This is a genomic window from Parafrankia sp. FMc2, assembly GCF_041008525.1.
GTDB lineage: Bacteria > Actinomycetota > Actinomycetes > Frankiales > Frankiaceae > Parafrankia.
On sequence record NZ_JBFLUG010000016.1, the window covers coordinates 1 to 89796 of the forward strand.

At 70.6% G+C, this 89796-nt stretch carries 65 protein-coding genes and 6 pseudogenes; 29 read left to right on the forward strand and 42 right to left on the reverse strand.

The annotated features are described in order from the left end of the window. Positions 1-100: 100 nt before the first annotated feature. The 5 genes from AB1460_RS08425 (at position 101) to AB1460_RS08445 (ending at position 5912) form a co-directional block, all read left to right on the forward strand. Entirely contained in the window at positions 101-2098 is a 1998-nt protein-coding gene (locus AB1460_RS08425) for a Gfo/Idh/MocA family oxidoreductase (protein WP_368960105.1), read from the forward strand. Positions 2099-2240: 142 nt separating this feature from the next. Further along, on the forward strand, positions 2241-3509 hold the full coding sequence (locus tag AB1460_RS08430; protein WP_368960106.1) for a cytochrome P450: 1269 nt from the start codon (positions 2241-2243) through the stop codon (positions 3507-3509). Next, entirely contained in the window at positions 3506-4276 is a 771-nt protein-coding gene (locus AB1460_RS08435; protein ID WP_368960108.1) for a thioesterase II family protein, read from the forward strand. Before AB1460_RS08430 ends, AB1460_RS08435 begins: the two co-directional genes overlap by 4 nt. Before the next feature lie 113 nt (positions 4277-4389). After that, positions 4390-5121, forward strand: a complete 732-nt coding sequence (locus AB1460_RS08440; protein WP_368960109.1) for a methyltransferase domain-containing protein — start codon at positions 4390-4392, stop codon at positions 5119-5121. Positions 5122-5246: 125 nt separating this feature from the next. Continuing rightward, a complete protein-coding gene (locus AB1460_RS08445; protein WP_368960111.1) occupies positions 5247-5912 on the forward strand; it encodes a class I SAM-dependent methyltransferase in 666 nt (221 codons plus the stop codon). Here AB1460_RS08445 and AB1460_RS08450 read toward each other — a convergent pair. The 6 genes from AB1460_RS08450 to AB1460_RS08475 form a co-directional block, all read right to left on the reverse strand. Next, positions 5890-6207, reverse strand: a complete 318-nt coding sequence (locus AB1460_RS08450; protein WP_368960113.1) for a hypothetical protein — start codon at positions 6205-6207, stop codon at positions 5890-5892. The genes AB1460_RS08445 and AB1460_RS08450 overlap by 23 nt on opposite strands. A gap of 205 nt (positions 6208-6412) precedes the next feature. After that, positions 6413-6541 carry a hypothetical protein gene (locus AB1460_RS08455; RefSeq protein ID WP_368956071.1) on the reverse strand — a complete coding sequence of 43 codons (129 nt, stop codon included), beginning with the start codon at positions 6539-6541 and terminating at the stop codon, positions 6413-6415. Between the two features lie 123 nt (positions 6542-6664). Then, entirely contained in the window at positions 6665-7660 is a 996-nt protein-coding gene (locus AB1460_RS08460; RefSeq protein WP_368960114.1) for an ATP-binding protein, read from the reverse strand. A 471-nt stretch (positions 7661-8131) separates the two neighbouring features. Then, complete coding sequence (gene rpmF, locus AB1460_RS08465) at positions 8132-8293, reverse strand: 50S ribosomal protein L32 (RefSeq protein ID WP_368960196.1); 162 nt, start codon at positions 8291-8293, stop codon at positions 8132-8134. A 1-nt stretch (position 8294) separates the two neighbouring features. After that, positions 8295-8546: a type B 50S ribosomal protein L31 gene (locus AB1460_RS08470; RefSeq protein WP_368960115.1), complete on the reverse strand. Its 252-nt coding sequence runs from the start codon at positions 8544-8546 to the stop codon at positions 8295-8297. Continuing rightward, a complete protein-coding gene (locus tag AB1460_RS08475; RefSeq protein WP_368960116.1) occupies positions 8543-8671 on the reverse strand; it encodes a hypothetical protein in 129 nt (42 codons plus the stop codon). Before AB1460_RS08475 ends, AB1460_RS08470 begins: the two co-directional genes overlap by 4 nt. A gap of 241 nt (positions 8672-8912) precedes the next feature. On the opposite strand from AB1460_RS08475, the gene AB1460_RS08480 reads away from it, so the two are divergent. The 8 genes and pseudogenes from AB1460_RS08480 to AB1460_RS08515 all read left to right on the forward strand — a co-directional run bounded on the left by AB1460_RS08480 (position 8913) and on the right by AB1460_RS08515 (position 20410). Next, complete coding sequence (locus AB1460_RS08480; RefSeq protein ID WP_368960117.1) at positions 8913-9917, forward strand: GTP-binding protein; 1005 nt, start codon at positions 8913-8915, stop codon at positions 9915-9917. A 243-nt stretch (positions 9918-10160) separates the two neighbouring features. After that, positions 10161-10616, forward strand: coding sequence for a Fur family transcriptional regulator (locus tag AB1460_RS08485; protein ID WP_368956066.1), 456 nt, complete (start codon positions 10161-10163; stop codon positions 10614-10616). Positions 10617-10835: 219 nt separating this feature from the next. Beyond that, positions 10836-11078, forward strand: a complete 243-nt coding sequence (locus tag AB1460_RS08490) for a hypothetical protein (protein ID WP_368960120.1) — start codon at positions 10836-10838, stop codon at positions 11076-11078. A gap of 254 nt (positions 11079-11332) precedes the next feature. Continuing rightward, complete coding sequence (locus AB1460_RS08495; RefSeq protein WP_368960121.1) at positions 11333-12991, forward strand: diguanylate cyclase domain-containing protein; 1659 nt, start codon at positions 11333-11335, stop codon at positions 12989-12991. A gap of 1045 nt (positions 12992-14036) precedes the next feature. Then, complete coding sequence (locus AB1460_RS08500; RefSeq protein WP_368960123.1) at positions 14037-15488, forward strand: CocE/NonD family hydrolase; 1452 nt, start codon at positions 14037-14039, stop codon at positions 15486-15488. Positions 15489-15685: 197 nt separating this feature from the next. Further along, positions 15686-16240, forward strand: a pseudogene (locus AB1460_RS08505) (SDR family NAD(P)-dependent oxidoreductase); the annotation flags it as partial. A gap of 500 nt (positions 16241-16740) precedes the next feature. Further along, a pseudogene (locus tag AB1460_RS08510) lies at positions 16741-19156 on the forward strand (glycoside hydrolase family 3 N-terminal domain-containing protein). A gap of 34 nt (positions 19157-19190) precedes the next feature. Further along, positions 19191-20410, forward strand: a pseudogene (locus AB1460_RS08515) (glycoside hydrolase family 1 protein). Between the two features lie 76 nt (positions 20411-20486). On the opposite strand, the gene AB1460_RS08520 reads toward AB1460_RS08515, so the two are convergent. The 10 genes and pseudogenes from AB1460_RS08520 to AB1460_RS08565 form a co-directional block, all read right to left on the reverse strand. After that, positions 20487-21500, reverse strand: coding sequence for a Gfo/Idh/MocA family protein (locus AB1460_RS08520; RefSeq protein WP_368960125.1), 1014 nt, complete (start codon positions 21498-21500; stop codon positions 20487-20489). A 384-nt stretch (positions 21501-21884) separates the two neighbouring features. Next, positions 21885-22013, reverse strand: a pseudogene (locus tag AB1460_RS08525) (hypothetical protein); the annotation flags it as partial. Positions 22014-22142: 129 nt separating this feature from the next. After that, on the reverse strand, positions 22143-23123 hold the full coding sequence (locus AB1460_RS08530) for an alpha/beta hydrolase (RefSeq protein WP_368960126.1): 981 nt from the start codon (positions 23121-23123) through the stop codon (positions 22143-22145). Between the two features lie 106 nt (positions 23124-23229). Next, positions 23230-23991: a glycoside hydrolase family 3 C-terminal domain-containing protein gene (locus AB1460_RS08535; RefSeq protein WP_368960128.1), complete on the reverse strand. Its 762-nt coding sequence runs from the start codon at positions 23989-23991 to the stop codon at positions 23230-23232. Positions 23992-24028: 37 nt separating this feature from the next. Continuing rightward, a pseudogene (locus tag AB1460_RS08540) lies at positions 24029-24391 on the reverse strand (glycosyl hydrolase); the annotation flags it as partial. Beyond that, a pseudogene (locus AB1460_RS08545) lies at positions 24298-25244 on the reverse strand (glycoside hydrolase family 3 protein). The pseudogenes AB1460_RS08540 and AB1460_RS08545, both read right to left, overlap by 94 nt. 185 nt (positions 25245-25429) lie before the next feature. Continuing rightward, positions 25430-26746 (reverse strand): ABC transporter substrate-binding protein, encoded by a 1317-nt coding sequence (locus AB1460_RS08550; protein ID WP_368960130.1) that lies wholly within the window; start codon positions 26744-26746, stop codon positions 25430-25432. 72 nt (positions 26747-26818) lie between these two features. Next, a complete protein-coding gene (locus AB1460_RS08555; RefSeq protein WP_368960131.1) occupies positions 26819-29683 on the reverse strand; it encodes an ABC transporter permease subunit in 2865 nt (954 codons plus the stop codon). Positions 29684-29688: 5 nt separating this feature from the next. Further along, positions 29689-31908 (reverse strand): ATP-binding protein, encoded by a 2220-nt coding sequence (locus AB1460_RS08560; RefSeq protein ID WP_368960133.1) that lies wholly within the window; start codon positions 31906-31908, stop codon positions 29689-29691. A 155-nt stretch (positions 31909-32063) separates the two neighbouring features. After that, entirely contained in the window at positions 32064-34583 is a 2520-nt protein-coding gene (locus AB1460_RS08565) for a glycoside hydrolase family 2 TIM barrel-domain containing protein (protein ID WP_368960134.1), read from the reverse strand. 202 nt (positions 34584-34785) lie between these two features. Between AB1460_RS08565 and AB1460_RS08570 the strand changes: the two genes are divergently transcribed. Next, positions 34786-35787 (forward strand): LacI family DNA-binding transcriptional regulator, encoded by a 1002-nt coding sequence (locus tag AB1460_RS08570; protein ID WP_368960135.1) that lies wholly within the window; start codon positions 34786-34788, stop codon positions 35785-35787. Positions 35788-35844: 57 nt separating this feature from the next. Here the strand turns inward: AB1460_RS08570 and AB1460_RS08575 are convergent, their stop codons facing one another. Both AB1460_RS08575 and AB1460_RS08580 read right to left on the reverse strand, forming a co-directional pair. Continuing rightward, on the reverse strand, positions 35845-36489 hold the full coding sequence (locus AB1460_RS08575; RefSeq protein WP_071088627.1) for a response regulator: 645 nt from the start codon (positions 36487-36489) through the stop codon (positions 35845-35847). Further along, entirely contained in the window at positions 36477-37652 is a 1176-nt protein-coding gene (locus AB1460_RS08580) for a sensor histidine kinase (RefSeq protein ID WP_368960136.1), read from the reverse strand. Before AB1460_RS08580 ends, AB1460_RS08575 begins: the two co-directional genes overlap by 13 nt. A gap of 200 nt (positions 37653-37852) precedes the next feature. On the opposite strand from AB1460_RS08580, the gene AB1460_RS08585 reads away from it, so the two are divergent. After that, positions 37853-40192, forward strand: a complete 2340-nt coding sequence (locus AB1460_RS08585) for an MMPL family transporter (RefSeq protein WP_368960138.1) — start codon at positions 37853-37855, stop codon at positions 40190-40192. Positions 40193-40339: 147 nt separating this feature from the next. On the opposite strand, the gene AB1460_RS08590 is transcribed toward AB1460_RS08585, so the two are convergent. Beyond that, the gene (locus AB1460_RS08590; protein WP_368960140.1) at positions 40340-40795 is read right to left on the reverse strand and encodes a MarR family winged helix-turn-helix transcriptional regulator; all 456 of its coding nucleotides are present in this window, start codon (positions 40793-40795) and stop codon (positions 40340-40342) included. A gap of 106 nt (positions 40796-40901) precedes the next feature. On the opposite strand from AB1460_RS08590, the gene AB1460_RS08595 reads away from it, so the two are divergent. From AB1460_RS08595 to AB1460_RS08615, 5 genes are all read left to right on the forward strand, one after another. After that, positions 40902-42635 carry an ABC transporter ATP-binding protein gene (locus tag AB1460_RS08595; RefSeq protein WP_368960141.1) on the forward strand — a complete coding sequence of 578 codons (1734 nt, stop codon included), beginning with the start codon at positions 40902-40904 and terminating at the stop codon, positions 42633-42635. Further along, positions 42632-44563 carry an ABC transporter ATP-binding protein gene (locus tag AB1460_RS08600; protein ID WP_368960142.1) on the forward strand — a complete coding sequence of 644 codons (1932 nt, stop codon included), beginning with the start codon at positions 42632-42634 and terminating at the stop codon, positions 44561-44563. The genes AB1460_RS08595 and AB1460_RS08600 overlap by 4 nt, the downstream gene beginning before the upstream one ends. A 61-nt stretch (positions 44564-44624) precedes the next feature. Beyond that, positions 44625-46073, forward strand: coding sequence for a sulfatase-like hydrolase/transferase (locus AB1460_RS08605; protein WP_368960144.1), 1449 nt, complete (start codon positions 44625-44627; stop codon positions 46071-46073). Positions 46074-46384: 311 nt separating this feature from the next. Further along, positions 46385-47620 (forward strand): phytanoyl-CoA dioxygenase family protein, encoded by a 1236-nt coding sequence (locus AB1460_RS08610; RefSeq protein ID WP_368960146.1) that lies wholly within the window; start codon positions 46385-46387, stop codon positions 47618-47620. A 65-nt stretch (positions 47621-47685) separates the two neighbouring features. Beyond that, complete coding sequence (locus AB1460_RS08615; protein WP_368960148.1) at positions 47686-49404, forward strand: ABC transporter ATP-binding protein; 1719 nt, start codon at positions 47686-47688, stop codon at positions 49402-49404. On the opposite strand, the gene AB1460_RS08620 is transcribed toward AB1460_RS08615, so the two are convergent. The 13 genes from AB1460_RS08620 to AB1460_RS08680 all read right to left on the reverse strand — a co-directional run bounded on the left by AB1460_RS08620 (position 49368) and on the right by AB1460_RS08680 (position 68005). Next, the gene (locus tag AB1460_RS08620) at positions 49368-50831 is read right to left on the reverse strand and encodes an MFS transporter (protein ID WP_368960149.1); all 1464 of its coding nucleotides are present in this window, start codon (positions 50829-50831) and stop codon (positions 49368-49370) included. The genes AB1460_RS08615 and AB1460_RS08620 overlap by 37 nt on opposite strands. Before the next feature lie 138 nt (positions 50832-50969). Beyond that, positions 50970-52448, reverse strand: a complete 1479-nt coding sequence (locus AB1460_RS08625) for a serine/threonine protein kinase (RefSeq protein WP_420497222.1) — start codon at positions 52446-52448, stop codon at positions 50970-50972. Between the two features lie 360 nt (positions 52449-52808). Then, entirely contained in the window at positions 52809-55307 is a 2499-nt protein-coding gene (locus AB1460_RS08630; protein WP_368960152.1) for a glycoside hydrolase family 78 protein, read from the reverse strand. A gap of 57 nt (positions 55308-55364) precedes the next feature. Beyond that, entirely contained in the window at positions 55365-56642 is a 1278-nt protein-coding gene (locus AB1460_RS08635) for an alpha-hydroxy acid oxidase (RefSeq protein ID WP_420497223.1), read from the reverse strand. Positions 56643-56647: 5 nt separating this feature from the next. Continuing rightward, entirely contained in the window at positions 56648-58042 is a 1395-nt protein-coding gene (locus tag AB1460_RS08640) for a rhamnulokinase (protein WP_368960156.1), read from the reverse strand. Between the two features lie 2 nt (positions 58043-58044). Then, a complete protein-coding gene (locus tag AB1460_RS08645) occupies positions 58045-60084 on the reverse strand; it encodes a bifunctional aldolase/short-chain dehydrogenase (protein WP_368960157.1) in 2040 nt (679 codons plus the stop codon). Next, positions 60081-61247, reverse strand: a complete 1167-nt coding sequence (gene rhaI / locus AB1460_RS08650; protein ID WP_368960159.1) for an L-rhamnose isomerase — start codon at positions 61245-61247, stop codon at positions 60081-60083. The genes AB1460_RS08645 and rhaI overlap by 4 nt, the downstream gene beginning before the upstream one ends. A gap of 153 nt (positions 61248-61400) precedes the next feature. After that, positions 61401-62162, reverse strand: coding sequence for a DeoR/GlpR family DNA-binding transcription regulator (locus AB1460_RS08655; RefSeq protein WP_368960160.1), 762 nt, complete (start codon positions 62160-62162; stop codon positions 61401-61403). Between the two features lie 138 nt (positions 62163-62300). Next, positions 62301-63212, reverse strand: coding sequence for an SMP-30/gluconolactonase/LRE family protein (locus AB1460_RS08660; RefSeq protein ID WP_368960161.1), 912 nt, complete (start codon positions 63210-63212; stop codon positions 62301-62303). 3 nt (positions 63213-63215) lie between these two features. Continuing rightward, positions 63216-64736, reverse strand: coding sequence for an aldehyde dehydrogenase (NADP(+)) (locus tag AB1460_RS08665; protein ID WP_368960163.1), 1521 nt, complete (start codon positions 64734-64736; stop codon positions 63216-63218). A 58-nt stretch (positions 64737-64794) separates the two neighbouring features. Further along, positions 64795-65814, reverse strand: a complete 1020-nt coding sequence (locus tag AB1460_RS08670) for a zinc-dependent alcohol dehydrogenase (protein WP_368960164.1) — start codon at positions 65812-65814, stop codon at positions 64795-64797. Positions 65815-65816: 2 nt separating this feature from the next. Further along, on the reverse strand, positions 65817-66980 hold the full coding sequence (locus AB1460_RS08675) for a mandelate racemase/muconate lactonizing enzyme family protein (protein ID WP_368960165.1): 1164 nt from the start codon (positions 66978-66980) through the stop codon (positions 65817-65819). After that, on the reverse strand, positions 66977-68005 hold the full coding sequence (locus tag AB1460_RS08680) for a U32 family peptidase (RefSeq protein ID WP_368960167.1): 1029 nt from the start codon (positions 68003-68005) through the stop codon (positions 66977-66979). The genes AB1460_RS08675 and AB1460_RS08680 overlap by 4 nt, the downstream gene beginning before the upstream one ends. A gap of 302 nt (positions 68006-68307) precedes the next feature. Here AB1460_RS08680 and AB1460_RS08685 point away from each other — a divergent pair, with 302 nt between their 5' ends. Then, a complete protein-coding gene (locus tag AB1460_RS08685; protein WP_368960169.1) occupies positions 68308-69369 on the forward strand; it encodes a LacI family DNA-binding transcriptional regulator in 1062 nt (353 codons plus the stop codon). Positions 69370-69448: 79 nt separating this feature from the next. Here the strand turns inward: AB1460_RS08685 and AB1460_RS08690 are convergent, their stop codons facing one another. The 5 genes from AB1460_RS08690 to AB1460_RS08710 all read right to left on the reverse strand — a co-directional run bounded on the left by AB1460_RS08690 (position 69449) and on the right by AB1460_RS08710 (position 72732). After that, positions 69449-69871, reverse strand: coding sequence for a cupin domain-containing protein (locus AB1460_RS08690; RefSeq protein ID WP_368960170.1), 423 nt, complete (start codon positions 69869-69871; stop codon positions 69449-69451). A 29-nt stretch (positions 69872-69900) separates the two neighbouring features. Beyond that, positions 69901-70743: an IclR family transcriptional regulator gene (locus AB1460_RS08695; protein ID WP_368960171.1), complete on the reverse strand. Its 843-nt coding sequence runs from the start codon at positions 70741-70743 to the stop codon at positions 69901-69903. Between the two features lie 10 nt (positions 70744-70753). After that, positions 70754-71095: a hypothetical protein gene (locus AB1460_RS08700; RefSeq protein WP_368960172.1), complete on the reverse strand. Its 342-nt coding sequence runs from the start codon at positions 71093-71095 to the stop codon at positions 70754-70756. Between the two features lie 69 nt (positions 71096-71164). Next, positions 71165-71674 (reverse strand): flavin reductase family protein, encoded by a 510-nt coding sequence (locus AB1460_RS08705; protein WP_368960174.1) that lies wholly within the window; start codon positions 71672-71674, stop codon positions 71165-71167. Then, positions 71671-72732, reverse strand: coding sequence for a GDSL-type esterase/lipase family protein (locus tag AB1460_RS08710; RefSeq protein ID WP_368960175.1), 1062 nt, complete (start codon positions 72730-72732; stop codon positions 71671-71673). The genes AB1460_RS08705 and AB1460_RS08710 overlap by 4 nt, the downstream gene beginning before the upstream one ends. Before the next feature lie 182 nt (positions 72733-72914). Here AB1460_RS08710 and AB1460_RS08715 point away from each other — a divergent pair, with 182 nt between their 5' ends. The 4 genes from AB1460_RS08715 to AB1460_RS08730 all read left to right on the forward strand — a co-directional run bounded on the left by AB1460_RS08715 (position 72915) and on the right by AB1460_RS08730 (position 76796). Further along, positions 72915-74072: an LLM class flavin-dependent oxidoreductase gene (locus tag AB1460_RS08715; RefSeq protein WP_368960177.1), complete on the forward strand. Its 1158-nt coding sequence runs from the start codon at positions 72915-72917 to the stop codon at positions 74070-74072. Positions 74073-74181: 109 nt separating this feature from the next. After that, positions 74182-75009: an SDR family NAD(P)-dependent oxidoreductase gene (locus AB1460_RS08720; protein WP_368960178.1), complete on the forward strand. Its 828-nt coding sequence runs from the start codon at positions 74182-74184 to the stop codon at positions 75007-75009. Continuing rightward, on the forward strand, positions 75006-75851 hold the full coding sequence (locus tag AB1460_RS08725) for an SDR family NAD(P)-dependent oxidoreductase (RefSeq protein ID WP_368960180.1): 846 nt from the start codon (positions 75006-75008) through the stop codon (positions 75849-75851). The genes AB1460_RS08720 and AB1460_RS08725 overlap by 4 nt, the downstream gene beginning before the upstream one ends. Positions 75852-75878: 27 nt before the next feature. After that, complete coding sequence (locus AB1460_RS08730; RefSeq protein WP_368960181.1) at positions 75879-76796, forward strand: IclR family transcriptional regulator; 918 nt, start codon at positions 75879-75881, stop codon at positions 76794-76796. A 17-nt stretch (positions 76797-76813) separates the two neighbouring features. Here AB1460_RS08730 and AB1460_RS08735 read toward each other — a convergent pair whose 3' ends face one another. Beyond that, complete coding sequence (locus AB1460_RS08735; RefSeq protein WP_368960183.1) at positions 76814-77602, reverse strand: SDR family NAD(P)-dependent oxidoreductase; 789 nt, start codon at positions 77600-77602, stop codon at positions 76814-76816. Positions 77603-77914: 312 nt separating this feature from the next. Then, positions 77915-79117: a DUF2993 domain-containing protein gene (locus AB1460_RS08740; protein ID WP_368960185.1), complete on the reverse strand. Its 1203-nt coding sequence runs from the start codon at positions 79115-79117 to the stop codon at positions 77915-77917. 373 nt (positions 79118-79490) lie between these two features. Here AB1460_RS08740 and AB1460_RS08745 point away from each other — a divergent pair, with 373 nt between their 5' ends. The 3 genes from AB1460_RS08745 (at position 79491) to AB1460_RS08755 (ending at position 83811) form a co-directional block, all read left to right on the forward strand. Beyond that, positions 79491-81746 carry an MMPL family transporter gene (locus AB1460_RS08745; RefSeq protein WP_368960187.1) on the forward strand — a complete coding sequence of 752 codons (2256 nt, stop codon included), beginning with the start codon at positions 79491-79493 and terminating at the stop codon, positions 81744-81746. A gap of 98 nt (positions 81747-81844) precedes the next feature. Beyond that, the gene (locus tag AB1460_RS08750) at positions 81845-83134 is read left to right on the forward strand and encodes a sensor histidine kinase (protein WP_368960188.1); all 1290 of its coding nucleotides are present in this window, start codon (positions 81845-81847) and stop codon (positions 83132-83134) included. Further along, entirely contained in the window at positions 83131-83811 is a 681-nt protein-coding gene (locus tag AB1460_RS08755; RefSeq protein ID WP_368960190.1) for a response regulator, read from the forward strand. The genes AB1460_RS08750 and AB1460_RS08755 overlap by 4 nt, the downstream gene beginning before the upstream one ends. Here the strand turns inward: AB1460_RS08755 and AB1460_RS08760 are convergent. After that, positions 83772-86141, reverse strand: a complete 2370-nt coding sequence (locus tag AB1460_RS08760) for an ATP-binding cassette domain-containing protein (RefSeq protein WP_368960191.1) — start codon at positions 86139-86141, stop codon at positions 83772-83774. The two genes, AB1460_RS08755 and AB1460_RS08760, sit on opposite strands and share 40 nt — an antisense overlap. Before the next feature lie 819 nt (positions 86142-86960). On the opposite strand from AB1460_RS08760, the gene AB1460_RS08765 reads away from it, so the two are divergent. Continuing rightward, positions 86961-88253: a cytochrome P450 gene (locus tag AB1460_RS08765; RefSeq protein WP_368960193.1), complete on the forward strand. Its 1293-nt coding sequence runs from the start codon at positions 86961-86963 to the stop codon at positions 88251-88253. A 294-nt stretch (positions 88254-88547) separates the two neighbouring features. Here AB1460_RS08765 and AB1460_RS08770 read toward each other — a convergent pair whose 3' ends face one another. Together AB1460_RS08770 and AB1460_RS08775 are read right to left on the reverse strand one after the other, a co-directional pair. Then, positions 88548-89435 carry an SDR family NAD(P)-dependent oxidoreductase gene (locus tag AB1460_RS08770; RefSeq protein WP_368960197.1) on the reverse strand — a complete coding sequence of 296 codons (888 nt, stop codon included), beginning with the start codon at positions 89433-89435 and terminating at the stop codon, positions 88548-88550. Further along, a partial coding sequence (locus AB1460_RS08775) for a TetR/AcrR family transcriptional regulator C-terminal domain-containing protein (RefSeq protein ID WP_368960195.1) occupies positions 89432-89796 on the reverse strand: 365 nt, incomplete at its 5' end. The genes AB1460_RS08775 and AB1460_RS08770, both read right to left, overlap by 4 nt.

Here is an 89796-nt window from a genome sequence, read left to right on the forward strand (position 1 = left end):
CCTCCTGGGCGTCAGGCCTTCGCCGGGTCCAGGCAGGAGCGCCGTCTCACATCAGTCCTCACGGGACAAGCACCGCAAGCGCTCCCTGCCGGGATCCACCGTGCGAAGGGAAGGTAGCGCCATCAGCGCCGATGCACCGAGCGACGCCGATCGGAGCAGGACGCCGGCACCGGAAGGACCGGACGGGCGGGCCCGGGTGCTCCTGTGCGGCACGGGGTTCGGCCGGTTCTACGCGACGGCCGTCGCGCGGACGCCCGGCCTCACCCTCGCGGGCGTCCTGAGCCGGGGAAGCTCCTCCTCACGGAACTACGCGGCGAGCCTGGGGGTCCCGCACTACGGCGCGGTCGAGGCGATCCCGGACGAGGCGCTCGCCTGCGTCGACCTGGCGTGCGTCGTCATCGGCTCGACGATCTCCGGGGGCGCCGGCAGCGAGGTGGCCCGCGCTCTGCTCGCGCGGGGGGTGCCCGTCATCCAGGAACACCCGGTCCATCCCGACGAGATGACCCGGACGCTGCGGATCGCCCGGCAGCGAGGTGTGCAGTACCGCGTCAACACCCACTACCCGCAGGTGGAACCGGTGCGGGCCTTCCTCGCCGCGGCACGGGCGCTGCGCGCGCGCAGCCGCCCGCTGTTCGTCGACGCGGCCGGGCCGGTGCACGTACTGCTGCCGCTGGTCGACATCCTCGGCCGGGCGCTCGGGGAGCTGCGGCCCTGGCGGTTCGCCGCGCTCGACGATCCGGCGACCGCGGGCCCGCTGCGCGGCATCACCGGCGAGCTGGGCGGGGTGCCCCTCACCCTGCGCGTACACAACCAGCTCGATCCTTCCGACCGGGACAACCATGCGCTGCTGTGGCACCGGATCGCTCTCGGGACCCAGGCCGGCGTGCTGACCCTCGCCGACACCCACGGCCCGGTGCTCTGGAGCCCACAACTGCACGCCGACCGGGACGCCGACGGGCGGATGGTCCTCGATGGTCCCGGCACCGGGCATCTGGACGAGCCGAGCACCGCTGTACTGGCGGGCACGTCCGCCGCCCGACAGCAGGACGTCTTCGAACGGCTGTGGCCCGACGCGACAGCGCGGGCACTGACCGAGATGGTCGCGGCGATCCGCGCGGGCGACGACCCGCTGCTGTCCGCGCAGTACGACCTGAGCATCACCCACATCTGGTCGCGGCTGGCCGCCGCGCTCGGCCCGCCCGAAATCGTCCGTCCGGGCCGCCCCCGTCTGGTCCCGGTCTCCGAGCTGGCCGCGGCGGTGGCCTCGGAGCTTGAACCGGCACCGACGGCTCCGCTGCCGGCGCCGGTATCAGAGCAGAAAGCCGAGCGGCCGACCGCGGAGACGGGCCCGCGGGAGCCACGGCCGTACACCCCGACCGCGGAGTTCTTCGACCTCGTCGCGGCCGGCCATGTGGAGCGGTCCAGCGCGCCGGCCGTCGTCGAGGCGCTGCGCGCGGCCGGCCTCGGCAAGGGGGTGCTCGTCGAGATCGGCGCCGGGACCGGCCTGCTCACCGAGGCCGTCGCGCGCGCCTTCCCCCAGAGCGAGATCATCTGCTTCGAACCGAGCGACGGCATGCGCGCGGTCCTGACCGGTCGCGTCTGCCGGGACGACGACCTGCGCAGCCGGGTCACCGTCAGCGCGGATCCTGCCCCCAACCTGGACCTGCCCGAGACGATCGAGGCCGCGCTCGTCTGCGGTGTCGCCGGCCATCTGAGCCCGGGCGAACGCGCGGCACTGTGGGGCCGGCTCCGGAAACGGCTGGGCCCCGGCGGCATGATCATCGTCGAGCTGATGGACCTCGACCGGCCCGTTGACCTGGCGCCGCACCGGCTCGCCCGGACCCGGCTCGGCGACCAGAACTACGAGTGGTGGCTGTCCGGCCAGCCCGCCGGTGACGACACGATCATCCTCCGGACGACCTGGCGGGTGCTCAGCGGCGACCGCGTCGTTCGCGAGGCACACGATTCCTACACCTGGCAGACCATCAGCCTCGCCGAAGTCGCGGCGGAGGCGGGCCTGACGCTGCACCCGCTGCCCCTGCCCGAGGGATCCAGCACGGTGCTCGGTGCGCTGACCGAACCGCGCACCGCCGGCTGACCGGCCCCCGGCTGACCGGCTCCCGGCTCGGCTCCCGCCCCGACGCCACCGGGACCCTACCTGCTCTGTTCCACCCGACCGGCCCCTTCCGGCTCGACCGCCCCCGACAGGCCGATCAGCGATCGGCCGAGGAGGAATCCCGATGACCGACCTCGCAGGCGACGGCCCGGCCCGGCTCGCACCCTCCCCCGCCACCGCCGCCCCGACGACGCGGGCCCCGGACGGCCCGACGGCCTTTCCGTTCCGGCGTGGCTGCCCGTTCTTCCCACCCGACGAGTACGCACGGCTGCGCCGAGACGCCCCGGTGACGCGGGTGACCCTGCCGACCGGCGGCCAGGCCTGGATCGTGACCCGCTACCGCGACGTCCGCGCGCTGCTCGCGGACCCCCGGATCAGCTCCGACGCCCGCCACCCCACGTTCCCCGCGATGGGTGCGGGCGAGCGGGAGGCCGCGGCCCGCAACCGCCCGTTCATCCGCACCGACCCACCCGAGCACACCCGGATCCGCCGCATGGTGCAGGCAGAGTTCACCGTGCGCCGCGTGAAGAACATGGTCCCGGAACTCGCCTCCTACGCCGAGGGCCTCGTCGACGACATGGTCGCCGCCGGGCCGCCGGCCGACCTGGTCTCGGCGTACGCGAACCAGATGTCCACTGTCACCGTGCTCAACCTGATGGGCGTGCCCACCGAGGACGTCGAGTTCTTCCGGGACGTCACCCGGATCTCCGGAGGCCGCACCAGCAGCGCGGAACAGGTACAGGCCGCCCTCGGTGGCATGTTCGCCCGGTTCGACGAGCTGATCGAGCGCCGTCTGCGCAAGCCCGGCGAGGACCTGTTCTCCCGGCTGGTCATCAACAACCTGGCCACCGGCGCGATGACCCGCCAGGAGCTGCTCTCCACTGTCGGGATTACCGTCATCGCCGGCCGGGAGACCACCACCAGCATGATCGCGCTCGGCACGCTGATGCTGCTGGAGCGTCCCGACGCCCTTGCGGAGCTGCGGGAGCGACCCGATCTGCTGGGCGAGGCCGTCGAGGAGCTGCTGCGCATGCTCTCGGTCGCCGACTCGATCCCGCTGCGGGTGGCGACCGGGGAGATCGAGATCGGCGGAGTCACCATCCGGCCCGGCGACGGGGTGATCCTGCTGCTGGCGGCGGCCAACCACGACCCGGAGGTCTTCCCCGAGCCGACCGCTCTCGACCTGCACCGCCCCGACCGTCATCACGTCGCCTTCGGCTTCGGCATCCATCAGTGCGTCGGCCAGAACCTGGCCCGGGCCGAGCTGGAGGTCGCCCTCGGCACGCTGCTGCGGAGGCTGCCCACGCTGCGCCTCGCCGCGCCCTTCGAGGAGCTGGAGCTGCGGCAGGACGCTGCGACGTTCGGCATCGAGACGCTCCCGGTGGCGTGGTGACCTCGGCGCTGCGCCGCTACCGCCCCCGCTCCGCCGCGCGGGTACGGCTCCTGTGCTTCCCGCATGCCGGCGGCGGCGCGAGCGGGTACCGGGCCTGGGCCGCGCTGCTGCCACCGACCGTCGAACTGGTCGTCGTGCAGTACCCCGGGCGGGAGGACCGCTTCGACGACCCGGCCCCGACCGACCTCGTCAGCCTGGCAGGGCACGTCGCGGCCGAGCTCCGGCCGCTGCTCGACCGGCCCTTCGCGATGTTCGGGCACAGCATGGGCACGCTCGTCGCCTACGAGACGCTCCAACGGCTGCGCTGGGAGGGGGCACGCGAGCCCGACCTGCTGGTCGTCTCGGGACGGCCGGCCCCCGACGAGGCCCTCGGCGGTCAGCTGCACCTCGGCGACGATGAGGGCCTGTGCGACGAGCTCGCCCGGCTCGGCGGCGCGACGCAGGAGATGTTTGCCGACCCCGAGATCCGACGGGTGTTCCTGCCGTACATCCGGGACGACTACCGGCTCGTCGAGACGTACCGGCCGCGCGCCGCCGAGCCTCTGGACTGCCCGGTCACCGTGTTCGTCGGCACCTCCGACCCGGAGTGCGACGCGGCGGCCGCCGCCGGCTGGGCCCGCTTCACCCGCGGGCCGCTGGCTGTGCGGAGCTTTCCCGGGGACCACTTCTACCTGGTCCCCGGACGGGCCCGGGTCGTGGCGGAGATCTCCGGTCTGCTCGATCCGGCACTCGCGCGGCCATCGGCGGCCTGGCCGAGCATGCCATGACACCCGGCTCGGCAGGCCTGGCCTGGACCCGTGGGTGGGAAGAACGGACGACCAGCGGAGCGCGGACGCCACCGGCAGGCGGCAGGCAGCGGCCGATGTCAGGGAGGACAGCGATGCGTGACTACTACTCACCGATGGCGGAGTTCTACGAGATCGTCGCCGCTCGTCAGGTCGCCTCCAGTGGCCCGCCGCTGGTTGCCGCCCTCACCGGCGTCGATCCGGCCGCCGGGCCGATAGTCGAGATCGGCGCCGGCACCGGGCGAGTCACCGAGGTGATCGCCGCGGCCGTTCCGCGGGCCCGCATCGTCGCCGCGGAGCCGTCGGCGCTCATGCGCGCGGTTCTTACCAGCAGGATCGCGGCCCTGCCGGATCTGAGCCCGCGGGTCACCGTGATCGACGGCGCCGCTCCCGACCTCGACCTGCCGGACACGATCGCCGCGGCGGTGGTGTTCGGGGTCGCCGGCCACCTGGCCCCGCCGGCACGTCGCGCGCTGTGGCGACGGCTGCGGGAACGACTCGCCCCGGACGGGGTGATCGTGGTGGAGCTGATGGGCGTCCGGGCCACCCGCGTCATCCCGCCAACGCTGCAGATCCAGGAGCGGGTCGGCCGGCAGACGTACGAGTGGTGGGTGTCGGGCACGCCACGGGGACCGGACCTGATGCGCTTCACGACGACCTGGAAGGTGCTCGGGCAGGGCGACCAGCCGGTACGAGAGGTCACGGACAGCTATGACTGGTACACGCTGGACACCGATCGACTTGCCGCGGAGGCGGAGCTGACCGGCCGGCGGATCTCCCGGCTCGGGAGCACCATCCTCCCGGAGATCGCCGCCCTCTCCCGCTGACAGCGGTGCCCGCGTCCGTCACGTTCAAGCACGGAACCGGCGGCATACGGTGAACCCGGGTAGCCCGTTCGACAGCCGACAGCTCGCCAATGTCACCCAGATAAGGACGAACGGAGCGGCAACCCGTGACGCAACCACACCACCGGCTCACCGGGACTACCGACGAGGCTGAGACGTTCTGGGAGAACCTCTACCACGAACAGCGCGACAACCAGGCCGTCTGGGGGACACGGGTCAACCCGCGGCTCGTCGAGGTGGCCACGAGCATCCCCGCCGGCACCGCGCTCGATCTTGCCTGTGGTGCCGGCGGCGACACCATCTGGCTCGCCCGCCACGGTTGGCGGGTCACCGCCGTCGACATCGCCACCACCGCCGTCGAACAGGTCCTCGCCCGCGCCCAGGATCTCGGTCTCGGTGACCGCGTGACCACCGAGCAGCACGATCTGGCACGCAGCTTCCCGAACGCGACGTTCGACCTGGTCTCGGCGCAGTACTTCCACACCCCCTTCGCGGTCCCCCGCGCCCAGATCCTGCGCGCAGCCGCAGAGGCACTGCGCCCGGGTGGACGGCTTCTGGTCGTCGACCACGGGTCCATCGCCCCCTGGTCCTGGAACCAGGACCCCGGCACCCGTTTCCCCACCCCGACCGAGGTCCATATCGAGCTCGACCTCGCCCCCTCGACGTGGACGATCGAGCGCGCCGACACACCCCGACGCGAGGCGGCCGGCCCCGACGGTCAGCGCGCAACGGTCACCGACCACATCCTGCTCATCCGCCGCACCAGCCACTGACGGCCAGCCGGAGGCGAGCGCGGGCCAGCTCGACGCACCGCCGCCTGCCGACCGTCGCCACGGTCGCCCACGCCACGGCGGCGACCGCGTCGTCGAGCGAGTTCCTCGCCGCCTCCCGTGCCACCAGCCGGCGCAGCCCGTGGGAGTGCAGACCGCCAGGCAGGTTCAACGCCCGGTCCGCCGGGCGTAGGTTCGCCACTCCCGGAGCCCGGTAGGCCAGCCCTGTCCCCGTCCCCCGGCCGAACACGGTGGCCAGCGACCGCCGATGCCCCTTCTCCAGCCAGGTCCACACCACCCCGGCAGGCCCCGACCGGCTGCCTCATCACCAGAGTGGTGAGGATCCGGGACCAGCTCGGCGCCCGAACGCCATGCTGGTCACCGTTGTGGAGAAGCTCGGGCTCACGCCGGGCATGCGTGAAACCTGGCGGTGACGCCCTGTGCTGGCATCTGTGGGCTGGCGAGCCACCGCCCCGAATGTCTTTGCCACCGCGGTGAACCGGTCAGCGAGGCGGCATGCTCTGGTCCTGAAAGCAGCTCGCCCCCGCGGACTTCCCCGCTCCCAGCCAGACCTCGACGATCTCGGCCTCGACCCAGCCGCGTGGATCACCGAACGCTGTGAACGGACCCACCGCCCCACCACCGGTCCGGACGGGCGCACAACTGCGGCCGTCGCGGACAACGTCATCGTCGTCCGCCGCACCTGAATCGTGCCGACAGGCGGCTCCACGGTGACCGGGGAGCCGCCCCGAAGGTCAACCCGCCCGGCCCCGCGCTCCGGTGGTCAGGCCCGCGCCCTCGCGTGTGGCCGGGACGATGTCGGCGCCGAAGCGGAAGTCGGGATCGATCTGACCAGCCAGATCCGCCCCCACCGCCGCGTTCGCCCATGCCGAGGCGTTACGCAGATGGATCTCATGCATCTGCGCCAGGAAGCGATCCGGATCCCGCTTCGTCGCGTCCACCACCGCCTTCATCCGGTCCAGCACCGTCCGATCCGACACATCGAGATCGTCGATGCCGAACGCGCGCCCCTGTTCCATTGCCCGCACAGGGGCGGACTGACTCAGCCAAGCCAACAGGTCCACGCCCACCTCACGGCGCAGAAACTCCACGTCCCCGGCGTCGGTCACCTTGTTGCCCACCACAGACAAGGCCACCTCGAACTCCGCCGAATACCCCAGGTACTGACGGTGCACCGCCACGGCCTTCCGTGTCGGCTCACACACCAGAAAGGTCCGGTCGAACCGCGTGAACAACCCCGACGCGAACGCGTCGGCCCCCGCGGTCATATCCACCACCACGTACTCCCCGGGGCCGTCCTGGAGATGGTTGAGCAACAGCTCCACCGCACCCAGCTTGGAGTGGAAGCACGCCACGCCGAGATCCTCCTCGGCGAACGCCCCGGTAGCGAGCAGACGCACACCTCCCGCCTCGACTGCGAACCGCGACCAGATCGGATCTCCCAAGCCGAGCAGTCGCGAACCCACCCCCGGCGGGCTCGTCTTCACCATCACCTCCGCCGACGGAATGCGCGGATTGTCACCCCGCAGATAGTCTTTGATCTCGGTGAGGTGCTCGCCCATCGGCGGCACCACCACATCATCAGCCAGCCCCAGCGCAACGCCAAGATGCTGGTTGATGTCCCCGTCTATGGCCAGCACCGGATGCCCGGACGCGGCCAGATGCCGACAGAACAGCGCGGACAACGTGGTCTTCCCGCTGCCACCCTTGCCAACGAAAGCGATCTTCACGCGCGGCGCCCCTTGACCATGGCGACGTTGCTGTGATCCTCAGCAGGATCGCAACGATACCCGTTGTCATTAAGATCAGTCGTTCGCGCCAGACCGACGTGTCGGCCGTCCCGACGCGCACCGCAGGCCCCTCGCCTCACCGGAAGGTCATCCGCGCCGACATGGGCTCTCTGCCTCCGACGCGGGAACCGGCACCATGCCGGGTCGTCGCCTCGTCCAGCACCATTACCCCTCATCTCACCTTCCTCGCCGAGCCGACCAGGCCGATACCCTCAACCCACCACAGGGGTCGAGCGCGTGCTCGACGATAGGTGCCCGGCAACCATCCCCGGCCAGCACGACGAGAGAAGGCCACAGCCGGTCACCCGCTAACACGCAGACCTTGCCGGTGATCACAGCGGCCCAGAGCGCTGGCCGACGCGGGCCGAGGTGAACGCCGCCTCGGGCTACGACCTCAGATCCACTCGTTGGTCACAGCAGCCCGCGCTTGCAGGCGGCGACGAGTCGACCGGGCACCCGGAGTGTGCGGCCGTCGGGGGTGGTCACCGGCACCAGGTCGGGCGCCACGGCCTTCCACTGGGCGCGGCGGTGCCGGGTGTTGCTGCGGGAGGTCCTGCGCTTGGGGACGGCTATGTCAGCGGCTTCTCTTTCCGTAGCGGCGGTTGAACTTCTCGACGCGGCCCGCGGTGTCGATCACCCGCTGGTCGCCCGTCCAGAACGGGCGAGAATCAGCGGTGATGTCGACCGCGATGAGCGGGTAGGTGTTGCCGTCCTCCCAGTCGATCGCGCGGCCCGAGGTGGCCGTGGACCGGGTCAGAAACGCCCTTCCGGTCGACCGATCCTGGAAGACGACCGGGTGGCAGTCGGGGTGGATATCCCTCTTCACAACTCCTCCATCTCTTCCTGAACGCCGGTGGACGGGTCGACGAGCTCCAGCTCGCCGGCCAGCGCGGGTCCGCTGCCGGCCAGCAACCCCTCGCGCAGGATCGTGGTGATCTCCTCAGGCGACACGGCCAGGTGCGCCAGACCTCCTCCGCCAGGTCATGGCCGGCCTGACCGGCCATCGATACGACCTCCGTCCGCAGCGACCAGTCTATCGAAAACGATTTCCATTTCAGGGGCAGGGGTGGGGGTGGGGGTGGACACGTCATCACGCCGCCGGCTACCCACGAGCCCCACCCCTTCAAAGATCACCGACCGACCGGAACCCCCGCCGAGCCGATCACAGTCATCCATGACCGGAGAGAAACTCATGGCCACCGATCCACGCATCCCCATCACAGTGCCGTCCGGCTTCCTCGGCGCGGGCAAGACCACGCTGCTCAACCACGTACTCGCCAACCGCGAGGGGCGCCGGGTCGCGGTGGTGGTCAACGACATGAGCGAGGTCAACATCGACGCCTCGCCGGCCTCCGACCGGGGTGGCGAACGCCTGGTCGAGCTGACCAACGGCTGCATCTGCTGCACCCCGCGGGAGGACCTGCTCGAAAGCGTGGGCGCCCTGGCCCGCGAGCGCCGCTTCGACACCATCCTCATCGAGTCCACCGGGATCTCCGAACCGATGCCGGTCGCGGCAACGTTCGAATGTACGTTCGATGGCGGCACCAGCCTTTCCGACCACGCTCGCCTCGACACCATGGTCACCGTGGTCGACGCCTCGAACTTCCTGGCCGAGCTTGAGCGTGGCGACTACCTCGTTGAACGCTCCCTGGAGGCTGAGGAGGGCGACGAACGCGGCATCTCCGATCTGTTGATCGACCAGGTCGAGTTCGCCGACGTGCTGGTACTCGGCAAGACGGACCTGGCCACCTCCGACCAGGCCGCCACCGTCGAAGGGCTGCTACGCAAGCTCAATCCGAACGCCCGCCTCGTCCGCGCCGCCCGTCCCTTCCACCCCGCCCGCCTCGCCACCGCCCTCACCGACTGGGAGGGTGTGCTGCGCAGCAAGGGCTTCTGCCATATCGCCAGCCGCCCACACACCCTGGCCGTCTGGTCCCAGGCCGGACCGAACATGACCATCGAACCCGGCGAACTACTCACCGGCCACACCGCCACCCAGGAACTCGTCTTCATCGGCATCGGGCTGGACCCCGACGAACCACGCCGACGGCTCGACCCCGCCCTGCTCACCGACACCGAACACGCCGCAGGCCCCACCACCTGGCAACAGTTCCCCGACCCGCCGCCCGCTTGGGACACCCGGAACCGCACCACCACGAACACGATATTTCCGCATAGCGGTAGCCCATCGTCGTAACAGGCAGTTTCGTCCGCGCCGCAAGCGATATTCGGCAAGGTGGCGGTCCACAGTACCTGGCTCGGTCGCGCCGATGTCGGGCTGGCGGCGGCCTGCGGGTGCCGGGCCCCCATAGCAGCCGCGGGGGCAGCCCACTCCTGATCCTGCCGGCGATGGCAAAATCAGTGGTCACGTAGTACCGGGCCGCGATCAGCGCGAAAGGTGAGAACGGGCCCAGAGCTGACCTAGAAGGATGCTGATCACATGCCTAGAGCGAGTTCATCCCCAGTCGGAGTGGGTGTTGGCCGCAGGGGGACGACTTCCCGGTCCACCAGGCAGGGAGCGGCCATCTCGGCAGCCCTCGCGACCACAGGGACCTTCGCCACCGCCCAGGAACTGCACGCGACGCTCCGGGCGGCAGGCGACTCGACCGGCCTCACGACCGTCTACCGGCACCTCCAGGTACTCGTCGACCGTGGCGAGGTTGACGTACTGAGGAATCCCGACGGCGAGACACTGTACCGGCGATGCGTGAGCGAGGAACACCATCATCACCTTGTCTGCCGGGCCTGCGGACTGCCCGTCGAGATCGGCAGTCCCGACGTCGAGGCCTGGGCGGCTCGCGTCGCGGCAGCCGAAGGGTTCATCGACGTAACTCACACGGTCGAAATCTCGGGCCTGTGTCGTGCCTGCTCTTCGAGTCTTCGGCGTGAGCCATAGACCTGTGGGGTGCCGGAACTCGGCCACCGGTGTTGACCTGGCCTTTGGGGCGGCTCGCTCGTATTCGTTGATCAGACCGCCGGGGACAGGCTGGCGTTTGATCAGTTCCTGGGTCAGGTCCGCAGCGGGGTGGTCAGGCCGGGGTGGTCGAAGGTCGCGGCCGCGGTGGGGTCGTCGTCCGTTGTAGTGCCGTGCGTACTCGGCCAGGACAACGCGCAGGTGCCGCTCACCGAAGATCAGCATCCTGTCGGTGACCGCTGGAACGTCATCGACACCTGGGTCTGGTCCACCGACCAGGCCCACCCCGCGATCATCGACATCGACATCGACACCTTCGCCCAGGCCCAGACTTGCCGAACCGCCCGGCGGGTCACTCCACCCGATGAGTGGGAACGTCGTCATGACGCCTCCCGTCGGCCCCGCACGCGCGGGGTCTCCCCAGTCGGAGCGGGGGGCGCGTGACGATGTGCAGGCGGTGGGCGCCGACGCCACGCTGACCCGTTTCACCTACCGGCCAGCCGCATCGAGCGGAGGCGGCCATCGAGTGGGGGCCCGAGATAGCCGGCGCCCGCAGCGCGGTCGGCTCGGATCCCTGTGTGTCGGCGACGGGAGCCGGGCAGGTCGACAGATGGCGCCACCGTCCGTTGGGGCCAGGCGCTGTCGGCCTGCCATGTCATGCGGCCGAAAGATCACGTTGCGATGGGGCGGAGGTAGTGGTGGCGGGGCGCCGGGTACTCGGGGACGCTGTGCCAGGCGCGCTACGTCCGGCTGGCTGGTCCCACGTGCCCCGGTCGTTCCGCCGCGCTCTCGTGGGCTGCCCGCTGCTCGTCGGGCTGGCGGCTGTGTTCGTGGCGCTCCTGGACCCGAGGCCGGCTGTAATCGCCACGACCGTCGTCGCGTTCGTGTCCGAGGTCACCGCCGCGCTGGCCTGCTTCTGGAGTGCTCGGCACGCCGCGGCAGGTGATCGACGATGGCGGGTACTCATCGGCACGTTCGCGGTCGGCCTCGCGGGAGGTGCCCTCCTCACCGCGGTGACCTTGCTGAAGGGCGACTCGATCAGATCGGTGATCTTGGAGTATCTCGGCTTGATCGTCTTCTACGGCCTGGCACTGGCCGGGTTGTTATGCCTGCCGACCTACCCGGTTGATGGCCGGAGTGTGCGTGGCCAGGGCAGCGATCTGACCCGTTGGCACGCGATTGTCGTGCTCGACAGCGCACTGATCGTCGGCTCGGTCCTCCTGTTCGAATGGGGGACGTCGCTGGAAGCGATCGCCCGGGCGAGTGCACCCGACCCTGCGCAGCTCCTCATTGCGCTTGTCCACCAGCTGACGGTGCTGGCCCTCGCGGCCACTGTGCTGCTGATCGCGACGTTCCGCCGACCGCGGTCCCCGGCGACATTGGCACTGCTGGGCAGCGGCCTGCTGGCGTACTCCCTCACGGGCAGCATCCACGTCTACCGCTTCGCCCACGGGCACTACGACCTCCCGGCGTGGAGCCTGATTCCGCTCATCGTCTCCCTCCAGCTGATAGCCCTCTCCGCCCTGGCACCGGTTCGTGGACCGGTGGAACAGCACACCGCGGCCGAGGCCGGTCCACGGTCGATGTGGGTACATACCGCCCTGCCGTACGCCGTGCTCGGCGTGACCGGTCTGTTACCTCTTGGCAAGCTGGTGGCGGGCACGCCACTCAACCGGGTCGAGACGTATGGCGTGGTGTCACTGCTGCTCCTGGCGTTCACCCGACAGATGATCACTATGGCCGAGAACACCCATCTGCTGGCCGAGGTGAGAAAACGCGAGAAGCAGCTGAACTATCAGGCGTTCCATGACCCCCTGACCGGTCTGGCCAACCGGGCACTGTTCGCCCGACGCCTGCAGCACGAGGTCGATCCTGACATCGAGCCAGGGAACGACACCACATCCACTGGCAGTCAGGCCGCCGTGTCCGTTCTGTGCCTGGACCTGGACCAGTTCAAACGGGTCAACGACACGTTCGGTCACGCCATCGGCGACGAACTCCTCAAGATCATCGCAGGCAGGCTGCGGGCTGGAACCGGCACGAACGACACAGTCGCCCGCCTCGGTGGGGACGAGTTCGCCGTCATCATCGACAGCTCAGGCCCAGACAAACCAGTCCACGTGGCCCAGCGCCTCGCAGCGGCGGTCCAGACGCCGTGCCACCTCGCGGGCCGGACCTACCTCCCACATGCCAGCCTCGGACTCGTCACCCTCGACCCCGACGCACGACCAGCAAGCCCCGACAGCCTGCTCCACCAGGCCGACCTGGCGATGTACGCAGCGAAACGCACCAAGACAGGCAGACCCGTCGTATACGACCGCCACCTGGTTGGCGGTGACCACCCGCCCTGCCCATGACGGCCATCACGACGCCCGCGCAGTGGCAGCAAACCGACGACCCATGAAATTCGGAGACCGGGCAGGGGAAGGGGGTCAGCGTCGGGCTGAAAAGGCACGTAAGCAATACCTGCACCACCCAACGATACTGTGGGTTTGGGCATAAGAACGCAGAAAAGCGGCAACCTCTCCCCCACTACGTCAACACGAACGGACCAGCGGCAACCGGGCCCAGCAGGCTCTGCCGCATCCGGCCGGGCAGGTTCTCGTGCCGGCGGTCAAACATGATTAGGACACGGGTCGAGATGCGGTCACTCCTACACCTCCGGCCGGTTTCGGAGTTCGCCGGGTTCCGATTCCCGCCCGAGGTGATCGGGCTGCGGTCCGCTGGTAGTGCGCCACGAGGAACCTCGTTTGATCCCCGGCTCGGCCGGGGGGATCGGAGGAACGCCGATATTCTTTACTCGCTACACCGCAGACCGCATCGAATTCGCCCAGACGAGAGAGTCCTCGGCACCGCAGGGTCAACAACCGCTACACGAACTCGCCATCCGAGGTCGAGTAGCAGCCTTGTGTCCACCCTCCACGCTCGAGACCACACAGGAACCACGCGCGACGGCCTTGAAGCCGGCCAGATCGAGGTCATCGCCGACAGAGAGCGCGCCGAGGCCAAGGCCGCACTGGGCACCGACCCCCTCGCCGAATTCCATCGTCACAATGCGCGGATGCGTTCGAGCGCTGTCAGGATTGTTTCCTCGCGACCGGCCGGCTGCGGGAGACAAGGGAACGCATTCGTCCCCGGATCAGGGACGTCGAGGATGGTGCGGCTTCCGGCGCGACGAAAGGTACTCGTATGGGTTTACCAAGGTGGCGACGGGCCCGTTCGGGACGCATTGCGCTTTCCGTGTCGGCCGGGATGCTGGCGGTGGCTGCCGGTGCCGGTGGGTGTCAGGTTCCGGTGCCACCCCCGGGCGGCGGGACTGGTGGGAGTGGCGGCGTGAGCGGGCCACTGTCGGCGGCCACCCAGGCATGGTGAGCGTACGACCGACCGACCGGCTTCGGCTCGGTGACGACGAACGTCACCGTCCCGATGCGGGATCAGACGCCGCTGGACTGCCTGCTGGTGCGCCCAGCGCAGGACGGCGCGGCCGCCGCCGGCCGGTTCCCGGGGCTCGTCGCCGAGTTCACCCCGTACGCCCTCATCCGGTCCACGATGGAGGGCGAGGCGAAGTACTTCGCCGAACACGGCTACAACGTGCTGGTCTGCAACCTGCGGGGAACCGGCGCCTCCGGCGGGACCTGGCAGCACGCGATGTCCTCCCAGGACGGCAGGGACGCCCACGACCCCGTCGAATGGCTCGCCACCCAGCCGTTCGGCAACGGTGACGTCGGGATCTACGGCGAGAGCTACGGCGGCCAGACGGCGCTCGGTGCTGCGGTCGAGGCACCCCCGCACCTGCGCACCGCTGTGCCCATGCAGGCGCCGTCCGCACTGTACGACGACGTGATCTACCCCGGCGGGGTCAAGACCACCGAGCGCGGAACCATCGACACGTGGCCCGACGGCGCCGCCGTGCTCAGCGGCGGCCGGATCGACGCGGACGCCGAGTACGCCGCCAACCGGGCGCATCCCACCTTCGACGCCTACTGGCAGGACCGTTCGTTCGCCGGCAGGTACAACGCCATCCGCGTACCGATGCTCATGGTGGGCGGCTGGAACGACCAGTTCTTCCGCGCCGGCACCATCACCAACATCGAGAACACGGCCGACCGGACCTGGGCCATCTACGGTCCGTGGGCGCATTCCATGCCGTTCCGGTTCGCCAGCTACCCGCACCCGCCGGCGGAGGCTCTGTCTCCAGGGCTGCTGCTCGCCTGGTTCGACCGCTGGGTGAAGAAGCTGCCGAACGTCCCCGTGCCGGCCCGGCCGACCTTCGTCAGCTATGAGGGCCCGACCGGCAGCGGTGCCGGCTGGCGGCAGCTGACCCGCTGGGTACCCGCCGGGACGGGCTCCCTCGTTCTCTCCCTGGGCGCGGACGCGACCCTCACTCCGGTCGGTGGCGCTGGCAGCGGCCCGGGTGGCACGGTCAGCTTCACCCAGCCGGCCGACCCGGCCAGCCCGGGTGGCTCGGCCACCTTCACCACCGCGCCCCTCCCCAGCGCACAGGTGCTGGTCGGACGGCCCCGGCTGACCCTGCGCGCGACCCTGTACGGGCCCGACGCCAACCTGTACGCCGAGCTGCTCGATGTCGCCCCCGACGGCACCAGTGTCCTGGTCAACAACGGCTTCCTGCGCGCCAGCCACCGCTCGTCGCACGTCACTCCGACGCCGGTCACGCCGGGGCAGCCGACGACGTTCACCGTCGACATCCGCGCCCAGCACCACCGCTTCGCCGAAGGCCACCGCCTCGCGCTGCGTCTGTCCGGCGGAGCGGCGAACACGCTGACCCCGAACCCGTCCCCCGTCGACGTCACGCTCCTCGTCGGGATCTCCACCCTGCGGCTCCCCGGCCTGTGATCAGGTCGGGCACGCCTCGATCCCGGCGGTTACCCGCGGCGCGGTAACTCCCCGCCGATGGCGCGGGCATGGGCGCAGTCCGGTCCGCGAACCTGACATCGCCGCGATGAGGGCCGGGGCCATGCGCCCAGTTCTGGCCACTCCGGACAGACTCGACGCAGCCACGGCTGACACCCGACCACTCGGCCGCATCCGCCCGCGCCGCCATCGAAGCCGGCGTAGAGGAGGTCCGCAGCCGGCTGGGCCGCCCCACCATCCTGGTGAACAGCGCCGGCGTCGCTCCGGAGGGGCCGTTCCTGGAGATCAACACCAGGCAGTGGAACCGGTCGATCGCCGTCAACCTCACCGGCACCTTCGACTGCTGCCAGGTCGTCCTCCCGGGCATGCTCGAGGCAGGCTGGGGCCGCATCGTCAACATCTCCTCGTCGAGCATCCACACCGGGCCGCCGCAGATGGCCTCGTACGTGGCGGCCAAGTCCGGCGTCGTCGGCCTCACGAAGGTCCTCGCCCGCGAATTCGGCCGCAAGGGCATCACCGTCAACAACATCCCGCCCGGATTCGTCGACAGCCCCATGCTCCGCAACGCCCAGAGCAGCGGCCATATAGACATCGACGTCCAGACAGCCGCCACACCGGCCGGCCGGATCGGCCGCCCCGAGGACATCGCCGCAGCCTGCGCCTTCCTCGTCAGCGACGAGGCCAGCTACATCACCGGCCAGACCTTCAACATCAACGGCGGCCGCAACACCTGAGACCAGGACGCCGTGCTGGTACGTGCCGGTTCGCGATCTCCTGGGTTCGCCGCGCCGTCCGCGTCCGTCTGTGGGAGGGCGCCGGTGGCGTCGAACAACGGAGACGTCACCCGGCAGGGCCAGCGACGCCGCTTGCCGAGCCCTCGCTACGTCTCTGTAAGCAACCGGTAGGCAGCAGGCAGGGCGAGATGGCCAGCTCCGCCCGAGCGGTCTACCCGCACCTGGCCACCAACCACGGCCAGGTGGGGGCTCCGCTGAGCGCCGACGCAGCAGCAGCCGCCGTATTGGCGCTCTCAATCTCGCCACTTGCGCGCGCTAACAACCCGATGTTAGCTTGTCGATCCACAGCACTAGCGCGCGCTAGCGCACCTGGGCCCTCATCTCCACGGCCTCGGTCATCTTCCGGAGGGCGGCGCCCAGGAGGGAGAACTCCTGGACCAGGAGGCACGAACACCGGTATCCGCACGCTGACCGGCTGACGCATCAGTATGGAGTCGACGATGACGTATGATGACGCGCTGACGCCCGAGGCCCGGGCGGACGCGCTTCTGCGGACGATGACGGTGGAGGAGAAGGCGCAGCAGATCACGGGCCTGATGCCGGTCGGGCTGCTCGGCGTGGACGGCCTGATCCAGGCACAGGCCGAGCGCGTCATGGGCAACGGGATCGGCCACATCGCGCCGCTCGGGATGCTCAGCCACCGGACGCCGGCGAACCTGGCGAAGGGTGTCAACGAGATCCAGCGTTATCTCGTCACCCGGACCCGCCTGGGCATTCCCGCGCTCTTCCACGTGGAGGCCCTCAACGGTGTGGTCTCGCCCGGGCTGACCACGTTCCCGACCGCGATCGGGCTCGCCGCCGCCTGGACCCCCACCGGCGTGGAGGAGATGGCGGACGTCCTGCGCCGGCAGGCCCGGGCAATCGGTCATCCGCTCGTCCTGTCCCCCGTCATGGATGTCGCCCGGGACGCCCGCTGGGGCCGGGTCCATGAGACCTACGGCGAGGACCCGTACCTGGTGTCCACGATGAGCGTCGCGTTCGTCCGCGGCATCCAGGGCGGCGACCCGCGCGAGGGTGTGATCGCGACCGGGAAGCACTTCCTCGGCTACGCCTCACCGAAGCCGGGCAGAACATGGCCCGCACCGCCATCGGGGCCCGGGAGCTGTACGAGGTGTACGCCCGCCCGTTCGAGGCCGCCATCAGACTGGCCGGCCTCGGGGCGGTGATGAACTCCTACAGCACGATCGACGGCATCCCGGTCGGCGCGGCCTGCCGCGGGAACGCCTCGGTTTCGCCGGCACCGTCGTCTCCGACTACGAGACCATCCGCCACCTGTACAAGCGGCTCGGTGTCGCGCGTGACGCCGAGGAAGCCGGCCGGCTCGCTCTCGCTGCGGGCCTCGACGTCGAGCTTCCCGTCCCCGACGGCTACGGTTCCACGCTCGCCCAGGCGGTGCACGCCGGCACGGTTCCCGTCGAGCAGCTGGACCAGGCCGTGTGGCGGGTCCTGCGGGACAAGTTCGCACTCGGCCTGTTCGTCGACCGGCCCTACGCCGACGAGGACCCCGTCGTCATCAACGAGGTCGCCCGCCAGGGTGTCGACCTCTCCTACCGGCTCGCCCAGCAGTCGGTGACCCTGCTGGCGAACGACGGCACCCTGCCGCTGTCCCGGGACCTGCGCCGGATCGCGATCGTCGGCCCGCACGCCGACGGGATCTCCTTCGCGTTCCCGCCCTACACCTACCCCGCCGCGCTGGAGATGCTCCGTGCCCGGTTCACCGGTGAACGGGCCCACATACCCGGCGCCGAGAACATCGCCGGCGACATCACCCCCGAGGCGACCGCGCTGATGCGCCAGGAGCTCGCCGGGCCCATCGGGACACCGATCGACGACTACATCCGCGACGCCTACGGAGCGCTGTCCCTCGCCGACGCCGTCCGGCGGGCCGTCCCCGACGCGCGGGTGACCGTGGCGCCCGGCTGCGAGGTCCTCGACGAGGAGCCGGCCGACATCCCGGCCGCGGTCGCCGCCGCCGCGGCCGCCGACGTGGTGATCCTCGCCCTCGGCGGACGGGCCGGCTGGTTCACCCCCCGGATCACCGAGGGCGAGGGCTGCGACACCGCGAACATCGACCTGCCGGCGAACCAGGTCGCGCTCGTCGAAGCGGTCGCCGGCACCGGAACTCCCTGCGTGGGCATCGTGTACACCGGCCGGCCGATGGCTCTGACCCCGGTTGTCGACCTGCTCCCGGCGTTGCTCTACGGCTACTACGGCGGCCAGTGCGCCGGCACCGCCATGGCCGACGTGCTGTTCGGCGACGTCAACCCGGCCGGCAGGCTGCCCGTCTCCATCCCGCGGCACTCCGGGCAGGTGCCCGTCTACTCCGGCCAGCCGACCGGCACCGGCTACCGGCGCACCGACCAGGACATGCACCTGGGCTACCTCGACCTGCCGTCGGGCCCGCTGTTCCCCTTCGGCCACGGACTGAGCTACACCACCTTCGACTACCACGACCTCACGGTCAGCTCACCCGAGGTCGACAGCGAGGGCACTGTCACCGTCGGACTGACCATCCGCAACACCGGCGCACGGGCCGGCGACGAGGTCGTGCAGCTCTACTTCTCCGACCAGGCCACCGGCGTCACCCGACCCGCCCAGGAGCTCGTCGGCTTCACCCGCCTCAGCCTGGACGCCGGCACGGCGGCGACCGTGGCCTTCACCGTGCCCATGAGCCAGCTCGGCTACGTCGCCCTCGACGGCGGATTCGTTCTCGAACCCAGCCCGATCCGGATTCTCGCGGGCAGCTCGTCCGACGACATCCGCCTGCGCGGCAGCTTCGACGTCGTCGGGAAAACCGCCGAACTGAACGGCCGCCGTTCCTTCCTCTCCGACGTCGCCGTCAGCCACCTGGCGTGAAAGAACGGGATTCCCCCCAGGAGGTCCACCGGCTATGAGCACGTTTCCCGACGGCTTTCTGTGGGGTGCTTCGACCGCCGCACACCAGGTGGAGGGCGGCAACGTCAACTCCGACATGTGGCGCAGCGAATGGGCGGAGAACTCGAGGTTCGCCGAGCCGTCGGGAGACGCCTGCAACTACTACCACCGGTACCCGGAGGACATCGCGACCCTGGCCGGCCTCGGCCTGAACGCCTACCGGTTCGGGGTCGAGTGGGCACGGATCGAGCCGGCGGAGGGCTATTTCTCCCGCGCCGCTCTCGACCACTACCGCCGGATGGTCGGCACCTGCCTCGAGCACGGAATCACCCCGGTCGTGACCTACAGCCACTTCTCGACACCGCGCTGGTTCGCCGACGCGGGAGGGTGGAGCAACCCGGCAGCGGCGGACCTTTTCGCCCGGTACGCGGGCCGGGTGACCGAGCACATCGGCGACCTGGTGCCCTGGGTGTGCACGTTCAACGAGCCGAACGTCATCTCCCTGATGGTGCACCTCGGTGTCATCCCGGCCGCCTCGCGCGACGAGGCCCTCGGCCTGTCGACCAGCGGCGAAGGCCCGGACCGCGGCGCGGCGCGCTCGGGCGCGGCGTGGGCCGCCCCCAGCGTCGAGGTGATGGCGAAGGCTCACCGCAAGGCCGTGGACGCCATCAGGTCCGGTCCCGGGAACCCAGCCGTCGGCTGGACGCTGGCTCTCATCGACCTCCAGCCCGCCGACGACGGCGAACAACGCTGGCAGGCCGTACGCCAGGCGGCCCTGCTCGACTGGCTCGACGTCTCCCGCGACGACGACTTCGTCGGCGTGCAGACCTACACCCGGGAACGCATCGGCCCCGACGGCGTCCTGCCCGTCCCCCCGGGAGCGCCCACCACGCAGACCGGATGGGAGGTCTACCCCCAGGCGTTGGGCCACACCGTCCGACTCGCCGCCGAACGGGCCGGCGTGCCCGTCCTCGTCACCGAGAACGGCATGGCCACCGACGACGACGGCGCCCGGATCGCCTACACCACCGCCGCCCTCGAAGGGCTGGCCGGCGCCATCGCCGACGGCGTCGACGTCCGCGGCTACCTGCACTGGTCCCTGCTCGACAACTTCGAGTGGACGGCTACCAGATGACCTTCGGACTCGTCGCCGTCGACCGCACCACCCTCACCCGCACCGTCAAACCCTCCGCCCGCTGGCTCGGCAAGGTCGCCCGCGCCGGCGGACTCATCTGAAGCGCCAGGAACAAGGGAAGCGTGATCTGAAGATCCGAGAGGGAATTGTGAGTTCTTCAGGCGGCGCGGCGCGGGGTCAGATGCGGTCGGCGGAGTAACGCACACCGATCTGGGCGCGCGCGGCGTCGAGCGTCCGCATGATCGAGACGGATTCGTCCAGCGGCATGATGTCGCTGCCGAGGTGCCCGGACCGCAACCGTTCGTGTACGTGATGGGCCTGGTGATGCAGGCCTCCCCCGGCCGTCCCGTCGCCGTCGCCGTCCCGGCCGGCCGGCAGGTGCAGGCGCTCGGTGTCACTCCCCCGTTGCACGACGAGTTCGTCCGGGCAGTGCATGAACGCCGGCAGCTCAATGCTTCCGGCGGTGCCGGTGACCCGGCCGGTACATGTCAGGCCTGCACGAAGCGAGGCCTTGGCGATGGCGATCGCACCGCTGTCGTAGGAGGTCAGGACGGCGAGGTGCTCATCGACACCGGTCTCGCCGAGCTGCCCGAACGCCGCGACCCGACTCGGCTCGCCGAGCAGCATGCTCGCCAGCGACACCGGATAGACGCCCAGATCCAGCAGCGCACCGCCGCCCAGGGCAGGGTCGAACAGCCGGTGGGAGGGTGTCATCGGCAACCGGAATCCGAAGTCACCCTCAACCGAGAGCACGGTACCGATGTCGCCCGCCGTCACCAGTTCGCGCAGAGCCGCGTAGGCGGGCAGGAAGCGGCTCCACATCGCCTCCATCAGAAACCTTCCGTGCGCTCTGGCCGTGGCGACCATGTCGGCGGCCTGGCCGGCGTTGAGCGCGAACGGCTTCTCACACAGCACCCCGTGCCCGGATTTCAGGAAAAGCAGGGTGTGCTCGTGATGGTGCGAGTGCGGGGAGGCCACATAAACGATATCGATACCGTCGTCGGCAGCAAGGAGCTCGTACGAGTCGTACCTGCGGCGCGGAACGATGCCGTACTTCTCACCGAATTCGTCGGCGGTCTGCCGGCTGCGGGAACCGACGGCGACCAGCTGAGCCTCCGGAAGGCGACTCAGCGCGTCAGCGAAACTTCTGGCGATCGCCCCGGTCCCGGCGATACCCCAACGAAACGCCATGCGTACCTCATTCTCCAGAGGGCACCACAACCGGGCGCCGTCGCGGCTCTCTTCCGCCGCTCGGAAGGCCGGCGGCAGCGGTGTCCCACGCGACACCCTGATCCATGTGTGACACGTGTGATGTGAATCTGCCAGGCCCAAAATCCTGCTGCTCCGGGTCAGCTCGACCCGATCGCCCGATAGGCGACACGGGTGAGCGTGGCGTCGGTGCCCACCGCCTCGACGCGCCGACGACCCGGCCGGTGAAGCCACTGGCGACCTCGGTGGACAGGTACCGGCCGTGCCGGGCGAGATCCAGCGGGGATGCAGGGCCGCGGCGGAGAAGTCGCGGTGGAACAGATGCGGGCCTTCGGGATGCGCGAGGCCGGTCCCGCGCCACAACGTCTGCGACTGGGTCAGGAGCTTGCCGCTCTCGGGATTGACGGCTGCCTGGAGAACGCCCGCGTCCGGGCGGGTCCAGGTGACATAGCAGGTCCCGTCGAGGTCCCAGGCCAGGTCGGGGTCGATACCGATCGCCCTGACGACGTAGGTCGGTTCGCTCCAGGGCCCGGCTGGTCCTCGGTGTGGACGATCAGGCGGCCCCTGAGGACGTCGGTGCGATTGGTGGTGATCTGAGCCCCCTCGTTCTCGCTGGCTGGGCGATCAGTCGCCGGCGGGCAGGGGCCGGTGCGGAGCCGTCGTGGAGGTCAGCCACGCCGTGATCCGGTCCAGGCTGCGCTCGGCCGCTGGCGTGAACGGTTCGTTCAGGTGCCCGTGCAGGGAACCCGGCTCGAACTCGACGCGGACCGGAACGCCGGCCGTCGCGAGCTGCGCGGCGTAGGCCTCTCCCGAGGCGCGCAGGAAGTCCGTGTCGGAGTTGAGGAGATACACCGGTGGCTGCCCGGCGGCATCGCCGTTGGCGGGGAAGGCGTACGGGTCAGCCAGTGCGGCCTCGGCTCCGGTGAAGTTCCGGTTGATCTCGGGGGCCATGTCGGCGGTGAGGAAAAGACCTGTCGCCGTGTCCGTCCTGGCCCGCAGCTCCGCGCTCGCGGGCGGAAGCTGCGCGTGCAGGGCGCCGTACACGATCAGCAGGGACGCGGGCAGCGGCCCGGCGCCGTCCCGGAGCCGCTTGGTCACGCCAGCGGCCAGGTTCCCGCCCGCGCTGGCCCCGCCGAGGTGCAGTCCGGACGGTTCGGCCTGGAGTTCCTCGGCGTGCTCGACGGCCCAGTGCCAGGCGGCGAGCACGTCGTCGGACGGTGCCGGGAAGCGGGTGCCCCGAAGGCACTTGCGGTACTCGATCGACAGCACGGGAACGCCACGCGACGCCAGAGTCAGCCCGACCCAGTTCGCCTCGGGCATGTCGAGGTCACCGGTGACGAAGGCACCACCGTGCGCCCAGACCAGCGCCGTGCCTGTCGCGCGGCCCGGCTCGCGGTAGAGCCGGGCCGGCATCCCTCCGGCGCCGTCGATGGTCACGTCACGGACCTCGACCCGGGCCAGTTCGGGGTAGTGGGCGGTGAGGGCCGCGGTGTCCGGACCCGCCGGTATCCGCTCGGCTATCACGTCGGGATGTGTTGTCTCCAGGAAGCGGACCCAGCCGGCGAAAGGCGTGAGGGTTCGCTCCTCGCCAGCCTCAGCGGTCACGACAACCCTGACCATGCGACGACATGCTGCGTTCTCCTTGATCGGTACTGGTCTCCCACCAGGCGCCGCGGGATGGCCGCGGCGCGGAACCGGGAGGAACCTGAGTTCAGGCGCTGCGCGCGGGAATGATGATCGTCCCGATAGCGCGGATGTCATCGCTGCTGGACCCGGCGAGCAGAGTCACCTCGCCGGCCTCGATACCCCGGGAGCCGTCGACCATCGTGTAGAAGAGGCGCTCGACGGGGGCTTCGAGCGAGACGGTCGTGCGTTGGCCCGCCGCCAGCGTGAGCCGGGTGAAACCGATCAGCTGTCGCACGGGGCGGACCACCATCGCGGCTTTGTCGCGGGCGTAGAGCTGGACGACGGTCTCACCGTCGACGTCGCTGGTGTTGGTCACGGCGAGCCGCGCTCGGATGAGCCCGTCGACCTCCTCGACGGCTGCCCCGGCGGAGTCGTCGAGGGCGATGTCGAAGGTGCTGTAGGACAGGCCGTGGCCGAAGGGGTAGAGCGGGCCGTTGTCGGTGAGGTCGTTGTAGCCGTGCCGGGAGCCCGTGGGGTGGCCGTAGCCACTGCCGTGGTGATGTCCGTGGTAAAGGGGCACCTGGCCGAGGTGGCGGGGGAAGGTGCTGGGCAGTTTGCCACTGGGGTTGACCGTGCCGAAGACCGTGTCGGCGATCGCCGCGCCGTCCTCCTCGCCGAGCAGCGGTGCGAGCAGGACGGCGTTCGACGCCTGGGCGACCGGGCCGAGCAGCAGCGGTCGTCCGGAGACGACCACGGTCACCAGCGGCTTCCCCGTGGCGGCCAGCAGCGTGATGAGCGCCTCCTGGTCGCCCGGCAGGGTGGGCGGAGGCGGTCGACTGGCCTTCACCGGCGGTGTTGTTGCCGACCCAGCCGGTCCGCTCGCCGACCACGGCGATGACGATGTCGGCGTCGGCGTCGGCCTGCCCGACATCGGCGCCGTCCAGGGGGTGTTCGGCGTCAGCCTCGAACTGCCCGAGCGGGGCGTACGCGATGGACGGGTCGGTCCGCCGCAGTGCGTCGAGCACAGTGGGCGCGTCGGGGTGGAGCCTGCGTGCCTCGGCCTCGAACCGCTCGTCCATCCCGGGCATCCGGGGCTGGAAGATGTCGGTGAAGACGAAGGTCGCCGGGTCGACTCCCGGGACCTGGCCGGTCATCACCGCGACCATTCCCAGCGGTACCTCGGCGTTCGAGACCGAGGTGTAAGCGCCGAAGTGGATGCGCAGTTCGTCGGCCGCGGGGCCGACCACGACGATGCGACCGCCGTGGGGCGTGAGCGGGAGGGTGCCGTCGTTGTCGAGCAGGACCATTCCCCGGGGAGCTCGACGTCGAGGCCTGCGCTGACCGCCTGGACGGCGGCGTGCGCCGGTGAGACAGCGGTGTTGAAGAAGCGGGTCTGCAGCGTCACGGAGTCGTAGTCGCCGACGACCAGGCCGGTGAAGCCGAGCTGGTCGCGCAGCAGCTCGGTGAGCAGCCAGCGGTCGGCGGCGCAGGGGACGCCGTCGATCTCGTTGTAGGAGTTCATGATGGTCGCCAGGTCGGCCTCGGCGATGGCGCGTCGGAACGGCTCGGCGTACTCGTCGACGAGGGCCCGCCGGCCGAGCTGGGTGATGGCCTGGTTGAGGCCTCCCTCGGAGGCGCCGTAACCGACGAAGTGCTTGCGTCGGCACCCTGGATGCCGCGTACGAAGGCGACGGAGAACTGCGCGGCCAGCTCCGGGTCCTCCCCGTAGGTCTCGTGCACACGGCCCCAGCGTGGATCCCGGGCGAGGTCCATGACCGGGAACAGCGCATGCTGGATCCCGGCTGCGCGCAGGTGGGCGGCGCTCACGGCCGCGGCCCGTGTCACCAGCGCGGGATCCCAGGTGGCCGCCTGCGCCCAGGAGGTCGGGAACTGCGGGCCCGAGCTGTGCAGCAGGCCGCTGATCGCCTCGAAGTGGATGAGCGCACCGATCCCGAACGGCGTCGTCTCCCGGACCGCCGCCTGGACCCGCGCGAGATCGGACCGCAGGCTGCCGGCGCTGCGGCCCCACGGTGTGGGGCCGCAGCGCCGGCAGCCGGTCGACGTCGATGGCCGGGCTGGTCTTCCGCGGGTCCGCCCCACCCGGGCCGGGGCTGGTGGGCCGCACGACGAGATCGGTGACGGCGAACCCCGTGAGCTGGGCGACCTTCTGCTCCAGAGTGAGCTGGGAGACCAGGTCCGCGACCTTCTCGGGGGTCGGTGTGGTGACGGTCATGACGGGGTCTCCTCCTCGCGTCGCGGCTGGCCCGGTGATGTGGCGCTGCCGGTCAGCTGCTGAGGAGGAACGCCTTCCGTTCCGGGTCCCAGGGCAGGATTCGCGGTGGGATGTTGCCGGCCGGCGACTCGCGGCTGTACGTCGCCTCGTCGACGACCGTCGGCAGGCGGAAGCTGCCGAGGGAGAACGCGGCGTCCTGGAAGGACTTGTAGGTGAGGTCCTTGCCCGCCTTCTCGGTGATGGCCCTGAACAGGGTCAGGTAACGGCAGGCAGCTGCCTCGGACGTGCCCCAGGCTGGTTCCCCACTCGGGGTGAGCGCCGGCTCGATGATCTTGCCCCGGGTCTGGGGCAGTGCGGCCTCGACAGTGCTCACGCACGGATTGTTGGCCGGGGCGAAGTTGGTCGCCTGCCCGAGCGCGAGGGCGTTGTCCAGCGCGCTCAGATCGCCGCCTCGGACGCCCAGAACGTAGGAGCTGGCCGTGGAGGCATTCGCGAACAGCAGACGGGGCCGGTAGCTGCCCTTCTGGATCTCGGCGGGGAACTGGGCCTGGGAGCCGCCGACGAGGAGCACGGTGTCCACGCCCGCGGACTGGAACTTCTGGATGAAGACGTTCAGCTGCGACGAGACGGCGGCCGGGTCCGTGGTGTCGGCGTCCAGGACGCCTGTCTCGGTCACGGGGATGTTCTTGGCGCGCAGGGTGGACAGCACGACCTTGTCCAGGACTGCCTGGTCGTCGCGGTAGGCGACGACCGCCAGCTTCCTGCCGGTCAGTGCGTCGTTGTCGATGAACTGCTGGAGGCCCTCGCCGAGCTCGTCGCCGCCGCGCAGGTCGGAGACCCAGGGCGCCTGGGCCTTGGCGTAGCGCTCGGCGGTGAGGTCACCGCCGACGACGAGCGTCTTGTGGGTCTGCACGTAGCAGGTCACGTCCTCGGCGTTGAGGCTGCCGAGGACGGCGAAGACGTCCTCGTCCTCGGTCAGCCTGACGCAGGTCTCCGAGGCACCCGCCGGCGACAGCACGTCGACCGCGCCGTAGACCGGCTCGATTCTGCGACCTGCGATACCGCCGTCCTCGTTGACCTCGTCGACCAACGCCTGGAAGACGGCCTGGTAGTCGCCATGGTCGACATCGACGTACTGTTTGACCTTCTCCAGGTCGGGATAGACGAAGCCGATCTTTATGCTGTCGGCGGTGACCCCGGTCGCGGTTGCCGGTGCCGGCGGGGCGGGATACACCTCCGCGGCTGCCCCGCCGGTGGCCGGCGTGTCGTTGTCGTCGTCCGACTCGACGCTGCAGGCGGCGAGGGTGAGTGCGGTGGCTGCCGCAAGTAACAAAGAGCCGTGTCGGCGGGCGAGGCGGGGTGCGATCATCTTACAGAACTCCAGAAAGAGGGCGACTGAGCGGACAGGCTGGATCTCGGTGAAGCTTTTCGTGCGCTTCACCTACGTCGACGACGCGCTGATGACCTCGGGGCCGGTTGCCGCCGGGCCGGGCACGCTGCCACTGCGACTGATGGCGCGTTCGTCGGTGCCCAGGTAGCTCGCGATGACCTTCGGGTCGTTGCGTACCTGCTCGGGTTCTCCGTCGGCGATCACCCGCCCGGTTTCGAGGCAGTAGACGCGGTCACTGATGCCCATGATCAGTGGCATGTCGTGCTCGATGACGAGCATGGCCGCGTCGAGTTCGCGGCGGATTTCCTGAATGAGTGGCCCGAAGGCCTCCGTTTCGCGTTGGGCGACTCCCGCTGTCGGTTCGTCGAGGCAGAGCAGGCGTGCGTCGAGAGCGAGGAGGCCGGCGAGTTCGACGATGCGGCGGGTGCCGGTGGACAGGTCGGCGACAAACGCGTCGGTGTAGCGGCCGAGGCCGAGGAAGCCGATGAGGTCGTCGGCCGCGGCTCGTTGGGCGCGTTCGTGGCGGAAGGTGTGGGGAAGGTGGAGGGCGGTGCTGAGAAGCCCGGTGCGGCCGCGTGCTTCCAGGGCGATCTGGACGGTCTGGCGGACGGTGAGCTCGGGGAAGAGCGTGGCGGTCTGGAAGGTACGGCCGAGGCCGGCGCGGGCGCGGGCGGCCGGGTTTGCCCCGGTGATGTCCTGGCCGGCGAGCTCGACGGTGCCACCCGCGGGGAGGAAGCCGCCGATGGCGTTCATGAGGGTGGACTTGCCGGCGCCGTTGGTGCCGATCAGGCCGATGATCTCGCCTGGTTTCACCTGGAGGGAGACGCCGTCGACGGCGGTGAGGCCGCCGAACCGGACGCGCAGGTCGGTGGTTCGCAGGACCGCCAGCTCGGCGGGGAGCGGCTCGCGTTCGATGGTCCGGCTCAGCACCCTGGCGGGCGCCGCCTGCGGCGCGCGGGCTGGTGGGGATCCCAGGCGCCGCTCGGCGGCACGCAGGAGGACGTCGCGAGCGCTGTAGCCGATCTGGACGAGACCGCCGGGGAAGTAGAGGAGGAGGACGAGGAGGCCGAGGCTGGAGGTGAGCAGGGGGACGATGTCGTTGTCCGGGAAGATCGCGGGCAGACCGACGACCCACAGGGCGCCGAGGACGGGGCCGTACACCGAGCCGAGGCCACCGATGACCACGATGGACACGAGGGCGAGCGAGTCGGCGGACAGGAAGTACCTGTCGGAGTAGGGGACGTTCTGGACCGCGCCGGCCAGGAGGCTTCCCCCGAGGCCGGCGATGCCGCCGGCGAGCGCGAAGGCGCGCAGTTTCACCCGCGTTGCCCGGACGGTGTAGGCGGCCGCCGTCCACGGGTTGTCCCGGACGCCGATGGTGGTGCGCCCGACACCGGAGCGGCGCAGCCGGGCGACGACCACGAGGACGACGGCCAGGACGGCCAGGACGAGGTAGTAGTAGCTGCGCTGGTCGGTGATGTCGATCCCGAAGGCGGTGCTGCGGGGGAACGAGGCGGTGTGCGCTCCCTCGTCCTGGAACAGATCGCGCCGGTAGAGGAACTGTTCGGCGGCGATCCCGAAGGCGAAGGTGCTGACCGCGAGCAGCAGGCCGCGAACCCGCAGTGCCCCCGCGCCCACCACCGCGGCGATCGCCGCCGTGACGAGGCCCGCGATCAGCACGGACACGGGGAAGGGCAGCGCGTTCAGGCTGACGGTACTGCCCCCGAGCGGGATCCGCAGGCCGCGGTTCAGCGCCGCGGCGGTGAGCGCGCCGAGGCCGGCGAAGGCCATCTGGCCGAGGGAGAGCTGCCCGGCCCAGCCGGTGAGGATCGTGACCGACGCCGCGCAGATGGCGTAGCCGAGAATGATCGTGTAGAGCAGCTGCCGGGAGGACTGGTGGACCAGCAGCGGCAGGACGACGGCGAGCACGCCGAGGAGCAGGAACGGGACGCGCTCCAGGTGGCGGATCCACCACAGGTCACGCAGCCGTTCCGGGACGGGCCGGACCTTCGGGGCGAACGAGAACGCCGAGGTCTCGGCGTCGCGGCCGCGGCTGACCACGAAGACGGCGGCCAAGACCAGCAGGAAGATCACCAGGTCGGTCAGGCCCGGCTCGTCGAGCCAGTTGAACTGGATGAACGACTGCAGCAGACCCAGCAGCACCCCGGCGAGCATCGCGACGCGCATCGACACCATGCGGGCGATCACCGCCGCCGCCAGCGCCCGGACGAGGGTGGTGGGGCCCAGGGTGGTGAGCTGGTCCAGCGACTTGTTCTGCGCCGAGATCAGGATCAGGCAGAGTGTGCCGACCAGCCCGGCGAGCGCCCACATGGCGGTGGAGACGGCCTTCGGGCTGATGCCCTGCAGCCGGGCGAGCTCGGGGTTGCTGGCTGATGCCTGGACCGTGCGACCGAGCACCGTGCGGCTCAGGAACAGGCCGAGCAGGATGGCGACGACGGGCACCGTGACCAGGACGCTCAGCTGGGCACCGGTGATCTGCAGGTCCGAGGAGGGCGACCAGGTGCCACCCCACGGCACCGGGTAGTACTCCGTCGAGTAGTCGTCGAGGTCCGGCAGGCCGGTGACGACGGTCAGGGCGAGCTGGGCGACGCCGATGGTGGCGACGAGCAGGATCACCCGGGGTGCCTGGAACAGGCGGCGGATCACCGTGAGGTCGACGAGCGCGCCGAAGGCCGCGCCGACGATCAGCGACAGCGGCAGTGCCACCCAGTAGGGGACGCCCCAGCGGACGACGAACAGCGCGAACAGCGCGGAGCCGATGAGGCCCATGTTCGCGACCGCGAAGTTGATGACCCGGGTGGATCGGTGGACCAGGACGATGCTGATCGCGAGCAGGCCGATGACCAGCCCGGTGACCGCGCCGTCGAACAGCAGCTGTGCGGTGGGTATCTGCATGGTGGTCAGCCGCCTTCCCGACCGAGGAACACGGCGCGGGCCAGGTCGTCGCGTTCGGCGAGCTCACGGGCCGGGCCGGTGAAGCGGACCTGGCCCTTCTCCAGGAACACGGCCCGGTCGGCGACGGCGAGGGCGATGTTCAGTGACTGTTCGACGACGACGATCGTCAGCCCGTCGGCCTTGAGCCGTTCCAGGATGGCCAGCAGGTCCTGCACGATGGCCGGCGCGAGGCCCAGGGACAGCTCGTCGATGAGCAGTACCTCGGGGTCGTGCAGCAGCACCATCGCGAGCGCGAGCATCTGCTGCTGGCCGCCGGACAACAGGCCGGCCAGCTGTGACTCGCGGTTGGCGAGATCGGGGAACAGATCGAGGACGTAGGCGAACCGACGGTCGCGGTCGGCCCGGTCGCGGCGCATCCGGAACGCCGCCATCTCCAGGTTCTCCCGGATGGTCATGTCGGCGAACACACCCTTGCCGCCGGGCAGCAGGTGTACCCCGTACTTCCCACGTTGTTCCGGCGCGACGTAGGTGATCGTGCGCCCGCCGAGCCGCACGACTCCGCGGGACGGGGTGCCGAGTCCGCAGATGACCTTCAGGATCGTCGACTTGCCGGCGCCGTTCGTCCCGAGCAGCGCCAGGGTCTCGCCGCGGCGGACCTCGAAGGCGACATCGAACAGCACCTGCACGTTTCCGTAGGAGAAGTCGATGTTGTTGACCTGCAGAACCGGGATGTTCTCCGGGTCGGCGTTCCGCCGGTCGCGTTCGGCGAGCTCCTCCCACAGGTCCGCGACCACCAGGGACAGGTCGCTCTTCACGAACGACGCGCCGCGGATCATCATCAGCCCGCCGACCAGGGTCGCGGGGATCCCGATCACGAGCACGGCGACCCGGGGGTCGTAGGCGTTGCTGATCAGCCCGGACAGGACCGCACCGCCGGTGGCGCCGACGAAGAACATGTAGACCGCCGCCAGCGCCATGCCCAGCCCGCGCAGGCGGTACGGCGTCACGGACTGCACCACCGGGCCGACCATCGCGAACGCGACCGACGCGAACACCGCACCCGGAACGCTCAGCAGCATGAAGGCGACCCAGCCCGGCATGAACCACTGGATCGGCAGCAGCACCGCACCCGGCAGCACGCACACCCCGAGCAGCCTGACCGCACGCTCCGGATCGCGGTGGTAGAGCCGGTCGTAGCGAGGCGCGACAATCGGCAGCGCGACAACCAGTGCGGCCCCGCCGAGCGAGCCCATCAGACCACGCTGGAACGTCGACATCCCGTAGTGGTCCTCAGCCCACAGGTTCGCCAGCACACTCGTGGTGAACAGGCTGAACCCCAGCGCGGAGAACGCGGTGACCGCCGTCTTCACGGTCCGGATCCGCATGAGCCGCGCGAAGGCCGCCTCCACCGAGATCGGCATCGCCTCCGCGTCCTCAACCACCTCGCCGAGAACCGACTTCATCTCCTGCTGGCCCCGTGCCGGCTCCGGCAGCCGGAAGGCGATGATGGCGACGACCAGCGCGGGCAGGCCGAGGACGAGGAACGGCCACCGCCAGCCGTCCTCGCCACCCGCCCAGGTCGCGATGCCCGCGACGACCAGCGGGCTCAGCGCGCCGGTGACCCGCGCCGCACCGTAGATCGAGGCGGAAAGCCGCCCACGCACGCCGATCGGATAGGCGTCCGCGATCAGCGATCCGTGCACCGTGTTGTTGCTCGACTTCGCGATCCCGACACCGAACCGGGCCAGGAAGAACAGGAACGCGCTTGCGGCCAGGCCGGACGCGAGCACCATCGCCGAGAAGGCGACGCCCGCCCAGCCGATCACCCGGCTGCGCCGGAAATGGTCGGCCAGATATCCCATCGGCAGCGCGCCCAGCACCAGGAAGGCGCCGGCGGCCGCCGAGATGAACACGATCGCGCCGTCGGACAGCCCGAAGGAGTCCCGGATGTCCGGGGCCAGGACCGACAGCGCCGCCGACTCCAGTTCGTCCAGCGCGTTCAACAGCACCAGAATCAGAAACGTCAGTGACCCACCCGCGGCCAGCCCCTCACGCAGTGACAGGGGCTCGCCACCGACACCCGGCAGGAGACTGTCCGCGAACAGCTCTTCGCGCTGATCCTGGGCCTGTCGCTCCTGCCGCTCCGCCTCCGCGTCGATCAGCCCGGCGGCTAACCCGGCCACGGAGGTCACGGTCTCCGAAGGGGGAGCATCGGGAGCGCTCATGAGCACCCCAGGTCCGCGGGCGTTGCCCGGAACCCGAACAGGTCGGACACCGTTGGCCTACTTTCGGAGGGTTGTCGGTGACGCAGGTAAGGCGTCGCTGACGGTGGCAGTGGACAGAGAGGAGCGGTGACCCTCGAGGACAGAGGACAGGCCGGTCATCGAAGTTCCCCGGTCTGCTCCGCCGGCACTGCCTCGACCTGGACGGCCGCGGGTGGGCAGCCGTCGGCCGTGATGGTCAGCGTGATCGAACCGGGCGCGGTCGGACGGATCACGGCGAGCGCCCGCCCGTCGAACGTCGTTCGTACCGTGTCGAAGAAGTTCTCCTCCGACCGCGGGTTCGCGCTGCCGAAGCCCTGCAGCACTGCCGGCCCGGTCAGTTCGACGGAGACCCTGCGGTCGGCGGTGTTGTACAGACTGCCGTCCGCGTCAACCAGGGTGATGGACACGAAGGCCAGATCGCGGTCGTCGGCCGTGATCTGCTCCCGGTCGGCGATGACGTCGAGCCGGACCTCGCCGGTGGCGGAGCGAAGGGCGGTCCGGCCGGTCTCGTGGCCGTCGGTGTAGGCGACGGCCGTGAGCGAGCCGGGCTCGAAGACGGTGTCGAAGGAGGCGGTGAAACGGTGCTTCTCCCCCGCCGGAGCCCTGCCGACCGAGCGGCCGTTGACCAGGAGTTCGACTTCGTCCGCGGCGGAGTAGACGTCGACCCGGACCGGCCTGTCCTCGTGACCGCTCCAGCTCCAGCTTGAGATCGAGTCGCTCCACGACCACCAGGTCGCCAGCCGGACCGGTTCACCATGCCGCTCGGGGCGATGGACGGCGATGTAGGGCGTGGTTCGCAGCCCGAAGACGACCTCCCGGTAGTAGGAGGCCGGGCGCCGATGACCGGTGATGTCGATGTCGCCACACCAGGCTGTGAGCCACGGGTAGGCCCCCTGATGGCCAGGCGTGCCACTGGCCTGCGCCGTGGGATCGCTCTGGTACTCGACCCTGCCGATTCCTGGCTCGCCCAGATAGTCCCAGCCGGTCCAGGTGAAGTCTCCGATGACGTGATCGTTGTCCCGTACGAGCCGCCAGTTGCGGTCGATGTCCGAGGGGTGGGTCTCGGTGCCGACGATCACCCGGTTGGGAAACAGTGTCCGGTCGAGCTCATAGCGGGATTCGAGGTAGTTGTAGCCGGCGACATCCAGGTAGGCCATGGACTCCGCGGTACGCGTCGTCACGAGCTCCGAGGTCATCAACGTCGGCATGAACTCCCGCAGGCGGGTCATGGCGTCGTTGACGTCGCCGACGTCGTCGCCGGCGGTGCCGGCGTCCGCGATACCCTCCTCGGCGGAATTCTCCCGGCCGGCGGTCACGGCCGAGAAGAGATCCGGTCCCACGGCGAGCAGACCGTTCACGGCGTTGGTGACGAACCGGGTGTCGTCGAGTTCGCGGACTTTCTCGGCGAGCCGGCGACCGAGTACCGCGCCAGCGGCGGTGCCCACCTCCGGGATCTCGTTACCGATCGAGAAGAAGACGACGCTGGGATGGTTGAGGTCCTTCATGACCAGCGCACGGATGTCCGCCTCCCACGAGCCGGCGAAATCGCTGGCGTAGTCGTGCGCGGACTTCGCACGGGTCCAGACATCACTCAGCTCGTCCATCACGATCATGCCGAGCTCGTCGCAGGCGTCGAGGAGCCCTCGGCTGATCGGGTTGTGGGCACTGCGGATCGCGTTGAAACCGGCCTGCCTGAGGATCTCCACCCGGCGCCACTCGGCCCGATCGATGGTCGCCGCTCCGAGCACACCGTTGTCGTGGTGAATGCAGGCGCCACGTAGCTTCACGCCCTCACCGTTGATCCGAAGACCCCGCCGTGCGTCGACGGTCAACGTGCGTATGCCGAAGCGCGTCGTCTGTTCGTCGAGTCGCTCGCCGCCGGCGGTGACGGAGGTTCGGCAGGTATAGAGATCGGGGTGCTCCACGTTCCACAGCCGGGGCTCGGGAACGACCAGCCGCTGGCGCAGCAGAGCGCTGTCGCCGGGGAACACGGTGACCGGTGCGACGTCGCCGGCGACGATCTCGCCATCGGCGCCCACGATGTCGTTGCGAACCTCGACGGTCCGTGTCACCGCCGATTCGTTCTGGATCTCGGTCGCCACGGCCACAAGCGCCGCATCGCTCTCGATGACAGGAGTGGTGATCCGCACGCCGTCGAGAGCCAGATGCAGCAGCCCGGCGACGATGATGCTCGTGCCGCGGTAGATGCCACCGCCGGTGTACCACCGGCTGTCGTCCTGGCTGCGGGCCTCGACCCGTACCTCGTTGTCCGCCCCATATCGCAGCAGGTGATCGGCGCGAACCAGGAAGGTGGAATAGCCGCTGGCGCACTGCCCGGCAAGGTCGCCGTTGATGTAGACCCGGCCATGGCGGTAGACGCCTTCGAACTCGAACGTCACCCGGCAGTCCTGGTAATCCTCCGGAACGAAGAAGGTCTTCCTGTACTCATAGCCGTCCGCCGGAAAGTAACCCCGGTGACCAGCCTCCGGATCGGCACCGCTCCGCTCGCGGCGGACCATCGCGTCATGCGGCAACCGCACCGCTTCCCAGCCCTCGTTCGCCCTGCCGAGCAGAGCCTGGAAGGCGTCGGGCTTCCGGCGGTACGACCAGCCGTCGTTGAACGATGTGCGGATCAATCGAGCTCTCCTGGTCAGGTGCCAAGCAGGCCGTCATCAGCGATGGCAGCCGACGGCAGGTAGGGCCCCGCGGCGGACCCGGGGGCGACCTGATCCGTGGCTGACGCCACTAGCGGGGGCTAGTGACGTGCACGCAAGCTAGCATCGAGCACTAGCGCGCACAAGTCCGACTTGCTTCAGGCCAGCGGAGGAGGACAAGGCGGTGACCGTGTCGGAGCCGGCAGCCGGTCGGCGGGTGACCGCCGTCGACGTCGCCCGAGAAGCGGGGGTGTCGCGGGCGACCGTCGGGTTCGTCCTGAACAACACGCGAGGTCAGACCATCCCGAAGGACACCCGTGAACGGGTGCTACGGGCATCCGAACGCCTCGGTTACCGACCCAACAGCGCCGCCCGCACGTTGGCCAGCGGCCGCAGCCGGATCATCCTGCTGGTGCTGCCCGACTGGCCGATCGAGTTCCGGATGCGCAACTATCTCGACGAGGCTTCCCTCGCGCTCGACCGGGCCGGGTACTCCCTGGTCACCTACACTCGCCACGCCGACCAGACGGCCCGGCCGCTGTGGGAATCCCTCAGCCCCGACCTGGTGGTCGGGACCATCCCGTTCAGCCCGCCCGACGTCGATTCCATGCTCGCCTGCGGTGTCAGGAAGATCTATCCGAACCCCGGTCGTACTGAGCCCATCGACGCATCCCTCGCGCTCAGCGCAGGCCCGCGGCTGCAGGTCGACCACCTCCACGAACGCGGCCACCGGAACCTGGTCTATGTCGCGGCGGTGGAGGCACACGCGTCCTCGATGATCGCTGCCCGGTTTCAGGCCGCGAGCGAGCGGGCCCGTTCGCTGGGCCTCACGGCACTCACTCTGGAGGAGATCAACTACCGCAGCGCCTCCACCGACGAGACCATTCGCCGAATGTTCGACGCCGGCATCACCGGAGTCGTCGCGTTCAACGACGACGTCGCTGCCGCCGTCGCCAGCGGCGCGGTCCGCGCAGGCCTCCGGATGCCCGATGATCTCGCGGTGATCGGCCACGACGACTCTCCGATCGCGGCGATGTTCGTACCTGCGCTGAGCACCATCCGCATCGACACGGTCGCTCTGGGGCGAAGGTTTGCCGACTTCGTCCTGCGCAGTGTCGAACAGCGGCCTGCGCCTACCTCTCGCACTGTTGTGGAACCCACTCTGGTCCAACGTGAGACCAGCTGAGCCAGGTAACGAGATGCTGCTCGGCCGGGCGCCGGGCGGCCAAGCAGGGCGGGCGCGTTACGCGTTGTTCAGGTAGGCCAGGACCGCGAGCACTCGACGGTGTCCGCCGTCGGTGGCGGGTAGGCCCAGTTTCAGGAACACGTTGCCGATGTGCTTGCTCACCGCCCGTTCGGTCACCACCAGGGTCGCGGCGATGGTGGTGTTGTCGTGGCCCTCGGCCATCAGCGCGAGGACCTCGCGCTCGCGTGGGGTGAGGGAGTCCACCGGCGAGTCGCGGCGGCGGGTGAGCAGCTCGGTGACCACCTCCGGGTCGAGTGCGGTGCCGCCGGCGGCGACCCGGTCCAGCGCGTCGAGGAACTCCTCGACGCGGCCTATTCTGTCCTTGAGCAGGTAGCCGATCGCGCCGGCGCCGGCGCCGAGCAGTTCGGTCGCGTAGGACGCCTCCACGTACTGGGAGAGCACGAGAACCGGCAGCCCGGGTATCGCTGCCCGGGCAGCGAGCGCGGCCCGCAGGCCCTCGTCCCGGAATCCCGGCGGCATCCGCACATCGAGCACGGCGATGTCCGGTCGGCGCTCGATGATCGTGGGCACCACCGCCGGTCCGTCGTCGGCGACGCCGACCACCTGGTGGCCGGCGGACGTCAACAGCAGGACGAGGCCCTCACGGAGCAGGGCGTTGTCCTCGCCGATCACCACACGCACGGCAGCTCCACATCGATCACGGTCGGCCCGCCGACGGGGCTGGTCACGGTCATTGTGCCGTCGAGCGCGGCGACCCGGCGGCGCATGCCGAGCAGTCCCGAACCACCGACCAGCGGGACGGAGGTGCTCGGCCTCTCCTCGGCTCCGCCGCACCCCTCGTCGCGGATGATCACTTGCAGGCCGGCGCGGGTGTGTGCGAGACGGACCTCGGCGTGCTCGGCCCCGCTGTGCTTCGCCGCGTTCGTCAGCGCCTCGGCGACGACGAAGTACGCCGCGGCCTCCACCGCTGCCGGTGCGCGGGGGGCATTGTCTGTCGCGTCGGTGGTGATACCGACGGAAAGGCCGCTGCCGGCGGCCAACGCCCGGAGCGCCCCGGCGAGCCCGCGGTCGGTGAGGATCGGCGGGTGGATGCCGCGCACGACATGTCGGAGCTCGGCCAGAGCCTCCTCGGCCTGGTCCTGGGCATCGTCGAGAAGCCGGCGCGCCGTTGCCGGGTCGGCGTCGTAGGCGCGGCGGGCCAGCCCGAGCCGCATGGACAACGCCACCAGCCGGGCCTGGGTGCCGTCGTGCAGGTCCCGTTCGATGCGCCGCAGCTCGGCGTCGTGGGCGGAGAGGGCATCCGCCCGGGTAACAGTCAGCTTTTCCACCCGTTCGGTCAGCAGGGCCTTCGGTGTGGGGCGCAGCAGCCGCGCGGACCAGGCAGCGTCCCGGTCGGCGAGCCGTCCGATCAGCGGGAGGACGAACGGCTGCCGGCCGAGCAGCCCGGACCACACCCCGTCGACGGCCAGGCCGACCGGCCACAGCGGCAGTGCCAGGCACACCAGCCAGCCGTAGAGGTACTGGGCGACCATCCAGCGCAGGTCGGCGTAGGTGCCGGGGTCGTGCACCGCGTGACGTAGCCGCCGCCGCAGCGGCCCCGTCAACGGCAGGTACGCCTCGGGAATCCGTTCTCCGCGCCAGGCGCCCGCCCAGGTGCGCTTCGCACCCGCCCAGCGACGCATGAGCAGCACCGTCTCGGGGAGCATCGCGACGCCCACCACCGCCACCGTGGCGATCACCGTGCACAGCAGCACGGTGATGAACAGGTACGAACCGAAGGTCAGACCGGCGGATGCGGCCAGATAGACCGTGGCCCGGCCCGCCCGTCTCACCGCCTCACGCATGGCACCCAGCGTAGGCGTCGGCGTCCGGCCGGAGATGGCTGGACTCCGCCTGGACGTGGCGGATGGTGTAGCGGGCTACACCATCGATTCGGGACCGCGCACCCTCGTGACCGGATCTCACGGACGGCATTGTTGAGAACGAATTCAGAAGCCGTCGACCGGCGGCGACGCCCCCGCCGGACAAGTAGGGAGATCCTTCAGTGGCGACCTTTCTCCATCGGCTGGGCCGGTTGTCGTTCCGGCGGCGCCGGGCCGTTCTCCTGCTGTGGATCGTGGTACTCGCCACAGCCGGAATCGGTGCTGTTCTCGCGCCATCCGCGCCCGATGACGGTTTCGCCATTCCCGGTACCGAATCACAGCGCGCCTTCGACCTCCTGGAGGAGCGCTTCCCGGGCCCCGCGGCGAACGGGGCCATCGCCCGGCTCATCTTCGTCGCTCCGGCCGGAGAGACACTGACGACACCGGATCACCGCGCCCAGGTCGCCGAGGTCCTGGCGCGGGCGGCCGACGGGCCGCAGGTCACCGTGGCGGCTGACCCGTTCCAGGCCGGGGCGGTGAGCGCTGACGGAGAAACCGCCTACGCCACCGTCACCTACTCGGTACCCAGTGCGGATCTGACCAACGCGAGCAAGGACGGCCTGCGCGCCGCTGTCGCGGACGGGCAGGCCGCCGGGCTGACAGTCGAGGTGGGCGGCGACGCCCTGACCACCCGTCCCGCTGCGGGCGGCGCCGCTGAGGCACTCGGCATCGCCGTCGCCGCCGTCGTCCTGCTCGTGACCTTCGGATCGCTCGCCGCGGCCGGCCTTCCGCTGCTCACCGCGCTCATCGGGGTCGGCATCGGATCCGCCGGGCTGCTGGCACTGGGCAGCACCCTGGGGCTGTCCGCGACGACAGGCACCCTGGCGACGATGCTCGGACTGGCCGTCGGCATCGACTATGCGCTGTTCATCGTCTCCCGCTACCGCGAGGAGCGGTCGCGGGGCCACGACGCACTGGAGGCCGCGGGACTGGCCACCGGGACAGCCGGATCATCGGTGGTCTTCGCCGGGCTGACCGTGGTCATCGCGCTGGCGGGCCTCTTCGTGGTCGGTGTCCCGACCCTGACCAAGATGGGCCTGGCCGCGGCGGGAACGACAGTCGTGGCGGTGCTGGTCGCCATCACTCTGGTGCCCGCGCTGCTCGGCTTCTTCCAGCACGCCGTGCTGCCGCGCCGGGAGCGTCGGCAGGCCCGGCGCGCCGCCCGCCTGGCCGCCGCAGGCGTCCACCACGACACCAACGACACCAACGGCATAAACGGCATGAACGGCATGAACGGCGCAACGGTCACCCCAGATGGCCGCCGCCGTGGCCGCAACGGTCGGAACGGCCGGGCCGACCGCGTCAACCTGGGTGCCCGGTGGGCGCGCCTGGTGCTGCGTCATCCTCGCGGGGTGCTCCTCCTGAGCGTCGTCGCGCTCGCCGCCATCGCCGTCCCCGTTCTGGACATGCAACTCGGCACGGCCGGAGACGAAGCGAAGCCGACCTCAACCACCGAACGCCGCGCCTACGACGCGCTCGCCGACGGCTTCGGCCCCGGTTTCAACGGCCCGCTGACCATCGTCGTCGACGCCGCCGGCGCACCGGCACCCCGCGACGCGGTGAACGAGATCACCACGCGGGTCCGAGCCACCGCCGGGATCGTCTCGGTGTCGGAGGCCAGGTACAACAACGCGGGTGACACCGCCGTGCTGACCGCCATCCCCGCCAGCGCCCCCAGCGACAGGAACACCTCGGACGTCGTACACGCCATCCGGGCACAGCGCGCCGCCGCCGAGTCCGTCACCGGCGCCACCTTTCAGGTCACCGGCACCACCGCGGTGAACATCGACGTCGCGCAGAAGGTGCGGGATGCTCTTGTCCCCTACCTGGCGGTCGTGGTCGGACTGGCCTTCCTGCTGTTGCTCGTCCTCTTCCGCTCGGTCCTCGTCCCCATCAAGGCAGCGTTCGGCTTCCTGCTCTCCGTGCTCGCGGCGATCGGCGCGGTCGTGGTGGTCTTCCAGTGGGGCTGGGGCGCCGACCTCCTCGGTCTGGAGCAGACCGGCCCGATCATGAGCATGATGCCGATCTTCATGGTGGGTATCGTCTTCGGCCTGGCGATGGACTACGAGGTCTTCCTCTGCTCGCGAATCCGCGAGGCCCACGTCCACGGCGCGGACGCCGACGCGGCGATCGTGGCCGGGTTCGGCCACAGCGCCCGCGTCGTGGTCGCCGCAGCCCTGATCATGATGGCAGTCTTCGGTGGCTTCGTCGGCGGCGACGAACCGATCATCAAGATGATCGGTTTCGGACTGGCCACAGCCGTCCTGCTGGACGCCTTCATCGTCCGCATGACGATCGTGCCCGCCGTCCTCACCCTCCTCGGCTCCAAGGCGTGGTGGATCCCCCGCTGGCTGGACCGGCTGCTCCCCCGCATCGACGTCGAGGGCGCGGCCCTGCACCGCGCGACCCCGGCAGCAATCCACCCCGAGCGGGGCTCGCACGAGACGGCCGGAATCCGCTGACAGCCGGGGCCCGCTGACAGCAGCCGGCATGGTCGCCGGTTGCTGGTCGACCCTGCCGGCGTCGAGCGCGCCTCCCGGGAGCAGGTGGCGGCGGCGGGCGGCCCGCGCTGCCGAGGTTCGCCCGCGACGCCCTGGACAGGGCCGTGGTCAGGCGTCCCCCGTGCCGCTGTGGCAGTCCTGGTTCCCGGGCCTGAGCAGGTCGGCCAGCGCCCGCAGCGCCTCCTTCACCCGGTCGACGTCGTCCGGGTCGGTGCTGTCGATCGCGGTGGCCACCGCGGTGTCGATCTCGGCCGGCGGGCGGGCATCGGCACGCTCGAGCGTCGCCGCGGTGAGACGAACGAGGGTGCGGCGCCGGTCGCGCGGGTCGGTCACGGTCTCGACGGCGCCCGCCTCCCGCAGCCGGGCGACGCACACCGAGACCTGGCTCTGGGGGAAGCGGACGCGGGCGGCGATGTCGGAGATCGAGGTGTCCGGGTTCTCGAAGACGTCGAACACGATCGCGCGGGTCGGAGCGGACATCTGGCGGAAGCCGATCTCGGGCATCGACTGCTCGCCCAGCTTCATCAGCTGGCGCCCCAGCTGGAAGAGCTCGAATCCGTCCATGCCCCGAAGCTACATCAACATCGATGCATAACTCTTGATGCAATCGCCGAGATCGGGTTATGGTCAGCGCGCCCCGGCCGCCTCCGGCCGACTGTGATGGGACGTCATGCTGATCCGGCTGCTTCCGCGCTACCTCCGCCCCTACCGGCGGATGGCTCTCGTCGTGCTGCTGCTCCAGGTCGGCCAGGCAGCCGGCGCCCTGTACCTGCCGGCGCTGAGCGCCGACGTCATCGACCACGGAGTTCTCGCCGGCGACACCGGCTACATCGTGCGGCTCGGCGGACTGATGGTCGCGGTGTCGTTCGGCCAGCTCGTCTGCGCGGTCGCCGCCGCGGTGCTGGGTGCGCGGGTGGCCACCTACCTGGCCCGTGACCTGCGCGCGGAGGTCTTCGAACGGGTGCTCGCCTTCTCCGCGCGGGAGCTCGACCGGTTCGGCGCCGCGTCCCTGAGCATCCGGGCCACCAACGACGTCCAGCAGATCCAGATGCTCGTCCAGCTCACGCTCACCTTCATGATCACAGCGCCGATCATGTGCGTGGGTGGGATCGCCTTCGCGCTCGGCGAGGACGCCGTGCTGTCGCTGCTGCTGGCCGTGGTGATACCGGTGCTGGGCCTGGCGATCTGGCTGATCCTGCGGGGCATGACGCCACTGTCGGAGGCGCTGCAGAGCGCGATCGACACGGTCAACCGGATCCTGGGGGAGCAGATCGCCGGTCTGCGGGTGACCCGGGCCTTCGTCCGCGAGGACCACGAGCGGGCGCGGTTCGCGTCGGTGAACCGCCAGCTCACCGACGTGTCGGTACGGCTGGGTCAGCTCACGGCACTGATCTTCCCGGTGATCACCGCGGTGGGCAGCCTGGCCGGGGTCGCCGTGGTGTGGTTCGGCGCCGGGCGGGTCGACTCGGGAGCAATCGGGGTGGGGGCGCTGACGGCGTTCCTCGGCTACGTGCTGCAGATCCTCGGTGCGGCCATCATGGCCACCTTCCTGCTGCGGCAGCTGCCGCGGGCCGAGGTCTGCGCGCAGCGCATCGACGAGGTTCTGGCCACCTCCTCGACCGCCCTCCCGCCGGACCGGCCGGTCATGGCGCTGCCCTCCCCCGGCCTGGTCGAGCTGCGCCGCGTCGGGTTCCGCTACCCGGGCGCGGAGGCGGCCGTGCTGCGCGAGGTCGACCTGGTCGCCGAACCGGGGCAGACGGTCGCGGTCATCGGTGGTACGGGCAGCGGGAAGAGCCTGCTGTTGCGCCTGATCCCCCGGCTGGCCGACGTCACCGAGGGCGAGGTGCGGGTGGGCGGGCTCGACGTCCGGGCGCTGGGCGGTGCCGCGCTGCGCGAGGCGATCGGCTACGTCCCCCAGCGCCCGTACCTGTTCTCGGGAACGGTCGCCACGAACCTGCGCCTGGCCGACCCGGACGCCTCCGACGCTGACCTGTGGCGGGCGCTGGAGATCGCGCAGGCCCGCGAGTTCGTCGAGGCGCTGCCCGAGGGACTGGCCGCACCGATCACCCAGGGCGGCACGAACGTCTCCGGCGGTCAACGCCAGCGGCTCGCCATCGCACGCGCCCTGGTCGGTCGGCCCGCGATCTATCTGTTCGACGACGCGTTCGGCGCGCTGGACTACGCCACCGACGCCCGGCTGCGAGCGGCGCTGGCCCAGGAGACCGCCGGCGCCACAGTGATCATCGTGGCGCAGCGGGTGAGCACCATTCGCGACGCCGACCGCATCCTCGTGCTCGACGCGGGGCGCGTGGTCGGCGACGGCACCCACCACCAGCTGCTGGCCGGCAACCCGACCTACCGCGAGATCGTGCTGTCCCAGATGTCCGCCGCGGAGGCGGCGTGAGTCCCCGGCCCGTCACGACCCGCCGGCCGACCACCACGCGGCGGCTGGGCCGGGTCGTGGGGCGCGAGCGCCGGATGCTGGTCGGGCTCCTGGTCTTCGGCCTGCTCAACGTCGCCCTCACCGCGGCCGGGCCGTGGCTGCTGGGCCGGGCGACCGACCTGGTCCTCGGTGGCGCCCTCGGACGCCGCTTCCAGGCCGGCACCACGGCGGACGGCGCCATCGAGCGACTGCGCGCCGAAGGCCACGGGACGCTCGCGGACGTGCTGGGCACGGTGCCCTTCACCCCGGGCCACGGCGTGGACTTCGGGGCGGTCGGGCGGATGCTGCTCGCCGCCACCCTGGTCTACGTGGCTGCCGGCCTGTGCGGGGTGCTCCAGGCGTGGCTGGCCAACGTGGTCTCCCAACGGGTTCTCGAGCGGCTCCGCGACGAGGTCGAGGACAAGATCCACCGGGTTCCGCTGGAGTACTTCGACCGGCAGCGGCGGGGTGACGTGCTCAGCCGGGTCACCAACGACCTCGACAACCTGGGGCAGGCCCTCCAGCTTGTGCTCGGCCAGTTCGTGGTGCCGGGCCTGAGCATCGTCGGCATGCTCGCGGTGATGTTCTGGGTCTCCTGGCTGCTGGCACTGATCGCGCTGGTCACCGCGCCGCTGTCCGTCCTGGTCATGGCCCTGGTCGTCCGCCGGGCCCAGCCGGCCTATGCCCGGCAGTGGCGGCACACCGGCGAGCTGAACGGCCACATCGAGGAGATGTTCGCCGGCCACGCGCTGCTCAAGGTCTTCGGTCAGGAACAGGCGGCGTCCGAGACCTTCGCCGAGGGCAACGAGCAGCTGAGCCGGGCGACCGTCCGCGCCCAGTCGCTGTCCGGTGCGACCCAGCCGGCGATGATGTTCCTGAGCAACCTGAACTATGTCCTGATCGCGGTGGTGGGCGGCATGCAGGTCGCGGCCGGCGCGCTGACCGTGGGCGGCGTCCAGGCCTTCGTCCAGTACTCGCGGCAGTACAGCCAGCCCTTCTCCTACCTGGCCGGCATGTCCGGGATGGCGCAGTCCGGGCTGGCGTCGGCCGAGCGGGTCTTCGAGCTCCTCGACGCCCCCGAACAGGCCCCGGACGCCACCGAGCCGGCCCGCGTGGCTCGATCCGGTGTGGCTCGATCCGGCGGGGCGCCGGACAGGCTGGGCCGGGTGACGTTCGAGAACGTCTCGTTCCGCTACCGGCCCGACCGGCCGCTGATCAAGGATCTCCACCTGATCGCCGAACCGGGGCACACCGTGGCCATCGTCGGCTCGACCGGGGCCGGGAAGACGACGCTGGTCAATCTGCTCATGCGGTTCTACGAGATCGACGCCGGCCGGATCACCATCGACGGTGTCGACATCGCCACCATGACCCGCGGCGAGCTGCGTTCCCGGATCGGCATGGTCCTGCAGGACCCGTGGCTGTTCCAGGGCACCATCGCCGACAACATCGCCTACGGCCGGCCAGGGGCCACCCGTGCCGACATCGTGGCGGCGGCGACGGCGGCGCATGCCGACCGGTTCGTCCGGACCCTGCCCGACGGCTACGACACCCTCGTCGACGAGGACGGCGGGGCCGGGGTGAGCGCAGGGGAACGGCAGCTCCTCACGATCGCCCGAGCCTTCCTGACCGAGACCCCGATGCTGGTGCTGGACGAGGCGACCAGCTCTGTCGACACCCGCACCGAGCTCCTCATCCAGCGCGCCTCGGCCCGGCTGCGGGAAGGGCGGACAGCGTTCGTCATCGCCCACCGGCTCTCCACCATCCGCGACGCCGACACCATCGTCGTCATGGCCGGCGGCGCCATCGCCGAACAGGGCACCCACGACGAGCTGCTCGGCCGGGACGGCGCCTACGCCCGCCTCTACGCCGCGCAGTTCGCTCGGGCGCCGGCGGCGGAGGTCACCTGAGTGACGGCGTAGCGATCAGCCCCTTACCAGTGCCTCTTCAGACGGGAGGAGCGTATCCACGGTGGATACTCGTCCGAACTTCGTGATTTTCATCCCCGACCAGCTGCGTGCGGACGCGCTCGGTGTGTTCGGTAACCCGCATGTCCGCACTCCGAATCTCGACGCGCTGGCGGCACGGGGAACCCGGTTCACCAACGCCTATGTGCAGCATCCGGTGTGCGTGCCCAGTCGGGCGTCGTTCCTCACCGGCTGGTACCCCCATACGTCGGGCCATCGCAGCCAGAACCACCTGCTGCGGTCGCACGAGCCGAATCTGCTGCGCATCCTCAAGGACGCCGGGTACCACGTGACCTGGGCCGGCCGTCGCGGCGACACGTTCGCCCCCGGGGTCACCGAGGAAAGTGTGCACGAGTACGGGTACACCGAACCGCCTCCGGTCAGCGCCTACCGGCCCGAGCTGGCGACCTGGCCCGGCGGGGACCTGTGGGCGCGCCTGTTCTACTTCGGCCGGACGGCTGGCAACCTCGACCAGGACGAGGCCTCGATCCGTACCGCCGAGCAGATGCTGGCCGGCAAGCCGGGCACGCCGTGGGTGCTGTTCGTTCCGATCATCGCCCCGCACTGCCCCTTCCGCGCGCCTGAGCCATGGTTCTCGATGTACGACCGCGACGCGATGCCCGACCCGATTCCGCCAGGCGAGATCGAACCCCGGTACGTTCCGGCTCTCCGCGATCTGCACGGACTGGAACGGGTGACACCGCAGATGTGGCGCGAGGTGATCGCTACCTACTACGCCATGGTCTCGCGCATGGACGACCATCTCGGGAGAGTCCTGTCCGCCGTTGAGCGGACCGGAGAGGCCGACAACACGGTCACGATGTTCTTCGCCGACCACGGCGAGTATCTCGGAGACTTCGGCCTGATCGAGAAGTGGCCCTCGGCGATGCACCCCTGTATCACTCGCGATCCTCTGGTCATCGCCGGTGCCGGGCTGCCCGAGGGCCAGGTCCACGACGGAATGGTGGAACTCGTCGACGTCCTGCCCACCGTGCTCGACCTGGCCGGCGTGACCGCGCCGCACCGGCACTTCGGACGCAGCCTGTTGCCGGTTCTGCGCGACCCCCGCTCCGAGCACCGCGAGTACGCCTTTACCGAGGGGGGCTTCACCGTTGAGGAGGAACCGCAGCTGGAGGTATCTCCCTTCCCCTACGACCTGAAAACCGCCCTGCAGCACGATCAACCCGAGCTGGTCGGCAAGGCCACCGCGGTACGGGACAGAGAATGGACCTATGTGTGGCGGCTGTACGATCCGCCGGAGCTGTACCACCGGGCAGAGGATCCCGATGAGCGATACAATCTCGCCGGCCGCCCGGAACATGCCGACGTGGAGCACCGCATGAGCCAGGCACTGCTGCACTGGCTGATCGCCACCACCGACGTCATTCCCGCCGACGCCGACCCACGTATGCCTGACGTCGACCTACCCGCTCCACAATCCGTCAGCCCGTAGCCGACGTCCGGCTCGCTACTTGCGCGCATCAGTAACTCTGTACTAAGATTCCACGTATTCCGCGGTGGCGCACGCAGGGTCACACAGGGCCAGGGTTCAGTCCCGTAGACATGTCGATTGTCGAGCCGTTGTAACCGCGCCGCGCCGATCAAGGGCAGCCGCGGATTTCAAGTCGCCGCCGGCCGTTTCCTGACGACATCTGAACTTCAGAGCCTCGTTGGCGTGTCCCGATTTTCCGCGACACGAGTCGACCCAAACGCAGAATACCAGCGAAGTGCTCGCCGGCGGCATATTCCGACGGGAGGACTGTCATGCCCATCGCTCTGGATCGCCGTACACGTCGCGATGCCGACCTGCGCCACATCGACCTGGAGGATTTTCTTACCCGGGACTTCCCGGGGCTCGTCACGCGCCACGGTCCTCTCGTGGCGCGCGGGATCGCCTATTTACAGGCACCCCCGCTCGCCATCGAGATCGGTGCGTCCTCCTGGTCGTTCGGGAGCGACGGCACGACCCTGGTCGCCTCCCGCGGCACGGTCGGGGGCGCTCTGATCGTGACGTTCGACGAGGCTGACTTCTCCGACTGGGCGCAGAACCAGCGATCGTTCAACGCGATGCTGACGGCGCGCGAACTGCGCTACCGCGGCGGGTCCGAACTGGACGTCTCCGTGTGGGACTCGCTCTGGCTGACGCTGCTCGAAGGCTGGCCGGTCGTCGACGACGCGATCGAGTTCGTTGATCGCCGAGGAGTCCCGCTCGACCTCGGGCGCGTCTTCACCCCGGCCGACGAGCCGGAGGACGTCGCACATTTCCTGCGCGAGGCCGGTTACCTTCACCTGCGGAACTGGTTGGACCCGGCGAACATGAAGGACATCTCCTCCGACATCGACCAGGCGCTCCCCGACTACCGCGAGGGTGACGGTCGTTCCTGGTGGGCGACCGTCAAGGACGGCAGCCGCCACTGTGTCCGGCTACAGGAGTTCATCGCCCACTCCCCCACGACCGCGGCGATCCTGCACGGCGAACGCTGGGACCACCTGCGCGGCGTCCTGGCCGGCGACGACCTGCTCGAACAGCGTCCGGGTGGTCGCGGTCCCGAAGCGCTCATCAAGCCGATCGGCGTCACGGTCGGCGCGTCGGACGTGAGCTTTCATCGCGACTGCCACTTCGGCCGCCACGCCTATAACTGCTCGAACCTGGTCACCGGGATCGCAGTCACCGGAAGCGGCGTGACGAACGGCCAGCTCCGCGTCATCGCCGGATCCCACCGCGTGCTGATGCCGGTGGAGATCGCCAGTTCCCGGCCTTACCTGCCCGTCGTCGCCGTACCAACCGAGCCGGGCGACGTCACCGTGCACCTGACCTGCACCCTCCACGAGTCGACCCCGCCCCTCGTCGAGGAACGGCGCGTCCTCTACACCGGGTTCTCCCTTGCTCCACGCGCAGACGATGCCGGGGGCGACGGCGCGACCGACGGTGGTCACGCCCTCGCCGCGCTACGTGAGCGGATCTCCCAGATCCTCCTCGACGACGCCCCCCGGACGTGACGGTGGGCAACAGACGTCCGACGACTCGTCATCCTCCTGGGGAAAGAGCGCACGCCCTGCGCACGTTGTTCAGGCACGCCGGAGACGGCAGACGGCTGCTCGTCGGCGGCTACGCGCTCATCCTCGTCGACGCGGTCGCGCAGAGTCTCACGCCCGCGGTGTTCCGGGTCGTGCTGGACCGCATCCAGCAGGACCCGCGCCAGTTTCTTCACGACGGCTGGCAGGGGCCCGTCATTGCGGCGGCCGCCATCTCCGCGACCTTCCTCGTGGCGGCCTACCTCGCCCACACCTGGTGCCGTCGCGGCGCGACGCGATGGGCGAACAACCTGCGGCGCGCCCTGTACGAGCACGTCCAACGGCTGTCGCTGGACTTCTTCCACCGCTCACGGGTCGGCGACGTCGCCGCCGCGATCAACCAGGACATCGAGCGCCTCGAGGTGACGGTCTGGCAGGGCCTGACGGTGTGGTGGGCGCTGGCGGTCCTGGTCATCTCGGTGGGTCTCATCGCCTGGGTCGACGCCTGGATGGCCCTGATGGCGCTCGCCCTGCTCGCGGTGGCCGTCGGGTGGACACTGCTGGTGCTCCCGCGGCTTCGCCGCCACAGCCGCGACATCCGCGACGAACTCGGCCGCACCTCCGGAACGCTCGCCGAGATGCTCGGCGTGAACACGCTCCTCAAGGCGTTCAACGCCGAGGAGGACGCCCTGCGCCAGGTGCGCGGTGGCACCGACCGGGTGCGGGCCGGGTCCGAGGCCCTGGCCCGGCTCCAGCACCGCTACGCCGACCCGCTCGGCTTCCACCTGTCGTTCGTCGCGCCGTTCCTGCTCCTGTTCGTCGGCGCGTGGCGGACCGCGTCGGGCACGCTCTCCCTCGGCGACGTCGTCGCCGTCTGGGGCTTCTGGCTGCGCGGGTCGAGTTCGCTGACCGTCGTCATGACCAGCCTGCCCGAGGTGCTGGCCGGCCTGGCCGCCGGGGAACGGGCCGCGAAGCTGTTCCAGGAGCGACCCGCGGTGAGTGATCCCCCGAGCGCCCCGGCACTCGCCGCCGCCCGGGGCGGCATCGCCTTCGAACAGGTCTCGTTCGCCTATCCCGGACGGCAGTCGCACCTGGTGCTCGACGGCTTCGACCTGACGATCACCCCGGGGCGCAGCGTCGCGCTCGTCGGCCCGTCCGGCGCCGGCAAGTCCACCATCACCCAGCTGCTGCTCCGACTGTTCGACCCCACCGAGGGCCGGGTGACCATCGACGGCCAGAACCTCCGTGAGGTAACCCAGGCCTCGGTGCGTGCCGCGGTGGGAGTGGTCTTCCAGGAGTCGGTACTGATCAGCGGGTCGCTGGCGCGCAACCTGCGCCTCGCCCAGCCGACCGCCACCGACCAGGACATCAAGGCCGCGCTCGAGGCGGCCAACGCCTGGGGGTTCGTCCGCACCTGGGAGAACGGCATTCACACGGAGCTCGGTGAACGCGGCGTCCTGCTCTCCGGCGGGCAGCGCCAGCGCCTCGCCATCGCCCGGGTGATGCTGAAGGATCCCCCCATCGTCGTGCTCGACGAGGCGACCAGCGCGCTCGACGCCGGCAGCGAGCGCCTCGTGCTCGACGCCCTGGAGCGGCTCCTGTCCGGGAGGACGTCACTGGTCATCGCCCACCGGATCGCCACCATCCGCCACTGCGACCAGATCGTCGTGATGGAACGCGGGCGGGTCGCCGACGCCGGCACCCACGCCGCACTGCTCCAGTCCTCGACGACCTACCGCTCGTACTGCCGCGAGCAGTCGGTGGCCTGATTCACACGGCGTCTACGCACCATCAGAGCCAGCACCGCCCCGGTCGCGGCGACTCCGGCGGTGAACAGCAGGCCGTGGGAGTATCCGGCATCGCGATAGAAACGGGTGCCATGGACCACCTGGCTGTCCCGGGCGAGGATGACGAACGCCAGCTGGCTGAGGACGGACTGGGTCACCCCTTGTGCCATGGACTGGGCACCGTTGGCCAGTGCCTGCTCGGCGGGATGCACCGCCTGGATGACCAGGAGGGGAATCGTGGCCACCACCAGGCCCATGCCTACCGCGGCCACGGCACCGAAGAGCATCAGCTGCGGCACCGTCTGGTGATGTGCGGAGATCAGGCCGTATCCCCCGGCGAGGAGCAGACCGCCGGCGGCCAGGAGGAGCCAGGCGTCGAACCTGCGGACGAAGATCCCGGCCGCGACCGCCCCCGCGAGGATCAGCACGCTGCTGGGCGCGTTGATCAGCGCGTTCCTGGTCGCGGAGAATCCCAGGCCGTCGGAGACGCCGGGGATCGCCGGCATGAGGGCGAGCAGGAACATCACCGTGCCGACGGCGTACGCCGCGCCTCCGACCAGGGACGTCGTCAGCAGCATGGTCCAGACCGGCCGTCGCCGCAGCAGGGGAAGTGGGATCAGGGGGTGAGGCACCCGGCTTTCGACGGCGGCGAAGCCGGCCACCGCGGCGAGACCGCCTCCGACGAAGACGAAGGTGCGGGCACTGGTCCAGCCCCAGTCGGCGCCTTCACCGATGCCGTAGACGACCGCGGTCAGCCCGCCGCCGAGCAGGAGCCCGCCCAGCCAGTCGATCCGGGTGCGTTCCTCGCGCACGGGACTCTCGGGGACAAGCAGCACGAGCGCGGCGAGGCTGACCGCGCTGGCGGCGGCCATGAACCACAGCGCGCCACGGAAACCGAAATCGTCGACGAGCCACGCGGACAGGAACGGGCCCCCCAGCGCGACCAGCCCGACACCGCCGCCCAGCAGACCGCTGGCCGGGCCGACGAGCCGGCGTGGGAAGACGTCACGGACCATCGAATAGGCGATGGCCCCGATCGGTCCATAGCATCCGGCGATGCCGCGTCCGATCAGCAGCATGGAGTAGTTCGCCGCCAGGGCGGCGATGAGGTCTCCTACCAGGCCGAGAACGGTGATGACCACCATCACACGTTTCTTGCCGTGTATCGCCGCGGCCTTGACCGCGAAGGGCGTGGCGAAGGTGCCGACCAGCGCCGTGATCAGCGTGAACCACGAGATCCTGGTTGTGTGGAAATGTGTGGCGATCTCGGCCTGGATATTTCCCGACAGCAGGCCGACCAGCCCCAGAAGCTGCGATGCCCACATCAGGACTACCAGAACAACGCCATATCGCGCGTTGAAGCCGGCTGGTTCCGATTCCATCTGGGACGACACCGTGGTGACCGTCATGAACGGCTCCTGTTTTTGAATAGTCGAACCCCGAACACACGGGGAACGCCGACAGCGCCGCATCGGGTCGACAGCAGAACGACAGAGATCGAAAAACACCTGCCCGTCGAACCACTCTTCGTGACGGAGTGGCCCCGGCTACATCAGGGTGAAACCGCCGCCGCTGGTTGAGGTCTCATGGAGCTCCAGCCGTCGCAGCGTCGCGCCCCGCGGGATGTCGAAGGCCAGTCTGCCGCGGATGGACGCTCCTGGATCGGCGGTGTTCCAGATGGTCTCGCCGGGCAGGTAGAAGCGCGACAGGTAGTCGGCGCCGTGCCGGGCGCCGGTGCTGTCGTACGCGTACTGGTGGGTGTTCTCCAGGGCACGAGGCGACGTGCCCGTGTTGTGGATCGTCAGGGTGACCAGGCAGAACTGGCCGTCCGGGTGGCGGGCCAGGAACCCGAGGCCGAGCTGCTCGATCCCGCATTCGACACCGTCCACGGCAAACAGCAGGGAGCCGTCCCGGAAGCCGCCCGAGCCGGGCGGGGTACTCGGGGTCGGTGTTGGTGTTGGTGTTGGTGTCGCCGAGGATTCCGCCGGCCTGGCCAGGGCGGTCATTGGTCTGGCCACGGGCACGGCAGGTTCGGTGGACGTCCCGTCATCGCGATGCACCACCACCACCCCGATCGCGGTGAGAGCCGCCAGCACCAGGACCAGGCTGGCGGTCAGCGGAACGCGGCCACGTCCCCGGCGCCGCCGCCCCGTGCGCGGGGTGCTGTCCGGGGACTGCGCGGGCTCCGCGGTGAGCCCGAGCAGCCGGACCGACGGGCCGACGGACCGCTCGCCCGGCCGGCGCTCGACGAGGCGCAACAGCAGGTCCCGGGCATCAGGCCGGCTGGACGCATCCTTCGTCAGAGCACAGCGGACGAGGTCCTCCACCTGCCGTGGCAGGCCGGCCAGGTCCGGTTCGGCCGTGGTGATCCGGTGGGCGAGACCGACATCCCCGCCGTCCCCGAACGGATGCCGTCCGGTGCCCGCGTAGGCGACGAGGACACCCCAGGCGAACACATCGGCCGCCGTCCCGATCGGCTGACCGGTGATCTGTTCCGGTGCCATCCACCCGGCCGAGCCGAACCCCCAGGCGGTCGGCCTGCCACCGGTGCTGTCCAGGGCCTGGGCGATGCCGAAGTCGATGACCCTGGGTCCGGACAGCGAGAGGAGCACATTGCTCGGCTTGAGATCCCGGTGCACCAGACCGGCATGGTGAATCGCGGTCAACGCGGTCGCCACCCCGACCGCCAGCCCGGTGAGCGTTGACGACTCGAGCGGGCCTCTGCTTGTGACAGCATGGTCCAGCCGGAGGCCGTCGATGAACTCCGTCACCAGGTATGGCGCGAAAGCCTCCGGGTCGGCGTCGAGCACCCCGGCGGTGCAGAACGACGCTACGCTGCGAGCGGCCTCGACCTCCCGCCGGAAACGGCGGCGGAACTCCTGGTCCCTGGCCCGGTCCGGCCTGATCACCTTGACCGCGACCGGCCGCCCCCGCTGGTCGTGCGCGTAGTAGACGGCGCCCATCCCGCCCACACCCAGCCGGCTCATCACGACGTACGGGCCGATGACGGTCGGCTCGTGCGGCAACAGGGGTTCACCGGGGACGCACGCCTCGACGGCGGGAACCGTACACCCTTCCTGGTATTGCACCATGTCAGCAGGCGGCGAACGGACCTGTCACCGAAATGCAGGACGAGCACGTTTCGGAGTCATGGAGGGCCTGCACCGCCTCGAAGTTGCACACAGTCGTTACGCTCCCTTCGCCCAAACCAGGACCAGTGGTTGTTCTGTATCTGGTCGACGACCGTGCTCATCAATCCGACTTCCCAGCACAATCCTGCCTGAGCAGGGCCTGTCAGTCATCATCCGCCCGCAGGCAGTTCCACCTACTTATGACGCAGTACACGCGGCCCGCCGTACTTCAACCGCAGTACCGTCAGCCGGACGTCAGCCTGCGACGGTTCGCTCCTGGAGCACCGCGACCAGGTCGGCCTCGAGAGCCGGGGCCTGCGCCGGGAAGTACTCCAGCAGGACGCGCAGACTCGGCAGTGACGGTTCCGTCCCGCTGTCGGCGTCGGCGAACTGGGGAAGGTGCCTGTGCAGGACCGGCAGGAGCGCGGCCCACAGTGCGGAGTCGCGGAAGATCTCCCTGAGTGGGGTGTCGAGGGTGTGCATGGGCTGGTCCGGTGTCGGGACGTCGTACTCCCAGTGGTGGCTGCCCGGCCCCACCTGGACGGTCAGCTCGTCGGGGTGGCCCGGCAGGACGACGTCCGCGGTGGCACCCGGCGGGACGTCGACGTCGACGGTGCGACGGCCGTCGGGTTCCTGGCGCCAGGCGACTCGCACCCGCCCGTGCGGGGTGTCGTGGGTGAGCGTGGCGTGGGTGAGGCCGCCACCGGGCCGCGGCGCGATCCGCATTCGCCGGTAGCCGGGCTCGACGGGTTCGAGGCCGCCGACGACGCGGTGCAGCCAGTCCGCGACGGCGCCGAGGGCGTAGTGGTTGAGCGACGTCATGCCGGTGTCGTGCAGTGATCCGTCGGGCCGGATCGCGTCCCACCGCTCCCAGATGGTCGTCGCGCCCCGCGTCACCGGGTAGAGGAACGACGGGCACTCGGTCTGGCGCAGCAGCCGGTAGGCCGTGTCGAGCTGGTCGGTGCGGCTCAGCGCGTGTGCGACCAGCGGGGTGCCGGCGAAGCCCGTGCTGATCCGGTGATCGGCCTTGGCGACCAGTTCGGCGAGCCGGCGCCCGGCGCGCGCCTGCTGGGCCGGGTCGAGGATGTCGAAGCAGATGGCCAGCGCATAGGCGGTGGCCGTGTCGTTGGCGACCAGGCCGGACGGGGCGACCCACTCGTCGCGGAAGGCCGCCCGGACCCGCTGGTGCAGTGCCGTATACCGGGCTGCGTCGCCGGTGTGGCCCAGGACCTCGGCGGTCTGCGCCAGCTGGTGGGTGGTGTGACACAGGTAGGCGCAGGCGACCAGATAGGCGTCCGTCCTGCCGCCGGCCGGGTTCTTCGGCGGCGCGTCCGGATCGAGCCAGTCGCCGAACTGGAAACCGGAGTTCCACAGCCCCCGCTCGTCCAGCAGGGCCTCCACGCTGTCGATGAAGGCCGTCATGGACTCGTACTGGGCAGCGAGCAGCTCCCGGTCGCCGTACTGCTGGTAGAGCGTCCAGGGCAGGCTCACCGCGACGTCTCCCCACAGCGCCGTGGGCGCCGTGATCGGCATGCCCCCGACGTCCGGGACGACCAGCGGCACGTGCCCCTGCGCGCGCTGCTCTGCGGCGAGGTCGGTGAGCCAGGAGCCCAGCACTGCGCGCACGTCGTAGAGGAACGCGGCGGTGGGGCCGAAGGCATTGATGTCACCGGTCCAGCCGAGCCGCTCGTCGCGCTGCGGGCAGTCGGTGGGCACGCCGACGAAGTTGCCGCGCATCGACCAGACGATGTTGCGGTGCAGCTGGTTCACCAGCTCGTCGGAGGTCTCGAACCAGCCGGTCCGGCGCATGTCGCTGTGCACCACCACCGCGGTCACCGCCCCGGTGTCGAGGCGGCCGGGCCATCCCTCCACCTCGACGTAGCGGAAGCCGTGGAAGGTGAACCGCGGCTCCCACGTCTCCGGACCACCGCCGCGCAGGATGTAGCGGTCGGTCGCGAGCGCCGTCCGGTTGGGCCGGAAGTCGGCCTCACCGTCGATCAGGGTTTCGGTGTGCCGCAGGACGATCGTGGTGCCGGCCGCCCCGCGGACGGTGAGACGGACCCAGCCCGACAGGTTCTGCCCGAAGTCGACGACCGTCCGCCCGGCCGGCGTCGTCAGGATGTCGACGGCGGGCAGCTCCTGGACCCGCCGGATCGGCGGCGCGCTCGGCGCGACCAGGGTGCTCAGGTCGCGCGGGACGACCTCGACCGGCGACCAGTACGTGTCGTCGAAGCCGGGCTCGGCCCAGCCCGCCGGTTCCAGGCTCGCGTCGTGGGTCTCGCCGTCGTAGATGCTGTCCGCCAGGGTCGCCCCGGTACCGGCACGCCAGTCGGCGCCACTCGCGATCACCTCCACCCGGTCGCCGTAGTCGAGCTCGAGTTGCAGGAACCCTGCCGGGCGGTCCGCCCAGACGGCCCGCTTACCCTCCTCCCAGGTGAGCCTGCCCACCGCCCAGCCCTCGCCGAGGACGGCACCCAGGGCGTTGGCACCCTCCACCAGCAGACCGGTGACGTCGTGAGTGCTCACGACCAGGCGATGCCGGTAGGACGTCCAGCCCGGCGCAAGGACCTCGTCGCCCACCGGGGCGCCGTTCAGGTGGGCCTCGATCAGCCCCAGCGCGGTGACGTGCAGGGTGGCGGAGCGCAGTCCACCGCCCACGGTGAACTCCCGGCGCAGATACGGCGCCGGTGCGGGATCCCGCCTGGCCGGGTCGGACGGGGCGGCGATGAAGGCGGCGTTCCAGTGCGGGGGCATCGGACCTCGATCTCTGACGGGAGCGGCGACCGGCGACCGGCGGCGGGCCAGGGCCGGTCAGGCAGGTGGGCGGGACGCGGTGGCAGGGAGCGCGATGGCGTGCGGCGGTGTGGCCGGCTCGGAGGGAACGTGGATGTGGTCGCGTCCGAGGTCCGCGATGCCGGCGGCGCCCAGGAGGGCCAGGGTGCGGTGGACGTCGGCGGCGAACCAGGCGAGTAGCCGGTCGACCCCGCGTTCCCCGCCGGCACCGAGCGCGTAGAGGTAGGCGCGGCCGGCCATGGCCGCGTTCGCGCCGGCCGCGACCGCCTTGACGATGTCGCTGCCGCGCCGGACCCCGCCGTCGCAGATGATCTCGCTGCGGCCGCCGACGGCGTCGGCGACCGGAGCGACGAGTGGCAGCGTGGCCGGTGCTCCGTCCAGTTGCCGGCCGCCGTGGTTCGACAGCACGATCGCGTCGACGCCGGCTTCGGCCGCGAGCGTCGCGTCCTCGACGGTCTGGATGCCCTTGACGACGATGCGCCCACCCCAGACCGAGCGCAGCCAGGTCAGGTCCGCCCAGGAGAGGCCGGGGTCGAACTGGGTGTTGATGTAGTCGGACAGTGTCACCGGTGACGCGCCGTCGCCCACGTCGCGGCCCGCGACGTTGCTGAACCGGATCGGTTCGCTGCGGACGAACTGCCAGGTCCAGCCGGGATGCAGCGCGCCGTCGAGGATCGTGCCCGCACCGATCGTGGGCGGCAGGGAGAAGCCTCTGCGTACGTCGCGCTCCCGGCGGCCGAAGACGGCGGTGTCGACGGTGAGCACGATCGCCTCGTAGCGGGCCGCAGCGGCGCGCTCGATCATCTCCCGGACCAGGCCGCGGTCGCGCCAGGCGTAGACCTGGAACCACAGCCGCCCGTCGCTGACCGCGCGGACCTCCTCGATCGAGCGCGTGCTCAGCGTGGACAGCGTGTAGGGAAGTCCGGCGCGGGCGGCGGCGCGGGCCACGGCCAGCTCCCCCTGCGGATCGGCGATGCGGGTGAATCCCGTGGGTGCGAGCACGAGCGGGTACGCCGCCGGCACACCGAGGATCTCGGTGCCGATCGAGACCTCGGGCAGGCCGCGCAGCACCCGCGGGCGGAAGGTCACGGCGGCGTAGGCACGCTCGTTCGCGGCGAGGGTGCGCTCGTCCTCCGCGGCGCCGTCGATGTAGTCGAAGACCCCGCCGGGCAGCCGCCGCCGGGCGATCCGCCGCAGGTCGTGCACGGAGGCCGCCCGCGCCAGCCGCCGCTCGGTGCGGTCGGTCTCGACGGGGCCGAACCGCAGGACGGAACGCAGTGTCGCCAGGGGCCTCATGACGCTCATGTCGGCTCGTACCTCCGGAGGGTCGATGCGCGCGCGAGGTGCCCGCGCAGGTCTTCCAGGGTGGCCGGCGCGGCACCGTGGGCCCGTGCCTGGACGAGGATGTTGCCGAGCGCGGTCGCCTCGACCGGCCCGGCGACGACCGGCACCCCCGCCTCGTTCGCGGTGAGTCGGCAGAGAAGCTCGTTGCGGGAGCCGCCGCCGACGAGATGGATGACCTCGACCTTTCGCCCGGTCAGGTCCGCGGCCCGCCGCAGGGTGCGTGTGTAGGCGAGGGCGAGGGAGTCGACGATGCAGCGCGCGAGCGCGGCCGGCGTCCGGGGCACCCGGCCGTCGCCTTCTCCGTCGCTTACCGCCGCCGCGATCCGGGCCGGCATGTTTCCCGGTGCGAGGAGCGCCGGGTCGTCGACGTCGATCACCGGACCGCCGCGTGGCAGCGCCGCGGCGGCGGCGAGGAGATCCTCAAGGTCGGGGCTGTTCCATTCCCGCAGGCATTCCTGGAGCAGCCACAGCCCGCCGACGTTGCGCAGGAACCGCACGCGGCCGTCGACACCGATCTCGTTGGTGAAGTTCGCCGCGCGGGCGTCCGGGGTGAGGACCGGCGCCGGTAGTTCCAGGCCCACCAGCGACCAGGTGCCGCACGAGACGTAGCCGAAGCTGTCGGTCGTCGCCGGGATCCCGACGACGGCGGAGGCGGTGTCGTGCGAGCCCACCGTCGTCACCGGGACCGGTGGGCCGAGGGCGTGCGTGACGCCGCGGACGGTACCGGGCGTCTCGAGATCCGGCAGCAGCCCGCGCGGGATGTCCAGCCGTCGCAACAGCTCGTCGGACCACCGGCGCGTCCGGACGTCGAGCAGGCCGGTCGTCGAGGCGTTGGTGAGCTCGGTGCGCAGCCGCCCGGTCAGCCGGTAGGCCAGCAGGTCGGGCACCAGGACGACGTGGGCGGCCCGGTCCCACAGCAGGCCACGCTGCTGTGCGGCGAGCTGGTACAGCGTCGTGAACGGCAGGAACTGCAGCCCGTTGACGGCGAACAGCTCCTCGGGGGGCACCGTGGCGTGCACGTCGTCGACGACCTGCGCCGCGTGCCCGTCGCGGTAGGCGACGGGCGGTGCGAGCAGCTCCCCGGCGGCGTCGAGGAGGCCGACGTCGACCGCCCAGGTGTCGATGCCGATCGACTCCACCTCGGGGCAGGCCCGGGCCAGCTGGCGCAGCCCGCGCAGCATCTCGCGGTGCAGGTGGTCGAAGTCCCAGCGCAGCGATCCCGCGGTCTCGACGAGCGGGTTGGCGAACCGGTGGACCGGCCGCAGGGACACCGATCCGCCCTCGACCAGCCCGGCCATCACCCGGCCGCCGGACGCACCGATGTCGACGGCGGCGAACACCCGGGCGGCCATCGTCAGCGCAGGAACGCGGCCGCGACGCCGGCGTCGACGGGGACGAGCAGGCCGGTCGTGTGACTGAGCTCGCCCGAGCACACGGCGGCGACCGCGTTGGCCACGTGCTCGGGCAGCACCTCCCGCCCGAGCAGGGTCCGCCGGGCGTAGAAGGCGCCGAGCTCCTCCTCGGGGATGCCGTAGACCGCCGCGCGCTGGGCGCCCCACCCGCCGGCGAAGATGCCGCTGCCGCGCACGACGCCGTCCGGGTTGACGCCGTTGACCCGGATCCCGTGCTCGCCGAGTTCGGCGGCCAGCAGCCTGACCTGGTGCGCCTGGTCGGCCTTCGCGGCGCCGTAGGCGACGTTGTTCGGCCCGGCGAACAGGGCGTTCTTGGACACGATGTAGACGATGTCACCGCCGAGCCGTTGGTCGATCATGGCTCGCGCCGCGGCCCGGGCGACGAGGAAGCTCCCCTTCGCCATGACGTCGTGCTGCAGGTCCCAGTCCCGCTCGGTGGTCTCGAGCAGCGGCTTCGAGATGGACAGGCCGGCGTTGTTGACGACGAGGTCGATCCCGCCGAACGCGAGAAGTGTCGCCTCGACGGCGGCCTCGACCTCGCCCTCCTTCGTCACGTCCGCGCCGACGCCGACCGCGACGTCGGCGCCGCCGAGATCGCCCGCCGCCGACACCGCCCTGCCCGCGTCGAGGTCGGCGACGACCACGCAGGCGCCGTCGGCGGCGAGCCGCGCCGCGGTGGCCCGCCCGATGCCGCTGGCCGCGCCGGTGACCAGCGCGATCCGGCCCGCGTGCCGCTTCGGCTGCGGCAGGCGGCGCAGTTTCGCCTCCTCCAACGCCCAGTACTCGATCCGGAACTTCTCGCTCTCCGGGATCGGGGCGTAGGACGAGACCGCCTCGGCACCGCGCATCACGTTGATCGCGTTGACGTAGAACTCGCCGGCCACGCGCGCCGTCTGCTTGTCCCTGCCGTAGGAGAACATGCCCACGCCCGGCACGAGGATGATCGCCGGGTCGGCCCCGCGCATCGGCGGCGAGTCCACGGTGGCGTGGCGCTCGTAGTAGGCGCGGTAGTCGTCGCGGTAGGCCTCGTGCAGCTCCGCGAGCCGCCGGACGCACTCCTGCGGTGCCGCCGAGGCCGGCAGGTCGAGCACCAGCGGGCGGACCTTCGTCCGCAGAAAGTGGTCGGGGCAGGACGTCCCGAGCCGGGCCAGCGCGAACAGCTTCTCGCTCGCCAGGAACTCCAGGACGACGTCGCTGTCGGTGAAGTGGCCGACCAGGCGGTGGTCGCGCGACGCCACCGCACGCAGATGGGGGGCGAGCGCGGCCGCTGTCGCGCGCCGTTGCGCGGCCGGCAGCGCGCGCCGGTCGTCGACCTCGGCCCCGAAGGGCCGCGGCCGCCCGTGCCGTTCGAGGTGGAGTCGCGCCTGCTCGATGATCCAGGTGGAGTTGCGTTCGGCTTCCGCGCTGGTGTCGCCCCAGGCGGTGATGCCGTGCCCGCCGAGGATGCAGCCGACAGCGCCGGGGTTGTCGCGCTGTACGGCCGCGATGTCGAGGCCGAGCTGGAATCCCGGTCGCCGCCACGGCACCCACACGACCTTCGGGCCGAAGACGTCCTTGGTGAGCCGTTCGCCGTCGGCGGCGGTCGCGAGGGCGATGCCGCTGTCCGGGTGCAGGTGGTCGACGTGCGCGGCCTCGACGAGCCCGTGCATGGCGGTGTCGATCGAGGGCGCGGCGCCACCCCGGCCGTGCAGGCAGAAGTCGAAGGCGGCGACCATCTCGTCCTCGCGGTCCTCGCCGGGGTAGACGCCCACGAGCGCGCGCAGCCGGTCCATCCGGAGCACGGCGAGACCGGGCTCGGTCAACGTGCCGAGATCGCCGCCCGACCCCTTGACCCACATCAGCTCGACGTCGCGGCCGGTGACCGGATCGGTCTCGACGCCCTTGGCAGAGGTGTTCCCGCCCGCGTAGTTGGTGTTGCGCGGGTCGGCCCCGAGCCGGTTCGACCGGGCGAGGAGCTCGGCGACGGTCCGGTTCCCGCTCACGCGCCCCACCCTGCCTGGGTGCCGCCGACCCGCTCGGCCGCGACGCGCTCCGCGTACCCGCTCGCGCGGAACGCCGCGAGGGGGTCGGCGGGCAGCCCGCGCGACTCACGCCAGGCGGCGAGATCCGCGCGCACGTCCGTGTAGAAGGCGTCCATGAGGACGGCGTTCGCGGCAAGCACGTCCCCGGCCCGCTCCGCCTCGGCGAGCGCAGTCCGGTCGACGAGCAGCGCGCGGGCCGTCATCTCCTGCACGTTGAGCACGGACCGGATCTGGCCCGGGATCTTCGCCTCGATGTTGTGGCACTGGTCGAGCATGAAGGTCACCTCGCTGCTCTCGTCGCAGCCACCGCCCCGGACGACCTCGGTCATGATCCGGAACAGCTGGAAGGGGTCGGCGGCGCCGACGATCAGGTCGTCGTCGGCGTAGAAGCGGGAGTTGAAGTCGAACGCCCCCAGCCGCCCCAGCCGGAGCAGCTGCATCACGATGAACTCGATGTTGGTGTGCGGGGCGTGGTGGCCGGTGTCCAGGCACACCACGGCGCGCTCTCCGAGCGCCAGGCAGTGGACGTAGGCGGTGCCCCAGTCGGGGACGTCGGTCGCGTAGAGGGCCGGCTCGAACAGCTTGTACTCGAGCACGAGCCGCTGGTGTGCCGCCAGCCGGGCGTAGATCTGGCCCAGCGCGTCGGCGAGCCGCTCCTGGCGGTCGCGCAGGTCGGCCTGGCCGGGGTAGTTCAGCCCGTCGGGCAGCCAGATCTTCAGATCGCGACTGCCCGTGGCATCCATGATGTCGACACACCCGAGGACGTGGCTGATCGCCTTCGCCCGGACCCGCCCGTCGACGTGACAGAGGCTGCCGAGCATGTAGTCGTCGTCCTGGAACGTGTTCGTGTTGATCGTGCCGAGCCGGACCCCGTTGTCCCGCGCATGCTCGCCCAGCTTGCCGAAGTCGTCGACGAGATCCCAGGGGATGTGCAACGCGACCGACGGCGCCAGCCCGGTCAGGCGGTGCACCTGCGCGGCGTCAGCGATCTTCTCGAACGGATCACGCGGGATGCCACGCTGCGTGAACACCCTGAACCGCGTCCCGGAGTTCCCGAACGCCCACGAGGGCAGCTCGATCTCCTGCCGAGCGAGGTCCTCTGTCGTCTCGCTGAATGCCCGCATCACTGCCAGCCCTTCCGGCCGCCAACCCCTCCGGCCTATGTGAGATCTTGTAAATTGTCACACAATCTCGCAAGACCGGCAATCGTGAACCGAGGACGTTCGTGAACTGAGAAGGGACAGGCGCACAGCCACATACCGGCCGGCGCGGCGGCGTCACCGGATCCGCGTCACCCGCCGGTACGGCGCCAACCGGTCGTCCTGCGGGTCGAGCTCGGTCACCAGCCAGTCGACGCGGTCCCAGTCGAGCCAGCGCGCGACGGCCCGCGTGCCGAGTTTCGAGGAGTCGACGGCCAGGACGACCTGCTCGGCGCCGACGGCCAGCGCGCGCTTGACGTCGGCCTCCTCCGGGGTTTCCTCCAGCGGCCCCGCCCGTTCGTCGAGGGCCGCCGCCGAGGCGAACAACCGCCGCACGGTGATGTCCGCCGCCGCCCGGCTTGCCAGCGGGCCGACCAGACTGCCGGTCCGGGGATCGAGCCGTCCGCCCGTCAGCAGGACCGAGATCCCCGGCCTGTCGCGCAACACACCGAACGTGTCGGGCCCGTTCGTGACGACCAGCAGATCGTCCGCGCTGGTCAGCGTGCCGGCGAGCCGCATGACCGTCGAGGACGCGTCGAACGCCACCGCGCCCCCGTCCGGGACGAGACCGGCGAGCTTCGCCGCGATGCGCCCCTTCGCCCCCGCCATCCGGTCCCGGCGCTGGGCGAAGCTGCGCGGGCCGACGGACCGCGCCCCGCCGCGCACCCGGCGGGCCACCCCGCGTTCCTCCAGCTGGACCAGGTCCCGCCGGATCGTCATCTCGCTGACGTTGAGCTCCGCGGCCGCGGCGGTGATCGTGACCGCTCCCTGGGCCCGGAGCTGGTCGCTCAGCCACGTCAGCCGATCCTCGCCGGGAACGTTCCGCTGGGGCAGTGGCACAGGCACCTCGCCGGGCGCGCGTTACGAGTGTGAGAACGATGTGCGAAGCAACGTCAGGCTAACGGAACCGGACAGTCTCTCGCCGCCCGGGGCCGGCCACGTCAACCGTCGGCCACGTCAACCGCCCGCCACGCGGACCTAGCCCGTGAACGGCTGCACCGGCCGGCCGGGGACCCCCGGGGCGAAGGCGAACACCGCGCCCGCGGCCGGATGCCGGGTGAGGTCGGTGCCGACCTGGGAAGTGGTGACGTAGAGCGTGTCGAGACGGTCGCCGCCGAAGGTGCAGGCCGTCACCCGGGGCGCCGCGATGGGGACGATCCCGTCGAGGCGGCCGGTCGGTGAGTAGCGGTGGACGGCGCCGCCGCCCCACAGCGCCACCCACAGGTAGCCGTCGGCGTCGACGGTGAGCCCGTCCGGCGCACCCGCGTCGCCGGGGATGGTGACCAGGGTCCGCCGGCTGCTCAGGCCCCGCTCCGAGTCGTAGTCGAAGACGTCCACCCGCGACGTCGGGGAGTCGACGTAGTAGGCCCGGGCGCCATCAGGGCTCCAGGCCAGCCCGTTGGAGACGGTGACACCGGTCAGCACGACGCTGACCGTGCCGTCGGGTGCAAGCCGGTAGAGCGAGCCCGCGCCGGCCGTCTCGGCGTAGGCCATGGATCCGCAGTAGAAATGGCCGTCCGGGTCACAGCCGCCGTCGTTCATCCGAATCCCGGCATCGGCGCCCCACAGGTCCCCGAGATACCGGCGGACACCGCCGGCCAGGCCTGCCGGGTCCTCCCGGCCGGCACCGTCCTCCCCGCCGGCGGGGTCGACGAGCGCGAAGCCCCGTTCCAGGGCGAGCACCGCCCCACCGCTGGACCGTGGTCGCAGGGCCGCCACCACGGCACCGACGTGGTCACGGCGGACCGCGCCGGTCGCGACGTCGACGGCGAGGACGTCACCGGCCAGCAGGTCGACGCAGCGCAGCCCACCCCAGTCCGGGCTCCACACCGGGCCTTCGCCGTGGAAGGCGACCGGGTCCGTGATCTGCTCAGGGCAGTCGGTGGCCACCGGTCAGACACCGCGGCCGCGCTGGGGGATGTTCCAGGGATTGTCATCACGCAGCGGCTCGGGCAGCAGGCGCGCGGGCAACGACTGGTAGGTGACGGGTCGCAGGAAACGGGAGATCGACGTCGTCCCGACCGAGGTGTGCAGCGATGTGGTCGCCGGGTAGGGGCCGCCGTGGGTCATGGCCGGGCTGACCGACACGCCGGTCGGCCAGCCGTTCCACAGCACCCGCCCGGCCCGTTCCCGCAGCTCGGCGAACAGGTCGGCGGCGAGGTCGTCGTCGGTGTCCTCACCGTGCACGGTGGCGGTGAGCTGCCCGCCGAGGGTCCGGGTCGCCGCGAGCAGGTCGGCCGGGTCGTCGTAGGTGACGAGCAGCGACGTCGGCCCGAAGCATTCGACCGCCAGCGCGTCCGGGTCACGCAGCCAGTCGGCGATGCTGGTGGCCAGCAGCGTCGGCGTGACCCCGCCAGGCGTCGCTCTGCCAGACGTCGCTCTGCCAGACGTCACCCCGTCCGGCATTGCCCCGTCCGCTCCGGCGGTCGCCGCTCCGGGTGTCGTCCCATCCCCGGCAACCAGCACCCGTACCGCGGGATGGCCCGTGAGCTCACCGAGGGTGTCCCGGTAGCCGGCCTCGATCCGTTCCCCCAGCAGCGAGGTAGCCGGCCGCGCGGACACCAGCCGGACGAGGTCCCTCTCGGCGAAGCCGGCCGGGGCGAACAGAAGGCCTGGCTTGGTGCAGAACTGGCCGGTGCCCAGGGTGTACGAGTCGACGTAACCGGCCCAGATCTCCGGGCCGCGCCGGGCGGCGGCGGCCTCGGTCACGAAGACCGGGTTGACGCTGCCCATCTCGGCGTAGAACGGGATCGGCTCGTCGCGGGCGGCGGCGAGGTCGAACAGGAGCCGGCCGGCGTGCTCCGAGCCGGTGAAGGCACCGGCCCGCACCCGCGGGTCGACGAGCGCGGCCCGCGCCGGCTCGTCACCTTCGATCAGGGCGAAGGTCCCCGCGGGCGCGCCGGTGGCGGCCAGCGCGTCCGCGACAACGGTGGCGGTGCGGCGGGAGAGCTCCGGGTGGCCGGGGTGGGCCTTGAGCAGCACCGGGCAGCCGGCGGCGAGCGCGGCGGCGGTGTCGCCGCCGGCGACGCTGAACGCGAAGGGAAAGTTCGAGGCGGCGAAGACGAGTACCGGCCCGACCGGGGTCAGCATCCGGCGCAGGTCGGGGCGCGGCCCCGTGGGCCAGGCCGGGTCGGGCAGGTCGACCGTCGCCTCGAGGTACCCGCCGTCGTCGAGGAGGTCGGCGAACAGTCGGAGCTGGAACGTCGTGCGGACGAGTTCACTGCGCAGGCGCGGTTCGGGCAGCCGGGTCTCGCGCATCGCGACCGGGACCAGGTCGTCGGCCGCGGTGTCCAGGGCGGCGGCCACCGCGCGCAGCATCGACGCGCGTGCGGCCGGCGCGAGCGTGCCGAACGGGCGGGCTGCCGCCACGGCGGTGGCGAGCAACCCTTCGATGTCGGTCGTGACGGTGTCCACAGCCTTCCTTCCGTTCACGAGGCGGTGTCGCGGCAGGTCGTGTGCCGCGGGATGACCTTCACGGCCGCAGCAGGATCTTGACGGCGGTGCCGGCGTCGTCGGAGAGCAGGCGGAACGCCTCGGCCACGTCGTCGAGGGGCAGCTCGTGGGTGATCAGTGCCGCCGGGTCGAGGTGGCCGGCGGCGAACGCGCGTACTGCGTGGGTCCAGGCCCGCGACGGGGCCCCGAAGGCGGTGTGCACGGTGAGCTGCGGGAGCACGAGGTCGAGGGCGCGCAGCGGCTGGTCGCCGTCGGCGGCGAGACCGGCGAGCACCACCCGCCCGCCGCGGCGGGCCAGCCCGCAGGCCAGCGCCGCGCTGCCGGGCGCGCCGGCGGCCTCGACCACCACGTCGAACCGCCGCGCCCACCGGTCACCGGCGGCCTCCTTCGGCGTCAGCAGCGTCGTGGCACCGCACCGGGTGGCGAGCTCGGCGCGGCCAGCACGGGGATCCACCGCGACGAGCTCGCCCGGGCCGCCCGCCGCCAGCAGCTGGGTGGCCAGCAGACCGAGTGTGCCCGCGCCGACCACCGCGACCCGCTCGCCCGGAACGGCGGCGGCGTGCAGGCACAGGGCCGCGGCGCACGCCGCCGGCTCGAGGCCGGCGGCGGCGCGCAGGTCGGCGTCGGGCGGCAGGACGTGCAGGAGGTGGGCCGGCACGACCAGGTGGTCGGACCAGGCGCCGGGGCAGGTGAAGCCGGTCTCGTCGTAGGGGGCGGTGCACAGGTTGGTGCCCCCGCGCCGGCAGGCGGCGCAGACCCGGCAGGAGCGGAAGCCCTCGGCCACCACCCGGGCGCCCACGAGCGACGCGTCCCCCGCCGGGCCGACCGCCGCCACCGTGCCGGACCATTCGTGCCCCGGGACGACCGGGTACCGCACGAATCCGGCGGGCCGGGTGCCGCGCAGCACCTCGCGGTCGGAGCCACAGATGCCGGCCCGGGCCACCCGGACCAGCACCTCACCCGGGCTGGGGGCGGCCGGTTCGGCCGGGCGTACCGCCAGCTGCCCTGGTGCGTCGATCCACACCGCGCGACCGGTCACGGTCAGCCGTGACGCGCCGGACGGGAGCCACGCAGCTCCCAGCCGTCGGCGTACAGGTCGAAATGGGCGCCGCGGGAGGGGTGCGCGGCCACGACGTCGAGGTCCAGCGTGACGCCGAGGCCGGGCTCGGTCGGCAGGGCGAAGTACCCGTCGACCACCGGCGGCAGGCCCGGGGCGGCCAGCTTGACCTCCTCGTCGGCGAAGTCGTTGAAGTGTTCCTGGATCATGAAGTTGGGGGTGCAGGCGGCCAGATGCAGGTTGGCGGCGGTGAGAACCGGGCCGCCGACGTTGTGCGGGGCGACCAGCGTGAAGTGGGTCTCCGCGGTCGCGGCGAGCTTGCGGGTCTCGCTGATGCCGCCGAGGTGGCCGATGTCGGGCTGGATGATGTCGGCCGCGCCGAGGTCGAACAGCTCCCGGTACTCGGTGCGGTCGTGGATGCGTTCCCCGGTCGCCACCGGGGCGCTGATCCCGGCGGCGGCCTTGGCCAGTGCCCTGAGGTTCTCCGGTGGTACCGGTTCCTCCACCCAGCCCGGCTCGAACTCGGCCAGCGAGCCGGCGATCCGGATGGCCTCGTGGGGCGCGAACCGCCCGTGCATCTCCACGAGGATCTCCACATCCGGCCCGACGGCGTCGCGCACCGCCTCGACCAGGGAGATGGAGTGGCGGCGTTCGGCGCGGTCCAGCTCCCACCGGCCGGCGCCGAACGGGTCGAGCTTGAGCGCCCGGTAACCACGGTCGACGACCACCCGCGCGGCGGCGTGGAACTCCTCGGGCGTGCGTTCGACCGTGTACCAGCCGTTGGCGTAGGCCTTGATCCGATCGCGGACCTTGCCGCCCAGCAGCCGCCACACCGGCTGACCCAGCGCCTGGCCCACGATGTCCCAGCAGGCCATCTCCACGCAGGCGATGCCGGACATGACGATCTCGCCGGCCCGGCCGTAGTCGCCGCGCTTCATCCTGTCGACCAGCGACTCGATGTCGAACGGGTCCGACCCGAGCACGTGGTTGCGCACCGCCTCGGCCAGGTAGCCCAGCAGCGCCTGGGTGTGGCCGAGCATGCGGGTCTCGCCCACGCCGACCAGCCCGTCGTCGGTGAAGACCTGGACGTAGGTCAGATCCCGCCACGGGGTCCCGTACACATGCGTCCGTACGTCCGCGATCCTCACGACAGTGCTCCCTCGACAGTGACGCCAGCGTCAACCGGCCGGATCACCGCATCGACAGGTGGCTCAGCATCATCACCAGGTGGCGCCAGGTCGCCAGGTGCCACCGGCACGGCGAGCCCAGCCGGCCGCCGCCCCGACCCGACGGCGTCCGGGTAGTAGCGGCGCAGCAGCTCCAGGCCGATCTCGGCCCGCCGGACCCGCTCCAGGCCCAGGGCCACAGCGGTGGCGGTCAGGTGGGTGCCACTGGGATAGATGTTCGGCGCGTTGCGCAGCCCGAACTTCAGGTACACCGGCGCGGCGACCCGGACGATCTCGGCGATCTCGAAGTGGCGCACGAAGCCACCGAGGTCGTCGGGCGCCTCGACGTAGAGGTCGATGGGGATGTCCACGGCCGCCCGGACCGCGGCGAGCTGGGCCAGCGACAGGTCGGTCGGCACGTTGTAGGTGTCGGCTCCGAACTGTTCGGCCAGCCGGATCGACGCGGGGTTGGCGCAGCCCATCTGCACGCTCACCTTGAAAGACAGGTCCGGCGGCAGCGCGCCGGCCGTCCGCATCCGGCTCGCGACCGACAGCACCCCGATGTCGGTGACCAGCACGCTGCGGATCCCGGCCTCGGTGGTCCGGCGGATGTCCTCCAGCACGTGCACGAGTTGTTCGGTTCCGCGCGCCTGCGCGGCCAGGCCGGCGCTGCCGGGGGCCAGGGCGGCGGCCCCGGTGCCCCACCCGGCCAGCGGCCGGGCGAACAGGCTGACCTCGACTCCCTCGGCCGCCCCCGAGGCAGCCATCGCCGCCAGCTCCCCGGCGGTCAGCAGCAGCCCGCCGCTGCCCTGCGACACCCGGTGGACCGCGACGCCCCGGCGGTCCGCCTCGGCGAGCACCGCCGTCATCGCCTCGGGGCCCTCCACGCTCGGGATCTCCACCCGGTACTGGGCGCCGTCCGGGAACCGCTTCCCGCTGGACGGGAGGTCGGACGGATCGGCGCCCGGAAGCCCGATCGAGCGGAGGAAGTCACGCGTCTGCTGCACCCACGCCTCCCGTTCTGTGCAGGGCCAGGCTGGCCGGCGGACCGACGACATCCAGTGCCGGCGCGTGGCCGCCCGGTGGGCGACAACGGCCGCGAAAGCAAATGTTAGCGCTAACATTTTGCCGGTCAAGCCCGGCGACGCGACTCGACGCGACGCACCTGGCACCGACGCCCGACAGGCGCGCAGGACAGGCCGGCTATAACGGAGCGACAGGACGGTCGCGGCGAGGTTCACGAGCGCACCGACCCGCGGGCCAGCCGGCACGAGGAGATACCTGCCAGAAGCGACGAAGGTGGAACGAGTTGGACGGACCCGGACCGGACCGGGGCGGCGAGTCAGCGCCGGAGGGGACGCAACCCGCGCCCGGCCGACCGCCGGCCCTGACTGACGTGGCCCGCCTCGTCGGCGTCTCCCACCAGACCGTGTCCCGGGTCGTGAACAACCACCCCGGTGTCCGGCCTCGGACCCGGGAGCGAGTGCTGGCGGGCCTGCGCGAGCTGGGCTACCGGCCGAACCCGGCGGCCCGCGCGCTCGCCACCGGCCGCTCGCGCACCCTCGGTGTCCTGGCGGTGGCCGGCACGCTGTACGGGCCGACATCGACGCTGTACGCCGTCGAGCAGGCGGCGCGGGAGGCCGACTACCAGGTCACGGTGGTCAGCCTCCACTCCCTCGAGCCAGCCGCCGTCCGCCAGGCCCTCGGGCGCCTGCTGGCCGGCGGCATCGACGGGGTCGTGGCGATCGCGCCGCTGCTCGACGCGACCGACGCGCTGAGCGCGGTCGCGGCCCGCCTGCCACTCGTCGCCGTCGAAGGACGTCCTGACGGCGACATCGCCACCGTCTCGGTGGACCAGGCACACGGCGCCCGCACGGCCACCGAACACCTGCTCGCCGCCGGCCACCCGACCGTCCGGCACGTGGCCGGACCGTCCGACTGGTACGAAGGCGCCGGCCGGATCGCCGGCTGGCACGCTGCGCTCGAAACAGCCGGCGCGGTCGTCCACCCACCGCTGGCCGGCGACTGGACCGCCCGCGCCGGCTTCGCCGCCGGCTGCCGGCTCGCCCGCGAACCCGACCTGACCGCCGTGTTCGTCGCCAACGACCAGATGGCCCTCGGCGTGCTGCGCGCCCTGCGCGAAGGCGGCCGGCGGGTACCCGAGGACGTGAGTGTCGTCGGCTTCGACGACATTCCCGAAGCCGAGTACTTCTCACCTCCGCTGACCACGCTCCGCCAGGACTTCGCCGAGGTCGGCCGCCAGAGTCTGCGCTCGCTCCTGGAGCAGGTCGAGGCGGGAACGACCAGCCGGACCCCCGTGGTCATCTCGCCGGAGCTGGTCCTGCGCCGCAGCACGGCGCCTCCGCCCTGAGGCCACCCGATCGCGTCATGCGCGTGCCTGCGGCCGTGCTGCCGGCGGCTCTGCTGAAGGTGCGTGGCCGATGCGGATGTCACGCCTGTCGCTGTTCGAGGAAGACGCCGGGCTGTCCGGCGTGGATTTCGATCCATTCGGCGCCGTCGTCGCCGGCCCGCCAGGTGTAGAGCAGGTCAGGGGTGAAGAAGCCCATGCCGGCACCCACCCGCCGCCGGCCGAAGACCAGTTCTCCGTTCAGGACGTAGTTCAGCTGGTGGGTTCCGTGGCGGTGGGGCTTCACCTGTTCCCCCGGCGCGGCCGTCTCGTGGTAAAAACACAGCCGTGGCGACTGGAGGATGGTCTTCGTGACGAGCTCCCGACCAAAAATCTCGTAGAATTTCTGGGCCTCTTCGGAGTCACCGAGCAAGTCGGCGTTCGTACGGCTCGGAAGTTCTCTCACGTCGAAGAAGAACTGGCGCGGCCGCCCTTTCTCATCCTGCGGGCGGACTCCATCCGTCATCTACACAGTCCTCTCGGTTGTCGCGCGGCTCAGACCGCCCACGCGGGAGTCTCAGAGGTTCCCCAGGTAGCCCGGGATACCGCCGTGGTCACGGCGAGAAGCCGGCATCCGAGGCGGGGGATGTCAGCCGCCTGGATCTGTTCAGGGAAACCGACGAGCGTCAGCGCCAGCCGAACGGTGCCCTGCGGATCGAGGACCGGTGCTGCTATGTGTATGATCGGAAATCGCTGGGCAGATTCCAGCCCCGCGAGGAGATCTTCCTCGAAGGCCGGCGGAGTTGCGGTGCCGGTTTCGTGATTGCGTCGTCGCCCACCGCCCACCGCGTATCCGCGTTCCCGCACGCGGGCGAGGGCCTCCAGGTATCGGGCCTGGTCCGGGCCGCTCGCCGACGGGACGACGGCGGCCAGCCATCGCCGGATACCTTCCTGCCCGGCCCACGCCACGAACACCGTGCCGACGGGCGGGACGAGCGGGAACCGGCTCCCGGCACGCACGTGCACACCCACGGAGGCCGGCGAGTTGACCCGCGCCAGCACCACGATCTCGTCGCCGACAACAGTGCTGGCCACGCAGTCAAGTTCCAGCTCGCGGCTCAACATGTTCATCTCGGCACGTGCGTGGGACAAGGCATCATGCTCATCCAGATATGTGGTGGCCAACGGTAGGAGCGATGGCCCGAGAGAGTAGCTCTTCTCGTGGTCGCGGATCAGGTAGCCCCGATCGCTGAGGAGGGTGACGATAGCGTGGCCGCTGGCCTTGTTCAGGTTCAGCCGTCGGGCGATCTCCGACAGGCTCAACGCCTCGCCTGGCCTGGCTGCCAGCAGTTCCAGAACGTCGAGGGCACGCTCCACCGCAGGAACGTTTCGTGCCATGCGCACTCCCTCAGTCCGGTTGGCCGCCTGGATCCACAGTGTTCCCGACCCATTCGAAGTGGGCCCGGACGGACGACTGATCCTCGCTCACCCACCCACGGCGCGTGGCGTACTGGAGCATTCGCTGCAGGCCCTGTCGCCACTCGTCATCGTTGTCGCGCCCAGCCAGGCCGGGCAGCGCGACGACGTGAATCCACACATGTGGTGGAACAACGTACGCGAGCGGGTCGAGGTGGCCGGCCAGTGCTGCCCAGTCCAGTTCGCCGTGCACCACCACCTTGAGCTCGGTGAAGTCGTCGGGCTCGGCGAGCCGTACGACAGGATCATCTGCGGGTACGACGTTGAGGTACATCTGCGTTGTCCCCGTCCATCCTCGATATGCGTGGTCGCATCGGCGGGCCGAAGTCCGCTCGACAGGCCATCAGGCCATCAGGCGGGCGTATCTGCTGCGGTAGTAGAGAAGCGGGGCGACCTCGGCATCCTCCAGCGCGAGCTGATCAACCCTGCCGACGACGATGGTGTGGTCACCGGCCTCGTGAAGAGTCTCGACACGGCAGTCGAGCCAGGCTGCCGCACCGGGAAGGATCGGTGCCCCCGACGGCGCGGGCCGCCAGTCAACGCCGCGGAAACGGTCCTCGCCCCGGGCGGTGAACTGCCGGGACAGTTCCTCCTGGTGCTCGGCGAGGACGTTGACGCAGAACCGGCCCGCCGCCCGGATCGAGGGCCAGGTACTGGAGGTGTGCGCCACGCAGAACAGGACGAGCGGCGGGGTCAGCGAGACCGAGCTGAAGGAGTTCGCTGTCAGTCCCACCGGACCGGCGGTCGGGTGTGCCGCGGTCACGATCGCGATGCCCGTCGCGAACGTTCCGAGCACGTTCCGGAACGAGGTCGTGTGGTCCTCACCGGCCATGGGTGCCTGGTGTCCGTTCATGCCTGCTCGCCCCCGCGCGGGGGGCAGGCAGCGCGGATGACTGGTTCCAGGCGGTCGGCCATCAGCGCGTGGCCTTCGTCCCCGGGATGGATGCCGTCGGCGAGGAGGTCGTCGTCGTGCAGTGTCTCGCCGTCGACGAGGACGAGCGCGGGGTCGCCGTCGTCGATGCGTACCTGGACCTGTGCGGCCATCGCGGCACGCAGGTCGGCGAGGGTGGCACCGAGACGGTTGGGGGTCATCTCCGCGTCCGGCCGTCGGATCGGGGTGGTGATCACGACGGGCGTGGCCGGGTTTCCCTGCCGTAGCAGGGTGAGGAAGGCGTCCAGCCCCGCGCGCAGCAGCGTGGCGGTGTGCGGGATCGTGGACCAGCAGTTGGTGCCGTAGCTGAGGCTGATCAGGTCCGCCGGCACGCTCGCCAGGTGCTCGGCCGAGGGGAGCTCGCCGCGCGCGCTGCCGGCGTAGCCGAGGTTGCAGACGTCGAGGCCGAGGCGGCGGCTCAGGCGGGCCGTCCAGCACGAGCCCGGGGAGCCTGCGACCCATCCCTCGACGATGGAGTCGCCGTAGGCCAGCCAGCGCGGGCGCCGGGTGCCGGGGACGAGTGAACCGCCCACCGGAGTGAGCGAGAGCAGGGTCGGGCGCATGCGTTCGGGCAGGTACACCGTCACGCCCTGGGCTCCGGCGGGCAGCGGGAGTTCGATGCGGCCCTCGCCCAGTGCGGCCGGTTCGACAACCAGCCGGGAGTCGCCCTCCCAGACCTCGAAGGCTCGGCCGGCGTCTGGCCCGTGCGCGCTCTTCCCGTCGCGCTCGGTGCGGTAGTGGACGACCACGGCGTCGGCGTCGCCGTGTAACTCGAGGCGTACGCCGATCGGGGTCGAGGCCGCCTGCCAGGTACCGGCTGGCAGGCGTGCGCTGTCCGTGGCGACCGCGCGGGGATAGGGGAGTTCCGCGGTGCCCGGGAAGGGGTTGCCGTGCAGGAAGGGGGCTGGATCGAGCGTCGGCATCACGACCTCGCATTCGCCGTTCTCGGCCTGGACGCTCGGCGCATCCAGACCGTGCATCTGTTCCATATATGAAACAGATGTCTTGTCTAGAAAACGTAACGAGGCGAGACCAAGAGTGTCAATGACCGAGTGCCAGGCGGCCGATCTCGGTCCGGTCCGTTGACATCGCCATCGGGATGTCTAATGTGGTCACTATAGCAACCGAGACGTTTGCAGTGGCGAACGATGGGATGTGTTGCATGAAGTTAGATCTTCTGTACGAGGTGGACGTCCCGAAGCCGTGGGGGAAGCCCCATCCCCACGGGCAGCGCGAGGCGGAGCAGGCCGCCTACCGGGAGGCGATCACCCAGATCCGGCTTGCCGACGAGATGGGCTTCCACACCTCCTGGCATGTGGAGCACCACTTCCGCGAAGGGCGATCGCACTGCCCGGCGCCCGAGGTCCTCATCGGGGCGCTCTCGCAGATCACCGAACGGATCCGGCTGGGGTTCGGCGTCACACTGCTCCCGCACGGCTTCACCTCGCCCATCCGCGTGGCCGAGAAGGTCGCCACGGCCGACGTGCTGAGCAACGGGCGGGTCGAGTGGGGGGTCGGCCGATCCACGCCCATGGAGCAGACCGCGTTCGGCGTCGACATCGCGGCGAGCAAGGATCAGGTACGCGAAGCGGTCGAGGCCATCGTGGCCGCCTGGGAGTCGGAGTACTTCTCCTTCGAGGGAAAGCACTGGAAGTTCCCGGCCGCGGGTGACGTCCCCGTTCGCATGATCACGCCGAAGCCGGTGCAGGACCCGCACCCACCCGCCTGGATGGCCGCGTCGAGCGACGGCAGTGCCGCGGCCGCCGGCGCCATGGGCCTGGGGCTGCTCTCCCTGTCGATCATGCGGCCGCTGGAGCAGGTGGCGCAGACCATCCAGCTCTACCGGACGGCCGCGGCCGCCGCGACACCGATCACCCGCGTCGCCAACAACCAGGTGGCCGCATACACCCTGGTCCACTGCGCGGACACGATGGCGCAGGCCGAGGCGAACGGGATCTGGGACGCGACCTGGTGGTGGTACCGCAGCCTGGCCGAGTTCATGCTGCAGTGGGAGTTCCCGCACGCGACCGAGGAGGAGCGGAAGAAGATCTTCCCCATCCTCGACGAGAGCAACGACGCTCCCCCGGACCCGCGGAACTTCAGCGAGGCCGACATGATCATCGTTGGTGATCCCGACGAGTGCCTGCGCAAGATGCTCCGCTACGCGGACCTCGGCGTCGACCGCCTGCTCTGCTACGTGCAGTTCGGGCACCTGCCGCACGAGTCGGTGATGCGCACCATCGAACTCCTCGGCACGCACGTGATACCCGAGCTCGAGCGCCGTGAGGTCCAGGTCTCGACCTCCGTCGCCGCGACCTGATCTCCGGACCTGATCTCCGAGTCCCGGCAGCACCGTGCCCGGCAGCACCGCGCCCGGTGCGACCTGACGCCGACCGATCATCTGATGCATGACGACGGAGGCAATGACCATGACGCGATTAGATGATTCGGCGATTCCCGACTACCCCGGGTTGCTGCGCCTCGACGGACGGGTGGCGCTGGTCGTGGGTGCCGGGCAGGGCAACGGCCGGCACACGGCCCACGCACTGGCCTCGGTGGGCGCGAAGGTGGCGTGCGTCGATCTGGATCCCGGCCTGGCCCGCGAGATCGCGGCCGAGGTCGGCGGCCTGGCCTGCGTCGCCGACGTCCGGGCGCGGGACGCCGTCGAGCGGATCGTCGCCGAGACCCTGGCGGCCTTCGGGCGGATCGACGTGGTCGTCGACATCGTCGGCATGGCGCTGTGGGGCAGCCTCCTCGACTCGACGGACGAGGACTGGGACACGACCTTCGGGCTGGTGCTGCGCCACGCCCAGCTCCTCACGCAGATCGTCGGCCGGCAGATGGTGGCCGACGGCGGCGGCGCGATGGTCTTCATCGCCTCGGTCAGCGGCCTGACCAGCGCCCCCAACCACGCCGCCTACGGCGCGGCCAAAGCGGGGCTGCTGTCCCTCGTGCGCACGGCCGCAGTCGAACTGGGCCCGTCGAACATCAGAGTCAACGCCATCGCCCCCGGTGCGATCCAGACACCGCGCATCCTGCGCGCCGTGCAGGAGCGAGGTGACGTACCCCTGCCACCTTCCATCGAGCCCCTGGGCCATCCGGGGCAGCCGCGCGACATCGCCTCCGCTGCTCTCTTCCTCTGCTCTGATCTCTCCCTGCACGTCACCGGGCACACCCTCGTCGTCGACGGGGGTGCCAGCGCCCGCTTCGTCTTCATGGGTGCGGGTCTGCCGACGAAGGAGGTCCCGGAGTCATGAGGACGGACGCGGAGCACGTCGGGACGGGCGCGCTCGGGCAGCCCGCCGCGGCGGGGCGGGTCTTCGACCTCTCCGGCCGGGTGGCGATCGTGACCGGTGCGGCGCACGGCATCGGGCTGGGCGTCGCCCAGGTGTTCGCGGCGGCGGGCGCCGCCGTGGTGTGCGCGGACATCGACGGCAACGCCGCCGCGGCGGCGAGCCGGATGATCGCCGCCGCGGGCGGATCGGCAACGCCGGCCACCGTGGACGTGTCGCGGCGCGACCAGGTCCACGGCCTCGTGCGGTCCGTGGTGGCGGAACACGGACGCCTCGACGTGATGTGCAACAACGCCGGGATCATCGTCGAGGCCCCCGTGCTCGAGCTCGCCGAGGAACAGTTCGACCGGGTGCTGGCCGTCAACCTCAAGGGCCTGCTGTTCGGGTGCCAGGAGGCCGGCGCGGTGATGCGCGACCAGCAGGGGGGCAGCATCATCAACATGGCGTCGGCCGCCGCCGACACAGCTCCCCCGGGCCTGGTGGCCTACTCCGTCTCGAAGGCGGGCGCGATCCAGATAACCCGCACCCTGGCCAGGGAACTCGGTCCCGAAGGCGTGCGGGTCAACGCCGTCGCCCCCGGGCTGGTCGAGACCACGATCACCCGCCGGCACTACACCAATCAGGACGGAACAATCAATGAGGACAACCGCGCCACGTTCCTGGCACGAGGCCGGGACGTGGCGCCCCTGCGACGCATCGGCACGCCGACGGACATCGGCTACGCGGCGCTCTATCTCGCCTCGGACGCGTCCCATTTCGTCACCGGCCAGGTCCTGCGGCCCAACGGGGGTACCTCCATGCCCTGACCAGCAGGCCCACCGGACGCGGAACTGATGGCCCGGCCCGCCCCGGGTGTCGAGCGGACGGTCGCGCTCATCACCTTCCTGAGCAGGCACCCGGGCCGGCCCTTCAGCCTCTCGGAGCTGGCTCGGCAGCTGGACCTGAACAAGGCGACCGCCCACGCCATGCTGGCCGCCCTGACCGACTCCGGCTGGCTGCTGCGGGACACCGCGCACAAGACCTACCGACTCGGTGCGGCCCTGGTGCCCATCGGGGGCGCGGCCGCCGGAGCCGATCGCCACGCCCTCGAACTCGCGCGCCCGCACATGCTCCGCCTCAGCGACGAGCTCGGCGTCCAGGTCGTGGCGAGCACGGTGCTGGGCGACGACATCGTCGTACTGGCCGTCGAGGGCCACGCGGCGGCACCGAACGACTTCGGGTCCAGGCCCGGCAGCCGGATCCCCCTGTCGCCCCCGCTCGGCACGGTCTTCGTCGCGTGGTCCGATGCCGGTGACGTCGAGCAGTGGCTCCGCCGGCTCAGCCCCCGCCTCGACGGCCATCGGCTCGGCGTCTACCGGAACGCCATCAGGGTGATCCGGCGCCGCGGGTACACGGTCGCACTCGACGACGACTGGCGCCACGACCTGAGCCGGGCTCTCGGTGTCTTCGCCGACAGTTACGGCGACACCGAGGTGCGTACCGCGGTCGAACGCGTCATCCAGGCCATGAGTGACGAGGATAAGTACCTCCTCGTCGATCTCGACGGCATCGAGGCACAGCAGTTCAGCCTCATCAGCGCGCCCGTCTTCGACACCACCGGCCGGGTGTGCCTCGCGATCAGCCTCACCGGCTTCGCCACTCGTCTGCACTCCCAGCAGATAGCCGCCTACGGACGGCGACTCGCCGGGGCCACGATGGCGATCACCCGTCACATCGGTGGTCACCCGCCCGACGAGACCCTGACCGCCTGACTGGTGCGAACATCGGCTCAGTCGGTGTCCGGCGACGCGTACTCCTCCCGCCAGGGGCCGGCCAGATGGCCACCGTCGACTGTGAAGGCCGCCCCGGTGCAGTACGAGCTGTCGTCGGAGGCCAGGAACGCCGCCAGCGCGGCGACCTCCTCCGGCCGGCCCATCCGCGGGATCGGCTGCCTTGCGACCAGCCGGTCGAGGGCCGCCCGCACCTCGGCGGCGGACTCCATCACCAGGGGTGTCGCGATCACGCCTGGATGAATCGAGTTCACCCGGATGCCAAGCGGCCCGAACTCGAGCGCCGCCGAGCGCGTCATTCCCGTCACCGCGTGTTTCGAGGCGACATAACTCGTCAGGTTCCGAACACCGACAAGTCCGTCGATGGAGGAGACGTTCACGATCGCACCACCCCCGGCCGACATCGCGTCCGCGACTGCACGCATACCCAGGAAGACTCCATGCAGGTTCACGTCGATCACCCGGTAATGCTGGTCCAGCGGCGCCTTGTGCAAAGGACCACCCGCCCCCACACCCGCGTTGTTGACCAGAATGTCCAGACGACCGTGGCGCCGAACCGCGACCGCGACCGCGGCGGCCCAGGACTCGGCGTCAGTCACGTCCAGGCGGACCGCGGCCGCGTCCCCGCCGAGTCGCTCCGCGAAGGCGGTCACACCATCCTCGGCGATGTCGGCTGCCACGACCAGTGCCCCCTCGTCCACGAGCCGGACCACCGTTGCCTGCCCAATACCCCGAGCCGCGCCGGTCACCAACGCCACCCTGCCGGCCAGTCGCCCCTCGTTGCTCATGTCAGCCCCTGTCCGCACTGGTCAACGACCTGCCCTACCAGCGCCACCCCATTGACCCACCGGCCCATACGCCTCACGACAATTCACCATACCAACCGACTCGTTTGCTATCGCGAACGAAAACCTCTGTGGTGGACCAACGGCCGCAGAGGCTCCGCCTTCCGCCCAGAGAAACAGGCAAAGAACGCGCCCGAGTGCGCGAACCCCGGACTGCCGCTGCGATCTCGACCGGCGCCGCCGGGTCATCGGGGGTGTTCGCCGGACTTACCTTCGTGGGCGCAGGGGATAGCTTGAGCCCCGCCCGCGCGCGGGTCAGGTTTCGGCGCTGTCGGACGAGGGGCACTGCCGGGTCGCCGGGTCGGCCTCAGGAAGGGTGACGTTCTTGGCCGTCGCGGTCAGGGAGAGCCCGGAGGCGTCCGTGGTGGCCTCGACGACGGTGAGGTCGAACGGCAGGTCGCCGACGGGGATGGGGATCGAGGGTAGCAACGCGCCCACGCCGCCGGGCACGGGGACGTCGAAGTCGAGCGCCCCGCGGAGCGAGACCTCGGAGGGGATCAGGGTGACCTCGTTGTCACGTATCTCGAAGGTGGTGACGCCACCGATCTCCTGTGCGCCGAGCAGTGGTATGTCGGCCCTTCCGGAGACCTCGACCTCCTTCCCACCGTCCACCGGGTTGATCTGGATCCTGCCGGGCTGGTCGGCCAGGAACGTGTTCACGTCGTCGTAGTCGAGACGAACCGTCGCCTCGACGTCATCGACCGTTATCTCACCAACACCGCCGGTAACAATCTTCCAGATGGGAAGATGTAGCCCTTTGAGGTGCGCCTCGACCGAGGAGACCCGGGGCCCCGGTGTCGAAATTCCCTGAACGGTGAGACCAATGTGCTTGAAGGTGCCGAACGCGATCTGAGTGAGGAACGGAAATCCACCGATACTGACATCGCTCACGGTCGGCGGAACGGCGTCGCAGGCGAGGCTCTCGGTCAGGCTTGCTTCGATCTGCGGGGCCATCTGGCTCTCGGCGGCCAGGACCGCGAAGCGGTCACCCGCCATGCTCACCATGAGCAGAACGACCGCGCCGATCACGAGGGTCCGCCGGCGGCGCCACCACCGGCGGCGTTTCGGAGGGACCGGTCCGTCGCCGGGAGTGCCGGGAGTGCCGGGCGGGCGGTGACCGTCCGGACCCGCAACAGCGGGATCATCCGCGGCGGCGGCCGCCGCAGCGGCGGGACTGGCCTGGCGGAACGCCGAAGGGGCGAGCGGCGTGATCGGCATGGTCTCCGGCACGCGCTTCCGTGGGGAGCGGACCGGATGTCCTGGGCGGAAGGCGTCGGCGGGTGGTGGCGGACCGGTGGGGCCCTGCGAGGCCTGGGCAGGCGAGGGTCGCCGCCCGGACAGGCCCCGCAGGTCGTCGTCGGTCGGCTGGTCGACGGCCGCGCCGGCTCCTGTCTCCGCGACGCTGCCGAGTGCGGCGTCCGCGGTCTCGTGCCCGTCACCCTCGGGTCTGGGGCTCACCGAACTTCCCTTCGTCTCGAGCCTCGCTGGGCTCTCCCACGGCCTTCGTCGGCGCGCGGGGTGGGCGGGCACGGGTCGACCTCGCCAGGCGGCGCCCGGCGAGGCACCGGCTCGGCACCTGGCCGCCGACCGGCCCTGAGCCACTGTGCGCGGGAACGGCCCGCTTCCGCGTCGGCCGGAGGCAGTCACTTCCGACTACTGCGAGCTCAGTACACCCATCGCCGCCTACTGCCTCGAGCGCGGCTCCACGGGCCGGCTGCTTCTCGTGTACTGCGTTTTTCGTAGCCAGAAGGTCCCACCGGGAGACGACGACGAGACGCCTCGGATCCGCCATTCTTCTCGGGTACCCGAAAAGATGTGGAGACCCACCACCGTGGCGAATTTTCTTTATCGTCTGGGCCGCTTTTCCTTCCAGCGGCGCCGCTATGTTCTCCTGCTCTGGGTGGGGGTGCTGGCCGCTGTCGGTTTCGGCGCGTCCAGGGCTCCCGCCGCTCCGGACGACGCGTTCTCTATACCGGGTACCGAATCCCAACGTGCGTTCGACCTGCTGGATCAACGCTTTCCGGGCACCGGGGCGGAGGGGGCGGTCGCCCGTATCGTCCTGGTCGCCCCACCGGGGCAGACCCTGACCACGCCCGAGAACCGCGCAGCGGTCGAGAAGGTCGTCACCGAGGCAACCGCCAGCCCGCAGGTCGCCAGCGTCGCCAGCCCCTTCCAGGACGGGGCGGTCAGCGAGGACGCGGCGACTGCGTACGCAATGGTGTCCTATACGGCGGCCAGTGACGATCTCACCGACGCCACCAAGGCCAGCCTGCAAGACGCGGTTGCGGAGGGGCAAGCCGCGGGCCTGACGGTCGAGCTCGGCGGAGACGCGTTGACGACCCGACCCGGGGCAGGGGGAGCGACCGAGATTGTCGGGATCGCGGTCGCCGCGCTCGTGCTGCTGGTGACCTTCGGTTCCTTGGCCGCGGCCGGCCTGCCTTTGCTGACGGCCATCGTCAGTGTCAGTGTCGGCATCGTCTCGATCATGGCTCTGGCCAGCACCCTCGGTCTGTCCTCGACCACCAGCACGCTCGCGATGATGCTCGGCCTCGCCGTCGGTATCGACTACGCCGTGTTCATCGTCTCCCGCTACCGCGAGGAACGCGCCCGAGGAAGGGCGCCCGACGAGGCCGCGGCGATCGCGACCGGCACCGCCGGGTCATCGGTGGTGTTCGCCGGGCTCACCGTCGTGATCGCCCTGGCCGGGCTGTTCATCGTCGGAGTTCCGACGCTGACCAAGATGGGCCTGGCCGCCGCCGGCACGGTGAGCATCGCCGTCCTGGTCGCGTTGACCCTGGTCCCGGCGCTGCTCGGCTTCTTCCAGCGCGCCGTCCTGCCGCGTTCCACCCGCACGGGGCGCGCGCAGCTCTCGCGCCGCGGGCCGAACCTGGGCACCCGCTGGGCACGGCTCGTCCTACGCCGCCCCGTGCCCGTCCTTGTCCTGTCCACACTCGCCCTGGGCGCGATCGCACTGCCGGTCCTGGACCTACGTCTGGGCACCGCCGGTGACGAGGCGAAACCCACCTCCACCACTGAACGCCGCGCCTACGACGACCTCGCCCACGGCTTCGGGCCGGGTTTCAACGGCCCGCTGACCATCGTGGTCGACGCGGCAAACTCCACCGACCCGCAGGCGGCGGTCACGCGGACCGTCCAGAAGATCGGCGCCACCCCGGGGATCGTCTCCGTCTCGGCCGCCCGGTTCAACGGAGCGGCTGACACCGCGGTGTTCACCGCTGTGCCGGCCACCGGCCCGAGCGAGGCCGCGACCAAGGACCTCGTCCACACGATCCGCGCCGAACGCGCCGCCATCACCTCTGCCACCGGCGCGTCCTTCCAGGTCACCGGCTCCACCGCGGTCAACATCGACATGGCCCAGAAGGTGCAGGACGCGCTCGTCCCCTACCTCGCGATCGTGGTGGGCCTGGCGTTCCTGCTCCTGCTCGTGTTGTTCCGCTCAGTCCTCGTCCCCCTCAAGGCCGCCTTCGGCTTCCTGCTCTCGGTTCTCGCCGCCCTCGGAGCGGTGGTCGCGGTCTTCCAGTGGGGATGGTTGGCGGGCCTCATCGGCCTGGAACAGACCGGGCCGATCATGAGCATGATGCCGATCTTCATGGTGGGCATCGTCTTCGGTCTCGCCATGGACTACGAGGTCTTCCTCGTCGCCCGCATGCGGGAGGCGCACGTCCACGGCGAGAGCGCCAGAGACGCGATCGTCTCCGGCTTCGGGCACAGCGCCCGTGTCGTGGCCGCCGCCGCACTGATCATGATAGCGGTCTTCTCCGGCTTCATCGGCGCCAGCGAACCCATGATCAAAATGATCGGGTTCGGCCTGGCCACCGCGGTCCTCCTCGACGCGTTCGTCGTCCGCATGGCCCTCGTCCCCGCCGTCCTCGCCCTGCTCGGCGACCGGGCCTGGTGGATCCCCCGTTCCCTCGACAGGGTGCTGCCCACCATCGACGTCGAAGGCGAGGCGCTGGGCCGGCCGCGCTCGCCGGAGCCTGTCGCGAAGGTCAGGGGCCCCGCCGGTGAGGGCACCACCTCGACGCAGGCCACAGCCGCCTCCCTGGAGCCGACATCCACTCGATGAACACAGCCCATCTCAGGGACGCGCGACGGCATGTCTCTCGGCTGGCTGTGACCCCGTACGGTGAGCGGCACGGTCATGGCACCCGACAGGAACCCGCGATGACGATGTCCAGCTGGTGGCAACAGATCCAGAATCACCCGCGGCTACGCACCGTGGTGATCGCAGGTGCGGCGTTCGTGGCCTCCGGCCCCGCCAGCAGACTGACCCCACCTGTCAGCGTCCGCGCCGAGGAGTGGTGGCCCGCGGTCCTTCTCGCGGCCGTCGCCTGCACCGCCCTGCTCTGGCATGAACGCCGTCCCCGGACCACAGCCGCGGTGGCCGTGGTCTGCACCGTGGCGCTGACGGCGCTGGGCTATCTGCTCACGGCTCTGTTGCTGGCTCCCCTGATGGCCGCGCTCTACTGGCTCGCCGCGCACACCGATCGCAAAACCACCCTGCCCTTCGTCCTGTCCGCCTGTGCCCTGGTGGTGGGCACGGCGCTGATCGTGGACCCGCCCAGCTATCCCTGGCCGCTCAAGACCGTCGGCCCGGTCGCCTGGATACTGATGCCCGCCTCGCTCGGCGGCGCACGCCGGATCAAACAGGACTACCTCGACGCCGTCAGATCCCGCGCGGAGTACGCCGAGCGCACCCGCGAGGCCGAGGCCCGCCGCCAAGTGGCGGACGAACGCACGCGGATCGCCCGTGAACTGCACGACGTCGTCGCCCATCACCTCACCCTGGCCCACGCTCAGGCGGGCACCGCGGCGCACCTCGTCCAGACCCGACCTGATCAGGCGCAGCAGATCCTCACCAGTCTCACCGCCACCACGTCCTCCGCCCTGCGCGACCTCAAGGCCACCGTCGGCCTCCTCCGAGGAGGCGACGACCCGGCCGCGCCGCTGGAACCCACCCCGTCGCTCACCCGGCTCCCCGAGCTCGCCCGCACCTTCGCCTCCGCCGGGCTCACCGTCACCATCAACACTCGGGGCGAACGACCCCCGCTCTCCCCCAGCGTGGATCTCACGGCCTACCGGATCGCGCAGGAGGCGCTCACCAACGTCGCGAAGCACACCACCACCACCAGCGCACAGGTCGACATCACCTATTCGCCCAGCAGTCTGACCATGATGATCATCAATGGTGACGACGGCGCTGATCGTGGCCGCCGCTCCGGCGTCGCCGATGAGCCCACTGCCGGAGGTGGCACTGCCGACGGGGGCGACCAGCCCGCCGCGGCGACATCCACCTCGCCCGCGAACAGCGGGTTCGGTCTGATCAGCATGCGCGAACGGGCGCTCTCCGTCGGCGGGCACCTCGAGGCCGGCAGCCACCCCGAAGTCGGCTTCCATGTCACCGCGGTACTGCCCCTGCATCCGGGAAACCCCAAGACAGATCGGACACGATGACCATCCGTGTGCTGCTCGCCGACGACCAGACCCTCCTGCGAGCGACCTTCCGGATCCTGATCGACTCGTGCGACGACATGACAGTGGTCGCCGAGGCCGCCGACGGACACGAAGCCGTCGCCGCGACCCGCGAACACCGACCGGACGTCGTGGTCATGGACATCCGCATGCCCGGCACGGACGGCCTCGCGGCCACCGCGGCCATCTGCGGTGACAGGGAACTCGCCACGACCCGTGTCCTCATCCTCACCACCTTCGAGATCGACGAGTACGTCGCCCAGGCACTCCGCGTCGGAGCGAGTGGCTTCCTCGGCAAGGACGTCGAAGCCGACGGGCTCCTCACCGCGATCCGCACCGTCGCGAGCGGCGAGGCGCTTCTCTCGCCGACAGCCACCCGCGCACTCATCACCCGGTTCCTCGCCACCCCCGAACCCACGGCCGCCCCGACGACGACCCCCGCGGCCCTCGACACCCTCACCATCCGTGAACGCGAGGTCATGACGCTGGTCGCCGAAGGATTCTCGAACCAGGACATCGCGAGCAAGCTCGTGATCAGCCCACTGACCGCCCGCACCCACGTCCACCGCGCCATGAACAAGCTCGATGCCCGCGACCGGGCACAGCTCGTCGTCATCGCCTACCAGTCCGGCCTGCTACCTGCCCGCCCACCAGCCTGACCATCGCCGCGACGCAACCTCACCGAGGTGAGCACGAGGGCGGCGGCGGCGAGGGCCAGACCGGTGGTCACGTCAAGGAGCCAGATTCCGGCGCTGTGCTCCCAGAGACCGTCCACCGGATCGGTACGCAACGCCTCGTCACCCAGTTTGGAGACCTCGTTCAGGTCGCCGGTGGACGCCAGCGCCGCGAAGCCCCACCGGGCCGGCACGAACCAGGAAACCTGTTCCATCCCCCAGCGGCCGGCGACCGACACGAGGCCACCGGAGAGCACGAGCTGGGCCATCGTCACAAGAACCAGCACGGGCATCGCCTTGTCGGCGTTGTCGACGAGCGTCGAGACAAGCAGACCGATCATCATCGACGCGAATGCGGCGACAATCACCGCGACCAGGCATTCCGCCAGCGGAGAGCCCACCAGGGAGCCACTCTCCGGAGCTCGTCCGACCAGACCGATCAGCGTGAAGACAGCACCCTGCAGGGCGGTGACACCGGCCAGAACTATGATCTTGGAACCGAGGTAGGCCGCCCGGGACAGGCCGATCGTCCGTTCCCGGTGGTAGATGTCCCGCTCCTTGACGATCTCGCGGACCGAGTTCGCCATGCCCATGAAACAGGCACACAGCATCAGGACGACGAGCACCTTCATCGCGTCCGGATTGGGCCGGTCCGACAGGGAGCCCAGCCCGTCCGGCGCCGGGATCACCCGCGGGATGATCCCGAGCAGGAACGGGAAGGCCAGGATGAGGCGAAGGTAGGAGCGGTCCGCCAGCACCACCTTCAGGTACCTGCGGGTAAGCGTCGCGAGCTGGGCGGCCACCGGCTGCTGACGCACGCGCGGCAGCCCCGCGGGTGCGGTCGTCCGCACGACCGGGGCGACGACGGCCGAGGGCACGAAGTACTCCGAAGCCCGGAACCGCGCCGCCAGTTCGGCGCCGGGTGTGTTTTCCAGCTTCCGGAACACCGCGGCGAAGTCGCGGAAGTCGTCTTTGCCGAAGAAGCGCAGTGCCCCGTCCGCCGGGCCGAAGTAGGCCACATGCCCGCCTGGGGCGAGCACCAGGATGTAGTCGCACAGATCCAGGAACAGCACACTGTGCGTCACCACGATGACCGTCCGGCCTCCCTCGTCCGCCGAGCCGGCGCCGCCGCCCTCCGCCAGGTTCCTCAGCGTCTCCATCACCGACTGGTCGTTCGCCGGATCGAGACCCGACGTGGGCTCGTCCAGGAAGAGCAACGACGGCCGGGTGAGCAGCTCCAACGCGACCGACGTCCGTTTTCGCTGCCCACCGGACAGCCTGCCGACCGGGGTGTTCGCATGCGCGGTCAGGCCGAGCTCGCCGATGACCTCCTCGACCCGCGACCTCCGCTCCTGGGCGGTGGTGTCCGCCGGGAACCGCAGCTCCGCCCCGTACCGGAGTGCTTCGCGCACGGTGAGCTGGGCGTGCAGCGGGTCGGCCTGCGGGACGTACCCGATACGCCGCCGCAGGTCGTCGTACTCGGCGTACAGATCCTGTCCCGCGTACTTCACGGTGCCGACGTCCGCCCGGCGGAAGCCCGTGAGAGCCTGGAGGAGCGTCGACTTCCCCGCTCCGCTGGGACCGACCACCCCGAGCACCGAGCGGCCCGGCAACCGGAAGGTCACGTCGTGCAGGAGCTGCTTCGCCCCGGCGAACACCGAGACACCCTGCGCCTCGAACGCCACGTCGCCGGAATCGACGTACTCGACCAGCGAGTCACCCTCGAGCTGGTACAGATGGTGACCGATAGCGATCACGTCACGCTGAGCAACCCACACCCTCTTCACACGCTTTCCATTGACGAAGGTCCCGTTCGCCGAGTCGAGATCGACGATCTCGATGCCGGCCGGGCCGACCGACAGTTCGGCGTGGTAACGCGACGCAAGCAGGTCCGACACCCAGATGTCGTTGCCGCGCGCACGGCCCAGGCGCGTCGTCCCGGTCCGTACCGGGTGCAGCCGCTGACAGGCATGCGCGGCGGCGGTGCCAGGCGCCGTTTCGACATCCATCTCGACCGGGCTGGGGGCGAGGACCAGCTCCGGGCCGTCTGCGGCACCGAGCCGGAAGCGAACCTCGGCACGGCGCACGGTGGTGGTGTCCCCCATCCGGTACCCGGCCTGCCACAGCCCGTTCGTACTGACATCTCGGACATGCCAGCCGTCCGCCACCGGTTCGAGCACGAGATGACGCCGGGAGACCCGGACGTCCCTGATGACGATGTCCGTGTCGTACGCACGGCCGACCACGCACCTCGCGTCCCCCAGCAGCGTCGCATGGCCCGCCGGGCTGGTCACGGTCAGCGTGGTCCGAACCATGGGTGTCCCCTCTGTGCTGTGCCGACGCACGCGCCGGGAGCCGGCTGACCGCGGCGGACGGTGATCGCCATCCCGACCCCTCCGGGCTGCCTTTCCTGCCCGCCGATCTCTCGGATTCGGGCAGGCCACGGCGACCGCACGAGAAGGGAGGACATCAGAAATGATCCTTTTCAAGAATTTCGATCCGGCCGCACCAGTTCACATTTTCTCATTTACGCTGGCACCTGTGGGGACCACCGCGCACCTGCCACGGCCAGCCCGGCGCGATGTTTCCGCCGACCGCCAGGGAACCTCTCCGGCCGTGTCCGCCAGGATATCTTTTCGATGACCGGACGCTCACATCAGTACGCGGAACCGGCGATGATCCCGAGAATCCGTCGTAACAGGGTCGGCGGCCCACCCGGCTGTCCACACGGGGTGCCCGCCCAGGCCAGCAGCGCGGCCGGTCCACACGAGAGAAGAATGTCGCATCTCGCGAAGGCAGCGGCACTTCCTGTCGCGGGCACAGGGAGGGCCTCCTGATCTTCTCGGGTATGCAACAAAGATTGTTGCAGGACCAGGCGGATGCTGTCGTCGTCCAGACGCAGCAACCTCGGCTACTACACATGCAGTACGCACCGCCCGGCCCTTCGCCTCGGACACCACGGCCCTGCCCAGGCGAGAGACTGACGCCTCCCTCGGCCATCCCGGTCGGCCTGGTACTGCGTTCTCAGTAGTCGGATGCCTGCCGACGGACGACGACGGGCGGGCCGCGCTCGGTCATGCTTGGCGGTACCGCGATCATGCGTGCCTCAGTTCACGCTGACGAAGGGACGAACTGTGACCGACTTCGAGGCGATGGACTTCTTCCGGGACGAGGCGCTCGTCGCGGACCCGTATCCCTATCTCGACGCGCTGCGGGGGCAGTGCCCGGTGCGGCGGGAGCATCACCACGACGTGGTGATGGTGACCGGTTACGAGGAGGCGGTGGAGATCTTCCATGACAACCGGACCTTCTCGTCCTGCATCTCGGTGACGGGCCCGTTCCCCGGGTTCCCGGTCCCCCTCGAGGGCTACGACATCTCGGGGCTGATCGAGCAGTACCGCGACCAGCTCCCGATGAACGACCAGCTCCCCACGATGGACCCGCCGACCCACACGGATCATCGCGCTCTGCTGATGAAACTCATCACCCCGAAGCGCCTCAAGGAGAACGAGGCCCTCATGTGGGAACTGGCCGACCGCATGCTCGACCCGTTCCTGGCCGCCGGGGAGGGCGATGTCATCAGCGGCTTCGCCGGGCCGTTCACGCTCCTGGTCATCGCAGACCTCCTCGGCGTGCCCGAGGAGGACCAAGAGGAGTTCCTCGACCGGTTGCAGCGCCAGCCGCAGGCCGAGAGCGGCGTCGGGGGCACCGGCGAGGAGACCCTGCACCACAGCCCGCTGGAGTTCCTCTACGGCAGGTTCACCACCTACATCGAGGATCGTCGGCACAGCCCCCGCGCCGACGTGCTGACCCAGCTGGCAGCCGCGACGTTCCCGGACGGATCGACCCCCGCGGTCATCGACGTGGTCAGGGTCGCGGCGAACCTCTTCGCCGCAGGCCAGGAGACCACCGTCCGCCTCCTCAGCTCCGCGCTGAAGATCCTGGCCGAGAAGCCCGACCTGCAGCGCCAGCTGCGCGCGGAACGCCACCGCATCCCGAACTTCGTCGAGGAGACCCTGCGGCTGGAGAGCCCGGTCAAGGGCGACTTCCGGCTCGCCCGCGTCCCGGCCACCGTCGGCGGGGTCGACCTCCCCGCCGGCACCACGGTGATGGTGGTCAACGGCGCCGCGAACCGCGACCCGCGCCGGTTCGAGGACCCGGGCACCTTCGACGTCGCCCGCACCAACGCCCGCCAGCATCTGGCCTTCGGACGCGGCATCCACAGCTGCCCGGGCGCGCCGCTGGCCCGCGCCGAGGCCCGCGCCGGCATCGAACGGCTCCTCGAACGCACCACCGACATCCGGATCAGTGAGCGGGTACACGGGCCGGCGGACAACCGCCGTTACGACTACATGCCCACCTTCATCCTGCGCGGGCTGACCAGTCTTCACCTGGAGTTCGACCTCGTGGCGGACAGCGCCCGATGAAGGCCTCTATGTAATCACCGAAAAGTAATGAACCTGCTCGTCGAGCGATGCATCCGAGTGGGCCGCAGCGGAAAACATCCACCCGCCACCGCGTCTCCCCGCACATTCCGCTGGCCACTGTCGTGATCAATACCGGCGTCCGCCGGACCCGTCGATCCCCTCGCCGCCGGTGCCGACAGGGACGAGGCGATGACAACGATCATGTGCGCGTCGGCGAGGCAGTGATCAAAGGGTCGGTTTCGGCCTGGTGACGGCCGTACTGCCCGAGGCCTTCGTTGTCCGAACGGTGCGGGTTCAGGCCGGTCGGATCGCACCGATCCTCGCCAGGAGGCTTTCGGATTCGGTCCAGAGGCGAGCGGCGGCGGCGTCGTCCTGCGCGGCTTCGGAGGGTGTTTCCTCTGCCTTGTCGTGAAAGTAGCGTCCGGCCGGGCGGCCGCCTTCGGGTGAGGTGGCGAGCCAGAGCAGTGTTTCGGCGGCTTCGTCGGGTGGTGCCGTGTCTGCCGCGGCCATGTGGGCCCGCATCGCCGCGTCCCCGTGTGCGGCGAAGTTGCTGGCGACCACACCGGGATGCATGGCCTGGGCGACGATCCCGTCCGGCCCGAACCGCCGTGCCAGCTCGCGGGTGAAGAGGATGTTCGCGAGCTTGGCCCGGCAGTACGCGACAGCCGGATGGAAGTCGCCGAGGCTCTGCAGGTCGTCCCAGTCGAGCCCCGCGATCGTGCGGTGGCCGCTTGACGACACGGCGATCACCCGCGTGGAGCCGGGCGGCTGGCTGGCTGCGCTCCCCTTGAGCAGGGGCGTCAGCTCCCGGGTGAGCAGGAAGGGGGCGAGATGGTTGGCCGCGAAGGTCGCCTCGGTACCCTCAGCGGTGATGATCTTCCTGTCTCGCGCGCCGCCGGCGTTGTTGATGAGGACGTCGAGACGACCGGTGAGGTTCCGGAGCTCGCCGGCGACCCGCGTGACCTCCGCCATCAGAGCGAGGTCGCCGCGGATCATGGTGAAGGAGCCGTTCCCGCGCGCCGCTGCGGCGATCTCCGCTTCGGCTGCGGCGCTGCGTCGCGGATCGCGGCCGACGCCGATCACCTGCCAGCCGCGTTCCGCGAGCTTGCGGGCGGTCGCCCGCCCGATTCCCGAGCTGGCGCCCGTGACGGCCGCGACGGGGCGGTGTGCGTCGAGTTTCAGGGGGGTCCCTCCATGGTCTCTGGCGTGACCGGCGGCCGCGAGACGTCCTGGCGTGGCAGGAGGCCATCGAGCAGCAGGCGAACGGAGAACCGGATCCTCTCGTCCAGCTCGTAGTCCGTCGGCGTGTGACCGCTGACGATCGTTCTCACCGGGCCACTGACCAGCATGCTCATGAAGACGGATGCGGCGAGTGCGGGGTTGGTGGGGGCGATCCTGCCGTCGGCGACCGCGCGCTCGAGCACGCCGGCGACGAACTCGATCACCGGCCGGCCGCTCTGCTCGAAGCTGGCGGTGAAGATCTCGGGGAAACGGTAGCTCTCGGTGTTGATGATCCGCTGCAGGCGCAGGCCGTTGGGTGTCG

Excerpts from the sequence above, each read along its gene's own strand:
- AB1460_RS08595 (WP_368960141.1), top strand. The coding sequence starts at position 40,902 with ATGCTGATCCGGCTGCTTCCGCGCTACCTCCGCCCCTACCGGCGGATG.
- AB1460_RS08555 (WP_368960131.1), bottom strand. The coding sequence starts at position 29,683 with ATGCAGATACCCACCGCACAGCTGCTGTTCGACGGCGCGGTCACCGGG.
- AB1460_RS08635 (WP_420497223.1), bottom strand. The coding sequence starts at position 56,642 with ATGAGGCCCCTGGCGACACTGCGTTCCGTCCTGCGGTTCGGCCCCGTC.
- rhaI (WP_368960159.1), bottom strand. The coding sequence starts at position 61,247 with ATGCGGGCATTCAGCGAGACGACAGAGGACCTCGCTCGGCAGGAGATC.
- AB1460_RS08700 (WP_368960172.1), bottom strand. The coding sequence starts at position 71,095 with ATGTACCTCAACGTCGTACCCGCAGATGATCCTGTCGTACGGCTCGCC.
- AB1460_RS08715 (WP_368960177.1), top strand. The coding sequence starts at position 72,915 with ATGAAGTTAGATCTTCTGTACGAGGTGGACGTCCCGAAGCCGTGGGGG.
- AB1460_RS08750 (WP_368960188.1), top strand. The coding sequence starts at position 81,845 with ATGACGATGTCCAGCTGGTGGCAACAGATCCAGAATCACCCGCGGCTA.
- AB1460_RS08590 (WP_368960140.1), bottom strand. The coding sequence starts at position 40,795 with ATGGACGGATTCGAGCTCTTCCAGCTGGGGCGCCAGCTGATGAAGCTG.
- AB1460_RS08580 (WP_368960136.1), bottom strand. The coding sequence starts at position 37,652 with ATGCGTGAGGCGGTGAGACGGGCGGGCCGGGCCACGGTCTATCTGGCC.
- AB1460_RS08725 (WP_368960180.1), top strand. The coding sequence starts at position 75,006 with ATGAGGACGGACGCGGAGCACGTCGGGACGGGCGCGCTCGGGCAGCCC.
- AB1460_RS08695 (WP_368960171.1), bottom strand. The coding sequence starts at position 70,743 with ATGGCACGAAACGTTCCTGCGGTGGAGCGTGCCCTCGACGTTCTGGAA.
- AB1460_RS08710 (WP_368960175.1), bottom strand. The coding sequence starts at position 72,732 with ATGCACGGTCTGGATGCGCCGAGCGTCCAGGCCGAGAACGGCGAATGC.
- AB1460_RS08485 (WP_368956066.1), top strand. The coding sequence starts at position 10,161 with ATGCCTAGAGCGAGTTCATCCCCAGTCGGAGTGGGTGTTGGCCGCAGG.
- AB1460_RS08730 (WP_368960181.1), top strand. The coding sequence starts at position 75,879 with ATGGCCCGGCCCGCCCCGGGTGTCGAGCGGACGGTCGCGCTCATCACC.
- AB1460_RS08620 (WP_368960149.1), bottom strand. The coding sequence starts at position 50,831 with ATGACGGTCACCACGGTGTCGTCCCAGATGGAATCGGAACCAGCCGGC.
- AB1460_RS08630 (WP_368960152.1), bottom strand. The coding sequence starts at position 55,307 with ATGCCCCCGCACTGGAACGCCGCCTTCATCGCCGCCCCGTCCGACCCG.
- AB1460_RS08690 (WP_368960170.1), bottom strand. The coding sequence starts at position 69,871 with ATGACGGATGGAGTCCGCCCGCAGGATGAGAAAGGGCGGCCGCGCCAG.
- AB1460_RS08755 (WP_368960190.1), top strand. The coding sequence starts at position 83,131 with ATGACCATCCGTGTGCTGCTCGCCGACGACCAGACCCTCCTGCGAGCG.
- AB1460_RS08760 (WP_368960191.1), bottom strand. The coding sequence starts at position 86,141 with ATGGTTCGGACCACGCTGACCGTGACCAGCCCGGCGGGCCATGCGACG.
- AB1460_RS08430 (WP_368960106.1), top strand. The coding sequence starts at position 2,241 with ATGACCGACCTCGCAGGCGACGGCCCGGCCCGGCTCGCACCCTCCCCC.
- AB1460_RS08610 (WP_368960146.1), top strand. The coding sequence starts at position 46,385 with ATGCCCATCGCTCTGGATCGCCGTACACGTCGCGATGCCGACCTGCGC.
- AB1460_RS08480 (WP_368960117.1), top strand. The coding sequence starts at position 8,913 with ATGGCCACCGATCCACGCATCCCCATCACAGTGCCGTCCGGCTTCCTC.
- AB1460_RS08440 (WP_368960109.1), top strand. The coding sequence starts at position 4,390 with ATGCGTGACTACTACTCACCGATGGCGGAGTTCTACGAGATCGTCGCC.
- AB1460_RS08735 (WP_368960183.1), bottom strand. The coding sequence starts at position 77,602 with ATGAGCAACGAGGGGCGACTGGCCGGCAGGGTGGCGTTGGTGACCGGC.
- AB1460_RS08640 (WP_368960156.1), bottom strand. The coding sequence starts at position 58,042 with ATGGCCGCCCGGGTGTTCGCCGCCGTCGACATCGGTGCGTCCGGCGGC.
- AB1460_RS08550 (WP_368960130.1), bottom strand. The coding sequence starts at position 26,746 with ATGATCGCACCCCGCCTCGCCCGCCGACACGGCTCTTTGTTACTTGCG.
- AB1460_RS08520 (WP_368960125.1), bottom strand. The coding sequence starts at position 21,500 with ATGGCGTTTCGTTGGGGTATCGCCGGGACCGGGGCGATCGCCAGAAGT.
- AB1460_RS08560 (WP_368960133.1), bottom strand. The coding sequence starts at position 31,908 with ATGAGCGCTCCCGATGCTCCCCCTTCGGAGACCGTGACCTCCGTGGCC.
- AB1460_RS08720 (WP_368960178.1), top strand. The coding sequence starts at position 74,182 with ATGACGCGATTAGATGATTCGGCGATTCCCGACTACCCCGGGTTGCTG.
- AB1460_RS08705 (WP_368960174.1), bottom strand. The coding sequence starts at position 71,674 with ATGAACGGACACCAGGCACCCATGGCCGGTGAGGACCACACGACCTCG.